Origin of the sequence: Burkholderia sp. 572 (assembly GCF_040545135.1) — a bacterium.
GTDB classification, from domain to species: Bacteria; Pseudomonadota; Gammaproteobacteria; order Burkholderiales; family Burkholderiaceae; genus Burkholderia; species Burkholderia cepacia.
Window position 1 is genome coordinate 112485 of record NZ_JBEPLH010000007.1, and the last position, 114987, is coordinate 227471.

100 protein-coding genes and 2 pseudogenes (2 of these 102 running past the window's edge) are annotated in these 114987 nt (G+C 67.2%); 30 read left to right on the forward strand and 72 right to left on the reverse strand.

Annotation, left to right across the window (positions count from 1 at the left end; all coding sequences use genetic code 11):
• Positions 1-921, reverse strand: partial view of an MFS transporter gene (locus ABIC51_RS15185; protein ID WP_021161683.1) — the 5' portion only. Its footprint begins 282 nt before the window's first position; 921 of the gene's 1203 nt are visible here — the first part of the coding sequence; it begins with the start codon at positions 919-921; the stop codon falls past the left edge of the window.
• Between the two features lie 70 nt (positions 922-991).
• Between ABIC51_RS15185 and ABIC51_RS15190 the strand changes: the two genes are divergently transcribed.
• Positions 992-2041: an AraC family transcriptional regulator gene (locus ABIC51_RS15190; protein ID WP_146252474.1), complete on the forward strand. Its 1050-nt coding sequence runs from the start codon at positions 992-994 to the stop codon at positions 2039-2041.
• A gap of 105 nt (positions 2042-2146) precedes the next feature.
• Here ABIC51_RS15190 and ABIC51_RS15195 read toward each other — a convergent pair whose 3' ends face one another.
• Positions 2147-2314: a hypothetical protein gene (locus ABIC51_RS15195; RefSeq protein ID WP_021161681.1), complete on the reverse strand. Its 168-nt coding sequence runs from the start codon at positions 2312-2314 to the stop codon at positions 2147-2149.
• 63 nt (positions 2315-2377) lie between these two features.
• On the reverse strand, positions 2378-4264 hold the full coding sequence (locus ABIC51_RS15200; RefSeq protein WP_175899469.1) for a DUF3857 domain-containing transglutaminase family protein: 1887 nt from the start codon (positions 4262-4264) through the stop codon (positions 2378-2380).
• 198 nt (positions 4265-4462) lie between these two features.
• On the opposite strand from ABIC51_RS15200, the gene ABIC51_RS15205 reads away from it, so the two are divergent.
• A complete protein-coding gene (locus tag ABIC51_RS15205; protein ID WP_021161679.1) occupies positions 4463-4621 on the forward strand; it encodes a hypothetical protein in 159 nt (52 codons plus the stop codon).
• An 80-nt stretch (positions 4622-4701) separates the two neighbouring features.
• Here ABIC51_RS15205 and ABIC51_RS15210 read toward each other — a convergent pair.
• Positions 4702-5406: pseudogene (locus tag ABIC51_RS15210) on the reverse strand (amino acid transporter); the annotation flags it as partial.
• A gap of 678 nt (positions 5407-6084) precedes the next feature.
• Between ABIC51_RS15210 and ABIC51_RS15215 the strand changes: the two are divergent.
• Positions 6085-6948 carry a crotonase/enoyl-CoA hydratase family protein gene (locus ABIC51_RS15215; RefSeq protein WP_021161677.1) on the forward strand — a complete coding sequence of 288 codons (864 nt, stop codon included), beginning with the start codon at positions 6085-6087 and terminating at the stop codon, positions 6946-6948.
• Positions 6949-6993: 45 nt separating this feature from the next.
• On the opposite strand, the gene pdeR is transcribed toward ABIC51_RS15215, so the two are convergent.
• The 4 genes from pdeR to ABIC51_RS15235 all read right to left on the reverse strand — a co-directional run bounded on the left by pdeR (position 6994) and on the right by ABIC51_RS15235 (position 15532).
• Positions 6994-8997, reverse strand: coding sequence for a cyclic di-GMP phosphodiesterase (gene pdeR, locus ABIC51_RS15220; protein WP_175899339.1), 2004 nt, complete (start codon positions 8995-8997; stop codon positions 6994-6996).
• Positions 8998-9574: 577 nt separating this feature from the next.
• Entirely contained in the window at positions 9575-13237 is a 3663-nt protein-coding gene (locus ABIC51_RS15225) for a hydantoinase B/oxoprolinase family protein (protein WP_175899336.1), read from the reverse strand.
• A gap of 120 nt (positions 13238-13357) precedes the next feature.
• On the reverse strand, positions 13358-14656 hold the full coding sequence (locus ABIC51_RS15230) for an MFS transporter (RefSeq protein ID WP_027790774.1): 1299 nt from the start codon (positions 14654-14656) through the stop codon (positions 13358-13360).
• A 102-nt stretch (positions 14657-14758) separates the two neighbouring features.
• Complete coding sequence (locus ABIC51_RS15235) at positions 14759-15532, reverse strand: putative hydro-lyase (RefSeq protein ID WP_027790773.1); 774 nt, start codon at positions 15530-15532, stop codon at positions 14759-14761.
• Positions 15533-15737: 205 nt separating this feature from the next.
• Here ABIC51_RS15235 and ABIC51_RS15240 point away from each other — a divergent pair, with 205 nt between their 5' ends.
• On the forward strand, positions 15738-16670 hold the full coding sequence (locus tag ABIC51_RS15240; RefSeq protein ID WP_059695231.1) for a LysR family transcriptional regulator: 933 nt from the start codon (positions 15738-15740) through the stop codon (positions 16668-16670).
• Between the two features lie 222 nt (positions 16671-16892).
• On the opposite strand, the gene ABIC51_RS15245 is transcribed toward ABIC51_RS15240, so the two are convergent.
• The 6 genes from ABIC51_RS15245 to ABIC51_RS15270 form a co-directional block, all read right to left on the reverse strand.
• Positions 16893-17219: an antibiotic biosynthesis monooxygenase family protein gene (locus ABIC51_RS15245; protein WP_059494543.1), complete on the reverse strand. Its 327-nt coding sequence runs from the start codon at positions 17217-17219 to the stop codon at positions 16893-16895.
• A gap of 65 nt (positions 17220-17284) precedes the next feature.
• Complete coding sequence (locus ABIC51_RS15250) at positions 17285-18271, reverse strand: flagellin N-methylase (protein WP_354006533.1); 987 nt, start codon at positions 18269-18271, stop codon at positions 17285-17287.
• Entirely contained in the window at positions 18265-19092 is an 828-nt protein-coding gene (locus ABIC51_RS15255; protein WP_354006534.1) for a MetQ/NlpA family lipoprotein, read from the reverse strand. Before ABIC51_RS15255 ends, ABIC51_RS15250 begins: the two co-directional genes overlap by 7 nt.
• A complete protein-coding gene (locus ABIC51_RS15260; RefSeq protein WP_354006535.1) occupies positions 19089-20138 on the reverse strand; it encodes a formylglycine-generating enzyme family protein in 1050 nt (349 codons plus the stop codon). Before ABIC51_RS15260 ends, ABIC51_RS15255 begins: the two co-directional genes overlap by 4 nt.
• Before the next feature lie 15 nt (positions 20139-20153).
• A complete protein-coding gene (locus tag ABIC51_RS15265; RefSeq protein WP_334011142.1) occupies positions 20154-22112 on the reverse strand; it encodes an arylsulfatase in 1959 nt (652 codons plus the stop codon).
• 202 nt (positions 22113-22314) lie between these two features.
• Positions 22315-23034 carry an SDR family oxidoreductase gene (locus tag ABIC51_RS15270; RefSeq protein WP_174413565.1) on the reverse strand — a complete coding sequence of 240 codons (720 nt, stop codon included), beginning with the start codon at positions 23032-23034 and terminating at the stop codon, positions 22315-22317.
• A gap of 360 nt (positions 23035-23394) precedes the next feature.
• Here ABIC51_RS15270 and csgH point away from each other — a divergent pair, with 360 nt between their 5' ends.
• Complete coding sequence (gene csgH / locus ABIC51_RS15275; RefSeq protein ID WP_354006536.1) at positions 23395-23994, forward strand: curli-like amyloid fiber formation chaperone CsgH; 600 nt, start codon at positions 23395-23397, stop codon at positions 23992-23994.
• A 186-nt stretch (positions 23995-24180) separates the two neighbouring features.
• Here the strand turns inward: csgH and ABIC51_RS15280 are convergent, their stop codons facing one another.
• From ABIC51_RS15280 to ABIC51_RS15290, 3 genes are all read right to left on the reverse strand, one after another.
• Complete coding sequence (locus ABIC51_RS15280) at positions 24181-25074, reverse strand: DMT family transporter (protein ID WP_027790760.1); 894 nt, start codon at positions 25072-25074, stop codon at positions 24181-24183.
• 70 nt (positions 25075-25144) lie between these two features.
• Positions 25145-25267: a hypothetical protein gene (locus tag ABIC51_RS15285; protein WP_354006537.1), complete on the reverse strand. Its 123-nt coding sequence runs from the start codon at positions 25265-25267 to the stop codon at positions 25145-25147.
• 54 nt (positions 25268-25321) lie between these two features.
• Entirely contained in the window at positions 25322-26233 is a 912-nt protein-coding gene (locus ABIC51_RS15290) for a LysR family transcriptional regulator (protein WP_119338135.1), read from the reverse strand.
• Positions 26234-26360: 127 nt separating this feature from the next.
• Between ABIC51_RS15290 and ABIC51_RS15295 the strand changes: the two genes are divergently transcribed.
• Complete coding sequence (locus ABIC51_RS15295; protein ID WP_027790758.1) at positions 26361-27380, forward strand: zinc-dependent alcohol dehydrogenase family protein; 1020 nt, start codon at positions 26361-26363, stop codon at positions 27378-27380.
• Between the two features lie 49 nt (positions 27381-27429).
• On the opposite strand, the gene ABIC51_RS15300 is transcribed toward ABIC51_RS15295, so the two are convergent.
• Genes ABIC51_RS15300 through ABIC51_RS15310 form a run of 3 tightly spaced genes read right to left on the reverse strand, consistent with a single transcriptional unit; the run spans position 27430 to position 30647 of the window.
• Positions 27430-28614, reverse strand: coding sequence for a porin (locus tag ABIC51_RS15300; protein WP_176115130.1), 1185 nt, complete (start codon positions 28612-28614; stop codon positions 27430-27432).
• Positions 28615-28665: 51 nt separating this feature from the next.
• Complete coding sequence (locus tag ABIC51_RS15305; protein WP_027790756.1) at positions 28666-29463, reverse strand: ABC transporter substrate-binding protein; 798 nt, start codon at positions 29461-29463, stop codon at positions 28666-28668.
• Between the two features lie 50 nt (positions 29464-29513).
• Complete coding sequence (locus ABIC51_RS15310; RefSeq protein ID WP_354006559.1) at positions 29514-30647, reverse strand: M20 aminoacylase family protein; 1134 nt, start codon at positions 30645-30647, stop codon at positions 29514-29516.
• 184 nt (positions 30648-30831) lie between these two features.
• On the opposite strand from ABIC51_RS15310, the gene ABIC51_RS15315 reads away from it, so the two are divergent.
• Positions 30832-31791, forward strand: a complete 960-nt coding sequence (locus ABIC51_RS15315; protein ID WP_060171423.1) for a LysR substrate-binding domain-containing protein — start codon at positions 30832-30834, stop codon at positions 31789-31791.
• 67 nt (positions 31792-31858) lie between these two features.
• Here ABIC51_RS15315 and ABIC51_RS15320 read toward each other — a convergent pair whose 3' ends face one another.
• The 8 genes from ABIC51_RS15320 to ABIC51_RS15355 form a co-directional block, all read right to left on the reverse strand.
• Positions 31859-34171 (reverse strand): TonB-dependent receptor, encoded by a 2313-nt coding sequence (locus tag ABIC51_RS15320; protein WP_175899322.1) that lies wholly within the window; start codon positions 34169-34171, stop codon positions 31859-31861.
• A gap of 212 nt (positions 34172-34383) precedes the next feature.
• Positions 34384-35601, reverse strand: a complete 1218-nt coding sequence (locus tag ABIC51_RS15325; protein ID WP_175899320.1) for an MFS transporter — start codon at positions 35599-35601, stop codon at positions 34384-34386.
• On the reverse strand, positions 35598-36674 hold the full coding sequence (locus ABIC51_RS15330; protein ID WP_175899318.1) for an ABC transporter substrate-binding protein: 1077 nt from the start codon (positions 36672-36674) through the stop codon (positions 35598-35600). Before ABIC51_RS15330 ends, ABIC51_RS15325 begins: the two co-directional genes overlap by 4 nt.
• Before the next feature lie 34 nt (positions 36675-36708).
• Positions 36709-37119: an ExbD/TolR family protein gene (locus ABIC51_RS15335; protein ID WP_009694203.1), complete on the reverse strand. Its 411-nt coding sequence runs from the start codon at positions 37117-37119 to the stop codon at positions 36709-36711.
• Complete coding sequence (locus tag ABIC51_RS15340; protein ID WP_175899316.1) at positions 37119-37835, reverse strand: MotA/TolQ/ExbB proton channel family protein; 717 nt, start codon at positions 37833-37835, stop codon at positions 37119-37121. The genes ABIC51_RS15335 and ABIC51_RS15340 overlap by 1 nt, the downstream gene beginning before the upstream one ends.
• Before the next feature lie 41 nt (positions 37836-37876).
• Positions 37877-38698, reverse strand: coding sequence for an energy transducer TonB (locus tag ABIC51_RS15345; RefSeq protein WP_175899314.1), 822 nt, complete (start codon positions 38696-38698; stop codon positions 37877-37879).
• Between the two features lie 33 nt (positions 38699-38731).
• Complete coding sequence (locus ABIC51_RS15350) at positions 38732-39778, reverse strand: ABC transporter substrate-binding protein (RefSeq protein ID WP_027790748.1); 1047 nt, start codon at positions 39776-39778, stop codon at positions 38732-38734.
• A gap of 44 nt (positions 39779-39822) precedes the next feature.
• Positions 39823-40995, reverse strand: a complete 1173-nt coding sequence (locus tag ABIC51_RS15355) for an LLM class flavin-dependent oxidoreductase (RefSeq protein WP_226128135.1) — start codon at positions 40993-40995, stop codon at positions 39823-39825.
• Positions 40996-41460: 465 nt separating this feature from the next.
• On the opposite strand from ABIC51_RS15355, the gene ABIC51_RS15360 reads away from it, so the two are divergent.
• Genes ABIC51_RS15360 through ABIC51_RS15375 form a run of 4 tightly spaced genes read left to right on the forward strand, consistent with a single transcriptional unit; the run spans position 41461 to position 45324 of the window.
• Positions 41461-42537, forward strand: a complete 1077-nt coding sequence (locus ABIC51_RS15360; RefSeq protein WP_059692909.1) for an ABC transporter substrate-binding protein — start codon at positions 41461-41463, stop codon at positions 42535-42537.
• Between the two features lie 55 nt (positions 42538-42592).
• On the forward strand, positions 42593-43699 hold the full coding sequence (locus ABIC51_RS15365) for a PhnD/SsuA/transferrin family substrate-binding protein (protein WP_027790745.1): 1107 nt from the start codon (positions 42593-42595) through the stop codon (positions 43697-43699).
• The gene (locus ABIC51_RS15370) at positions 43699-44514 is read left to right on the forward strand and encodes an ABC transporter permease (RefSeq protein ID WP_334053980.1); all 816 of its coding nucleotides are present in this window, start codon (positions 43699-43701) and stop codon (positions 44512-44514) included. The genes ABIC51_RS15365 and ABIC51_RS15370 overlap by 1 nt, the downstream gene beginning before the upstream one ends.
• A 21-nt stretch (positions 44515-44535) precedes the next feature.
• Positions 44536-45324: an ABC transporter permease gene (locus tag ABIC51_RS15375; protein WP_027790743.1), complete on the forward strand. Its 789-nt coding sequence runs from the start codon at positions 44536-44538 to the stop codon at positions 45322-45324.
• Here the strand turns inward: ABIC51_RS15375 and ABIC51_RS15380 are convergent.
• Positions 45315-46442 carry a sigma-54 interaction domain-containing protein gene (locus tag ABIC51_RS15380; protein ID WP_334053979.1) on the reverse strand — a complete coding sequence of 376 codons (1128 nt, stop codon included), beginning with the start codon at positions 46440-46442 and terminating at the stop codon, positions 45315-45317. The genes ABIC51_RS15375 and ABIC51_RS15380 overlap by 10 nt on opposite strands.
• A gap of 130 nt (positions 46443-46572) precedes the next feature.
• Positions 46573-47253: a class II aldolase/adducin family protein gene (locus ABIC51_RS15385; RefSeq protein ID WP_027790741.1), complete on the reverse strand. Its 681-nt coding sequence runs from the start codon at positions 47251-47253 to the stop codon at positions 46573-46575.
• 380 nt (positions 47254-47633) lie between these two features.
• On the opposite strand from ABIC51_RS15385, the gene ABIC51_RS15390 reads away from it, so the two are divergent.
• From ABIC51_RS15390 to ABIC51_RS15425, 8 genes are all read left to right on the forward strand, one after another.
• Positions 47634-48917 carry a lipase family protein gene (locus ABIC51_RS15390; RefSeq protein ID WP_354006538.1) on the forward strand — a complete coding sequence of 428 codons (1284 nt, stop codon included), beginning with the start codon at positions 47634-47636 and terminating at the stop codon, positions 48915-48917.
• 142 nt (positions 48918-49059) lie between these two features.
• Complete coding sequence (groES, locus tag ABIC51_RS15395) at positions 49060-49350, forward strand: co-chaperone GroES (protein WP_027790739.1); 291 nt, start codon at positions 49060-49062, stop codon at positions 49348-49350.
• Between the two features lie 12 nt (positions 49351-49362).
• Positions 49363-51003 (forward strand): chaperonin GroEL, encoded by a 1641-nt coding sequence (groL, locus tag ABIC51_RS15400; protein WP_334053978.1) that lies wholly within the window; start codon positions 49363-49365, stop codon positions 51001-51003.
• 185 nt (positions 51004-51188) lie between these two features.
• Complete coding sequence (locus ABIC51_RS15405; RefSeq protein WP_334053977.1) at positions 51189-52481, forward strand: hypothetical protein; 1293 nt, start codon at positions 51189-51191, stop codon at positions 52479-52481.
• 426 nt (positions 52482-52907) lie between these two features.
• Positions 52908-53279, forward strand: a complete 372-nt coding sequence (locus ABIC51_RS15410) for a DUF6697 family protein (RefSeq protein ID WP_059665016.1) — start codon at positions 52908-52910, stop codon at positions 53277-53279.
• Positions 53280-53326: 47 nt separating this feature from the next.
• Positions 53327-53545 carry a hypothetical protein gene (locus ABIC51_RS15415; RefSeq protein ID WP_021156746.1) on the forward strand — a complete coding sequence of 73 codons (219 nt, stop codon included), beginning with the start codon at positions 53327-53329 and terminating at the stop codon, positions 53543-53545.
• Positions 53546-53682: 137 nt separating this feature from the next.
• Positions 53683-54204, forward strand: coding sequence for a PTS sugar transporter subunit IIA (locus ABIC51_RS15420; RefSeq protein WP_146252456.1), 522 nt, complete (start codon positions 53683-53685; stop codon positions 54202-54204).
• Between the two features lie 59 nt (positions 54205-54263).
• Positions 54264-55157 carry an amino acid kinase family protein gene (locus tag ABIC51_RS15425; RefSeq protein WP_124918256.1) on the forward strand — a complete coding sequence of 298 codons (894 nt, stop codon included), beginning with the start codon at positions 54264-54266 and terminating at the stop codon, positions 55155-55157.
• 41 nt (positions 55158-55198) lie between these two features.
• On the opposite strand, the gene ABIC51_RS15430 is transcribed toward ABIC51_RS15425, so the two are convergent.
• The 10 genes from ABIC51_RS15430 to ABIC51_RS15475 form a co-directional block, all read right to left on the reverse strand.
• On the reverse strand, positions 55199-56347 hold the full coding sequence (locus tag ABIC51_RS15430; protein ID WP_060085638.1) for a porin: 1149 nt from the start codon (positions 56345-56347) through the stop codon (positions 55199-55201).
• Positions 56348-56710: 363 nt separating this feature from the next.
• On the reverse strand, positions 56711-58471 hold the full coding sequence (locus ABIC51_RS15435) for a methyl-accepting chemotaxis protein (protein ID WP_354006539.1): 1761 nt from the start codon (positions 58469-58471) through the stop codon (positions 56711-56713).
• A gap of 535 nt (positions 58472-59006) precedes the next feature.
• Positions 59007-61007 (reverse strand): family 2A encapsulin nanocompartment cargo protein cysteine desulfurase, encoded by a 2001-nt coding sequence (locus tag ABIC51_RS15440; RefSeq protein ID WP_060312319.1) that lies wholly within the window; start codon positions 61005-61007, stop codon positions 59007-59009.
• A complete protein-coding gene (locus ABIC51_RS15445) occupies positions 60982-61914 on the reverse strand; it encodes a family 2A encapsulin nanocompartment shell protein (protein WP_027790729.1) in 933 nt (310 codons plus the stop codon). The genes ABIC51_RS15440 and ABIC51_RS15445 overlap by 26 nt, the downstream gene beginning before the upstream one ends.
• Before the next feature lie 138 nt (positions 61915-62052).
• A complete protein-coding gene (locus tag ABIC51_RS15450) occupies positions 62053-62274 on the reverse strand; it encodes a helix-turn-helix domain-containing protein (protein ID WP_021156738.1) in 222 nt (73 codons plus the stop codon).
• A gap of 8 nt (positions 62275-62282) precedes the next feature.
• Entirely contained in the window at positions 62283-63221 is a 939-nt protein-coding gene (gene epsC, locus ABIC51_RS15455; RefSeq protein WP_027790728.1) for a serine O-acetyltransferase EpsC, read from the reverse strand.
• 28 nt (positions 63222-63249) lie between these two features.
• On the reverse strand, positions 63250-63720 hold the full coding sequence (locus ABIC51_RS15460; protein ID WP_021156736.1) for a rhodanese-like domain-containing protein: 471 nt from the start codon (positions 63718-63720) through the stop codon (positions 63250-63252).
• 422 nt (positions 63721-64142) lie between these two features.
• Entirely contained in the window at positions 64143-65543 is a 1401-nt protein-coding gene (locus tag ABIC51_RS15465; RefSeq protein WP_175860791.1) for an amidase family protein, read from the reverse strand.
• A gap of 76 nt (positions 65544-65619) precedes the next feature.
• A complete protein-coding gene (locus ABIC51_RS15470; RefSeq protein ID WP_060208414.1) occupies positions 65620-66411 on the reverse strand; it encodes an alpha/beta fold hydrolase in 792 nt (263 codons plus the stop codon).
• An 83-nt stretch (positions 66412-66494) separates the two neighbouring features.
• A complete protein-coding gene (locus tag ABIC51_RS15475) occupies positions 66495-66821 on the reverse strand; it encodes a DUF4148 domain-containing protein (protein WP_059692880.1) in 327 nt (108 codons plus the stop codon).
• 568 nt (positions 66822-67389) lie between these two features.
• Between ABIC51_RS15475 and ABIC51_RS15480 the strand changes: the two genes are divergently transcribed.
• Together ABIC51_RS15480 and ABIC51_RS15485 are read left to right on the forward strand one after the other, a co-directional pair.
• Positions 67390-69699: a T6SS effector phospholipase Tle3 domain-containing protein gene (locus tag ABIC51_RS15480; RefSeq protein ID WP_027790724.1), complete on the forward strand. Its 2310-nt coding sequence runs from the start codon at positions 67390-67392 to the stop codon at positions 69697-69699.
• Positions 69700-69833: 134 nt separating this feature from the next.
• The gene (locus ABIC51_RS15485; protein WP_081040826.1) at positions 69834-71177 is read left to right on the forward strand and encodes a virulence factor; all 1344 of its coding nucleotides are present in this window, start codon (positions 69834-69836) and stop codon (positions 71175-71177) included.
• Positions 71178-71426: 249 nt separating this feature from the next.
• Here the strand turns inward: ABIC51_RS15485 and ABIC51_RS15490 are convergent, their stop codons facing one another.
• Together ABIC51_RS15490 and ABIC51_RS15495 are read right to left on the reverse strand one after the other, a co-directional pair.
• Positions 71427-71972, reverse strand: a complete 546-nt coding sequence (locus ABIC51_RS15490; RefSeq protein ID WP_059857417.1) for a cytochrome P460 family protein — start codon at positions 71970-71972, stop codon at positions 71427-71429.
• Positions 71972-73015: an alpha/beta fold hydrolase gene (locus ABIC51_RS15495; protein ID WP_048021657.1), complete on the reverse strand. Its 1044-nt coding sequence runs from the start codon at positions 73013-73015 to the stop codon at positions 71972-71974. The genes ABIC51_RS15490 and ABIC51_RS15495 overlap by 1 nt, the downstream gene beginning before the upstream one ends.
• 340 nt (positions 73016-73355) lie before the next feature.
• On the opposite strand from ABIC51_RS15495, the gene ABIC51_RS15500 reads away from it, so the two are divergent.
• The gene (locus ABIC51_RS15500) at positions 73356-73760 is read left to right on the forward strand and encodes a hypothetical protein (protein ID WP_175860787.1); all 405 of its coding nucleotides are present in this window, start codon (positions 73356-73358) and stop codon (positions 73758-73760) included.
• Positions 73761-73849: 89 nt separating this feature from the next.
• On the opposite strand, the gene ABIC51_RS15505 is transcribed toward ABIC51_RS15500, so the two are convergent.
• The 7 genes from ABIC51_RS15505 to ABIC51_RS15535 all read right to left on the reverse strand — a co-directional run bounded on the left by ABIC51_RS15505 (position 73850) and on the right by ABIC51_RS15535 (position 82078).
• Positions 73850-74104 (reverse strand): hypothetical protein, encoded by a 255-nt coding sequence (locus ABIC51_RS15505; protein ID WP_091920325.1) that lies wholly within the window; start codon positions 74102-74104, stop codon positions 73850-73852.
• A gap of 24 nt (positions 74105-74128) precedes the next feature.
• Positions 74129-75307, reverse strand: coding sequence for an acetate/propionate family kinase (locus tag ABIC51_RS15510; protein ID WP_226128147.1), 1179 nt, complete (start codon positions 75305-75307; stop codon positions 74129-74131).
• A 4-nt stretch (positions 75308-75311) separates the two neighbouring features.
• The gene (locus ABIC51_RS15515) at positions 75312-76250 is read right to left on the reverse strand and encodes a phosphate acetyltransferase (RefSeq protein ID WP_354006540.1); all 939 of its coding nucleotides are present in this window, start codon (positions 76248-76250) and stop codon (positions 75312-75314) included.
• A gap of 19 nt (positions 76251-76269) precedes the next feature.
• Positions 76270-78618, reverse strand: coding sequence for a DUF3141 domain-containing protein (locus ABIC51_RS15520; protein ID WP_226128149.1), 2349 nt, complete (start codon positions 78616-78618; stop codon positions 76270-76272).
• A 61-nt stretch (positions 78619-78679) separates the two neighbouring features.
• Complete coding sequence (fabI, locus tag ABIC51_RS15525; RefSeq protein ID WP_370448770.1) at positions 78680-79489, reverse strand: enoyl-ACP reductase FabI; 810 nt, start codon at positions 79487-79489, stop codon at positions 78680-78682.
• 412 nt (positions 79490-79901) lie between these two features.
• Positions 79902-81179: an epoxide hydrolase family protein gene (locus tag ABIC51_RS15530; RefSeq protein WP_226128151.1), complete on the reverse strand. Its 1278-nt coding sequence runs from the start codon at positions 81177-81179 to the stop codon at positions 79902-79904.
• Positions 81180-81373: 194 nt separating this feature from the next.
• Positions 81374-82078: an SDR family oxidoreductase gene (locus tag ABIC51_RS15535; RefSeq protein WP_027790713.1), complete on the reverse strand. Its 705-nt coding sequence runs from the start codon at positions 82076-82078 to the stop codon at positions 81374-81376.
• A 134-nt stretch (positions 82079-82212) separates the two neighbouring features.
• On the opposite strand from ABIC51_RS15535, the gene gcvA reads away from it, so the two are divergent.
• Together gcvA and ABIC51_RS15545 are read left to right on the forward strand one after the other, a co-directional pair.
• Entirely contained in the window at positions 82213-83145 is a 933-nt protein-coding gene (gene gcvA, locus ABIC51_RS15540) for a transcriptional regulator GcvA (protein ID WP_027790712.1), read from the forward strand.
• A 71-nt stretch (positions 83146-83216) separates the two neighbouring features.
• On the forward strand, positions 83217-83498 hold the full coding sequence (locus ABIC51_RS15545; protein WP_060312331.1) for a hypothetical protein: 282 nt from the start codon (positions 83217-83219) through the stop codon (positions 83496-83498).
• A 10-nt stretch (positions 83499-83508) separates the two neighbouring features.
• Here ABIC51_RS15545 and ABIC51_RS15550 read toward each other — a convergent pair whose 3' ends face one another.
• The 6 genes from ABIC51_RS15550 to ABIC51_RS15575 form a co-directional block, all read right to left on the reverse strand.
• Positions 83509-84105, reverse strand: coding sequence for a pyridoxamine 5'-phosphate oxidase family protein (locus tag ABIC51_RS15550; RefSeq protein WP_027790710.1), 597 nt, complete (start codon positions 84103-84105; stop codon positions 83509-83511).
• Between the two features lie 95 nt (positions 84106-84200).
• Positions 84201-84392 carry a hypothetical protein gene (locus ABIC51_RS15555; protein WP_060085652.1) on the reverse strand — a complete coding sequence of 64 codons (192 nt, stop codon included), beginning with the start codon at positions 84390-84392 and terminating at the stop codon, positions 84201-84203.
• Positions 84393-84404: 12 nt separating this feature from the next.
• A complete protein-coding gene (locus tag ABIC51_RS15560; protein WP_226128153.1) occupies positions 84405-85604 on the reverse strand; it encodes an aminotransferase-like domain-containing protein in 1200 nt (399 codons plus the stop codon).
• A gap of 319 nt (positions 85605-85923) precedes the next feature.
• On the reverse strand, positions 85924-86892 hold the full coding sequence (locus tag ABIC51_RS15565; protein ID WP_226128155.1) for an alpha-amylase family protein: 969 nt from the start codon (positions 86890-86892) through the stop codon (positions 85924-85926).
• Between the two features lie 106 nt (positions 86893-86998).
• On the reverse strand, positions 86999-88642 hold the full coding sequence (locus ABIC51_RS15570; protein ID WP_060312335.1) for a DUF2334 domain-containing protein: 1644 nt from the start codon (positions 88640-88642) through the stop codon (positions 86999-87001).
• Between the two features lie 12 nt (positions 88643-88654).
• Entirely contained in the window at positions 88655-88960 is a 306-nt protein-coding gene (locus tag ABIC51_RS15575) for a hypothetical protein (RefSeq protein WP_124839421.1), read from the reverse strand.
• Between the two features lie 964 nt (positions 88961-89924).
• On the opposite strand from ABIC51_RS15575, the gene ABIC51_RS15580 reads away from it, so the two are divergent.
• Together ABIC51_RS15580 and ABIC51_RS15585 are read left to right on the forward strand one after the other, a co-directional pair.
• A complete protein-coding gene (locus tag ABIC51_RS15580; RefSeq protein ID WP_226128156.1) occupies positions 89925-91883 on the forward strand; it encodes a glycosyl transferase family protein in 1959 nt (652 codons plus the stop codon).
• Complete coding sequence (locus tag ABIC51_RS15585; RefSeq protein ID WP_175899296.1) at positions 91880-93574, forward strand: NfrA family protein; 1695 nt, start codon at positions 91880-91882, stop codon at positions 93572-93574. The genes ABIC51_RS15580 and ABIC51_RS15585 overlap by 4 nt, the downstream gene beginning before the upstream one ends.
• Before the next feature lie 40 nt (positions 93575-93614).
• On the opposite strand, the gene ABIC51_RS15590 is transcribed toward ABIC51_RS15585, so the two are convergent.
• Entirely contained in the window at positions 93615-94517 is a 903-nt protein-coding gene (locus ABIC51_RS15590) for a hypothetical protein (protein ID WP_060208666.1), read from the reverse strand.
• A 709-nt stretch (positions 94518-95226) separates the two neighbouring features.
• On the reverse strand, positions 95227-96516 hold the full coding sequence (fabF, locus tag ABIC51_RS15595; protein ID WP_175899465.1) for a beta-ketoacyl-ACP synthase II: 1290 nt from the start codon (positions 96514-96516) through the stop codon (positions 95227-95229).
• 99 nt (positions 96517-96615) lie between these two features.
• Between fabF and ABIC51_RS15600 the strand changes: the two genes are divergently transcribed.
• Positions 96616-97251, forward strand: a complete 636-nt coding sequence (locus tag ABIC51_RS15600) for a TetR/AcrR family transcriptional regulator (RefSeq protein ID WP_175899294.1) — start codon at positions 96616-96618, stop codon at positions 97249-97251.
• A gap of 74 nt (positions 97252-97325) precedes the next feature.
• On the opposite strand, the gene ABIC51_RS15605 is transcribed toward ABIC51_RS15600, so the two are convergent.
• Positions 97326-99626, reverse strand: coding sequence for an NADP-dependent malic enzyme (locus tag ABIC51_RS15605; RefSeq protein ID WP_027790699.1), 2301 nt, complete (start codon positions 99624-99626; stop codon positions 97326-97328).
• A 136-nt stretch (positions 99627-99762) separates the two neighbouring features.
• On the opposite strand from ABIC51_RS15605, the gene ABIC51_RS15610 reads away from it, so the two are divergent.
• Entirely contained in the window at positions 99763-100734 is a 972-nt protein-coding gene (locus ABIC51_RS15610) for a LysR substrate-binding domain-containing protein (RefSeq protein ID WP_354006541.1), read from the forward strand.
• An 86-nt stretch (positions 100735-100820) separates the two neighbouring features.
• On the opposite strand, the gene ABIC51_RS15615 is transcribed toward ABIC51_RS15610, so the two are convergent.
• The 9 genes and pseudogenes from ABIC51_RS15615 to ABIC51_RS15655 form a co-directional block, all read right to left on the reverse strand.
• Positions 100821-101498 carry a hypothetical protein gene (locus tag ABIC51_RS15615; RefSeq protein ID WP_021156699.1) on the reverse strand — a complete coding sequence of 226 codons (678 nt, stop codon included), beginning with the start codon at positions 101496-101498 and terminating at the stop codon, positions 100821-100823.
• Between the two features lie 104 nt (positions 101499-101602).
• Positions 101603-101788: pseudogene (locus tag ABIC51_RS15620) on the reverse strand (hypothetical protein); the annotation flags it as partial.
• A 2-nt stretch (positions 101789-101790) separates the two neighbouring features.
• Positions 101791-102258 carry a hypothetical protein gene (locus ABIC51_RS15625; RefSeq protein WP_175899290.1) on the reverse strand — a complete coding sequence of 156 codons (468 nt, stop codon included), beginning with the start codon at positions 102256-102258 and terminating at the stop codon, positions 101791-101793.
• A 67-nt stretch (positions 102259-102325) separates the two neighbouring features.
• Positions 102326-102820: a GNAT family N-acetyltransferase gene (locus ABIC51_RS15630; protein ID WP_175899288.1), complete on the reverse strand. Its 495-nt coding sequence runs from the start codon at positions 102818-102820 to the stop codon at positions 102326-102328.
• Positions 102821-102928: 108 nt separating this feature from the next.
• A complete protein-coding gene (locus tag ABIC51_RS15635; RefSeq protein ID WP_175899286.1) occupies positions 102929-103372 on the reverse strand; it encodes a hypothetical protein in 444 nt (147 codons plus the stop codon).
• Between the two features lie 151 nt (positions 103373-103523).
• On the reverse strand, positions 103524-103751 hold the full coding sequence (locus tag ABIC51_RS15640) for a hypothetical protein (RefSeq protein ID WP_175852198.1): 228 nt from the start codon (positions 103749-103751) through the stop codon (positions 103524-103526).
• Between the two features lie 127 nt (positions 103752-103878).
• Complete coding sequence (locus ABIC51_RS15645; RefSeq protein WP_060197547.1) at positions 103879-104253, reverse strand: VOC family protein; 375 nt, start codon at positions 104251-104253, stop codon at positions 103879-103881.
• Between the two features lie 734 nt (positions 104254-104987).
• Positions 104988-105902: an alpha/beta hydrolase gene (locus tag ABIC51_RS15650; protein ID WP_027790691.1), complete on the reverse strand. Its 915-nt coding sequence runs from the start codon at positions 105900-105902 to the stop codon at positions 104988-104990.
• Positions 105903-105989: 87 nt separating this feature from the next.
• Positions 105990-106856, reverse strand: coding sequence for an AraC family transcriptional regulator (locus tag ABIC51_RS15655; protein ID WP_354006542.1), 867 nt, complete (start codon positions 106854-106856; stop codon positions 105990-105992).
• Between the two features lie 244 nt (positions 106857-107100).
• Here ABIC51_RS15655 and ABIC51_RS15660 point away from each other — a divergent pair, with 244 nt between their 5' ends.
• Together ABIC51_RS15660 and ABIC51_RS15665 are read left to right on the forward strand one after the other, a co-directional pair.
• Complete coding sequence (locus tag ABIC51_RS15660; protein WP_354006543.1) at positions 107101-107559, forward strand: GNAT family N-acetyltransferase; 459 nt, start codon at positions 107101-107103, stop codon at positions 107557-107559.
• Positions 107560-107754: 195 nt separating this feature from the next.
• Entirely contained in the window at positions 107755-108666 is a 912-nt protein-coding gene (locus ABIC51_RS15665; protein WP_021156690.1) for a LysR family transcriptional regulator, read from the forward strand.
• 129 nt (positions 108667-108795) lie between these two features.
• Here the strand turns inward: ABIC51_RS15665 and ABIC51_RS15670 are convergent, their stop codons facing one another.
• The 5 genes from ABIC51_RS15670 to metC form a co-directional block, all read right to left on the reverse strand.
• Entirely contained in the window at positions 108796-109956 is a 1161-nt protein-coding gene (locus ABIC51_RS15670) for a mandelate racemase/muconate lactonizing enzyme family protein (protein ID WP_027790687.1), read from the reverse strand.
• A 59-nt stretch (positions 109957-110015) separates the two neighbouring features.
• A complete protein-coding gene (locus ABIC51_RS15675) occupies positions 110016-111206 on the reverse strand; it encodes a benzoate/H(+) symporter BenE family transporter (RefSeq protein WP_027790686.1) in 1191 nt (396 codons plus the stop codon).
• A gap of 40 nt (positions 111207-111246) precedes the next feature.
• On the reverse strand, positions 111247-112878 hold the full coding sequence (gshA, locus tag ABIC51_RS15680; protein ID WP_175899463.1) for a glutamate--cysteine ligase: 1632 nt from the start codon (positions 112876-112878) through the stop codon (positions 111247-111249).
• 66 nt (positions 112879-112944) lie between these two features.
• Positions 112945-114261, reverse strand: coding sequence for an LLM class flavin-dependent oxidoreductase (locus ABIC51_RS15685; RefSeq protein ID WP_021156686.1), 1317 nt, complete (start codon positions 114259-114261; stop codon positions 112945-112947).
• A 68-nt stretch (positions 114262-114329) separates the two neighbouring features.
• Positions 114330-114987 carry the 3' portion of a cystathionine beta-lyase gene (gene metC, locus ABIC51_RS15690; RefSeq protein ID WP_175899276.1) on the reverse strand. Its footprint extends 533 nt past the window's final position, so 658 of the gene's 1191 nt are visible here — the last part of the coding sequence; its start codon lies off the right edge, out of view; its stop codon occupies positions 114330-114332.

Here is a 114987-nt window from a genome sequence, read left to right on the forward strand (position 1 = left end):
GATCATCGGCGCGCGGCCGAGCGCGACGAGCGCGACGGCGAGCACGACCATCAGCGCGGGCATCGCGATCAGCATCGGCCGCAGCCGGTGTTCGAGCACGCGGCCCGCGAGCGACGTACCGACGAAGTTGGCGATACCGTAGCCGAGCAGGATCGCCGACAGGCCGTTCACGCCGACGCCCGCGACCTGTTCGAGGAACGGCCGCAGATACGTGAAGAACGCGAAATGCCCGGTGAACACGAGGATCGTCGCGAACATCCCGAGGCCGACGGTCGGCCGGCGCAGCACGTCGATCAGCGTCCGCAGCCGCGTCGTGCCGCTCGGCGGCAGCGACGGCAGCGTGACGAGCTGCGACACGAACGCGATGCCGCCGAGCGCGCCCGCGATCAGGAACACGTTGCGCCAGCCGATCAGGTGGCCGAAGTAGCTGCCCATCGGCGCGGACGCGATCGTCGCGACCGCCACGCCGCTGAAGATGATCGACAGCGCACGCGGCACCATCGCCGTCGGCACGAGCCGCATCGTGGTGGCCGTCGCCATCGTCCAGAAGCCGCCCAGCGCGACGCCGAGCACGACGCGGCCGATCAGCAGCATCGTCAGGCTGGTCGCGAACGCGACCGCAAGATTCGACGCGACGAGCAACACCGAAAACGCGAGCAGCACGCGCCGCCGGTCGATCGTGCGCGTCACCGCGGAGATCAGGAGGCTCGTGACGAGCGCCACCGTCGCGGTGGCCGTGACGGCCTGCCCGGCGACGCCTTCGGTCACGCCGAGGCTCTCGGCCATCGGCGTCAGCAGGCTCGCGGGCAGGAATTCGGCCGTGACGAGCCCGAACACGCCGAGCGCCATCGCAAATACCGCGCCCCAGGCCGGTTCGCGGGGGGCCGCCGTCGCGGCGACAGAGGAAATTCCGGGATTCATGCGTCGTTCCGTGTCGTTTAGGGAAAATACCGATGACGGCGTATCGTAAGGAACCACGGCAGGACGGTCTATGACATACAATCCGCTCTTGTTGATCGATCGTCCGAATCTCGCCATGTCCGAGCCCTTGCCTTCCTCCGCGTCCGACGTACACGACCTCGTCAGCGAACTGCTGCTGGGGATGCGCCTGAGCGGCGTCCAGTACCGCCGCATCCAGGTGGCGCGGCCGTTCGGGCTGAGTTTCGGCGATGCGCCGGGCCGCGCGCAGTTCCATTTCGTCGGGCGCGGGCCCGTGCTGCTGCGCGACGCGAACGGCGAGACGATGCAGCTCGAAGCCGGCGACGCGATCCTGCTACCGCACGGCGGCATGCACGCGCTGGTCTCCGACCCCGATGCGCCGTGCCGCGAGATCAACCGCTTCGAGGTCGCGAAGATCTGCGATACGGTCGCGTCGGTGGCGTCGGCGGGCGCGTCGCCGGCAAGCTGCGCGACGACCGAGCCGGGTGCCGGCGACGCGCTGATCTTCAGCGCGTGCATGGAGCTCGACCTCGGCGGCATGCAGCCGCTCGTCGGCACGATGCCCGAGTTCATGCATGTCGGCACGCTGCTCGCGCGCTACCCGGAAATCCGCCCGATGCTCGATGCGATGGAGCGCGAATCCTGCTCGGCGCGCGCGGGCTTCGCCGGCATCCTCGCGCGGCTCGCGGACGTGGTCGCGGCGTTCATCGTGCGCGGCTGGGTCGAATGCGGCTGCGGCGACGCGACGGGCTGGGTGCAGGCGCTGCGCGAACCGAAGCTCGGCCGCGCGATCGTCGCGCTGCATCGCGATCCGGGCCGCAACTGGAGCGTGGCGGAACTCGCCACCGAAGCGGGCGTGTCACGTTCGGTGTTCGCCGAACGCTTTCTCGCGGCCACCGGGATGACGCCCGTGCGCTACCTGACCGAGCTGCGGATGCGGCTCGCCGCGCAATGGATCACGCGCGACCACGAGACGATCGAGGCCGTTGCGTACCGGCTCGGCTACGGCTCGCTCGCGGCGTTCAGCCGTGCGTTCAAGCGCGTGGTGGGCAAGCCGCCGGGCGCCGTGCGCGCGGACGGCGAGGCGCGCGTCGAAGCGTAAGGCACGACGTGTCACGCACGCGCCACGTATCGCGCGTGATGCCGGCCGCGGCCGCCAGCAGCCGCCAGCGGTCGCCCGAATCGCCGCCACGCGTGATTGCCGCGCTCAGCCGCTGCGCGCTTCCAGCCTGTCGACCAGCGCCGTCGCGCACTGCACGGCCAGCGCCGCGCACTGCTCCGCATCCACCACCGCGCCGCCGGCAACGGTGCCTTGCACGATCCGGCCCAGCAATTCCTTCGAGAGATCGGCGATCTCGTGATCCCGTTCCGTCATGATGTCCCTCCTGCGCGCCGACCGATGGTCTCCACGCGCTCACGTCCCCTGCCCGATCGACGTTCAGCGCCCTTTCGCCCGCACGACGATCTGCGCCTGCGTGTCGCGCTCGATGCGTTCGAGCGACGCGCGCAACGCCGTGAATTCGTCCTGCGTACACACCTGGCGGCCGAAATCCGCCGTCATCCGCCGCGAGACCTGCACGACATGCGCGGCCGCGTCGAATACGTAATGCGACGTGAAGTCGACGAAGCGGTCGTGCACGGCCGTATCGGCCGGCAGGTCGGTCACCGCGACGTCGGCCGGCAGCGCGATCTGGCCGGTCTCGTCGAACGTGCCGCCGATACAGCCCCACGGCTGCGTGCGCACGGGTTCGGCCAGCCAGCTCTCGACCTGCGTCGCGATGCCGCCCGTCAGGCTCGACAGCGCGGGCAACGCGGTCGTGCCGTCGGGCCATACGAAATGATCGAGCGTGCCGGAGAGCGTCACGTCGAACGGCCCGTCGGTCACGCGCCGGTCGCTGGTCGACAGTTGCGCGCGGCCGCGCAAGCCGCTTTGCCGCAGACGGTTGTTCGCGAGCTGGACGATGGCGTCGGGTGTCGCGCGGCGAAACAGGTTGCGTTCGAGTTCGGCCGTCCAGCCGTCATCCTCGATGTACGCGTGAAACTGCGCGGCGCCCGGCCCGGCCGCATCGATTTCGACCCGCGCGACGCGGCCGCGCGGCTGCGTGGCCGGCGTGCGCGACAGCACGCCCGAATCGACGAGCAGCGCGGGGCGATCCATCACGATGGGCGGCAGATAGCCGAACGCGATGCCGGCCGTCGTCGTATCCGCAAAGCGGGCGAGATCGGGCAGCCACGTGATCGCATGATTGATCGCCCCGCCGCCGTAGCCGGGCACCGACGGCAGCGTGTAGACGGACCCGAGGTTGATCAGCACCGGTTCGCTGCGGATGCCGACCGCCGCGAGCAGCGCGCCGAACAGTGCGACATGATCCTTGCAGTCGCCGTAGCGGTTGCGCAGGATGTCGGTGACGCGATGCGGCGCGGCAGCCGTTTCGCCGAGAAACAGCCCGACGTAGCGCACGTTCGCCTGCACCCAGTCGTACAGGATGCGCGCCTTGTCGCGCGGATCGGCGGCGCCCGCGGTCAGCGTGCGCGCCAGTTGCGTCACGGCCGGATCGTCCGTGCCCGGATCGACGGCCGCGTTGCGGTAGCGCGCAGCGAACGCCGCATAGTCGGGCAGCGTCGACACGACGAGCCGGTCGCCGTAGGTCGCGTAGCCGACCGCGCCGCTCTCGATGCGGTCGTACGGGCCGTGCCGGTAGTCGAATTCGTAGCGCGTGCGGCCGTTCGCCGTGACCGGCGGCAGCGCGACGTAGCCGCGCGCATCCGCGTACAGCGGCATGTCGGCCGGCAGGTCGAAGATCAGCCGCTGGTTGTCGACCGGCTCGCGCGACGGCTCCACGGTGTAGCCGAAGTAGCCGCGGTTGACGGGCTTCGTGCGGGTCTTGCGGAACGCCACGCGCGTGCTCGACCCGGCTTCGACGCCGGGAAACACGACGGTGCGCAACAGCCCGTCCTGGAACGTCGGCGCGCCGGCCGAGCGCGGTTCCTGCACGTCGCGGATGCCGTCCACGCCGACCGGATGCGCGACACCGTCGCGGTCGATCGTCTCGGCCGCGAGCAGGTCCACCTTCTCGAGATTCTTGTCGAACCACACGTAGCGCTGCGCGACGGCATCGATGCCGTTCGCGTTGTTCGCGCGCAGCGTCGAATCGTCGTGCTCGTCGAGCGAACCGTCGTGCTGGATCACGAATTCATGGACGTCGCTGACGAGCGTGACGGGCGCCGTGTCGGCCGTGTCGTGCGGCACGTCCGCGGCCGCGCTCGCGCCCGGGCTCGCACCGGCCGCATGCGATGCGCCGAGCACAACAGCACATGCCAACATCCAGCCGGCCAGGCCGACAGAAAAGCGCACCACATCGCACCTCGTCGCGGTTCGGAAAACGCGGCCGCGCGGCGGGCAAGGTCACGCGCGCGGCCCTCGTGCCGGCCAGTGTGGGCGACGCATCCGCACGCGTCAAGCCGGTGCAGGCCGACCTACAATGAGTCATCGATGTGTCATCGCGCGCGGCCGGGAGGCACCATGGAAAGCGCAATCGTGGAAGGCGTCGTCCTGCTGGCATTCGCCGCACTCGCCGCGCTGTTCTTCTTCAAGCGCCCGGGGCGCGACCGCGCGAGAGCCAGATTCCATCATCCGCTGCTGCGGCGGCCGAACCGTCCGCATCGGCATCATCGGCCCTGACGGCCGCCAAGGGGCAGTCGCCGGCGGCGCTTGCCGCGTCGCGCCCACGCGGGTGTGCAACGCGGCTGCCCGTCCCACTGACCGACGTTCATCGGCAGCAGCACCGTCTGCTTGCCCTCGACGTGCAGACGCGTCTGCAACTCGACAGGCGTCTGGTTGTGCAGCCGGGCCGTGAGGCAATTCACGCGACGGAAGATCAGCTGGCTCGCGAAGCTCGCGGCGTTCGGATACTCGTCGAGCGTCGACGACGCGAGGTTCATGAATTCGACGACGGAGTTCGTGCCGAACGCGATCCGGTAGTCGGCCGCGATGCCGCTGCGACGGCAATGCGCGACATCGTCGTCGAGCTTCGGTGATCGCGTGACGCAGCCGTTCGAGATGTTCGTGCCCGTCGTATGCCTTCGCATCGACCTCGCCGACCGCGAGGACGATCACGTTGCGGAAGTGCCCGGGAAACATCCGGTAACCCACAGCAGCACGCGCATGCTCGCGCCGCGCTGCTTACCGACCAGCAGCACGGCCGTCGGTTGGGACGGATCGGGCCTGCCCGGCGCGGTCGCCTCGTCGGCTTCGGGCGGCTTGCCCGAGAACAGTTCGTCCTCCTTGGCGAGCTGCGCGCGCGTAGCCGCGTAGCGGCGGTTGATCGTGAAGCACAGCGCGATCGCCGCACTCGTCGCGAGCAGCGACGTCGCGACGCAGTAGCCGCCGCCCGTCGGAAACAGCGCGATCACCTGGTCGCAGCCGAGCGAGATGATGAACACGGTGACCGCCGTCGCGAGTGCGAGGAACAATGCGAGCGGCGTGCAGTGCGCCAGCGCGAGGAATGCCTCCTCCGAGCCGTAGCACGACGACGACGGGCCGTCGGCGCCGAGCCCGCCCCAGGCCAGCAGCGGCGTCACGGCGATCGCACGCCGCGTGCACGGATCGAGGGGGTCGAACGGCCTGCCGACGAGCAATTGCCACACCTTCCGGAAGGCGGTCATGGTCCCCTCCCGGAACGCCCGGTGCCACGCGCTGCGTGATCCTTCAAGACTGATCGACGCACTGGCGCGGCGCCAGCCCACATCTTCCACAGGGGCCGACCGGCGGCCCGGCACCGCTTTCGGCGTGTCAACGAACGACGCCGGCAGCCACGCGCCGGATCGTCCACCTGCACGCACTCGCGCAACACGACGAACCTGCCCCGGCGACCTTCACGGCGATCTTGCCGGCCGCCTTCCCCCGCCAGCCGGCCTCACACGTCGTACCGCCCGATACCGGCCCGCCCCGCTTGCCGCCACCTTCCCCGCGCGCCCCGGCGCGATCGCCGCTTGCGCCCCGTTCGTGCGTTGTTCCCCGCAATTCGACTTTTGTGCGCGCGCAACAATGGCGATGCCTCGCGCCCGGCGCCCTGCGGGAAACCCGTCTCCCGCTCGGCACCGGGCGCGACGGTCTTCAAAAACCACATCTCTCGAGGACATACCATGCAACTCCAATCCCATCCCGCGTGCCGCCCGTTTTATGAAGCCGGCGAACTCACGCAACTGACTGCCTTTTACGAAGAAGGACGTAATGTCATGTGGATGATGCTGCGATCGGAGCCGCGGCCGTGCTTCAACCAGCAACTCGTTACCGACATCATCCATCTCGCACGCGTCGCACGCGACTCGGGCCTGCCGTTCGACTTCTGGGTGACGGGCTCGCTCGTCCCCGAGCTGTTCAACGTCGGCGGCGACCTGAGCTTCTTCGTCGACGCGATCCGCAGCGGCAAGCGCGACCTGCTGATGGCCTACGCGCGCTCGTGCATCGACGGCGTGTACGAGATCTACACGGGCTTCGGCACCGGGGCGATCTCGATCGCGATGGTCGAGGGCAGCGCGCTCGGCGGCGGCTTCGAGGCCGCGCTCGCGCATCACTACGTGCTCGCGCAGAAGGGCGTGAAGCTCGGGTTCCCCGAGATCGCGTTCAACCTGTTCCCGGGCATGGGCGGCTATTCGCTCGTCGCGCGCAAGGCCGATCGGGGCCTCGCGGAGCAGCTGATCGCGACCGGCGAAGCGCACGCATCCGAGTGGTACGAGGATCGCGGCCTGATCGACCAGACGTTCGACGCGGGTGACGCGTATCTCGCGACGCGTACCTTCATCGACGTGACGAAGCCGAAGCTGAACGGCGTGCGCGCGATGCTGCGCGCACGCGAGCGGGTGTTCCAGCTGTCGCGCTCCGAGCTGATGGACATTACGGAAGCATGGGTGCATGCGGCGTTCACGATCGAGCCGAAGGATCTCGCGTACATGGAACGCCTCGTGATGCTGCAGAACCGGCGCGTGTCGAAGCTGCGCACGGTGTAGTGCGACGGGCGCCGCTTGCGGGCGGCGCCCTTTCATGAACGGAGCTCAGGCGATCAGCCTGAGCTTCCTCGTCTCCGCGAGCCACGCCTCGAACGCCTGTGCCGGCATCGGGCGCGCGTAGTAGTAGCCCTGCGCGTGATCGACGTCGAGCTGCTTGAGGAATTCGGCTTCCGCATGCGTTTCGACACCTTCGGCGATCACCGCGAAATTCAGCGCCTTCGCGAGCGACACGACCGAGCGCACCAGCGCCTGCGAGCGCGGATTGCGGTCGATGGCCGTGATGAAGCTGCGGTCGAGCTTGATCGCGTCGAGCGGCAGGCGCGACAACTGCGACAGCGACGAATAACCGGTGCCGAAATCGTCGAGATGGATCTCCGCGCCGAGCTGGCGGAACTGGCGCATCAGCCCGTTGGCCGCATCCTCGTCCTCGATGAAGCAGCTCTCGGTCAGCTCGATGTCGAGCAGGCCGGGCTTCAGCCCCGCGGCGTCGAGGATCGACGCCATCTGGTGCACGATGTTCATGTCCTGCAACTGCCGCGCGGACACGTTCACCGCGATCCGGATACCGAGCCCCTTCGCCTTCCACGCGGCGGCCTGCGCGGCCGCGGTGCGCATCACCCAGCGCCCGAGCGGCGCGATCAGGCCCGACTCCTCCGCGAAGCGGATGAATTCGATCGGCGCGACGAGCCCGCGATCGGGCGACTGCCAGCGGATCAGCGCCTCGACGCCATGCACGTCGCCGGTCGCGATATCGACGACCGGCTGGTAGTGCAGCACGAACTGCTCCTCTTCGAGCGCCTTGCGCAGGTTCGTGTCGAGCCACATGTACTTCGCGACCTTCTGGTTCATCTCCAGCGAGAACACGCGGTACGTATGCTTGCCCTCTTCCTTCGCGACGTACATCGCGGTATCCGCGCTGCGGATCAGCGTCTCGAGCGAGTCGCCGTGCTGCGGATGCATCGCGATGCCGATCGAGCAGCTCGTGTAGACCTCCATCAGCCCGAGATGGATCGGCGTGCGCAGCCGCTCGAGAATGATCTGCGCGGTCGCTTCGAGCAGCGGCCGCGTGCCGTGCTCGAACAGCACGAGGAATTCGTCGCCGCCGAGCCGCGCGAGCGTCGCGCCGGACGGCAGGCAGCCGCTGATGATCGCCGACACGTCCTGCAGCAGCCGGTCGCCGGTGATGTGCCCGTAGTGATCGTTGACGCGCTTGAAGTTGTCGAGATCGAGGAACAGGATGCCGACCTGCCCGCGCGTCGCGGCGGTTTCGGCGGCGATCGCCGCGTGGATGCGCTCGCTGATCGCATGGCGGTTCGGCAGCCCGGTGAGCACGTCGGTGTTCGCGAGTTCGGTGAGCCGCTGCTGCGCGCTGCGCTCCTCGGTGATGTCGATGCCCGAGCAGATCAGGAACTGCTCGTCGACACCGCTGCCGCTCTGGACGAACTTGTTGCGGAACTGGAACAGGCGCGGCCCGTTGACCGTATTGATGTAGCGCTCGACCGCGAACGACTGGTTGCTCGCGAAAAAGCCGGTGATGTTGCTGCGCGACTGCGCGCCCTGCTCCGGGCTCATGAACAGCTCGAACGCGCTGCGGCCGATCACGTCGACCTCGCGCTTGCCCGTCACTTCCTCGCACAGGCGGTTGAAGCGCTGCACCATCCCGTTGCGGTCGAGGATCACGACGAGCGAGTTCACCTCCGACACGACCTGCTCGGCGAACGCGAGCCCGTGCGCGAGATCGATCGCGACGGACTCGGCATCGGAATAGGCGGAGGCGGTGCCGGCCCAGTTGCTCGTGTCGACCTTCCGGCCGACGAGATGGAGCCTGACCGATTCGCCGAACAGCGCGATGTCGAGCACGAGGTGCGACGTGACGCCGGTCAGCGCGCGGATGCTCGCGGCCTGTTCGGCCGTCAGCGCGACGGCGACGTTGGTCAGCCCGCGGACGGCCGCCAGTTCGAGTGCATTGCTGTCGCTGCCGAGACGCCAGCAGGGGCTGCGCGTACCGACGTGCGCCTCGAGCACCGCGCTATCGTTTTCGTCATCCATGGAGACGCCCCGATCCAGAAAAAACGCACAGTGTAGACGGAGGCGAGTCGGCCGACCGCCCTTCCGGGCCGCGCAGCGCGCGCTCCCGGAAGGGCAACCGTGGTTGCCGTGATGATGGGCCTCGTCCCGTACTTGTTTCCAGCTAATGCGACCCGGCGTTCGCGCATGATGCGCGCAGGTTGTGCCTAACGAATGATGAGAGCCATCTTATCAAATGACGATCGAGAATGGCACTCACATTTAGAGCGGAGTGTCAAGGAATTGGGACTCGATTGGCAAGCCGGATTATTCATGATTGGCAGCCTGCCTGAACGCGGGTGCGACGGTGCGCAACGAGTCTGGCACGACAGGCTGAACGCCCCGCCGGGCGGGCGTTTGCGGCCGATTTCTGAATACGGGGACAGCGATGCGGCGGGATCGTGGCGACAGGGTCGGATCGCGTTCCTGCGATCCGGTTTCCCGTATTTTTTGATTCCGTTCGGGCATTAATGCACGGCTTTATTCCACAGTCCGTTGCAATGTTATCCGCGCGCCGGCGCGGGGCTCCCGCGCCGGTCGCCCACGCCGGTCGCCCGGCTCAGCCCGCCGCGCCGTATCCGCCGCCGCCCGGAGTTTCGACGACGAACACGTCGCCCGGCGCCATCTGCGCACGGCCGATATGCTCGAGCGCCTCGACCGTGCCGTCCGCGCGCTCGATCGTGTTGCGGCCGAGCGCGCCGGCCTCGCCGCCCGCCGCGCCGAACGGCGCGTGGATCCGGTTGTTCGACAGGATCGACGCGGTCATCGGCTCGAGGAAGCGGATCCGCCGCACCGCGCCGTCGCCGCCGCGCCAGCGGCCGCCGCCGCCCGACCCGGCGCGGATGCGGTGCGAATCGAGCCGCACCGGGTAGCGCCATTCCAGCACCTCCGGATCGGTGAGCCGCGAGTTCGTCATGTGCGTCTGCACCGCGCCGACGCCCGCGAAGCCGTCGCCGGCACCGCTGCCGCCCGCAATCGTCTCGTAGTACTGGTAGCGATCGTTGCCGAATGTGAAGTTATTCATCGTTCCCTGGCTCGACGCGACGCAGCCGAGCGCGCCGTACAGCGCGTTGGTGATGGCCGACGACGTCTCGACGTTACCCGACACGACCGCCGCCGGATACTCGGGATTCAGCATCGAGCGGGCCGGCACGATCACCGTGAGCGGCTTCAGGCAGCCGGCGTTCAGCGGGATGTCGTCGCCGACCAGCGTGCGAAACACGTACAGCACGGCGGCCATGCACACGGCCTTCGGCGCGTTGAAGTTGTTGTCGAGCTGCGCGGACGTGCCCGTGAAATCGATTTCCGCGCGCCGCGCGGCCCGGTCGACGCGGATCGCGACACGAATCTCCGCGCCGTTGTCGAGCGGGTAGCGGTACGCGCCGTCCTGCAGCGCGCCGATCACGCGCCGCACCGCTTCTTCCGCGTTGTCCTGCACGTGCCCCATGAACGCGAGCACGACGTCGCGGCCGAACTGCGCGACCATCCGGCGCAGCTCGTCGACGCCCTTCTGGTTCGCGGCGACCTGCGCGCGCAGGTCGGCCATGTTCTGCTCGACGTTGCGCGCCGGGTAGCGGCCCGACGCGAGCAGCGCGCGGGTTTCCGCATCGCGCAGCGTGCCGGCCGACACGAGCTGCCAGTTGTCGATCAGCACGCCTTCCTCGTCGATATGCGTCGAATCGGGCGGCATCGAGCCCGGCGTCGTGCCGCCGATGTCCGCGTGGTGGCCGCGCGAGCCGACGTAGAACAGCGGCGCGTCCGAACCGTCCGCGAACACCGGCGTGATGACGGTCACGTCCGGCAGGTGCGTGCCGCCGTGATACGGATCGTTCAGCATGAACACGTCGCCGTCGCGCATGCGGCCGCGGTTGCGCTCGATCACCGTGCGGATGCTCTCGCCCATCGAGCCCAGGTGCACCGGCATGTGCGGCGCGTTTGCGATCAGGTTGCCGTCGCCGTCGAAAATCGCGCACGAGAAGTCGAGCCGCTCCTTGATGTTCACCGAGTACGCGGTGTTCTGCAGCCGCAGCCCCATCTGCTCGGCGATCGACATGAACAGGTTGTTGAAGATCTCGAGCCGCACCGGGTCGGCGTCGGTGCCGAGCGAGCGGCGCGTCGGCAGCGGCGTCGTGCGTGTCAGCACGAGGTTGCCCTGCGCGGTCATCTGCGCGCGCCAGCCGGGCTCGACGACGGTCGTGCCGTTCTTTTCCGCGACGATCGCCGGGCCGTCGATCGCGTCGCCGGCCAGCAGCGTGTCGCGCACGTAGAGTGCCGCGTCGTGCCATTGGCCGCCGGAATAAAAGCGCACCGCGGAATGCGCGCGCAGTGCGCCAGCGCCGCCGTCGCTGCCGTCGCTGCCGTCGCCGCGCGGCGCGAGCGGGGCGATCTCCACCGGCGCGTCGGAGCGGCCGATCGCCTCGACCGACGCGAGTTCGGCCACCAGCGGCGTGCCGGGCATCAGGAACGCGTAGCGCTGCCGGTACGCGGCCTCGAATGCCTGCTGCATCGCGGCGACGCTGCCGGCCGGCACGTCGAGCGTCGAATCGGTGCCCTGGTAGCGCAGGTGCACGCGGCGCTCGATCGCGATCCGCGCCTGCGGCACGCCCTGTTCGAGCAGCGCGCCGACGGCCTCGTCGGCCAGCCGGTCGAGCGCCGCGTTCAGCGCCGGCAGCGACGCGTCGGACAACACCGCCTCGACCGCACGCTCGCGCATCGCGGTCTGGTCGGCGAGGCCCATCCCGTATGCGGACAGCACGCCCGCGAGCGGGTGCGCGAACACCTGCGTCATCCCGAGCGCGTCGGCCACGCCGCACGCATGCTGGCCGCCCGCGCCGCCGAACGTCGTCAGCACGTAGCGCGACACGTCGTGGCCGCGCTGCACCGAGATCTTCTTGATCGCGTTCGCCATGCTGCCGATCGCGATTTCCAGGAAACCTTCGGCGAGCGCCTCGGGCGTCTCGCGCCGCCCGGTCGCCGCGTAGATCTCGTCGGCGAGCGCGGCGAACTTCGCGACCACGCCGTCGCGGTCGAGCGGTTCGTCCGCATGCGGGCCGAACACGCGCGGGAAATGATCGGGCTGGATCTTGCCGAGCATCACGTTGCAGTCGGTCACAGTCAGCGGGCCGCCGCGCCGGTACGCGGCCGGCCCCGGGTTCGCGCCGGCCGACTCGGGCCCGACGCGCAGCCGCGCGCCGTCGAAGCCCAGCACCGAGCCGCCGCCGGCGGCCACCGTATGGATGCTCATCATCGGCGCGCGCATCCGCACGCCGGCCACCTGCGTCTCGAACACGCGCTCGAACTCGCCGTGGTAGTGCGACACGTCCGTCGACGTGCCGCCCATGTCGAAGCCGATCACGCGCTCGAAGCCGGCCGCCTGCGCGGCGCGCACCATCCCGACGATGCCGCCGGCCGGGCCCGACAGGATCGCGTCCTTGCCCTGGAACGCGTCGGCACGCGTGAGGCCGCCGCTGCTCTGCATGAACTGCAGGTTCACACCCGGCATCTCGTGCGCGACCTGCTCGACATAACGACGCAGGATCGGCGACAGGTACGCGTCGACGACGGTCGTGTCGCCGCGCGACACCATCTTCATCAGCGGCGACACCTCGTGCGACACCGATACCTGCGTGAAGCCGATCCGGCGCGCCAGCGCGGCCAGCGCGCGCTCGTGCGCGGTGTAGCGATAGCCGTGGATCAGCACGATCGCGAGCGCGCGCACGCCCGAGTCGTACACGCGGCGCAGCGACACTTCGGCCTGCTCCGCGTCGAGCGGCACGACGACGTCGCCGTGCGCGCCGATGCGCTCGTCGATCTCGACGACGGTTTCGTACAGCGCGTCGGGCAGCACGATGTCGAGATCGAACAGGCGCGGCCGGTTCTGGTACGCGATGCGCAGCACGTCGCGAAAACCGCGCGTCGTCGCGAGCGCGGTGCGTTCGCCCTTGCGTTCGAGCAGCGCGTTGGTCGCGACCGTCGTGCCCATCTTCACCATGTCGACGCGCGCGGGCGTGATCGGCTCGCCGGCCGCGAGGCCCAGCAGGTGGCGAATCCCGGCCACGGCCGCGTCGCGATACTGCTCGGGGTTCTCCGACAGCAGCTTGTGCGTGACGAGCGTGCCGTCGGGCCGGCGCGCGACGATGTCGGTGAACGTGCCGCCGCGGTCGATCCAGAATTGCCAGCGCGCGGCGTCGGAGGAAACGGGGGTGTCGTGTCGGTCAGTCATGATGTCGGGTCGATGCGTCGTGAAATCGAGGACGAGCGCCGCCGCACGGCGCGCGCGGCGCGCCATGTCACGGTGTCGATGAAAGGGGGAAGAAAACGCGGGACGGACCGCCCCGCCGGTTCAGGCGGCGTCGAGTTCGCGGCCGCGTGTCTCGGGCAGCGTCAGCGCGGCGACGATCACCACGCCGTATGCGGCGACCGCGAAGATGCCGATGCTCATGCCGAGCCCGTATTGCTTGGACAGCGCGCCGATCAGGAACGGGAACAGCGCACCGATCGCGCGGCCCACGTTGTAGCAGAAGCCCTGGCCGGAGCCCCGCACGCGGGTCGGGAACAGTTCGGTGAGGAATGCGCCCATCCCGGAGAAGATGCCCGATGCGAAGAAGCCGAGCGGGAAACCGAGCCACAGCATCGACGCGTTGGTCAGGTTCAGCGACGTGTACGCGAACGCGATCACCATCGAGCCCAGCGCGAACAGGATGAAGTTCGGCTTGCGGCCGAGGCGGTCGGTCAGGTACGCACTCGTCAGGTAGCCGACCCACGAGCCGAAGATGATCATCGCCAGATAACCGCCGGTGCCCATCACCGTGAGGTGACGCTCGGTCTTCAGGAAGGTCGGCAGCCACGTCGTGATCGCGTAGTAGCCGCCCTGCGCGCCGGTCGTCAGCAGCGCCGCGCGCAGCGTCGTCGTGATCAGCTTCGGCGCGAAGATCTCCGTGAGGCGCGGCGCGTCGGCCACTTTCGCCTGCGCGGCCTTCTCCTTCTCGTAGACGTCCGGCTCCTTCACGTAGCGGCGGATCGCGACGACCAGCAGCGCCGGTGCGAGCCCGACGAGGAACAGCGCGCGCCACGCCTGCTCGGCGGGCAGCACCGAGAACAGCAGCGCATACAGCAGCGCGCACAGCCCCCAGCCGATCGCCCAGCCCGACTGCACGAGGCCGACCGCCTTGCCGCGGTCGCGCGCGCGGATCACTTCGCCGATCAGCACGGCGCCGGCCGTCCATTCGCCGCCGAAGCCGAAGCCCATCAGCGCGCGCGCGGCGAGCAACTGATGGTAGTTTTGCGCGAGCCCGCACAACGCGGTGAACACGGCGAACCACAGCACCGTGAGCTGCAGTGTGCGCACGCGGCCGATCCGGTCGGACAGGATGCCGGCGATCCAGCCGCCGGCCGCCGACGCGAGCAGCGTGACCGTGCCGATGAAGCCCGCATCCGCGAACGAGATACCCCAGGTCGCGACGAGCGTCGGGATCACGAACGACAGCATCTGCGTGTCCATCCCGTCGAGCATGTAGCCGACCTTGCAGCTCCAGAACGCGCGGCGCTCGCGCGGCTGCGCGTCGCCGTACCACGAGAACAGGCCGTTGCGCTCGGGGCTCGCGGGCTCCGCGGCGTTCGCCGCGAGGGTCTTGCTTTCCATGGTGATGCTCCTGTCGTGATTCGCCGTCAAACGGCGGTCGTGCGTGCGGTATGTGGTGCGGTACGTCGTGCGATATGTGGTGCGGGCCGTCGTCGCCCCGGATCAGAATACGGCCAGCGACGCGTTCGTGATGTCGGTCATCAGCATGTGGCCGGGCGTGTGCGCGATCGCGATCGGCAGCTTCGCGTCCATCAGCGCCGTTTGCGGCGTCACGCCGCACGCCCAGAACACCGGCAGCTCGCCGTCGCGGATCGTCACCGCGTCGCCGAATTCGGGCGCGTTAAGGTCGGCGATGCCCAGTTCGCGCGGATCGCCGAGATGGATCGGCGCGCCGTGCACGCCCGGAAACCGGCTCGTGACCTGCACCGCGCGGATCGCGTCGGCGCCGCGCATCGGCCGCATCGACACGACGAGCTGGCCACCGAAGATCCCCGCCCGGCGGTTCGGGATCGACGTGCGGTACATCGGCACGTTGCGCCCCTCCTCGACGTGGCGCAGGCCGATCCCTTCGCGGGCCAGCATGTCCTCGAACGAGAACGAGCAGCCGATCGCGAACACGACGAAATCGTCGCGCCACAGCGCGTCCAGCGACTCGACGCGCTCGGTCAGGCGGCCGTCGCGGTAGACGTTGTAGCTCGGCACGTCGGTGCGGATGTCGAGATCCTCGCCGAGCGCGTCGACCCGGAACGCGCCCGGTTCGCCGACGCCCAGCAGCGGGCAGGCTTTCGGATTCGCCTGACAGAAGCGCAGGAAATCGTGCGCGTACGCATCGGGCAGGATCGCGAGGTTCGCTTGCGCGTACGGACCGCAATGGCCCGCGGTCGGGCCGCGGAATGCGCCGCGGCGCACGGACTGGCGGAATTCGGAAGGCGTCATGAGGTTCTGTCGCTTGTCGGTGTGTCGTCGGGATGACGGTGCCGTGTCATCGGATACGGCGAAGAATAGAAAAGAAAAAATTTTGTCGCCAACGAGTTTTTTTGCGCTTCGTGTATAGAATTTCTTTACACGAAGCCGGGTTTTCCCCAGTCCCGTTCATTTTTTCAGCGGGACAAGCTGCGCGCCCAACGCCTTGCCGACCACCATGAACACGCGTTTTCTCGAAACCTTCGTCACGCTCGCGAAGCTGCGCAACTTCCGCACGACGGCCGCCGCGCTGCACGCGACGCCGGCCGCGATCTCGCAGCGCCTGAAGGCGCTCGAGGACGAATTGCAGACGGTACTCGTCGACCGCGACAGCCGCGAGTTCCGGCTCACGCCGAACGGCGAATATCTGCTCGGCTACGCGAAAGCCGTGGTCGAGGCGACGCAGGAACTGCAGGCCGCCGCGTCCGGCGAAAGTGCGTTGCGCGGGAAGCTGCGGCTCGGCGTAATCGAGACCGTCGTGCACAGCTGGCTGCCGCACTACATGCGGCGGCTGGCGGCCGACTATCCGCAGCTGGAAATCGACCTGACCGTCGACGTCAGCGTCGTGCTGCAGCGCCGGCTGATGGCCGGCGAGCTCGACCTGATCATCCGCGTGGAAGGCAGCGACGAAGCGTCGGTCGTGTGCGATGCGCTCGCGAACTATCCGGTGCGCTGGATCGCGCGGGCGGGGCTGCTGCCGAATACGCGCTCGGGCCTCGCGCGGCAGGTGCTGCGCCAGCCGATTCTCACGTACGGGCGCGGTACGGCGCCCCACCGTGCGCTCGAGGATATCGTCCGTACCCTTGCGCATGCGCACGGCGTGCCGCTGTCTGACACGCGCATCACCGGGTCGCCTTCCATCTCCGTGATCGTTCAGCTCGTGCGCGACGGTTTCGGCGTCGCGGCGATTCCGGTGCTGTTCGTCGATGCGCTGATCGAGAGCGGCGAAGTCGTCGAGCTGCCGCTGCAGCCGTCACCGCCGTCGATCGTCGTGTCGATGTCGCGGCGGGCGGATGCGCCGAGGTTCGTGCACGGCGCGTCGATTGCGGCGCGGGTCGCGTGTCACGAGTATTGCGAGAAGAGTACGCGGCGGTTGGTTGAAGCGCTTTGAGGCGTGGGGCGCGCAAGGCGGTGTTTTTCGGGTTCCTGGGCGGGTATCTCGCTTGTGACCAGGACGGGGGCGGGTCAGTGGCCCCGTAGACCGTGGGTAGCCGGAGCTTGATGAAGAATTGATTGCACGCGTTGCCGCGAAAACCCGCGTTCAAGCGTGGGCTTCCAGACGCGGCGCGCCGTTACTTATCTGCAATGCGAAATAAATGATTCAGACAGCCATTCACGCGGATAACCCTGCATGCGGCTGCGTCAGCTTGCCGTCGCCGTACTCGCGCAGCACCTTCGAAATCACGACGCGATAGCCGTCCAGCCAGCGCGCCTGCTTCGCCTTTGCCTCGCGATGCGCCGGATGCTGCATCAACTGCTGCAGCGCCGCCTCCGACTCCCAGTAGTAGACGTTCTGGATCAGCCCCGATTCGGCGTTTTCCCACGTCTCCTCGCCGAGATAGCCGGGCGTCGCGCGCGCCATGTCGGCGATCTGCCGATCGAGCCGATGAAATTCGTCGTCGTATTGCCCGGCGCGAAAAATGAAGGTCGACGCGTACATGCCTGCTCCATCGAAAGCGATTGAAAGAGCGGCGATTGTAAGGCACGCGCGGCGTGCCGCGATCGTCACGCGGCTAGCGGATCGGCACTGGCCCGGCCGGCAAGCCACGCGTCGATGCGTGGCGCATCTTCACGCATGCCGGCCGCGGGCGCCTGCATCGCGGCCAGCGCGTGCCGTGCACGTTCGAGCGCCTCCCCGAAGCCGCGCAACTCACGCGTCGCGGGCCGGTCGCCGGCATGGCGGCGTGCGAGTGCCGCTTCGATGTTCGCGGCGATCAATGCACGCTGAGCGTCGATGAAGTCGATGCACAGCGTGCGGCAATGCGCGGATACCGACGCAACGGCGAGCAGGACGGGCACGATCGACACGGTCAAGTACCCGCCGGGCGCGAGCCGCGACAGCGCACGATGTCCCTCCTGCCCGCCGCCGGTCAACGATGCGAACACCGCATCGCGCCACACCGCGCGCTCGAACACGAGCGCATCGCGATGCGCATCGAGCGCCGCACGGTCTGCGACCTGTCCGGCCGTCACCAGCGGAATCGGGAAAGAGGATTCGACGGGAGACTGCGCGCCCGCGGTGTCGACAATGCAGTTCGCGCCAAGCCATCCCGCATCGTCGCGCCGCGCGGCCAGCACTCGGGACTGCAACCGGTCGGGCAGCATCGGATCGAGCGGCACCGCGCCGCAGATCGACGGCTTGTCCGCATGCACGCTGCAGCGGCCGTCGTCGGCCAGTGCCGCGCAACGGCCGAGCGACGGATAGTCGTAGCCCTGCAGCGTCAGCACGATCCATTCGCTCCCCGCGATGCCGGTGCGATGAAACAGCTGCCCGGCCAGCGCATCGGAAGCCGCGACATCGTCGGCATCGAGCGCGTATTCACGGCCGCCCGCGCGCCAGCGCTCGCCGATCCGCCGCTTCGGCACGCGACGGATCGTCAGCGCACCGACGAAGCGATGACGATGCCGGAACAGTTCGCGCAACGACAGCGTCGGCGCACTGTTGCAGCAGCGTCCGCATGCGTTGCACGCGAGCAGGTAGGTGTCTACCACGGCCGTCGCACCGAATCCTGGTAGCGCGTGAGAATGAAGCGCGCGACGTCGTCCGAGTGATAGGCGGCGACGAGTTGCGTCACCCACGGCTTCGCGCGATCGGCATCGCGCACCGTCAGCACGTTCGCATACGGCGAGCGCGCGTCCTCGAGGCTGATGCTGTCGCGCGCGGGTTGCAGCCCGGCACGCGCGGCATCGTCGCTGTCGATTGCAACGAACGCGGCCTTGTCGAGCGCCGCGTAAAGGCGTTCGCGGCGCAGCGCGACGAGCTTCAGCCCGAGCCGGTTGCCGGTCACGTCGCGCAGCGTCGCATGCAGGCCGGCCTGCTCGCGCAGCGTCACCAGCGTGTCGTTCTGCAGCAGCACGAGCGCACGCGCCATCCCGCGCGGATCGTCGGGAATCGCGACCGTCGCACCGGGTTGCAGTTCGTTCAGGTTCTTGAGCTTGCGCGAATACAGCGCCATCGGCAGCGTGACGGTCGGCGCGATTCCGGTCAGGGCGTAGCGTTTCCGCGCGCGCGTCGCGGCAAGCTGTTGCGCGTCCTCGAAGCTGGCCGCGTCGATCCGGCCATCGGCCAGCGCCGCGTCGATGCGCGACGCATCGTCGAATTCGACGACGTCGATGCCGAATCCTCGTGACGCGGCGACCCGCTTCACTTCGTCGAGGATCTGCGCATGCACGCCGCGCGTCACGCCGACGCGGACGGCCGCTGCAGTCGCTGCAGTCGCCGCAGTCGATTCAGCGGCGACGGCCAAAGCCGGATGAACGGCCCCGCACGCAACCATCAGCCACGCGCCCAGGTAGTGCGCGACGCGCTTCATGACGCATCCCTCAGAATCGTGCGAAATCCGATATGCGACGCGCCGAGATCGGCTTCCTGCTGTTCACGCGACGACGCGCGATAACGCACGCAGTAGTCACGCGAGCACAGGAACGAGCCGCCCTTGATGACCATCGGCGTATCGTGCCGGCGCGTCGGCGGCGCGACGGCCGCCGTGTCGCCGTTGGTATGCGACTGATGCGGGCCCGTGTATGCGTCCCGGGTCCACTCCCACGCATTGCCGATCATGTCGTAGAGCCGGAACCCGTTCGCCGCGTAGCAGCCGACGGGCGCGAGCCCCGCATGGCCGTCCTCGGCCGTGTCGAGCACCGGGAACGCGCCCTGCCAGTAGTTCGCGGCCGGCTTGCCCTGCGCGTCGCGCGGCGCCGCGTCGAGCGACGCGTCGTCGCGGCCGGCCTTGCCCGCGTATTCCCATTCGGCCTCGGTCGGCAGGTCGCGGCCGAGCCACCGCGCATACGCGAGCGCATCGCGCTGCGTGACGAGCGTGACGGGCAGGTTGCCGATCCCGTCGACACCACTGCCCGGCCCGCGCGGATGACGCCACGACGCGCCCTTCACCCACGACCACCACGCGAGGTCGCGCGCGTTCATCTCGTCGCGTGTCGGCACATGGAACACGGCCGCCCCGCCCTGCTGCTCGGCCTCGGTAACGTAGCCGGTCGCCTGCACGAACGCGGCGAACTGCGCGATCGTCACGTTGGTCTGGTCGATCCAGAACCCGCCGACGCGCGTGCGGCCGTCGCCCACCGGGCGCTCGTCCGCGTAGCCGCGCGTGCTGCCGAACACGAACGCGCCGCCGCGCAGGTGCACCATCCCGGCCTTCGGGTCGTCGCGCCACCCGGCCGGCAGCCCCGAATAGCGCGCGCACTGCCGCTCCGAGCCGAGCGGCGCGAGCGCGCGGCCGCGATTCGCGTCGTCGAATGCGTCGCCCCCCGGCGCGACGGGATTCGCATAGCCGGCCGCGAACGCGGCGGCGAACAACGTGGCAGCCAGCGCCGCGCCGATCGTCCAGAACCGGAACCGCATCGTGTCGCCCCGGTATCAGTAGTAGCCGCGCGGACGCAGCGGTTCGACGCCGCCGACGTTGCTCATGTAGGTCTTCCACTGGTCGACGAGCGTGCCGATCACCGACGGGTTCTGCGCCGACACGTCGGTCGTCTCGCCGCGATCCGACGCGAGGTCGTAAAGCTGCCAGTGCCCGTCGAGCGGCCCGAGCGGCGGTTCGGTCCACAGTGCCTTCCAGCGGCCGTCGGCGCTGCGCAGGTAGGCGCGGCCGTACGCTTCGTCGCCGAACGGCGCCGTATGCACCTCGCCCGTCGCCGACCCCGTGAGCACCGGCAGCAGCGACTGGCCGGTGACCGGATACACGTAGCGGTTGTTGTAGATCACCTTGCCCTTGTTCTGGTCGACGCCCGTCAGCGTGTTGACGAGCGGCGGCGCCGGCTGCGACGGCGGCGTGACGCCCGCGATCGCGAGGAACGTCGCCGTGTTGTCGGTCACGTGCGTGAACGCGCGCAGCGTCGGCAACTGCTGCGTCTGGCCCGGCAGGCGCACGATCGTCGGCGTCGATACGCCGCCTTCGGCCGAATACCCCTTCGTGAGCCGGAACGGCGACGCGCTCACCTCGGCCCAGCGCAGCCCGTACTGCAGGCGCTGCGCGTTCTGCTTGCCGTTGTCGGTGCCGAGAGTCGAGTAGACCGGGTCCTGCCCGTTCGCGGTGTCGGTCGCCGTCGGGTCCGCGCCCGAGTCGATCGGCCAGCCTTCCGAGCCGTTGTCCGACTGGAACATGATGAACGTGTTGTCGTATTCGCCGATGTCCTTCAGGTGCTGGATCAGGAGTCCGATGTTGTAGTCGAGGTTCTCGACCATCCCCGCATAGATCTCCATGTAGCGCGCCTGCGCCCGCCGCTCGGCCGGCGACAGGCTCGACCACAGCTTGTCGACCTTGCCGGGGCCGTAGTCGCTGTAGCCGTCGGCGGCCGAATGCACCGCGCTGACGTATTTCGCGTTCGCGGTGCCGTTGTTCGCGGTCGCGGGCGACGCCGCCGTCGTTTCGGGCAGGCCGTCGAACGGCTTGAAATCGGCGGGGATCAGGCCGAGCGCCTTCTGCCGTGCGATCCGCGCATTGCGGATCGCGTCGTAGCCGGCGTCGTACACGCCCGCGTACTTGTGCAGCCATGGTTCGGGCACCTGCAGCGGCCAGTGCGGCGACGTATACGCCGCGTACGCGAAGAACGGCTTGCCGTCGCGCTTGTTCGAATCGATGTACGAGATCAGCTTCTGCGTATAGAAATCGGTCGAATAGAACACGGCCGGGCTGCCGCCCGCGCCGCCCGGCTGCCCGGGCTGGCCAGGCTGCACGTAACGGCCGTCTTCCGTGTAGTTCGACGAGCCGGCCGGCTCGTGCGCGAAGTGGTTGGTCGCCGCGCCTCCGAGCAGCACGTAGCTGCGCTCGAAGCCCCACTGGTCCGGCGTCTGCCCGCTGCCCGTCGCGCTGCCGACGATCCCCGAGCCGATATGCCACTTGCCCGCGATGTACGTGTGGTAGCCGGCATCCTTCAACAGTTGTGCGAACGACAGCGCGCGGTCGTTCAGGTAGCCCTCGTAGCCGGGCAGCCCGCGCCGTTCGTCGGTCGGCACCCCCATCGTGCCTTCGCCGACCAGATGGTGATCGGTGCCGGACACCAGCATCGCGCGCGTGATCGCGCAGACGGTGCCCGTGTGATGGTTCGACAGGATGCGGCCCGACGCGACGAGCGCGTCGAGGTTCGGCGTGTTGATCTCGCCGCCGAATGCATGGATGTCGGAATAGCCGAGATCGTCGGCCATGATGTACAGGATGTTCGGGCGTTTCGCCGCCAGCGGCGGCGCGGGGTTCGTCGATGACGACGGCGGATCGCTGTCGACGCCGCCGCACGATGCAAGCGACAACGCGCCGGCAATCGCGGCGCAGACGACACGGAAACGAAAAGCATGCAACGGCGAAGCGGACTTTTTCATCGTTCTGGAACGCGCGATCTACGGGATCGGCGATCTTAGCGTCGCGCGCGCGGCACCCAAAGTCCGATTCGTCACATGCTAACGGGGCGGCGGAATATGCACGCAAGCCGAATACCGGCCATCAGCACGCGCGTATGCATGCGCGCGCGCCGAAGCCGGCCGCCGCCGGGCCGCGCGCGACGGCTCGCCCGCGCGTCGTGCTTCAGCTGCGTCCGCCGAGGCTGCCGCCGCCGTCCACGGCCAGCACCTGCCCCGTGACGAAACCGGCCTCGTCCGACAGGAAGAACGCGATCGCGGCCGCCACATCGTCGGGCGTGCCGAGCCGGCGCGCGGGAATCGTCGCGAGCACCTTGCGTTCGGCTTCGCTGCCGACGGGCCGCGTCAGCCGGAACAGTTCCGTCTCGATCGGCCCCGGCGCCACCGCGTTGACGGTCACGCCATGTTCGGCCAGTTCGAGCGCCCACGTGCGCGTGCAGCCGACGAGCGCGCTCTTCGCGGCGGAATACGCGGTGCGATCGAGACTGCCGAAAATCGCCCGGCTGCAGATGTTGACGATGCGCCCGTGGCCGCGCGCCTTCATCGCGTCCGCAAAGTGCTGCGTGACCTGGATCGCGGCCCGCACGTTGAGATCGAACACGGTCTGCAGCGACCGGAAATCGATCTGCCCGAGCGGTTGCGGCATCACGATGCCCGCATTGTTCACGATACCGTCGACAGCGTGCTGCTCACCGATACGGGCAAGCGTTGCCGCCGTCTGTTCGATGTCGGCGAGATCGCACGCGCGCAGTTCGCCGGGAAAGTCGATGCCCTGCACATTTCGCGCGAGGCCGATGACGTGATGACCGTGCCGTGCGAGCAAGGTGCTGACCGCGAGGCCGATGCCGCGCGATGCGCCGGTGACGAGATAGGTGCGAGATGACATGCGTGCTCCCGAAGTTCGTTCACGTGAATAGCGTGGAGAGAGGTTTCCAGGGTGGAGGCCCGGAACCGGTGCTTTGGTCGGACGATTCTACGTGCGTAACGGAAGTTACGTCGTGTCGTTACGGGCGTGTCCGTGGCAACACGGTACGTTTACTGCGCATCAGATGCGCCAGGAATTTCCAAATCACGACTGGTGGGAATTATCGTCTGATTTAATCTTGATGCACCGAATATAAAAGAAAGCTTGTTAATCAAATATCGAACCCGCAAACGTTTTACGCGAATGAATTACGCATCCGAAAAATTAGACCAATAACGAATTTAAAATAGATTCAGCTTGAAACGATAACAGGCACGCCTCTTGCTGACTCCCCCCATCATGTGCGCGTTCGACCAGGAACGAATAACCCGAAAATCGGGCGCAGCCATATTTCGCACAAGTGAATCCGGGCTACGTGACGCAGACCGGCTACAACAACACAACGCCACGCTGGTGCAACAAGGCACGCCAACTACGCGAACACCAACCAGAACGGCTTCAACAACACCGTTTCGGTCAAGCAGCATTAAGTGCCGCCGGCGTAACGGAAAGGCCGGACGGATACACGTTCGGCTTTTTTTCATTCGACAGGGGACGATCATGGTCGGCATTCACGATCTCAACGCCTATTTCGACATCGCCGCCAGTGCCGGCGGCGTGAATATCGTGCCGCACGTGCGGGCGGCCGCACCGGTCGACGTGTCGTACAGCCTGCGCATCACCCGAACCGGCGGCGCGGGCTCGGCCTCGCTGACGCGCTCCGGCGAATCGCGGCTCGCTGGCGGCGAGGACCAGCCGCTCGCGACGCTGCTGCTGAGCGTCGATTCGAGCGATATCTGCAAGGCAACGCTGGTTCTGCACGTCAACGGCGAGCATGCGGAGTATTCGGCGGACTGCAATCCGCATCGGACGGCGGGTTGATACGGCGCGGCCTGGGGGCCGTCGCGCCGCATGGCAAGCGCCTGCCGCGCGGCGCGACCGGCATCGGCGCGCGGCGGTCAGCCGGCCCGCCCCTCCGCCATCGGCATCGCGCGCCGCGACGCGATCCGCCACGCACGAATCGGCCGGCATCGACACGCCGGCCCGCATCCCGCGCGCGTTCGGTATTCAGTAACGCATCACGAGAAACAGGCCGGCAGCCGCGAGCGCCATCCCCGGCCATGCGAGCGCGCCGATCGTCTCGCCGAGCGCCACGAGCGCAATCAGCGCGGTCGCGGGCGGGATCAGGAAGAACAGCGCCGACACGCGCGACGCCTCGCCGTACCGCACCATCGCGAGCAGCAGCGAGATCGCGATCAGCGAGTTGCAGATGACGAGGTACGCGAGCGAACCGGCGAGCCCGGCGGTCCATTGCACGTGCATCGGTTCGAGCGCGAACGCGAGCGGCGCGGTGACCGCGAGGCCGACCGCGTACTGCACGAGGTTCGCGGTGACCGGATGGACGTCGGTGCCGAAGCGTTTTTCCCACAGCGTGCCGCCGGTGATGCAGGCGAGCGCGAACAGCGCGAACGCGAGCGCCCACGGCGACGCGACATCGACCGACGAACGCGCGAGGATCACCAGCACCGCGCCCGCGGCGCCGAGTGCGAGCCCGATCCAGCGCAGCACGCCGACGCGTTCGCCGGCAATCATCGGCGCGAGCAGCCCGACGAGGATCGGCTGCTGCGACGTGACGAGCGCGACGGCGCCCGCCGACATGCCGAGCTTCAGGCTCAGGTACGTACACGCGAAATAACCGGCCTGCAGCAACAGGCCGACCACGACGAGATCGCGCCATGCGCGCCCCGTGCGCGGCAACGCAGGGCGCAGCCACAGGAACGGGCCGGCGAGCAGCGCGACGACGCACGCATAGCGCAGCGCGAGGAAGGTGAGCGGATCGGCATAACGCAAGCCGAGCTTCAGGAACACGAAGCCGCTTGCCCACAGCAGCAGGAACAGTGCGGGCGCGATGCGCAGCCAGCCGGGTTGCCGTGCGGCCTTCGTGGTATCGATCGTCGTCATGTACGCGCGCGCCGGGTTGTCGCAGGGAGGTCTGCCCCGTGCGCACCGGGGCTGCATGCCGGCCCGCGCATCACCGAAGAACCGTGTAACGGGTGAGGTTCTGAACGGTCGCTGAGATGACGATGGCGATGACGACCTGCGGTTCGCGCTTCATCACGTCGTGCCCCCGGCGTATCGGGTGTGCGACGATCATACGCCGCACCGGCCGACCATGCGTCGCGGGGATGCCGCGACCGACGCGCCCGCCTCAACCATCCGACGCGAGCATGTTCGGTATCTCGTCCACGAGCGCATCGATGACGACACGCACCTTCGACGGCACGTGGCGCGATGCCGGCCGCACGGCGAACACTTCGGCGCCCGACACGCTGTTGCTGTCCATCACGAGCGCGAGGCGGCCGTCGCGCAGGTAAGGCGCCATCAGCCAGCAGGGGAGCCACGCGAGGCCCGCGCCGGCGGCGGCCGCATCGGCAATGGCCTGCAGGTCGTCGAGCCGCAGGCGCCCGGCCGGACGATGGTCGTGCACCGCGCCGTTCGCGCCGACTATCGGCCACGGCGTCGGTTGCCCGCCGCGCGAATACGCGATGCCGACGTGCGACGCGAGTTCGTCGAGCCCCGCCGGCCGGCCATGACGTTCGAGATACGCGGGCGATGCGCAGATGCCCATGCGCTGCACGCCGAGCTTGCGGCCGACGAGCGCGCTCGTATCGGCGAGCTCGCCGATGCGCACCGCGATGTCGAAGCCGTCGTTGACGAGGTCGGCCACGCGATCGCTGAACGACACGTCGATTTCGAGCCGCGGATGGCGCTCCACGAGGCGCCGCATGAGGGGCGCCACGCATTGCCGCCCGAACAGCACCGGCACGCTGACGCGCAGCCGCCCCGCCGGCTCGCGCTGGCCCGCGTCGAGCGCGGCCTCCGTCTCGCCGAGTTCGGCGAGCAGCCGCCGGCACTGTTCGTAATAGACGAGCCCCTCGTCGGTCAGGCCGAGCTGGCGTGTCGTCCGCTGCAGCAGCCGGGTGCCGAGACGGCGTTCGAGCCGCGCGACGACCTTCGCGACCGCCGAGCGCGTAACGCCGAGCCGCAGCGCGGCCGCCGCGAAGCTGCCCGAATCCACCACGTCGACAAATTCGGCCACGCCTCTCAGCCGCTCGTCCATGCCATTTCGCTCCGGTCGGGTAACAGGTTTGTGTCCATGCAGGCGACAGTCATCGGCCGAATTATCGTCAATGCGTCCCTGCGAGCAACACTATGATAGTCCGCACTATCTCGAAAAAGGAGTCGACATGCACGCATGGCAAGTAAAACCGGGCGACGGTGCGGCCGGGCTTCGGCGCATCGACGCGACACGCCGCGCGGTCGGGCCGACCGACGTCGTCGTGAAGATCCATTCGGCCGGCCTGAACTATCGCGACCTGATGTTCGCGCGCGGCGACTATCTCGGCATCGGCAACGAAGCGCTGATTCCGGTTGCCGACGGCGCCGGCGAAGTCATCGAAACGGGCCGCGACGTCACGCGCTTCAAGCCCGGCGATCGCGTGATCAACACCTACTTCCCGCGCTGGATCGACGGGCCGCCGACGCCGCAGAAAACCTCGGGATCGCCCGGCTCGCATTTCGACGGCGTGCTGGCCGAGCACTTCGTGTCCGACGAAGCGGCGCTGGTCGCGATTCCCGCGCATCTGGACTACGACGAGGCGGCGACGCTGTCGTGCGCGGGCATCACCGCCTGGAACGCGCTGTTCGCCGACGGCGGCCTGGGGCCCGGCGCGACCGTCGTGCTGCTCGGCACGGGCGGCGTGTCGATCGTTGCGCTGCAGCTCGCGCATGCCGCGGGGCTGCGCACCATCGTCACGTCGTCGAGCGACGCGAAGCTCGAACGCGCCCGCGCGCTCGGTGCGGACGCAACCATCAACTATCGCGCCACGCCCGAATGGCAACACGACGTGCTGCGGCTCACCGGCGGCGCGGGTGCGGATCTGGTCGTCGAAGTCGGCGGCAAGGATACGCTGCCGCGCTCGGTCGCCGCGACGAAGATGGGCGGCACCGTGTCGGTGATCGGCGGCCTCAGCAGCTTCGGCGGCCCCGAGCTCGGGCTGCTGTCGCTGATCGGCGGGATCCGGCGGCTGCAGGGGATCATGGTCGGCAGCCGCGCGATGCTCGACGACGTCGTGCGCCTCGTCGACGCGAAGCGGATCAAGCCGGTGGTCGATCGCGTGTTCGGCTTCGACGAAGCGCCGCAGGCGTATGCGTACCTGCAGTCCGGGCAGCACTTCGGCAAGGTCGTGATCCGCGTCGCGCGGTAAGCGCATCGGGGTGACGGGCAGCGGGCGGCCTCGCCCGCTGCATCCGGCGTCAGAACCTGTGACGGATCCCCGCGTGAATCATCAGCTGCTTCGAGGTCGACGACAGGTCCGCCGCGCCGGGAACATAGGCCTGGTCGAGCGACGAACCCGTCGCGTCGCCCGCGATCCGCTGGCAGGCGCCCATCAGGTACACGTCCGTGCGCTTCGACAGCATGTAGTCGGCCATCAGCCCGAGCGAATGAATCTTCGGCTTCGCGGTGCCCGTCGTCGCGTCGTAGCGCACCGTCGTGTACACGTACTGCGCCCCGACGAACAGCGCGGGCGTGAACTGGTATTTGCCGTTCACTTCGAAGTTCTGGTACTTGATCGACGTCACCGTGCCGCCTGCGAGCGGGCCGGTCACGGGCTCGATCGTTTCGTCGCCGAACAGGTAACCGACGTTCGCGGTGGGCCGAGTGACGTTGCTGTTCGTGTACGCGAACCCGACCGTCGCGGGCCCCGCCGTGTAGTTGATACCCGCACCGAAGATCCGCAGCCGCGCCGACGCGAAGTTCGCATCGGCGCCGACCGATCCCGAGCCCGCGATCGCGCCGCCCGGCGTCGCACCCGGGTTGTCCGCATTCAGGAAGGCCGCGCCGACGAGCCACCCGCCCTGCTCGTACTGCGCGCCCACGCTCCACTGCCGGTTGTTCGCGAAGCCCGTGTCGTTACTGAAGCTGTACGTGCCGCCGAACGAGAAGCCGGCGAAATCCGGGCTCGCATACTTGACCGTGTTGTTCACCCGAAACGTATTGCCGGTGTTGTCGTTGTCGAGCGGATGCGAGAACGGATAGACGCCCCAACTGCCGTTCGCGGTGGTCGGCGCGAGATAGTCGACCACCGCATCGTATTGCCGGCCGAGCGTCAGCGTGCCGAACCGCGCGCTGCCGAGGCCGACGTACGCCTGCCGCCCGAACATGCGGCCGCCCTGCGCGAGCGTGCCGCTGTTCACGTTGAAGCCGTTCTCGACCTGGAACAGCGCGCTGTAGCCGCCCCCCAGATCCTCGCTGCCCTTCAGCCCCCAGCGGCTGCCCTGCGCGAAGCCGCTCGCCATCTGCCACGCGCCGTGGCCGCCGACATTGTTCGTGTAGTCGATGCCCGCATCGACGAGGCCGTACAGCGTGACGCTGCCTTGCGCGAACGCGGGCGCGGCGCACAGTGCCGGCATCGCGACGAAAATCAATCTCCAGTTCATCCGTCATCCTTATTTGTTTTGTCGTTACCGCGCCATGCATGGCGCCACCGCTTACTTCGTGCCGTAGATGTCGAAGTCGAAATACTTCCGGTTGATCCGCTGGTACGTGCCGTTCGCGAGGATCGTCGCGAGCGCGCGGTTGAAGGCGTCGCGCAGGTCGTTGTCCTGCTTGCGCAGCCCGAGCCCGTCGCCCTGCCCGAAATACTTCGCGTCGTCGATCGCCGCGCCGACGAATGCAAACTCCTTGCCCTGCGGCTTCTTCAGGAAACCGTCGCTCGCCGCGATCGATGCCTGGAACGCCGCGTCGAGCCGGCCCGTCACGAGATCGGCATAGACCTGGTCCTGGTTCGGGTACGACACGATCTGCACGCCGGCCGGCTGCCAGTTCGCGATCGCATAGTCGGCCTGCGCGGAGCCCTGCTCGACGCCCACGCGCTTGCCCTTCAGCGCGTCGGCCGTCGGCAGCAGCGGCGAACCCTTGCGCGCGACGAGGCGCGCCGGCGCATTCGAGATCCGGTTCGTGAAGGCGATCTGCTGCTGCCGCTTCGGCGTAATCGTCATCGACGACGCGATGACGTCGAACTTGCGCGCGAGCAGCCCTGGAATCATCCCGTCGAAACTCGACTCGACCCACACGCAGCGCGCATGCAGTTCCGCACACAACGCATTCGTGATGTCGATCCCGAAGCCCGTCAGCGTGCCGTCGGGCAGCTTGTACTCGAGCGGCGGGTAAGTCGGATCGACCGCGAGGCGAATCTCCCTGCCCGCCCAGTCACCCGCATGCGCCGCCCCTGCCGCCAGCGCCAACGCGAGCGCCGCCATCCGTTTACATTGCTTCCCCTGCTTCATTGCCAGTCTCCTTCCTCGTGTGAATCGTCAGTCAAAATCATGCGGGCGCGTCACGCGAGATAGCGCTCCGCCAGCGCAATCCAGTAGCTCGCGCCGGTGGCGAGGCACGCGTCGTTGAAGTCGTAGCCGGGATGGTGCAGCCCGCATCCGGCGCCGCCGTCGCCATTGCCGTCACCGTTGCCGATCGACAGGTAGCTGCCGGGGCAAGCGTTCAGCATGAACGCGAAGTCCTCGCTTGCCGCGATCGGCCGAAGATGGGGGATCAGCGCGCCGTCACCGCCCCATTCACGGGCGACGTCGCGCGCGAAGGCGGTTTCCGCCGCGTGATTGACGAGCACCGGATAGTCGTGGCGGTAATCGATCTCGGCCGTCGCGCCGTAGCTCGCGGCCTGCCCGTGCACGATCTCGCGAATGCGCCGTTCGAGCAGCGCGCGCACGTCCGGCGACAGCGCGCGCACGCTCAGCGCCAGTTCCGCGTGCGGCGGGATCACGTTCGACGCGGTGCCCGCATGGATCGAGCCGGCCGTCACGATCGCCAGGTCCTGCGGGTTCACGTTGCGCGACACGACGGTCTGCAGCGCCATCACGATCGACGCGCAGACGACCACCGGATCGATCGTCGTATGCGGCGCCGCGCCATGCCCGCCGCGCCCGGTCACGCGCACGCGCACCTCGTCGGCCGATGCCATCGCCGGGCCGTCGCAGAAGCCGAGCACGCCGGCGGGCAGGCCCGGCACGTTGTGCATCGCGAACACCGCATCGCACGGAAACTGCTCGAACAGCCCGTCGTCGATCATCCGCTTCGCGCCGCCGAGCCCTTCCTCGGCCGGCTGGAAAATCAGGTTCAGCGTGCCCGTGAAGCGGGCGCGCTCGGCCAGGCACCGCGCCGCCGCCAGCAGCATCGCCGTATGGCCGTCGTGGCCGCATGCATGCATCACGCCGTCGCACCGGCTCGCATGCGGCAGCCCGGTCGCCTCGCGGATCGGCAGTGCGTCCATGTCGGCGCGCAGCCCGAGCCGCTTCCCGGCGCCTCGCGTCAACGTGCCGACCACGCCCGTGCCGCCGAGCCCGCGCGTCACCCGATAACCCCACGTTGTCAGGAGACCGGCCACGAGGTCGCTCGTCGCATGCTCCTCGAAGCCGAGCTCCGGATGCGCGTGCAGCCGTCGGCGCAGCGCAATCATCTCCGTCTCGATGGCCGCCAATTCCGGCTGGACTGGTTTGTGGTTCAACCCCGATTCTCCTCGACGTACGCCGGTTGCCGATCGCCCGAATGACCGATCGTGGCCGCATCGTAGGCAGCGAAAATCCCGGCGAACAGCCGCGGTTTCGTTATGATGACAACCTTTCGTTGTCGGGTATCGCACCATGGGTACGATCAGGCTGCATCAGCTTCAGGCGCTCGTCGCGAGCGCGGAGGCCGGGAGCATCCGCGGCGCGGCGCGCACGCTCGGGCTGTCGCAGGCGGCCGTCACGCGCGCGCTGCGCGAACTGGAGGCCGGCGAGCGCCTGCCGCTGCTCGTGCGCGCGCCGGAGGGAATCGGCTTCACGGAATACGGCAAGACGCTGCTCACGCACGCGAAGCTCGTGCTGAAGCAGCTCGAACACGCGCAGAGCGATCTCGAGCGCATGCGCGGCCGCATCGAGGGCCGGCTGAGCATCGGCGTGACGCCGTGGCTCACGATGACGTTCCTGGCGGAAACCGTGCTGCGCTTTCGCGAGCGGATGCCCGACGTGCGCCTCGAACTCTACGAGGCGCTGATGGCCGTCGCGCAGCCGCTGTTGCGCGACGGCAGCATGGATTTCGCGCTCGGGCACGTGCAACCGGGCGGCACGCAGGAATTCGCGTTCGAGCCGATGCTGCGCTACGAGACATCGGTGATGGTGCGCGCCGGCCATCCGCGCGAACACGCGCGATCGATCCACGACCTGCTCGAGAACGACTGGGTGCTGAATTTCGCGGCCGACGGGCAGGCCGCGCTCGTCGACTACCTGTTCACGCGCCACGGTGCCGACATCGACGAACGGCGCATCGTCCGCGCGCAGTCGGTGGCGATGCTGCAGACGATGCTCGAACAGGCCGACATGTGCACGTGGTGCCCGACGATTCTCGCTGCGGTGCCGCCGTTCGGCGAACGGATGCGCGCGTTGCAGCTGAAGGAGACTTTCGAGCCGCGCGACCTCGGGATCGTCACGCGGCGCAGCAGCACGCTGAGCGACGCGGCGCGCTGCTTCATCGAGTGCCTGCTGCACGTGATCCGCCGGCACGCGCGGTCGGCACGCAAGGCGGATCTCGCGCTGTTCAGGACGCTGTCGCTGCTGATCTGACGCGCGGCGAACACGGGCGGGCCGCCGCGTCGACGCGTGCGAGTCGTGCCCGTGCCCGTGCCGCCCGTCAGATTTTCGCGGTCAGCGTGATCCCGACCGTGCGCGGATCGCCGTACAGCACCGGATACGCGCCATACGACGGCAGCAGCTCGAGCTTCTTGTAGACCTTGTTGGTCAGGTTCGTCACGTAGCCCGTCACGATGTACTTCTGGTTCGGCGTCGTGTAGGAAAGGTGCGCGTTCAGCACCGTGTAGCCGCCCTGCCAGAGCTGCGGCATCGTCTGCCGGGTCGCGCTGAAGTATTCGCGGCTGCGGTAGTTCACGTCACCGCCTGCGATCAGCGTGCCGAACGACACCGGTACGCGATAGTCGAAGCCCGCATTGATCGTCGTATGCGGCGAGCGCGCGAACGAGTTGCCGACGGCGGTCGGCACGTAGCGGAACTCCGTGTAGCGCGTGTTCAGCATCCCGAGGTTCGCGAACAGGTAGAGGCTGTTGACCGGCTGCGCCTTCAGCTCCAGTTCGAAGCCGTCCGCGCGCCCCTGCCCCGCATTCGACAGCGTCGACACCGGCGGGCCGCCGAACGGGTTCGGCGCGAGCGCGAACACCTGGATGTCGCGATAGTCGTAGTGGAACACGCTCGCGTTGACGATCAGCCGCTTGTCGAACCACTCGCTCTTGATGCCGACTTCATAGTCGGTCAGGTACTCCGGCGACACGGTCGACACCGTGCTCTGCGTATACGCGTTGCCGTTGTAGCCGCCCGAACGGAAGCCGCGCGCATAGCGGAAGTACGCACGCACGTTGCTGCTGAGCGCGTATTCGGGCGTGAGGTCCCAGGTCGGCGCGCGCCAGGTGTTCGTCTGGTTCTGCCGCGCGCTGACCGCCAGCGGCGACGACACCGACGACGGCTCCCACCAGCTGCCCGGATTGTCGAACGTCACGTTGCCGGTGCCCTGCAGCCCGGTCAGGTTGATGTTCTTGCGCTCGATCGTGTAACGCAGCCCGCCCGTCACGTTGAAGCGGTCGGTAAACCGGTACTTTACGCTGCCGAAGATCGCCGCGCTCTGCGTGTGCTGCGTGAGGTCGGTCAGGTGGTAGAACGCGGGTGACGGCGAACCCGGCAAGCCGCCGCCGGCGCCCTGCTCGGCCAGCTGCTCGGTGAACAGGTGCGTGCCGACGAGCCAGCTCAGCCGGTCGTTCTGCGGCGATTCGAGCCGGAATTCCTGCGAGAACTGGCGGCTCGACAGGCGATCGTGCGAGCGTGCGGCGTCGAACGCCGAATAGTCCTCGTCGTCCTGGTACCAGCGGTGCAGCCCTTCGAACGCGGTGATCGACGTGAGCGTGACCGCCGGATTGATGCGCCAGTGCGCGGTGAGCGACGTGCCCCAGGTCGAGATGTGATCGCTCGACGGCGCGTTGAGCGACACCGTGTACGGATCGCTCGAGCCGACGAAGCCGAACTGGTTCGCGCCGCCCGGCCCCGCGCCTTGCGCGTGCCACGCATTGCCGCCGCCCGTGTAGTTGCGGCCGTGGATGTTGAACAGGAAGTTGGTGTCCGACGTGGGCACGGCGAGCACCTGGAAGCGCACCGCGTTGTCGTGGAAGCCGCCGAAGCGCCCTTGCTGCACCGTATTCGTGTAGAAGCTGTCGGCGTTCTCGTGATACACCGACACGCGCGCGGCCAGCACGTCGTTCTTGCCGATCGGCCCGCCGATCGCGGCCTCCGCGAGCCGGCTGTTGTACTGGCCGAGCCCGATCTTGCCGTAGCCGCTCACGTCGAAGGTCGGCTTCTGCGACGTGATGCTGAGCGCGCCGCCGACCGTGTTCTTGCCCCACAGCGTGCCCTGCGGGCCGCGCAGCACTTCGATGCGGTCGAGGTCGAACAGCGGGAAACCCTGCCCGAACACGCTGTTGATGTACACGTCGTCGAAGTACACGCCGATCGGGCTCAGCGACAGGTCCGACGGATCGTTGCTGCCGACGCCGCGCAGGAACCAGCGCGGCCGCTCGCGGCCCTCGGTCGATTGCCCGGTGAAGTTCGGCACGTACTTCGTCACGTCGTTGACCACGCGCAGCTCGTTGTTCCTGATCGCGTCGCCGCTCAGCGCGCTCACCGCGACCGGCACGTCCTGGATGCTCTCCTTGCGCCGGCGCGCGGTCACGGTGACCGTGCCGAGGTTCGTTTCGCGGATGGCCGTGCCGCGGGTCGCACGGGCCGCCGTCGGTGCAGCCGCGGCAGCATCGTCCGTGCCCGGTTGTGCCGGTTTCGCGTCCGGTGCCGCCGCCACCGCACCTTCTTCCGCCCACGCGGGCAACGATACGGCTCCGCCCGTCAGCAGTCCCCCCAGCGCGGTGACGATTAGTTTTTTCCTGAACATCGATGAGTCATCCTGTTTGATCGGTTGAACGCACGTGCGTGCGCGACGCACGGGTTCCCTGTTGCAATTCGGATGCCAGCCTCGAGAAGCCCGTCGTATCGGGCTTCCGGCAGGTATGCGGGGTGCGCGTTGCTGCATGCGCATCTGTGAACGGAAGCAAACTGCTTGTCACGCAACACTGCCGGATCGCGAGACACCCGCTCCGATGGTCGTCAGGAGAGCTTTGCTGTCACGGGCCGCGACGCATCGCGCCGCCCATGTGCGACGCGCAACGCGCACGCGACCAGCACGACGACAGGCAGCCAGCACAGAAACACGGCCTGCAACCCGACGGCCGGCACGAGCGCACTGCCGGCCAGAGGGCCGCAGAACGCGCCCGTCATCGACGCGAGGTTGTACAGGCTCGACACCTGGCTCTTGTCCGCCGGGTGACGGCCGAGGCGCTGCATGTTGACGAGATGCAGCAGCGACGAGCCGGCGCACAGCACAGCGAGCCCCGCGCCGACGATCCACGCGTCACGGGCGAGCCCAAGCGCGAGCAGGCCGGCCACGGCACCGGCCAGGCTGAGCCCGTGGCAACGGCGCGCGCTCAGCCGCTGCGCGACATGGCCGAGCCCGAACAGCGCGATCACCGCGACCACGCCCTGCAACGTCAGCAGCGCGACGGCGTGCGCCTGGGACAACCCGAGCGACTGGATCGCGAGCACGACCGTATACGCGCCGGCAAGCGAACGCGTCGCACTGTTCACGGCCTCCAGCACGAGTTGCTCGCGCACGTCGTGATTCCATGCGAGCGCCAGCAACGCGCGCAGGCCGCCGGTTTCCGGTTGGGCGCCGCGCGGCACGGCCTCGGCGTCGCCGAGCAGCGTCCGGCTGAACAGCGCCATGCCCGCGAAGCTCGCCGACGCCGCGCAGAACGTCGCGACCGCACCATGCGCGCCGATCAGCCAGCTCGCGAGCCACGGCCCGACCATGCCGGTTCCGACCGACATCGCCGCGCGGTACCAGCCGGCGCGCGCGAGGCCGATCTGCGCGAGACGCGCGAGAAACACGCCGTTGATGGACACGATCCGGAACGGGATGCACAGCCCGATCAGCACTTGCGTGAGCGCGATCAGCGGCCATGCGCCGGTATACGGCACGACGAGGTTGAGCAGCATCGGCCCCATGCTCGCGGCGAAGTACACGCGCCGCGCACCGTAGCGCGCGACGAGCAGCCCGGCCGGCAGCGTCATCAGCGCGATGCCGAGCGGCTCCATCGCGGCGATGATGCCGAGCCGCGCGCTGTCGACGCCGAGCGCGAGCGCATACAGCGTCATCGCGAGCTGCGCCATGCTGATCGTCGTGCCGCTCGCGAGCGCCAGCAGCATGAAGCCGCCGGTGAAGCGCTCGCGCCGCCATGCGTCGGCGACGCGTGCCGGCGCGCTCACCGCGCGGCGTCGCAGGACAACGGTGCGATGCCGTCGAGCGCGCGCCGGTCGATCCACGCGCGCACGTCGAAGTCCGCAGGCAGGAACCGCCATTCGACGAGGAAGCGCTTGAAATCGTCGAGCGCGGCAATCGACGCTTCGTCGAGATCCGTGCGCAGCCGCCGGTGCACGTCGGTGCCGTACGCGAGCCGCAGCCAGTCGTGACCCGATCCCGTCTCGCGGCCGAGATAGCCGAGCACTTCCTGCTCGTGCTCGCGCGCCCAGCCTTCGACGTCGGTCACGCGCGCGAGGAAGCGGCGAACGATGTCGGGATGGCGTTCGAGCGTCGACGCATTGACGGTCAGCGGCCGAGGCGAGCCGTTGTTGATGCGGATCTGCGGATCGGGATGAAAGCCGATGTCGACGACCGGCTGCGCGCCGATCAGGTGCGCGGTTTCGAGCCCGAGCGAACCCTTCACGTAGATCGCGTCGACCTCGCCGCGCACGAGCGCGGCCGCTTCCGCCGCATAAAGACGCCGGCTGGACAGACTCGACGGATGGCTGAATGCCGCGTCGCGCGTCAGCGGCGTCGACACGGGCGCGCGCAGGTTCGACGCGGGCACGTCGACCCATTCGACGTCGGCGGGGCCGAGCCCGTCGAGCGACAGCGCGCTGACGAAGCCGCGCAGCGCCGCCGCGCGGAAGATGTCGATGCGTTCGCCGTCGCGGCGCGGCAGCCCGATGCGGCGCCCGCGCAGGTCCCTCGGCCGCTTCAGGCCGGTTTCCGGCAACGCGACGATCGCCTGCGCCTCGTCGACCCAGGTCAGCGCGACCACCCGGGTATCGGCGCCGGAGGCGCGCGCCCACAGCGCGGGAATGCTGCCGCCCTGCCGGAACGTGTTGTCGAGCGAATGATCGACGTGCGCGCGATGCAGCGCCGCGTGCTGGCTCTCCTGCAGCGCGCGGACGGTGATGCCGTCGCCGGCGAACTCGCTGTCGAGCCAGCCGAGATGCGCGGCGATGCCGAGCGGCGTCGGCACCGGACAGCGCGTGTACCAGATCGACTGGACGTGATGGGAAGCCGTGATGCTCATGGATGCGTTCGGAAAAGGAGTCGTGAACCGCGCGTCAGCCGCGCGGCGCGGTGAGCACCGACAGCCGCGTGATGCCCGCATGCTCGATCGCGGCCATCAGCTTCGCGACGGTGCCGTACGGCACGTGCTCGTCGGCCTGCAGGTCGAGCGCGACGTCGGGCCGGCCGGCCTTCAGCGCGGCGAGCTCGGCCGGCACCGCGGCGAGCGCGACCGCGCGCTTGTCGAGATACACGACGCCCTTGTCGTCGACGCTCACGGTGACGTTCGGCTTGCGGTCGGCCGGCGCCGTGGCGACGGTGTTCGGCAGGTTCACGTGCACCGCGTTGTTGAGCAGCGGCGCCGTGACGATGAACGCGACGAGCAGCACGAGCATCACGTCGACGAGCGGCGTGATGTTGATTTCACTGAGCACGTCGTCGTTGTCGGAAGAGGACGAGAAGGCCATTATGCGAACGCCTCCTGACGGGTGCCGTCGGCACGGCGTGCCGGCGCGGGCGCGGTGGCGGCGGGCGGCACGCGGAAACCGGCCTTCTGCGCGAGCGTGACGAAATCGGTTGCGAACGCATCGAGATCGGCCGACGCGGCCTTCACGCGGCGCACGAAGAAGTTGTACGCGAGCACGGCCGGCACCGCGACCGCGATGCCGATCCCGGTCGCGACCAGCGCCTCGCCGATCGGCCCCGCGACCACATCGATGCTCGCGGACGCACTGTGCGTGATCGCGGTCAGCGCGTGGATGATGCCGAACACGGTGCCGAACAGGCCGACGAACGGCGCGGTGCTGCCGATCGACGCGAGCACGGCGAGCCCCGCTTCCGCGCGCCGGCGCGCGTTGTGGATCTGCTGGCGCAGATGGCGTTCGAGCAGGTCGTGGCGGCTCCAGCTGTGTTCGAGATCTTGCGCGCTGCTTTCGTCGGCGCGGCGCAGCGCGTCGAAGCCCGTCGCGGCGAGTTCGCCCACGGGGCTGTCGGCGCCGTCGAGCGCGGCCGCCTCGTGGAAACTGTTAGCGGCCCAGAACGCGCGCGTGTAATGCCGGTTGCGTGCGCTCGCACGCAGGCTCTGGATCGTCTTCACGACGATCAGCGTCCACGTGACGACGGAAAAGACGACGAGCAGCCAGAGCGCGCCCTGGACGATGAAGGTGGTCGGGATACCGTTCATGATGTGAGTTCCTTGAAAAATGTGGCGGGCCGCCCGGTCGGTCAGCCCAGCTTGAAATCGATCGGCACATTGACCCAGCCGTCGACCGCTTCGTCGCCGCGCTTCGCGGGCACGAACGTCCAGCGCTTCACGGCGGCCACCGCTGCGTTGTCGAGCATGCGGCGGCCGCTGCTCGTGCGGACGTCGACGGCATCGGGCGTGCCGTTCGCGAGCACGTGCACGCGCAGCACGACGCGCCCTTCCCAGCCCTGGTCCTGTGCAAAGGCCGGGTAGTCGGGCGCCGGGTTGCGCAGGTAGGCGGCGTCGCCGATCGGCGCGGTTTCACGCACGGGCGCCGCCGGCGCGGCGGGTGCGGGAGCAGTTGTGGCCTGTGCGGCTACGGCCGGTGCCGTCGGCGCGGGTGCCGCCTCGCGCATGACAGGCTGCGTGGCAGCCGGCGCAGGCGCCGGATGCGCGACGGCCGCACGCGGCTTCGGCGGGGTCGGCGCCTGCTTCAGCGGCGGCTGCGGCTTCGGCACCACCGGCGGCGGCGGATGCGCGGCCTGCGGCAACGGTTCGGGCGGCCGCGTCAGCTCGACCGTCATCGGCAGCGGCCGCGGCGGCTGCACGGGCGACGCTACGGGGGCACGCGCGGCCAGCAGCGCGACGCCCGCATGCAGCGCCGCTACGGCAAGTGCAACCGCACCCGTGACGCGCCACTGGCCCGGCTTCGCCGCGCGCGCATCCGGCCGTGCGGCAGGCGAAGCCGACGGCGGCCATGCAGCAGCCACCGCGGCGGCCACACCCGCGCCCGTGCGCGGCGCTGCACGTGCCGCATGCCGGCGCGCCGGCGGCACGCCGTATTCGATCGTCAGACCTGTCATGCTCGACTCCTTGCAATGACGCGCCGCGGCGCGCTACGCGACCCACGCATGGCGTTGCCGGTCGATGCGCGTGAACGGCGCCGGGTCGATCCATGCGCGCGCATCGAAATCCTGTTCGAGAAAACCCCACTCGACGAGGAAGTCCTTGAACGCGACCAGCCCGTCGATCGACGTCTGCGCGAGCCCCGTCTCCAGATGGCGGTGCACGTCCGCGCCGTACGCATAGCGCACCCATTCGTCGGACGCGCGCGTTTCGCGGCCGATATAGGCCACCGTCTCCGCCGGATGACGCGCGGCCCAGTCGCCCGCGCCCACCACGACCGACAGGAAGCGGCTCACGAGATCGGGGCGCGCGTCGATCAGTGCGCGATCGACGGTCAGCGTGCGCGGCGTGCCGTTGCCGATCCGCACCAGCGGATCGGGGTGCGCGCCGAGATCGATGACCACCTGCGCGTCGATCAGGTGCACGGTTTCGAGCCCTTCGACCCCTTTCACGAACACCGCGTCGACCTCGCCGCGCACGAGCGCCGCGATCTCGATCCCGTACTCGTGCGGGCCGCGCGTAAACGATGCCGGCCCGGTGCGGCGTTCGCGTTCATCGGGCAGGTCGACCCATTCGGCGTCGCCGTGCCCGAGCCCTTCCAGTTCGAGCGCGCTCAGGAAGCCTTTCAGCGCGGCAGCGCGCCAGAAGTCGATGCTGATCGGATGGCGCGGCAACCCGAGCCGCCGGCCGCGCAGATCGCGCGCGGTGCGGATGCCTCGATCGGGCAGCGTGACGATCGCCTGGAACTCGTTGGTCCACGACAGGCCGATCACGCGCGTATCGGCGCCGCGTGCCCGCGCCCACAGCGCCGGAATGTTGCCGCCCTGCCGGAACGAGGACGGGAGGCTGTGATCGAAGTGCGATTCGCGCTTGCCGGCGTCGGCCGTTTCCTGCAGCGAATGCAGCGCGATGCCGTCCGGCCCGAACTCCTCGTCGAACCAGCCGCGGTGCACGGCGATGCCGAGCGCGGTCGGCACCGGGCAGCGCGTGTACCAGAGTGCGTCGCGGGCCGTGGCCTGCGCAGCGAGTGTCGTCATGGTGAATGTCCTTGTCGTTGGAATGCGGGGGGATGCCGTTGCGCTCATGCGCCGGCCACGCGCAGCGCCGCCTGCGTGCCGCGCGCGTTCAGCGCGCCGTCGACGAGCGGCAGCACTTCCTCGCCCACGCGGTACGCCTCCTCGAGATGCGGGTTGCTCGCGAGGATGAACGTCGACACGCCGATGTCGACGTATTCCGCGAGCCGCTCGGCCACCTGCTCGTGGCTGCCGACGATCACGCAGCCGGGGCCGCCGCGAATCTGCGACATCCCGGCCCACAGGTTCGGGCCGACGATCAGGTCGTCGAAGTGCTGCGTGTTGCCCTGGTGCAGCGCGAACTGGCGTTTGGCACCGACCGATTCCGACGACGCGCCGCGCCCGCCGAAGCCGTTGCGCGTCGCGTCACCCACCGTCGCGAACATCTGCCGCAACTCGGCCCACGCCTGCTCCTCGGTCTCGCGCGCCAGGATGTCGATGCGCATGCCGAAGCGCAGGTCGCGCTCGGCGTTCTGGCGATCGAGCGCGCGGCGGGCCGCATCGATCACCTCCTTCTGTTTCGCGAGCGGCTCGCCCCAGCTCAGGTGCACGTCGCCATGCTTCGCGGCGACCGCGAGCGCGGCATCGCTCGCGCCGGCCAGGTAGATGCGCGGCGGTTTCTGGCCGCTCAGCGGCGGCAGCAGGCCGCCGCCTTCGACGCGGTAGAAGCGTCCGTCGAACGTGAACGGCTCGCCGGCCGCGACGCCCTTCACGACGTCGAGGAATTCGTCCGTACGCGCATAACGGCTGTCGTGATCGATGAAGTCGCCGTACGCGCGCTGGTCGGGGCCGCCGCCGCCCGTGACGACGTTCCACTCCACGCGGCCACGGCTGATCCGCTGCAGGCTCGCGGCCATCTGCGCCGCGTAGACGGGATGCACGAAATGCGGCTGCAGCGCGATCAGGAGCCGCAGCCGGCGCGTCTCGCGCGCCAGCGCGGCCGCCACGACCCACGGCTCCTCCGTGAAGCGGAAGATCGGGATCAGCGCGCCGTGGAAGCCGGCGATATCGGCCGCGCGCGCGACCTGCGACAGATAGTCGATGTAGCCGAATTCGTCGTCGTCGACTTTCGGCGCGACGCGCGATCCGCGCTGGCGGTTCCATTCGCCGCGTGTATGCAGGTCGTGTGCGCGCCTGCCGTCGCCATGCATCGGCAGGCGCCACAGAAATTCAACAGCCATCGGGATTCTCCTGGTCGGGCCATTCGGATTGCGTGCGGCATCGCCGTGCCGCCCGTGTGCTGCGCTGTAAAGCACGCGGTGTGCCAACCTGCCCGACGCGGCACCTGCGCGGCCGCCTGCAAACCTGCGCGGCGCCTTGCACGCCGGGCGTCGACGGCAACCGGATCGCACACGTCCGGCCGTGGCCGGCACGGTCGCGACAGGCCCGTGCCGTGCTGCTGCATCGGCCGCACCGCTGCTGCGCGCGCAACAGCGGCCCACGCGACTGTTGCTGGCGCAACAGGCCATGCGTCGACACGTGCATCGCCCTTTTCGCGCGACGCCCGCACCGCGTGCGGCCGCGCCGTTTCCGTTCACTGGCCCGGAACTTGCAACGCTGACCGGCCCGCGCGTGCGCACCGACACCGAGCGGCACCGCGCGCGACCGCGCTTCGACCATGCTTACGCAGAGAGGGAATCTCACACATGACAGACAGGCCCGATTCGTCATCGGACAAGCAGCAGACGTTCTGGTACGCCCGATCGCCCGTGCCGACCCCGCTCGGCATCGCCGTGCATCTCGGCTGGCTCAACGGCGAGACGTCGGCCGACGGCGTCGCGATCCGCTCGCCGCGCGGCGCCACGCGGCACGACGTGTCGTCGATCAGCGACCACACGCTGACGCAGTCGTTTCGCCAGGGCGGCAGCATCCCCGCGATGTGGGCGCGCTCGAACGGCGCGAACACGCGCGTGATCGGGCTGTCGTGGGTCGACGAATCGCAGTTGATCCTCGCGCGGCCCGAGTCGGGCATCCGCTCCGTGAAGGCGTTGCGCGGGCGCCGCGTCGCGATCCCGAGCCGCCCCGACGACCGCATCGACATCTTTCGCGCGTCGGCGCTGCGCGGCTTCGTCAACGCGCTGAGCCTCGACGGGCTGACCACCGCCGACGTCGAACTCGTCGACGTGCATGCACGCACGCTGCAGGCCGTCGGGCCGGCGCGCGCGGCGGACCTGTTCGCGTCGCCGCACGGCTTCTCGAGCCGTGCGCTGTACGCGGCCGAAGCCGGCGCGCTGCTGCGCGGCGAGGTCGACGCGATCTACGTGAAGGGCTCGACCGGCCTCGAGATCGCGCAGCTGATCGGCGCGCACGTCGTGATCGACATCGGCTTTCATCCGGAGCGCTCGATCCGCAACAACAACGGCACGCCGCGCCCGCTGACCGTCAACGCGGACGTGCTCGCGAACCATCCGGACATCGTCGCCGGCTTCCTGAAGCTCGTGGTCGCGGCCGGCGAATGGGCCGGCACGCATCCCGACGAAACCGCGCACTACGTGGCCGGCGAAACCGCGTCGTCGATCGACTGGGTTCGCGCCGCGTACGGCAACCAGCTGCACCGGCACCTCGGCGTCAACCTCGACGACGAATCCGTCGCGGCGCTCGACGACTTCAAGACGTTTCTGCACGACCGGGGTTTTCTGGAAGCCGACTTCGACGTCGCCGACTGGATCGACCCGCGCCCGCTCGCCGACGTGCTGCGGCCGTCGCGGCAGAAACGCGCGTGAGCCACTGAGTGAGCCCCCGCGTGAGCCTCTTTTCCGCCCACTGATCCCGACCATCATGAAACACACGCTCTCCCTCGCTTCGCTGCGCCGCCCGCTGCGTGCGCTGTTCGCCGCGCTGCCGCTTGCCGCGGCATCGCTCGCCGCACCGGCCGCGCACGCGGACGATGCGCCCAAGGTGGTGCGAATCGCCGTCGTCGCCTATTCGGGCGGCGGCAAGACGCAGTACGCGGGCGCCTCCGCGCTGATCGACGCCGACAAGTCGCTCGAGAAGGCACTCGCCGCGCGGCACGTGAAGCTGCAATGGGTACCGGTGTCGACCGCGGCGGTCGGCACGCTCGTCAACGAAGCGTTCACGAACGGCAGCATCGACTTCGCGGGCTACGGCGACCTGCCGTCGGTCGTCGTCAACGCGTCGGGCACGCATACGCGCCTGATCGTGCCGGGCGGGGTCGGCAGCAACACGTATCTCGTCGTGCCGGCCGGCTCGAGCGCGAAGTCGATCGTCGACCTGAAAGGCAAGCGCATCGCGCTCAATCGCGGCCGGCCGTGGGAAGTCACGTTCAGCAAGCTGCTCGCCGAGAACGGGCTGAAGCTGTCCGACTTCAGGATCTACAACCTCGACCCGCAGGCCGGTGCGGCAGCGGTCGCGGCCGGCCGCGTCGACGGCTTCTTCACGCTGTCCGACGCGTATTCGCTCGTCGACAAGAACGTCGGCAAGATCATCTGGTCGACCAAGACCGCGCCCGACGACTGGAAGATGCGCGCGGAACTGTGGGCATCCGACGATTTCGTGCGGCGCTACCCCGACATCACGCAGCTCGTCGCGACCGCCTACGTGCGTGCCGCGCACTGGATCTCGCAGCCGCAGAACCGCGATGCGTACGTGAAGATCCTGAGCGCGTCCGGCCAGCCGGAAAGCGTCGTGCGCCGCGAATACGCGGACGAATCGACGCCGTGGAAGGAGCAATGGACGCCGCTCTTCACGCCCGCGCTGACCGGCCACTACCGCGACGTCGTCGCGTACAGCCGCCAGGCCGGCCTGACGTCCGCGCCGGTCGACGTGAACGCGCTGCTCGCGCCGACGTTCGTCGCGACCGCGCTCAAGCAGCTCGGGCTCGACGGCTACTGGCGCGCAGACACGGCGCGCGTCGCGAGCCGCTGATGCCGATGCACGCCCTCGCGTCGAACGGCGCACGCGCGATCCGCCTGCCCGGCGTCGCGCGGCTCGGCGGGCTCGCGCTGTGGTGGGCCACGCCCGTCGCGTTCGCCACGCTGTGGTGGCTCGCGAGCGCGCAGCGCTGGTTCCCGCCGCAGCTCGTCGTGCCGCCCGGCCGGCTCGCGGCGACGCTGCGCACCCTGCTCGACACCGGCGAACTGCGCGACAACCTGGTGATCACGCTGCATCGTCTCGCGCTCGGGTTCGCGATCGGCGCGGCGGGCGGAGCCGCGTTCGGCATCCTGCTGGCGCGCAGCCGGCTGTTCTCCGACTACCTGCGGCCGACGTTCGACCTGCTGCGGCAGGTGCCGACGCTCACGCTGATTCCGCTGCTGATCCTGCTGATCGGCGTCGACGAGCCGCTGAAGCTCGTCGTCGTCGGCAAGGCCGTGTTCTTCCCGGTCGCGCTGGCCGCGTACACGGGCGTGCACGACGCGCCGCGCGACCTCGTCGAGATGGCACGTCACTACGGGCTCGGCCGCTTCGCGCTGCTGCGCGACGTGCTGCTGCCGGCCGCGCTGCCGCCGCTGCTGACCGGCGTGCGGATCGCGCTTGCGCGCGCGTGGCTCGCGCTCGTCGCGGTCGAGCTGCTCAGCGCCGACAGCGGGATCGGCCAGATGATGGAACTCGCGCGGCAGATGCTGCGGCTCGATGTCGTGCTCATCGACGTCGCGGTGATCGGGCTGATCGGCTTCGCGATCGACCGGTCGATCGCGCTCGTGCAACGCTACGCATTGCGCTGGCAAGCGCCGTCGCACTGACCTGACTGGATACGCTTCGAAATGACGCTCGCCATACGCTCTCTCTCGCTCGCCCCGCTGCGCCGCCGCGCGCGCGGCTTCGTCGTGCCGGCCCTGCTGGTGGCCGCATGGCAGTTCGCGTCGTCCGGCGACGCGGCCCATCAATACGCGTTCGTGCCGTTGCAGCAGGTGGGCGCCGCGCTGGTCGAACTCGCCCGCAGCGGCGAACTCGCGACCGATCTCGGCGCGAGCCTGCGCCGCACGACGCTCGGGTTGGGCTTCGGCGTCGCGTTCGGGCTTGTATTCGGCGCGGCGATGGCGCGCTCGACGCTCGCGCGCAAGCTCGGCGAGCCGGCGTTCCAGGCACTGCGCTACGTGCCGCTGCTCGGGCTGATTCCGCTGCTGAGCCTGTGGGCCGGCACCGGCGAATTCGCGAAGGTGCTCATCATCGCCCTCGCCGCGTTCTACCCGATGACCACCGCCAGCTTCGACGGGCTGCGCCGCGTCGATCCGCGCTACGTCGAACTCGCGCAGTCATATCGCCTGACGCGTATCGGCCTGTGGCGCGACGTGCTGATTCCCGGCGCGCTGCCCGACCTGTTCGCGGGCGTGCTGCAAGCCGTGCCGTTCGCGTGGATCACCGCGACCAGCAGCGAGCTGCTGTTCAACGCGGGCGCGGGGGTCGGCAGCCTGATGCAGAACGCGCAGGCCGGTGCGCGCGCCGACGTGCTGCTGGTCTGCGTGCTCGGGGTGACGGCGCTCGCCGTCGGCATGAGTGCGCTATGCGAGCGGATCGCGCAGCGCGCGCTGCGCTGGCGCGATCACGCCTGACGGCGCAGCCGCGCGTCGGCGTCGCCTCCGTCACCCGCATCGCGCGGCTTCAGGATGCCGAGCTGCGCGAGCCGCGCACGCACGATGTTGCGCGACTGGTCGAGCAGACGCGACATGCGCAACTGGTTGTGCTCGCTGTAGTCGAACACGCTGCGGTAGACGGTGTCCTCGATGTGCTGCCAGAGCGACGGCGTGCCGAGATCCAGCAGCTCGATCACCGCATGGCGCAGCGCATCGGTCGCCTCGGCCACGTCGCGCGCACGGCGCGGCGGTGCCACCGCCGGGGCGCGCGGGTCGTCGGCATCGGGCGCGAGCGACAGCGCGGAGAACTGCAGGTCGCCCACATCGATCGCGCCACCCGCACAGATCAGCACCGCGTGGTGGATCACGTTCTCGAGTTCGCGGATATTGCCCGGCCACGCGTGCGCGTGCAGCCGTGCGCGCGCGGCGTCCGTGAGCGTCGGCGCGGCGACGCGCAGCCGCTTCGCATAGGTGTCGATGAAATGTTCGATCAGCGGCGCGATGTCGCCGAGGCGCTCGCGCAGCGGCAGCAGGCTCAGCTTCACGACGTTGAGCCGGTAGTAAAGATCCTCGCGGAAATTGCCCGCGCGCACCGCGGCTTCGAGATTCACGTTGGTCGCCGCGACGAGCCGCACGTCGATCTTCACGGTCTTGCGCGAGCCGACCGGCGTCACTTCGCGCTCCTGCAGCACACGCAGCAGCTTGACCTGCGCGGACAGCGGCAGGTCGCCCACCTCGTCCAGAAACAGCGTGCCGCGATTCGCGGATTCGAACCAGCCGGGCTGGCTGTTGATCGCGCCGGTAAACGCGCCGCGCTCGTGGCCGAACAGCTCGCTTTCGATCAGCGTCTCGGAGAATGCGCCGCAGTTGACCGCCACGAACGGGCCGTCATGGCGCTCGCTCAGCGAGTGCACGAGGCGCGCGATCAGCTCCTTGCCGGTGCCGCTCTCGCCGGTGACGAGCACGGTCGCGTCGCTCGGCGCGACGAGCTGGATGCGCTCGAGCAGCACCCGCGATTTGGGATCGTCGAACGTCAGCGCCTTCGCACGGATCGTGATCGCATGCGAATTCGGGTCCGGCAAACTGAAGATGGCCATGGCACGACCGGCGTATTGAACGGGGAAGGTCCGACGATAGCAAGGCGCGCGCCGGGGATGAACCAATTCATCGAGCTATCGGTATGACGGCGGCCGGATTGCGCCGGCCGCCGCGCGAGCTCACGCGATGTCACGCGAGACCGGTCATCTTCCATTGCTGCTCGAGCGCGCCCGGCCCGAACTCGAGCGAGCCGCCGAGCGGCTCCGCGAGCGCCTGGAAATACGCGGCTTCCTCGAGGATCAGGATGTACTTCGACACGTCGAGGATCGATTTTCCCCAGAAGGTTGCGCCGCCGTTCGCCTCGATGATCGCCGGTACCTCGGGGTCGCGGCGGATCGTGTCGACGATGAAACGCGGCTCCCCGGGACGACGATCGACGTACACCGGAATCTCGCGGGCGCGCGTGTAGCGCGCGGCCGGCGCATAGCGGATCGGCAGCGGGCGATGCGCGCTCGCCCATGCGCCGAGATACGGGCCGTGCACGTGGATCACGACACCGACGTCCGGCGCCTCGCGGAACACGTCCGCGTAACGCGGCCCGTTGCCGCCCGCGCGCGCGTCGCCATGCAGCACGTCGCCGTCGAACGTCACGACGACCGGCTGGATTTCCTGCGAGGCGGCCCACGGGCTCGGCGCCGACAGCGCGACGACGAGCTCGGTGCCCGGCACGCGCTGGAACGCCTGGAACGTGTTGGTCGCGGACAGCGTGCGCGTGTCCTTCAGCACGCGTGCGGCCTGCGTGAATTCGCGCGTGGCACGCTCGACGAATGCCACGAGTTCGCCGCTGTCGATGGTTGGGGTAACGGACATGAGGATGGTTTCCTTGATCGGGTGGACGGAGGGAATCGCAACGCAACGTCGCGACACACGCCGACCGGATCAGCAGCAATCGTGCCAGCCGGGCGCGCACGCATCGAACGCCCGCGCCGCGGTGCGGGCCGGTCATGCACGACGCCCGCGGCACGATCCATGCACCTGCCTTTGTTGCGGGAGCAACAGCCCGCCGGCCCGGATTGCTGCGCGACGCGCAGCCGGCGCATGCGTGCGGCACACGCGGTACGACGCAACGGCCCGTCGCGCCGCGCGCCGCACATGCAACGGATGCGCTGGTTCGAAACTTGCGTCGTGCTCGGCCCGCGCCATGCACCGTCCGGCGCTTCCGATCCGATCTCATCGACCTCCATCCGACCATGACGCTTCTCCCCCTGCGCGGCTGCGCCGCGCGCGCACTGCTGGCTTCGGCGCTCGCCGTATCGTCTTTCCTCTCGCACGCGGCTTCGCCCGGCCGCGTTCCCGCGCCCGACCCGCTGCAGGGCGACGGCCGCGTGTCCGCGTTCTACACGTGGGACCGCGACATTCCGGCGACGCCCGGCGCGCTGCTGCGCACCGAGCCGCTGCCCGCGACGCTCGGGCTCGCGAGCGCGGCGCGCCAGTTGCGGATCCTCTATGCGTCGACCGACGGTGTCGGCGGTCACACGCCGATCGCCGTGTCGGGTGCGCTGTTCGTGCCGCGCGGCACGCCGCCCGCCGGCGGCTGGCCGATCGTCGCGTGGGCGCACGGCACGTTCGGGATGGCCGACATCTGCGCGCCGTCGTGGTTCGGCTGCTCGTATCGCGACGTGCGCTACCTGAACGCGTGGCTTCAGCAGGGGTTCGCCGTCGTCGCGACCGACTATCAGGGGCTCGGCACGCCGGGCCCGAATCCGCAGCTCAACAACCGCTCGAACAGCTACACGCTGCTCGACAGCGTGCGCGCGGTACTCGGCGGCGTGCCGGGTCTCGCGAACGAGGTCGTGCTCGTCGGCCAGTCGCAAGGCGGCTCGGCCGTGTTCGCGGCGGCCGGCTACGCGCCCGCGTATGCGCCCGAACTCGCGATCCGCGCGACCGTCGCCACCGGGACGATCTACAACGCATCGCCCGCCACGCTCGCGTCGCTGCCGAAGTTCGACAGTGCCTACCGGCGCGATCCCGAGCGTGTCGATCCGACACTCGCGTATCAGTTCTACTCGATGCTCTCCGCCCAGCAGATCGACCCGTCGCTGCGCGCGGACGAAGTGCTGACCGACCAGGCGTTGCCGATCCTCGAACAGGCGCGCATCGGTTGCCTCGCGTCGCTCGAGGACGACGCGGCGCTCGCGCACCTCACGCATGCGAACACCGTGAAGCCCGGCGGCGATGCACGGCTGAAAGCGTGGTGGGACGCGTACCTGACGTACCCGACGCTGAAGATCGCGACACCCGTCTTCATCGGCGCGGGCGCGGACGACGGGCTCGCGCCGCTCGAACTCGCGCTTGCGAAGGACGCGTGCGCGGCGGGCACGACCGTCGAAGCACACCTGTATGCGGGCCGCGAACACAACGGCACCGTGAACGCGTCGCTCGCCGATTCGATTCCGTTCGTGAAGCGCGTGCTTGCCGGCGAGACGATCCACCCGGTCTGCACGCCCGCCGCGCAGCAGGCCGTGTCGCGATAACGCGCGCCGCGCGCTTTGCACGCCGGCGCGAATGCATTTCCGAATCCGTTATTGGATCGCGCCGCCGCGCATTTTTATACTCGTCAGCACTCTCTTCCAAAGAGTGCCAGCCAATCTCGACAGAACAGCACAGGACGAACCTATGAGCCTACGCCCCTTGCACGACCGCGTGATCGTGAAGCGACTCGACCAGGAAACCACCACCGCGTCGGGCATCGTGATCCCCGACAGCGCCGCGGAAAAACCCGACCAGGGTGAAGTGATCGCCGTTGGCCCCGGCCGCAAGGATGCGGACGGCCAGCGCATCGTGCCCGACCTGCAGGTCGGCGAGCGCGTGCTGTTCGGCAAGTACGCGGGCCAGGCCGTCAAGCTGGACGGCACCGAGTTTCTCGTGCTGCGCGAGGAAGACATCGTCGCAGTCGTCAACCAGTAACGGAGCGCAATCATGGCAGCGAAGGAAATCATTTTCAGCGACGTCGCACGGGCCAGGCTGACCGAAGGCGTGAACATTCTCGCGAACGCGGTGAAGGTCACGCTCGGGCCGAAGGGCCGCAACGTCGTGCTCGAACGCAGCTTCGGCGCGCCGGTCGTCACGAAGGACGGCGTGTCGGTCGCGAAGGAAATCGAACTCGCGGACAAGCTGCAGAACATCGGCGCGCAGCTCGTGAAGGAAGTCGCGTCGCGCACCAGCGATGCGGCCGGCGACGGCACCACGACGGCCACCGTGCTGGCGCAGGCGATCGTCCGCGAAGGCCAGAAGTACGTCGCGGCCGGGCTCAATCCGCTCGACCTGAAGCGCGGCATCGACAAGGCCGTCGCGGCGGCCGTCGACGAGCTGAAGAAGATCAGCCGTCCGACCACCACGAGCAAGGAAATCGCGCAGGTCGCGACGATCTCCGCGAACGGCGAGGAATCGATCGGCCAGCGCATCGCGGAAGCGATCGACCGCGTCGGCAAGGAAGGCGTGATCACCGTCGAGGACGGCAAGTCGCTCGCGGACGAGCTCGATGTCGTCGAAGGGCTGCAGTTCGATCGCGGCTACCTGTCGCCGTACTTCATCAACAATCCCGACAAGCAGATCGCCGAGATCGAAAGCCCGTACATCCTGCTGCACGACAAGAAGATCTCGAACATCCGCGACCTGCTGCCGGTGCTCGAACAGGTCGCGAAATCGGGCCGGCCGCTGCTGATCATCGCGGAAGACGTCGAAGGCGAAGCGCTCGCGACGCTGGTCGTCAACAACATCCGCGGCATCCTGAAGACGGTGGCCGTGAAGGCGCCGGGCTTCGGCGACCGCCGCAAGGCACTGCTCGAAGACATCGCGATCCTGACCGGCGGCCAGGTGATCGCCGAGGAAACGGGCCTGACGCTCGAGAAGGCGACGCTGGCGGAACTCGGCCAGGCGAAACGCATCGAGGTCGGCAAGGAAAACACGACGGTGATCGACGGCGCGGGCGATACGAAGAACATCGAGGCGCGCGTGAAGCAGATCCGCGTGCAGATCGAGGAAGCGACGTCGGACTACGACCGCGAGAAACTGCAGGAACGCGTCGCGAAGCTCGCGGGCGGCGTTGCAGTGATCAAGGTCGGCGGTGCGACCGAGATCGAAGTGAAGGAGAAGAAGGACCGCGTCGACGACGCGCTGCACGCCACGCGCGCGGCCGTCGAGGAAGGCATCGTGCCGGGCGGCGGCGTCGCGCTGATCCGCGTGCGGCAGGCGATCCGCGAACTGCAGGGCGTGAACGCCGACCAGAACGCGGGCATCAAGATCGTGCTGCGCGCGCTCGAGGAACCGCTGCGCCAGATCGTCACGAACGCGGGCGAGGAAGCAAGCGTCGTCGTCGCGAAGGTGGCCGACGGCTCGGGCAACTTCGGGTACAACGCGCAGACGGGCGAATACGGCGACCTCGTCGAGTCGGGCGTGCTCGATCCGACCAAGGTCACGCGCACGGCGCTGCAGAACGCGGCGTCGGTCGCGGGGCTGCTGCTGACGACCGATGCCACCGTGTTCGAAGCACCGAAGGATGCGGCACCGGCGGCTGCGCCGGGCGGCCCGGGTGCGGGCGGGCCGGGTTTCGATTTCTGATGACCCGACGCGTATGCCGGTTCGCCGGCATGCGCGACCGGCACGCACAGCGAAACGCAGGCAACGCGTGGCGACGAAAGTCGTCACGCGTTTTTTGCATGGGACTGGCAAAAACGGGCGGCGTGGCGGGCCGCCGGCACGCTCGGGTAAGATGAACGCCCGTCCGCCGCCCCGCCGTCCACGCCATGCCGACCGTACAAACCATTCTCGACGACTACGAACGCCTCGGCTGGACCGGCAACGATCCGATGTCGCAAATGCTGGCGCTGCGGCGCGACAACCCGGCGGCACTCGCCGACCTCGTGATCGCTTCGTTCGATCGCGAGCTGTCGCATGCGACCTTCCTCGACGCCGCACTCGACCTGATGGACGACACCGCTTTCGCGAACGTCACCGCCGCAGCGTGGCAACGCATCCGCGACGGCGCATGGAACACGCGGCTCGCGAGCGTGTTGTCGAGCGCGGCAATACAGGCGCCGCAGGTATTTGCCGGTCACTGGGACGTGTTTCTCGACGTTGTGACCGCGAAGCGGTCGCCGCACCTGTACTACGAGGAAAACGCGTGGCGGATGCTCGATCCGGCGACGGTCGAAGCATGGCGCGGCCGGCTTGCCGAGCCCCCCTCCGGCGACGACGCGATGCGCGAACGCGCCGTCGCGCTGCTTCATTCGCGACACCCCGCGGCCGTTCGCGACGCGGCGGCGCGGCTGTTTTCCGACGATCCGGGCAAGTGCGCCAACTGGCTCATGTCTGCCGGCTATGCGCAGGAACACGACACGTTGCGCGCGCTGCATGGCGAGTCGCCGCTACACATCGACTTCGGCCCGACGCTGCGTGCGCCGAGGCTCCGCGAGATGCCGAAGTGGAAACGCGAGATTGACGCGCATCACCCGACCTGGCACGCACGCGATTCGCATCGATCGGGCGCGCGCTTCGGCGGCGTGTCGACGCATCGATGCGGCCTGTGTCACGAGCCGCTGCATCGGTTGCTGATGCTACCGCAACCCGCGGCAGCCGGCATCGACAGCGCGACACCCGTATCGTTCGACACCTGCCTGTCGTGCGTCGGCTGGGAGAGCGACGGCCCGCTGTTCCACCGGCACGACGACGCAGGCAACGCCTGCGCGCACCCGTCCCAGCAACGCGACATCGCGATCCAGCCCGAGTATCCGGCGGCCGCGTTCGTGGAGGCCGACGTTGCGCTCTTCGCCGCACCGGCACGCTGGACACGGCAGGACTGGGGCGAATCGAACGGCCGGCAGAACCTGAGCCGTGTCGGCGGCGCGCCGTCGTGGGTACAGTCGGCGTGGTATCCCGACTGTCCGGATTGCGGCCGCAAGATGTCATTCGTCATGCAACTCGACTCCCACTTTCCGCAAACGGACGGCGGCGAATGGCTGTGGGGCAGCGGCGGCGCGAACTACACGTTCTGGTGCGCGCCGTGCCGCACCAGCGCGCACCTCTGGCAGTGCACGTAGCACGCACCGGCCACGCAACCTTTACGACCTTTTTACTTGCGGCCGCGCGTGCGTTCACTAGAATGTGTTCGCCATCCATCACCGAGTACGCACCATGCGCATCCGAAGTCCTCGCCCTCCGAGTTGCTTTTCTGCCTGACAGGCAGGACGCCTGCGTCTCTCTTTTTCCCGAGCCACCGTCCTGCCAGCAGGCGGACGGTGCGCGCCGTAGTCATTCCCGTGCACGCTTGAACACGACGTCGATGCGTTGATCGCGCGTCGTGCGGGCAAGCGTGTTCCCGCGGAACATCCCTCGCAACGTCGCGCCATCGATCCGCCAGCCCGGCAACGATCGCCTGGCATGCCCGCATCCGGCATGTCGATCCGGTCACATTGCTTTGCATCCCTGATTTAACCCGCTGAAGTTCCCGATACCGGAGCCCGGTCATGTTCGAGATCGACAAGCAGTACACCCGCGAATTCATCCACACCGCCTGCGGCGGCAGCAAGCAGGCGTTCCTGCCGACGAAGAACGGCAAGGTCGTGGCCGCCTGCCTGCGCACGGACCTCAACCCGCATGCGCCCGACGTGATCCTCTGCGACGGCAGCGCGTCCGCGCGCGCGGCCGGCAGGACGCTCGCCGCGCAACGCGATGCGATTCCGGTGTTCATCAGGATGGAAACAGACGCATTCCGCTTCGTCGGCCGGTACGTCGTCAGCGAATCGCTCACCGCACCGCTCGACTGCGCGCCTTACGTGCGCAACAGCGGCTTCACGTCCGGGCAGATCTCGCGCGTGCTGAAGCTCAAGCGCTGCTGACGCGCGCAGCGCACGCCCTCCCGGTCGCCTTTCATCAAGGAGCAATCATGCTTGGCCTGACGTTCTGGAAACACGTGATCGGCACACGACCCGATGCCGCCCGCGACGATCGCGCGACGGCGCTCGGCCGGCACCGCGTGCGCTCGAGGACGCTGGTGCTGACGAGCGCCGCGGTGGCATTTGCGGCGATCGCGTTCGGTGCGCCGGTCGTCGGCATTTCCGTGTTCTTGCTGACGACGTTGCCGTTCGTGCTGTCGGGTACCTGACGACGTCCTTGTCAGGCACGCGGCGGGCGCCAGCGCAATCGATACGAAATTTTAATGCGGCGCCCCCGCGTCTCTGACACCGTCTTTACACGCTTTTGTCTAGGATTTCCCTGTCACCCCGACACGGAGAGATCCGCATGCAAACGCAGCAGGCCGCCGCCGGCGGCCAACCCGACCTTCCCTACCGACGCGGCGGCGCAACGTTCGCGACCCGGCTGGCCGACGCCTGCCCGCCGGACAACATTCTGCTCGACGTACCGGTCGAAAGCGCGATCCAGTTGTTCGACCTCGTCGCGCGCTATATCGAGCGCAGCGGCGGTGTGTCCGCGGAACGGATCAGGACCGAACTGACGAAGCGCGAGCACCTCGGCTCGACCGGCCTCGGCCAGGGCGTCGCGATTCCGCATGCGCGTGTCACCGGCCTCCGCTCGGCCATCGCGCTGTTCGTTCGCGCGCAGTATCCGTTCCCCTTCAACGCACCGGATCGCAAGCCCGTGCGCGAATTCATCGTGCTGGTGCTGCCGCAGGAAGACAACCGCGCGCACCTCGAACTGCTCGCCGACGCGGCGCGCTGTTTCAGCGAACGCCCGTTCCGGCAGTCGTCGCGCGACGCACTGACGCCCGACGAGATTCACCAACTGATGCAACGCACGTATTGATGCCGTCGTGATGCCGCGTCGTGCGGCAACACGCACTCCCTTCATCCATTCGGATTCCCATGTTCCCAGACCCTGAAAGTCCCACCCCGACGTCGCGCCGCGTAGCCGGCCTGGCGCGCTCGCTGCCGTTCATGCAGGCCCTGCACGGGCAGACCGTCGTCATCGTCGAAGGCGGCGCCGCGAGCGACGCACGCGCCCGCCACGCATTCGCGCAGGATGTCGCGCTGCTCGCACTCACCGGCGTTCGCCCGATCGTCGTGCAGGGCGTGCCGGCCGCATCCGGTACGCAATCGATCCACGCCGTTCATGCGGCGATGGCGGGCGTCAATCATGAACTGGTGCGCCTGATCGGCGGTCACGGCGCCAAGGCGATCGGCATCGACGGCCACGACGGCGGCCTGCTGGTGGCGAGCGCCCATTCCGACCGCACCGACACGAGCGCGGTCGCCCGCTTCGACGGCACGGCGCTGAACGCGTTGCTCGAGAACGGGCTGGTGCCCGTCGTGATGCCGGTCGCCCCGGACGACGCAGGCCATGATCACCTGCTGCGCGCGGAACAGCTCGGCAGCCTCTTCGCGCAGCGCACCGGCGCCGTCACGCTGGTGATGATGGTCGACAGCGCGCTGCTGCGCGAACTCGGCGAGCTCGCCGGGCTCTATGGCATCACGGAACTCGAGCAATGGCTGGCCGAGCATCCGGCCGCAACCGCAGCGCCTTGCGTGCGGGAAGCGCTCGATGCGCTCGCGCACGGCGTGCAGAACGTCCATCTCGCCGATATCGGGCAACCCGAATCGCTGATCGACGAACTGCTGACGGAGGAAGGATCGGGGGTCGTGTTCTGCCGGCGCGGCAACACCGACCTGCTGGCGGAAACCCGCCGCTACTTCGCGGATTCGGCGAGCGTGCTGCGCGACGGCTTCAACGTCGAGCAGAAGCAGGTCGTGCGGTTCTGAATTTTGCAGCAGAACCGCTCGAGGCGTGGTGCGCAGTGCCGTCAGAACATCTGGCGCAGGCCGACGGCAGCCCCGACGTTGTTGGTCCTGCCGATCTGGTCGACCTTGCCGGTGAGCCGGTTGGTGGCACCCGGATAGTCGGCCGCGAACGCACCGTTGCCGCGCGAGAAATCGACCGTGCCGTAGACCTCCGTATGCTTGGACAGCGCATACTCGGCCAGCACGGTCGCCGAGTAGTTGATCCCCGAGCCGAGCGTGCCGTCGAGCCGCTGCGCGTTGCGTGCGTGGCCGTAATAACCGGCCACCGTGATCAGCAGCGGCGCGGTGGCCTGCCAGTTGGCGCCGACGTAGAACGTGTCGTCGATGCGGTTCGGGCTCCCGCCGCTCAACGCCGGTGCGCCGGCCTGCTGCATGTTGAAGTCGGTCGTGCCCGTCTTGTCCTGGCCGTGCAGCCAGCCGGCCAGCAGGCGGACGGAGGGCGTAACCTGATACGCGCCGCTCACGTGCAGAAAGCTCACCTTCGCGCCGTTGGTCGCACTGCCGTTCACGGACGATACCGAGGTCTGCTGGAAGCCTGCGTTGATCGACGCGGGCCCTTGCGCGTAGGTGAGCTCGACGCCGTACGTGCTGTCGAGGCCCATCGCACCGGCATGATTGCCGAAGCCGTAGATCGCATCGACGCTGAACCCGTTGTACGTGAATGCGTACTTCACCGAGTTCGGCACCGTCAGGTAGTTGCCAATGCCGTTGTACGCCCAGCTGTCCTGCCAGTAGTCACCGACGGTCATCGGATCGAATACGTCGCCCATCGTGTCGTACAGCGGCGCGTACTGGTTACCGAACGTCAGCGTGCCATATCGGCTGTTCGACAGGCCCACGTAGGCCTGCCGGCTGAACAGCGTGTTCGCGACGTGCAGCTTGCCGTCGCCCAGCTCGAAACCGTTCTCGAGACGGAAAATCGCCGACAGCCCGCCGCCGAGATCCTCGCTGCCGCGCAAGCCCCAGCGGCTGTGCGTTTCCGGGCCGACCGTCATTCCGATCAGGTCCTTGCCGTCAGGGCCGGCATTCGTCTGATAACGGATCGCCGTATCGACGAGGCCATACAACGTAACCGAACTCTGCGCGAACGTGCACGATGCTGACATGGTGAAAGCGGCGCCGATACAACCGGTGACAACGGTGCGTCTCATGAAAGGCCTCCCTGGGCAATTGATTTTGTAAGCAGTCCGATAGCATTCGTGGACGGACGCCATTACTGCGAACGGGAGAATAATCGGCCATATTCGCGGCACCTATTACCGCTTCTGGATTGGACCTTTCCAGCGTCGTCAACAATCGCTGTCGTGCACGATGCGGCGGCCCGGCGCGATCGAGATCCGCCGTCGCGGCCTGCCGGACGGCGGGCAAATCACGTTCCGCCCCAATGAATCGCACCGTGTCGAAGCGCGGCACCGATGGTTCGATGCCCGGCTGTCGGAACATGGCCACGGCGCGCAGAGCGGGAACGATCCCGACACGGTGCGTCCTTCGCGACCCGATGCTCCGGCGTCGAATCAGGCTCGGGCGGCATCGATCCGGAATACCGCGATCGTCGCTTCCAGCTGCCCCGCCTGCGCTTTCAGCGCCGCCGCCGCTGCCGATGCCTGCTGCACCAGCGCGGCATTCTGCTGCGTCACCTGATCCATCTGCGCGACAGCCTGATTGACTTGCTCGATGCCCCGCGACTGCTCGTCGGACGCGGCGGTAATCTCGCTCATCAGTACGTCGACCCGTCGCACCGACGCCAGTATTTCCGTCATCGTCCCCGTCGCGCGATCGACCTGCCGTGCGCCGGTGTCGACGCGCCTGAGCGAATCCGTGATCAGTTCCTTGATTTCACGCGATGCCGCGGCACTGCGCTGGGCCAGCGAGCGCACTTCGCCCGCCACGACCGCGAACCCGCGCCCCTGTTCGCCGGCCCGGGCCGCTTCGACCGCGGCGTTCAACGACAGGATGTTGGTCTGGAAGGCGATGCCTTCGATCACCGTGATGATCTCGGCGATCTTGCCTGACGATTCCGACAGCCCCCGCATCGTCCTGACGACCTCTTGCGCGGCCTGATTGCCCTGCTCGGTCAGCAGCGCCGCGTCGCTCACCACCTGGCTGGCCTGCTTCGCGTTCTCGGCGTTCTGGCGAACCGTCGACGTCAGCTGCTCCATGGACGCGGCCGTCTCCTCCAGCGACGCGGCCTGCTCCTCGGTCCGTTGGGACAGATCCATGTTGCCTTCCGCGATCTCCCGAGCGGCGGCGTCGATCGCGTGCGAGCCGTTCTGCACCGCCCGGATCGTCTGGAGCAGTTCGCCCTGCATCGTCTGCAAGCCGGTCAGCAGTTGCCCCATTTCGTCAGTCGAATGAATCTCCACGCGGGTCGTCAGGTCGCCTTCGGCGATGGCGCCGAAATGGCCCAGTGCGTTCGCCAGCGGCGTGCCGATCGCCCGTTGCAGCGACCACCATGTCAGCGTGGCCGCCCCGAGCGCGACCAGGCTCCCGGCGAACGCCATGGCGATGAACCAGTGGAAGCGTGCCTGCGCGGCATCGAACGTCGCCCGCGAAGCCGTGATCTGGAGCTGTCCGAGCGCATCCATGGCGTCGGACGCGTCGATGAACAGCGACGGCGGGATGCGTCGCCAGACTTCCGGAATTCTGGCCGCATCATGGGTGGCTATGACCTCGAACATCGGCTCCAGCCCGTTGTCGACCAGCGCCTTGAACTTGCTGCCGGCGTCGGCCGCGCGGCGAGCCTCTTCGGGGCCGGAGAACGGCAGCGCACGATAGGCGTCCCATGCCTTCCTCGATGCGGCCAGCATGTCGCGGGCCACACCGGTTTCCTGCGGAACTTCGTCGCTGGCCGGATCGAGCGCGATGCGATACAGCCACAGGCGCGTCCTCGACAGCGCGACATTCGCCTGCCCGAGCGCCTCCGACGAAGCGAGCCGTTCGGAATAGAGCGTCTTCACGTCGTTGTTTCCGATTGCCATGCCGACCACGCCGATGATGCCGCCGACAACCAGCAATACTCCGAGAAAACCCATCGCCAGCGCCAGACGGGTGCGAATGCTGAAATTCTTGATCATGGTCAGGAGAGCGTTGAGCACGCCGCCGGTGCATGCGACGCATGCGCGTGAAACCAGTCGGGTACGGCACGTGCAAGGTCGACTTCCCGATAACGACCAAAGTGACGCCGGGATTAACGCAGAATCCGTAACGGACGTTTCCGGAAGCGGCGAGTTGTGATCCGCGCGAGTCCGTGATAGCGAGGTGTGCAACGCTTGCACGCCGAATCATCCGATGAATATCCGGGTGCCCGGGCGCTGGCGGGCGCACGTGTCGCGTGATGGCATGCCGATGCGCCCCTGCGCTCACGTCGGGCTGCTTTCGACCGTGCGCGCTGCGTACCAGCTTCCACGCAGATTGATCTGGATGTCAAACCATTCAGCCGCCCTGCCCGAAGCGCGCCGATCATGCCTCAGCCGCTCGGCGAGCAATCAACCGCCAGCGTCCTGCTGCGCAGCCTGGCCGGGCCATGCCCGAACTTCGTGATCGCCACTTCGACCGCGATCGCGCAGCGCCGCGCCGGCGGAATGCCAGACGCAACGCACGGCGCAACGGCGCTCCCGTCAATGCACCGGTTGCCGATCCGGTGCCCGGCCGTGCCCGATACGACGGCCGGGCTGTGGAGGATGGGGCGCGACGGATGGATGCTCACGGAACGTCGAGCGGCGCGCCATGCCCGCATCGCCACGCAAATGAGGCCGCTTGCGACATCCCGTTGCCGGGCGCCACAAGCGGCCTCCTCGCAGACGGCATGCGTCAGCGTCGCGTCGCCAGCCTTCTCACGACGCTCACCAGCGCGTCGACTTCGTCGCACGTGTTGTAGAACGCGAGCGACGGCCGCACCGTTGCCTCGAGCCCGAACCGCCGCAGGATCGGTTGCGCGCAGTGGTGCCCCGAGCGCACCGCGATGCCCTCTTCGTTCAGTGCCTGCCCGACTTCCTCGGTCTCGTAGCCCTTCAGCACGAACGACAGCACGCTCGCCTTGTCGCGCGCGGTGCCGACGAGGCGCACGCCCGGCACCGGTGCGAGCACGCTCGTCGCATACGCGAGCAGGTCGTGCTCGTAGCGCGCGATGTTCTCGATGCCGACCCGGCTCACGTAGTCGAGCGCGGCACCCAGCCCCACCGCATCCGCGATGTTGCCGGTGCCGGCCTCGAACCGGTTCGGCGGCGGCTGGAACACCGTGCGCTCGAACGTCACGTCCGCGATCATGTTGCCGCCGCCCTGCCAGGGCGGCATGTCGTCGAGGATCGCGCGCTTGCCGTACACGACGCCGATCCCGGTCGGCCCGTAGATCTTGTGCCCGGAGAACACGAAGAAATCCGCATCGAGCGCCTGCACGTCCACGCGCATGTGCGAGATCGACTGTGCGCCGTCGACGAGCGCCTTCGCGCCCGCCCGATGCGCAAGCTCGACGATCTCCTTCACCGGCACAACCGTGCCCAGCGCGTTCGACACCTGCGTGACGGACACGATCTTCGTGCGGTCGTTGAGCAGCTTCCGGTATTCGTCGAGCAGCACCTGCCCCGAATCGTCGACCGGAATCACGCGCAGCTTCGCGCCCTTGAGCGCGGCAAGCTGCTGCCACGGCACGATGTTCGCGTGATGCTCGAGGTTCGACACGATGATCTCGTCGCCTTCGCCGACGTTCTGCACGCCCCACGACTTCGCGATCAGGTTGATCGCCTCGGTCGTGCCGCGCACGAACACGATCTCGTCCGGCGACGATGCGCCGATGAAGCGCTGCACCGTTTCCCGCGCATGCTCGTACGCATCCGTCGCGCGGCCGGCCAACGCATGTGCCGCGCGGTGAATGTTCGAGTTCTCGTGTGCGTAGAAGTATGCGAGGCGGTCGATCACGGCTTGCGGCTTGTGCGTCGTCGCCGCATTGTCGAACCACACGAGCTGCTTGCCGTTCACGCGCTCCTGCAGGATCGGGAAATCGCGGCGGATCGCGTTCACGTCGAAAGGCGGGTGCGCGCCGCGATACAGCTGACCTTGCGGCTCGGCTGCGTGCGTATCGTCGATGAAGTAGCGCGGCACATCGGAGCCCGACGCGCGCGACGCCGGCACGTCGCGATGCACGGCAAGCAGTTCGCGCAGCGCGTCGTCGCCCGGCAGCCCGAACGCTTCCGGCGACGCGAGGCCGTTCGACGGCACGACGATGTCCTGCGGCGTCGCCTGCCAGCCCTGCAGCGAACCGTCGGTGAAGTAGTACGGCGATGCCTTCGCCGCGCCTTCCGGCGCCGGTGCATTCACTTGCGGCACGCCGAGCGCCGCGCCGCCGACGCGCGGTTCGAGCGCGGGCGCGATCGACACGGCGTTGTCGGGCAGCCCGTTCTGCGCGGCCGCATGCGGCGCGAGCGCCGGTGCGCGGTTGCCGAGCGACAGCACGTGGGTCGGTGCGGACGGCGCGAGGTTCGCGCCGGGCACCTTCCCTTGCGGGAGCGCGAGACCGGGCACGCCGGTGCCCGCGCCGCCCGGCCCCGCGAGCGGCGAGCCGCCCGGGACCGGGTTGCTCACCGACGCCAGGATCGGCGCGGCGGCCGGCAAGGCCGACGGCACGCCGCCGACCGCACCGCTGCCCGCCGACAACCCGGGCGCGGTGGCCTGCCCGGGCGGCGTCGAGAAGAACTCGGACGCGAGCCGCGCAAGCGTCGCGGGATCGGGCAAGCCGGCCGGCAACGGCGCGTGCGGCAGCGCATGCGCGTCGCCGCCGGCCAGGCCAGGATTAACGGTAGGTGTCGGGATAGTCATGGAACTTGGCGATTTCGACGTCATCGAGGACAGCCAGCGCATCCGGCGAATGGACCGCGAGCGAGCAATACAGCGAGATCAGATACGACGCGATCGCCTGGTTGTTGATCCCCATGAAGCGCACCGACAGGCCCGGGCCCTGCTCGCCCGCGACACCCGGCTGATAGAGGCCGACCACGCCCTGGCGCTTGTCGCCGACGCGCAGCAGCAGGATCTTGGTCTTGCCGTCCGCGACCGGCACCTTGTCCGACGGGATCAGCGGAATGCCGCGCCACGTCAGGAACTGCGAGCCGAACAGGCTGACCGTCGGCGGCGGCACGCCGCGCCGCGTGCATTCGCGGCCGAACGCGGCGATCGCGAGCGGGTGCGTGAGGAAGAACGCGGGCTCCTTCCACACCTTGGTCAGCAGCTCGTCGAGGTCATCCGGCGTCGGCGCGCCCGTCAGCGGGAAGATCCGCTGGTCGTCGGTCACGTTCGCGAGCAGCCCGTAGTCGGGGTTGTTGATCAGCTGGCTTTCCTGCAGCTCCTTGATCGTCTCGATCGTCAGGCGCAGCTGTTCCTTGATCTGGTCATGAGGACTGCTGTAAAGATCGGAGATCCGCGTATGCACGTCGAGCACCGTGCTCACCGCGTTGAGGAAATACTCGCGCGGCTGTTCCTCGTACGGCACGAAGGTCTGCGGCAGCACGCTTTCGTCCTCGAGCTGCGTGCATGCGGCACGCACGGCTTCCGGGTTCTTCACCTGGTTCAGGCGATAGATGCCGGCCTCGACCGGTACCCATTGCAGCAGATGGGTCAGCCAGCGCGGCGTGATCGTGGAAAGCTGGGGGACGGTCTTGGTAGCGTTCGCTAGTTGGCGGGCGGCGTGATCGCTCAGCGCAGCCGCGCCGCTTGCAACGGTCGACATGTGTGGCTCCGGGTTCTTAAGATGAAAAACGGGATTGCTTATGACGCTGGGTGATTATCGGAAGCACGCACCTGCCGGCTCAACATGCTATAGCCGTCATGTCGCGTGCGACCGAAAGGGAAAGGTGACGAGGCGGCCTCAGGTGACGAACGTGCCCGGCAGCAGCGTCGAGATCGATACGTCGAACGCGCGCGCGATCTTGTCGGCCGTGACGATCGACGCGATCGCCTCGCCACGCTCGATCTCGCCGACATACGAACGGTTCAGCCCCGCATGCTCGGCCAGCTGTTCCTGCGACCACGTGCGCGCTTCGCGCAGCCTGCGCACGTTGGCGCCGAAGTGATGGATGAGGTCGCTCATCGCGCCTCCTAGGCGACACGCGCCGCCGCGCGCGGCGTGGCGTTCGTTTCGCTGCGCAGCACCGCCTGCGTGATGTTCTCGCCGGCCGGCACGTCCTGCGTGAGCCACACGTTGCCGCCGATCACCGCGCCGCGCCCGATCGTCACGCGGCCGAGGATCGTGGCGCCCGCGTAGATCACCACGTCGTCCTCGACGATCGGATGCCGTGCGAGCCCTTTCTCGAGATGGCCGGCCGCGTCGCGCGGAAAGCGTTTCGCGCCGAGCGTGACGGCCTGGTACACGCGCACGCGCTCGCCGATGATCGCCGTCTCGCCGATCACGACGCCGGTGCCGTGGTCGATGAAGAAGCCCGCGCCGATGCGCGCGCCCGGATGGATGTCGATGCCGGTCTCCGCATGCGCCTGTTCTGCGATGATCCGCGCGAGCAGCGGCAGGCCGAGCCCGTACAGCTCGTGCGCGAGCCGGTGGTGGATCATCGCGAGGATGCCCGGATAGCACAGCAGCACCTCGTCGACGCTGCCGGCCGCCGGATCGCCGTGGAACGCGGCCAGCACGTCGCTGTCGAGCAGCCGGCGGATCTCGGGCAGGCGCGCGGCGAACGCCTGCACGGCCGTCGACGCGACTTCGTCGACATGATCGACCGGCCCGTCGGCATTGCGCTGCCGCGCCGCGTAGCGCAATTCCAGCTTCACCTGCGCGAGCAGCGCGTTCAGCGCCGCGTCGAGCGCGTGGGCCACGTGGAAGTTCTCGCTCTCCTGGCGCAGCTCGGGCGGCCCGAGCCGCATCGGGAACAGCACGCCCTTCAGCGCGCCGATGATCTGCGCGAGCGCTTCGCGCGCCGGCAGGTCGCGCCCGCCCGGTTCGAGCGAGCGCCGCTGCTTCTCGCGCCATGCACGGCGTACGGTCTGCAGCGATTGAACGATGTCGTCGATGTCGAATGCGGCCATGCTGCGTTCTCCCTGTCTCGGCCGTGAATCAGTCCTGTGCCCACGGCAGGCCGCGGAAGCGCCAGCCGTTGCTGCCGCCGCGATGTTGCCGTTCGTCGAGGTCGCCCTCGAACCCTTCGAGCACGTTGAATACCTGCGTGAAGCCTCCCTTCGTCGCGGCCTCGGCCGCCTGCGCCGAGCGGTTGCCGCTACGGCACAACAGCAGCACGACGGCCGCCTTGCCCGTCTTCGCTTCCAGTTCGCGCACGAAGCGCGGATTGCGCGTCAGGCTCGTGCCGGTCGCCCACGGCACGTGCAGCGATTCCGGCACGTGGCCGACGAATTTCCGTTCCTCGGCGGTGCGCACGTCCACCAGCAGCGCATCGCCGGACGAGAACAGCGCCCACGCGACTTCCGGCGCGACACCGCCCGCATAGGGCGTGCCGGCCGCCGCAGCGGCCGCGCGCGCGTCTTCGAGCGCCTGCTGCGCAGCAGTTCGTTCTTCCAGTTCAACCGTCATGACACTTCCTTGTTTTCGCGGATTCGTATGAACAAAAACACCGGGAATTCGGCCGTTGCAGCTTGCGTGCTGTCTATAGCCGTCAGCGCCACTATGCGAGGGCGGCCGGGGAAGCTGAACCAATAAAAATTCATTTCCTAATCAGCGTTGCGGGGAATGCAATAGCAGACGCGCGCTATCGGCGCGGGCTCGCGGGCGAGCAGGACAGGCGCAATGGTGGCCGTTCGATGTCGCGCATCGAAGGTGTTCGAAAGGAATCGCGGGAGACGATCAACGCGGCGGGTGGCGCGTTGCGATGAAATCCGAAATGGAATGCAGGCGCTGGCGCGCCTGCATGGACGACGCAAGAAATCCGGCTGCCGGCAGGCGTCTGCACGATGCCTGACGGGCATCGTCGACGCATTCGCTTGTGCGTCTTCCGGTCACTGTACCGGGTCGACCGGCGCAACCGGCACGCCGCGCGCTTCGATGTCGCGCCCGGCGAGCAGGCACAGATCCTCGCGATGGTGCGCGGCGACCACCTGCACGCCGACCGGCACGCCATTCTCGAGCGACGTCGTCACCGCGAGCCCCGGCAGCCCCATCGCCGGCAGCGCGCGCAACGTGAGCTGCGCCTCCCACACGCGATCGAACCCGTCCTGCCCCTGCCGGTCGAGATCGTCCGGAAACGGCAGCTCCGACGACACCGGCAGCAGCACGACCGCATATTCATCGAGAAACAGCCGCCACTGTCGCGTCAGCGTCGTACGCCGGACGAGCGCGCGGCCGATCACATCGGCCGGCAGGTCGCGCACCTTGCCGCGCACGGCCTCGACCACCGCCGCCGCGCCCGGATCGCCGTCGCCGGCAACCGCGTTCGCCAGTGCATCGAAACCGTCGCCGAGCCAGAGCTGCTCCTGCAACAGCGCGGCCTCACGCATCGGCGGCGTGTCGTCGATCTCGTCGACGGTCCAGCCCGCATCGACCAGACGTCGCGCGGCATCGCGCAACGCGGCCTCGACTTCGGGCACGACCTGCAGGCCGCCCGGCCGCACGCACAGCGCCGCGCGCTTCGGCACCTCGCGCCCGTCGAACGGCACCGCCACGTGCCACGGGTCGCGTGGGTCCGGCGCGGCGAACGCCCGCAGCGCGAGCGCGAGATCGTCGATCGTGCGTGCGATCGGGCCCGCCGTCGACATCAACTGCGCACCGATCGCCCGCTCGGGCGACGACGCGTTGAACGCCGGCACGCGCCCGAGCGACGGCCGGATTCCGTGCACGCCGCATGCGTAGGCGGGATAACGCACCGAGCCGCCGATGTCGGTGCCGACGGCAATCGGGCCGATTCCCGCGGCCACGGCCGCCGCCGCGCCGCCGCTCGATCCGCCCGACGTCAGCGACGGATGGCGCGGATTGCGCGTGTGGCCGTGCACGAGATTCGACGTGAACCAGCGCAGCGCGAACGTCGGCGAATTGGTGCGGCCGAGCAGGATCGCGCCGGCTTTTCTGAGGTTGCCGACCACCGGGCTGTCGGCATGCGCGATCAGGTTCTCCTGCAGGCGCGTGCCGTTGGTCGTCGCGAAACCCGCCTGGTCGACGTTGATCTTCACGGTGACGGGCACGCCCGAGAGCGGCCCCGGATCGTCGCCGCGCGCGATCGCGCGATCGACTTCGTCGGCCTGACGCCGCACGTCGTCGGGCCGGTGTTCGATCACCGCGTTGATCGCCGGATTCACCGCGTCGAGACGATCGAGCACGGCGTCCGCCACTTCGCGCGCGGACACGTCACGATGCCGGACGCGTTTCGCGAGTTCGGTTGCCGGCAGTTGCCACAGTTGCGTCATGACTCCTCCTCGTGAAAAGACATCTCCGTCACTCGCGCCACCGCGCTTCCCTGCGAAAGCGCGGCGCCGCGTTCACTCACTGCGCATCCTGCTTCGCGCGTTCCGCTGCCGCGATAATCGCGTCGGCCACGGCCTTCGGCTGGCTCAGCATCGACACATGGCTGCCGTTCACGCGCGCGACCGTCGCGCCGATCCGCTTCGCCATCGTTTCCTGCAGCGTCGGATCGATCATCCTGTCCTGCGTCGCGACGACGAACGTCGACGGCTTCACATGCCACGCGGCTTGCGTGACCTTCTCCGAAATGCACCCGCCGTACCACGGCCCCTGGGTCGCCGCGACGATGCGCTGCTGCGCGGGCGGCAGGTCCGGCGCGAAATCCTGCGCGATCGCCTTGTCCGACAACGTGGCGAAGCCGCCCGCGTCCTTGCGCAGTTCGCCGGCCCATGCGGGTGCCGGCAGCCCCTGCGTGACATCCGCGATCGACTGGCCGTTGTCGGGTGCGAACGCGGCGACGTACACGAGCGACTTCACCTTGTCGTCGTTGCCCGCGTCGCTGATCACGACGCCGGCCCACGAATGGCCGACCAGCACGACCGGCCCCTTCTGTTCGTCGATCGCGCGCTTCGTCGCGGCTGCATCGTCGGCGAGCGAGCTCAACGGATTCTGCACCGACACCACGTGCAGCCCGCGCGCCTCGAGCAGCGGAATCACGCGGTTCCAGCTCGACCCGTCGGCGAATGCGCCGTGCACGAGCACGACGTTCGTGCCTTTCAGGTCGTCTTTCGGCGCAGCCTGCACCGCGACCGCACCGAACAGTCCGCCGATCACGGCGGCGGACACCAGAACGCGTTTCATCAAACCGGCCATCGTTTTACTCCTTGCTCTGTTGTGTTGTTTGAACGTGCCGCGGTAGCGGCTGCGCCTGCGCACGAGGCAGGCGCGACTCCGGATCACGAATGCGCGTACAGGTCGTCGTAAGCGTTCGGCGCGGAATGCGCTTGCGCCGCGCCGCGATGGCCGGCACGCGTCGATGCGTCGGCCACGTTGTCGCCTTGCGACTTCGACGGGCCGTTCTGGTCGGAACGCGCGACCTGCAGCGCGGCGGCGACGTCTTCCGGGTAATGCGGTTCGCTACGCGCCGGGTTGTAGCCGGCCTGTTCCAGGCGGACGAGTTCGGCGCGCACGTCGGCACGCGTGAGGCCGTGTCCGGTGTCGGCAAACGACAGGGCGGGGATGGCGGCGAGGACGGCAACGGCGAGGATGCGAGCGGCTTTCATGAGGGTTCTCCTTGAAGGAAGTAGGTCGGTCGATCATTCGGCATCCGATCCAGATCGTCTGGCATCGAACGTTTCCTGCATGTCGACAGTAGAACCCGCCCACGTATCCGGCATGTTTCTGAAGCAGGGTTTCGGTGCAATCCGATGTTTCCGGAGCAGCGCTAGATACAGTGCGATACAAACTCGTCGAATTCGCCATGCAGGTACGGACGATAGCGACTCGATCACTGGCCGATCAGGACGCGACGCCGCGTACAAGTGCGTCACCCGGCGGCATCGGCGGATGACGGACATGACCATCTCAACGGATTGAAAAACCGCTCGCTTCTGCCGAGCTTTTCCGGTGACGAAGCAACACGCCTGACTCCTGCCCGGAAACACATTCTGACAATTTCCGTTCGTCGCCATCGCCCCTGAGCGCATTTTCTCCGCATCAGCATTTCGCAAACGCGTCATTTCGTTATGCTCGACGCCGCTCGTCCATTCCCGATTACTTCGGACACTTATCGGTTCGTTTCGCAAAATTCCCGATAGCGGTCGAGCTTTGAATGCCTGCTCAGGAGTTTGGATGACCAATTCATTTCTCGACCCACGACTGGATGCGGTGCGCACCGCCGAACCGGCGGCAACAGCCGGTGCGCCGGACGCAGCCGCATCGCGACCGGCACCGCCACCCATCGTCGTGGGCCGCGTCAAGGGTGTGACGATGTTCGCAAAAGACACGCGGCTCATCTGTGTCAAGCAGATGCCCTTGCCCGGTATCGTGATCTTCGTGCATGGGGTGAACTCCGAGGGTGAATGGTTCGAAGCATCGGAGGAAGGGCTGTGCAAGGGCCTGAATCGCCGGCTCGGGCGCCTTGACGATCAATTGAAGTATCGCGGCATCGACGCCGGCCAACTGACGCCCGCGAAGTACACGGAAAGTGTGACGCCCGACGGGTTCATCAATCCACAGCTCTGGTCCGGTAACTACATCAAGCCCGATCCGTCGTTTTCACCCGTGATTCATTTTCGATGGGGCTATCGGGCGACCGCGGCGGAACTGAAGGAATACGGCGACAAGATCTTTCTGAACGAGCAGGACTACTGGGGCGGCGGCCCGTTCACGAATGGCTGTTCGAGCCTGCCCGATCTTTGGCACGGCGGCCTCGACGACCGCGCAGCCGCATGGATCACCGTGCAGGGCATCAACCCGACCAACCGGCCGCTATATCGCTCGCCGCCCCGATCCTATGGCGTGCTCGCGGCCTTGCGACTGGCCAGGCTGATCGAATCGATCCGCCGAATGCAGGCCGATGTACCCATTACGGTCGTCTGCCACAGCCAGGGCAACATTGTCGGACTGACGGCGGCGTTCTTCGGCGACGCATTTCCCGACGTCGAGGATCCGTGGGGGCGCAAGGGCCATTGCGTGGCGGACGCCTACGTGCTGGCGAATGCCCCGTACAGTTTCGCGCGCGCGGACGGTCCGAATAGCTCCGACACGTTCATGGATACATGGTCGCAGCGCGCGACGAAGGACGCCGACGGCCGGCGCGGGCGGCAGACCTATGCCGCGCGCACGAGGACATTCGGCAAATTCCTGTCGATCGTGGGCGCTCGCAAGGAACATGATCCGCCAGCAGGCAAGATCGATGAAGACATGGCGAACGAGCGGGTGTCGCCGACGAGCAACAGGTCATATGCCGCGCGACACGACCGTGATCGGCACGGCCTGAATCGATCGACGTATGGCCGCGTCACGGCGTATTGCTGTCCGCACGATCAGGTGATTTCGGCGGTGACGGTTCAAGGCATCGGCTGGCGCGGCATCGGCAGGCACGAACTCGACGATATCGGCGCGTCCGGCATCCTGACGCAGCGTGTTTTCGCATCCGGCTTTAACGTCGGCGTGCAGCAACCCTATCGATATTGGGAAGACGACTGGCGTCATGTCCAGAAAGGGAAGACGTCAGGATTCTGGTATCCGCCATCGCCACCCGCGAAATTCAATCTCGTCGGCGCGCTCAAAGGGAATGAAAGTGTTTGGGGAATGGCAGCCACGCTTGCCACTGCGCCGTTCATGTTCGTCGCGACCGGGATCAGCTCGGCATTGAACATGCTCCGAGTGAACGCCGACCCGCCGGCGGGCTGGACGGTCGTGGCGGACGCCCCGGCCCTTGACGAAACCTTCCCGCCCAAGGCATTGCGATTCGGCAACCCGGTCGAAACGAGAGACGGCGACGCGGTAAGCGACTTCAACGAAGGCAACGATCCTCCGGCCGCCTGGCGTGACGCGAGCAAGGCCGATGCAGACAAGCGGGCCGACGATCCCTACGACCAGTACGAGGCGAAGCATCCGGATAGCGTCGCCCAAGGTACCGCAACAACCGAAGCCGGGCAGCGTTACGAGGATCGTGCGTTGATGCGGATGGAAGCACGTCGCACGCTGAACACCGAATGGCTCGATGGCGACGGCCACGTGATCGGCGAGGACGGCAAAAGCGAGCTGCCTGACGGCTACAAGGATTGGCGCGATCAGCAAATTGTCGATTGGCTCGATCGCGGGGCCATCAATAACCCGACCAACCACTCTACGACGATGACCAACCCCGACCATGCCGAAAAGGCGCTTGCTTACGATGTCGCTATTGGCCCGTGCTATCTGACGGAGCAGCAAATCAGAGCCTTGCGCATCGAGGCGGATTGGCGGATGTGGGAAAGCCCGCCCGACGGCGATCCGAGGGAGAAGTACTTCGACTATTTCTTGCTCGGTGAACTTGACGATTTACCGATGCATGAATGGATACATCTTGAAAACGGTGAAGGAAATATGCCCGACGCGATTGTAGATGAACGTGAAGGGGCGTTTTATCTGAAGGTCGGGGGTGCATTTTGAAGGCACTCATCGCTACATGGCAGCGGCGTGTCGCTGTCGCTGTTTCGGTATGGCCCATTGCCGCAGTACTCATGGCGTCGCTGGTGACGCACGTCGAACAACCCGATCCAGCCCATCTGGAAATAGGAGAATGGATGAAACGATTCGTTGTCGTGCCCGCCCTGGCTGCGCTCATGGTGTTTCTGTTTCTCACGGCCATGACGCGTCCTGCACAAGCCGCGCCTGCCCAGGAGCAAGCAGGGAGTACGGTGCTTGAAGATGCAGCGTCGGCGAAGCCGTTCGTCGCGCAGGTTGTCGGCCTGATCTGGATGAATCCGTTGCACCGGAGGGACTACCCGACCGAATGGCAATTGCTGTGGACGCAGGGGCTCGCCGCGCCCAACAAGAACGACGATATGGTCCGCACCGATCCGAAGTCCTTTACTACGCTGCAATCGGTAGCGGGTATCGCATACGGCAACGAAGGCGCGGAGACGTTCAAGGGCTTCTACCACAAGTACATGAAGAGGTTCCCTCTGCTGCTTCATTCTCGCTACGCCTCCAATCCAAAATACTTCTACACGGTGAACCCCAACAACAAGAAAGATTGGCGGGAATTGGCAGGCATTCACGTCGAGCTTGCGATTCCGGATCGACTCGAGGCGGACGAATCGCAGAGCTATTTGCAAAACTCGATTCGAAAGACGTTTTCGATCGGCAATCGGTATTTCCCGACGATGTGGAGCCGCGACACGCTGCCCGATGTGCAAATCACGCAAGGCGGCGCGAACGCCGGCTTCGCGTCGCTGAACAAGGCGTTGGACTACTTGCGGGACAACCCCGACAAGACCGTGTGGGTGGTGAACTGGGATGCGCCGAATTTCCCGCCGCTCGACGCGCAGATCAACGAGAACCTCGTCGTGCTGTTTCTCGCCGGCCCGAACTTCGACACGCAGCGCGAACCGCTCGCCTGGATCGGCAAGGCCGCCACCGGCAACACGCAAGCGTTCGCGCCGAAGGTCGGCACGACACGAGCCGTGCAGGCGTGGAAAGCGACCATCGACCAGGCAGCGCGCAATGCCGGCGTCGCGATCCCGGATCTCAAGTACGTCGTCCACGACGCAGGGAAAGGCAGTGACGCCTCGTCGTCACGTCTCGTCGCACTCGCGCAGACACTGACGGAAACGCTCCCGGAATACGATCACCCGCAACAGACCTTCAACACCGCCGCCCTGCTCGGTGACATGGGAACCGGCAGCGCCTTGACCGACGTTGCGCTGGCGATCGGCCGGATCAATCATTTCGGCGGTAATGCATTGGTTGCCGGCACGACCGACCCGGAGCATCCCGTCGCGGTCGTCGTCAGGCCACCGTCGACGCTCACGCCGATCGATCCGGACAAGGACTGGTTCCGCGCGCGTGGCGGGAACAATGCGTACCTGCCGTGGTGGGGACGCCGGCACGATACCAATTACGGAATGCAGGGCTATTCGTGGTGACGCAGTTGGCTCGGAGGCGCGATCCGTGCGACCAGGATCGCGTCGCCGAGTCATTCACGGGAATGGACGCAATACGGGAACCGACCACGCAGGCGACGCGCCTACGGCGGCCGGGTCGAATCCAGAGCCGGCACGAGCGGGGTTATGGGGCGAGCAGTCGCACACCATTCGCCACGGGTGACGGGACGGCAATGAGCCGCGTGCCTCCCGGCGCACGCGCTCCCCGGCTTCACCTTGCTCACGCCCCCGTCACGGCGCCAGCCGCGTGAACACGTAGTCGTGATTCTTCACCCGCGCCTGGTGGCACGCAAAGCACGTCTGATGCTGGCCGATATCGGCCGGCACGCCGTTGATGAACCGCCCGAAACCCCAGCCGCCCGTCGACGCATAGCGGCGCGAGTCCTTCACCATCACCTGCACGGTCGTCGCCTGTCCGGGCACCGTCGCCGGCGCGAACTCGTCGGACTGCTTGCGCTTGTACGCGAGTTTCACCAGGATCGTGCCGTCCGGAAACGGCAGTGTCGCCTGCTCAAGCGCACGGATCGCGACGGGATTGCCGAGCACGACACGCAGTTCATCGAGCGGCGCGGCTTCTTCGGCCGGGGCGACCATTTCCCACTTCCGGTAGCCGGGCGGGATCGTCACGCCGTAAATCGGCGACGCGGCGGCGGCAGCCGGCTTCGGCTGCTCCGCGAACGCGGCCGGGCCGCTCGCCGACCACGCGCCGGCCAGCAGCACGCCCGCGACGAACCCGCGACGCACGCCGCGACGCACGCCACCCATGCGCGCTCGCATCACAGGTGCTCCACTTGCAGGATCGCATCCGCGAACGCCTGCGGCGCTTCCTGCGGCAGGTTGTGGCCGATGCCGCCGGTGATCGTGCGGTGCTGGTACTTGCCGGTGAACTTCTTCGCGTACGCGGCCGGTTCCGGATGCGGCGCGCCGTTCGCATCGCCTTCCATCGTGATCGTCGGCACCGTAATCGCAGGGCCGGCCGCGAGGCGCCGCTCGAGGTCGTCGTATTGCGCCTCGCCCTTCGCGAGCCCGAGACGCCAGCGATAGTTGTGGATCACGACGGCCACGTGATCGGGGTTCTGGAACGACGCGGCCGTACGCGCGTAGGTTTCGTCGGAGAACTGCCATTTCGGCGATGCGAGCTGCCAGATCAGCTTGTTGAACGCATCGCGGTTCGCCGCGTAGCCCAGCGCGCCACGCTCGGTCGTGAAGTAGAACTGATACCACCACTGGAATTCGGCCTGCGGCGGCAGCGGCTTGCGGTTCGCCTCCTGGCTGCCGATCAGGTAGCCGCTCACCGACACCAGCGCCTTCACGCGCTGCGGCCACAGCGCCGCGATGATGTCGGCCGTGCGCGCGCCCCAGTCGTAGCCGCCGAACACCGCGCGGTCGATCTTCAGCGCATCCATCAGCGCAACGATGTCGACGGCCGTCACGGCCTGCTGGCCGTTGCGCACCGTGTCGGCCGAGCGGAACGTCGTCGACCCGTAGCCGCGCAGGTAAGGCACGATCACGCGGTAGCCGGCCGCGACGAGCAGCGGCGCGACTTCCGCATAGCTGTAGATGTCGTACGGCCAGCCGTGCAGCAGGAACACGACCGGGCCGTTCTTCGGCCCGAGGTCCGCATACCCGACGTTGAGCACGCCCGCGTCGATCTGGTGGATCGTGCCCAGCGACGCGACGCCGGCCGCGCGCTTCGCAGGCGCTGCATCGGGCGCCGACTGCGCGTGCGCCAGGGCGCTGAAGCCAAGGTCGGCGAGGCTGAGGCTCGCCAGCGTCGTACCCAGGATCAGGCGGCGGCGGGTGTTCACGGTTTCGGGCATGGCTCGTTCTCCAGTGTCGATCGCTAAGGAAGGTGACCCGCGGCACGTGCGGGCACTCGGGAATCTGCGTTCTCGGCAGCGGCGCATGGCATCGCGCCGCCGTGTGAATCGCTTCACCGGTTTTATACCCGAGCCCTGGCGAGGCTTTGTATCCCAACGTATCTGTCGGCGAACACGACACACGACGATTCAAAAATCGGGCGGGAATGCGGGTTCGCAGGGGGCCATGTGCCACGCGCCGGCCTGCCCCGGCGATGGCGTGGCCACGCACCGCCTCTCGCTTCGGCGCCGAAACGCGGCGATACTACGCCGCTTGCCGTGACAACCCGCCCGATTGCAGGTGACCAATTTGACCGATGCCGACGAACAAGACGCTCCCGTGCGACAGGCGGGCACGCACGGGCCGCCGCTCTGGCTCGCGACCATCCTGACCGCGTTCGGGCTTGCGGCGCTCCTGCTCGCGTGGTTCTCCGGATACGCCACCGCCTACTGCGACACGCTTGGCGATGCCGTCGTCTGGGTCGTGTTTGTCACGGCGGCTTTCGTTTTTGCCGCCTTCAGGGACAACTGGAACATTTTTCCGGTCGGGCTGGTTGCCTGCATCGGGCTCGCCGCGGTCGTCCGGCGGCTTCCGCGTTTCAAGGTCACCTGGCGTCGATTTTTGATCGTGCTGCCTTGTGTCTATGCCGCTATGACGCTTTTCACGTGGCTGAGGGACGTACACGGCACGTGCCGGATCATCTGAGGGTGACCGCCCCACTCCGCCGATGAACACCGGCCGCATGCCGGCCGGCCCGCATTCACCGCTCGGACCACGCCGCTGCACGCAGCCGTTCAGTCCTTCCGGTCCGGCAGGATATGCGCGCGAATCGAGCGGCCCCGCCACGAGATGTGATCGATCCGGGCGCGCAGCGTGTAAAGCGCCACCGACGACAGCGTGTTGAACCGGAGCAGTGCGATGGGGGTGCCGATCCCGGCCGGCACGCGCTCGATCGCATCGAACAGCGGGAATCCATGCCGCGCCAGGAACGCGCCGACCTCGTCGTCGCGCGCGTGTTCTTCGACATTGACCAGCAGTAGTTCAGCCATGAGGATTCCTTGCTCGTTCGCCCGTCACCGGATCAGCCGGTGTGTATGGCGCGCGATCATCAGTTCTTCGTCGGTCGGGATCACCCACGCCGAAACGCGGCTCGATGCCGTCGTGATCAGCGGCCCGCCCGTGCCGTTCGCGTCGACATCGATCTCGACGCCGAGCCACGCCGCACGGCGCAACACCCCTTCGCGAACCGCCGCCGCGTGCTCGCCGATCCCCGCCGTGAACACGACGGCGTCGATGCCCTCCATCGCGGCCGCAAGCGAACCGAGTTCGCGCGCGATGCGGTAGACGTACAGCTCGATGGCGAAGCGCGCGTGCGGATCGTCGCTCGCGAGCAGGGTGCGCATGTCGCTCGACATACCGGACACGCCGAGCAACCCGGAACGCCGATAGAGCAGATCCTCGACAGCGCGCACGTCCATCCCGAGTGCTTCCATCAGGAAGATCACGACGCCCGGATCGAGGTTGCCGCAACGCGTGCCCATCGGCAGCCCGTCGAGCGCCGTGAACCCCATCGTGCTCGCGACGCTCTTGCCTGCCACGAGCGCGCACATGCTCGCGCCGTTGCCGAGATGGGCGACGACCGTGCGCCCGCGCGCCGCCGCCGGCGCGACGTCGGGCAGCACGCTCGCGATGTACTCGTACGAGAGCCCGTGAAAACCGTAACGGCGCACGCCCCGGCTGGTGATCGACGCGGGCAGCGCGAACGCCTGGGTCACCGCGGGCTGCGTGCAGTGGAACGCCGTGTCGAAGCAGGCCACCTGCTCGACGCCGGGCTGCATCGTTTCGAGGATACGAATCGGCGTCAGGTTGTGCGGCTGATGCAACGGCGCGAGCGGGGTGAGTTTTTCCAGCTCGGCCACGATCTCGGGCGTGACGCGCACCGGGCCGCTGAAGCGTTGCCCGCCGTGCACGACGCGATGGCCCACCGCCGCGAGACGGTGCCCTTCCTGATGCGCGCCCAGGAACGCGGCGATCTGCTCGAGCCCTTCCTGATGGCCGAACGTATCGCCGCCGGCCCATTGCCGTTCGTGACGCTCCGCGTGGCGGTCGACGGCGCTGAAGTGCGCCGTGGCCGTGTACAGGCCCTCGACCTGGCCATGCACGATCAGGCCGAGCGTGTCGCCGTGCACGTCGAATGCGGAAAACTTGATGCTCGACGAGCCGGCATTCAATACCAGAATCACGTCTGCCATGGCGTCACCCCGCGCGCCGGGCCGCTTCGCGCTGCACGTTCGCGACGAGCATCGCGACCGCACAGGAAGCCAGCCGGGTGATCAACGAATCGGCACGACTCGTCAGGATGACCGGCACGCGCGCGCCGAGCACGATGCCCGCCGCATCCGCGCCGGCCAGGAACGACAGGCTCTTGGCGAGCATGTTGCCCGCTTCGAGGTTCGGCACCATCAGCACGTTCGCGTGCCCGGCCACCGGCGAATCGATCTGCTTGATGCGCGCGGCTTCGGGATCGATCGCGTTGTCGAGCGCCAGCGGGCCGTCGACGAGCGCGCCGGTGATCTGCCGCCGATCCACCATCTTGCACAGCGCGGCGGCTTCGAGCGTCGACGGCACTTTTGGGTTGACCGTCTCCATGGCCGAGAGGATCGCCACGCGAACCTGCGGAAAATCCAGCGCATGCGCGAGATCGATCGCGTTCTGCAGGATGTCGACCTTTTCCTCGAGCGTCGGCGCGATATTGATCGCCGCGTCGGTCACGATCAACGGATCGGCGTGCGCGGGCACGTCCATCACGAAGCAATGGCTGATGCGCCGGCCCGTGCGCAACCCGGAATCGTGCCGCACCACTTCGGCCATGAGTTCGTCGGTGTGAAGGCTGCCCTTCATCAGCGCGGACGCGCGGCCGTCACGTACGAGCCGCACCGCCGCCGCTGCCGACGCCTCGCTGTACGGCGCATCGACGATCTCGTAGTCGCCGATCGGTAGCTGCAACTCCGCGGCGGTCGCTTCGATACGCGCACGCGGGCCGACCAGGATCGGCTCGATCAGCCCCTTGCGCGCCGCCTCCAGCGCGCCCTCGAGCGAGCTTCGATCGCACGGATGCGCGACGGCCGTCGACATCGGCGCGAGCGCCTGGCAGTGTTCGATGAGGCGGCGATATTTCTCGTGTCGGGTTTCCATTGCGGTTCCTCGCTGTCCGTCACTGCACGCGTTCGAGTGTCGCCAGCGGCCCCCTGGCCGGTAGCGTGGCAGGCGGCGCACCCAGTACCGCGCGAATGCGTTGCAGCGCCGCCCACTGTTGCTCGCTCACCGACGCGCTTTGCACGCGCGCGTCGCCCAGCAGCTTGTCCAGCAGCGTCAGCAGCCGCTGGCGGTCCTCCGACCGGGCAAGCAGCACCGGCAGCGCGGCGACGGCCTGTTGGGGCGCGTAAGTCGCGATGATCTCCTGCTCGCCATAGATGCGCCGCCACTGGTCGGGCGGCAGGTTCGGCAGGTATTCGGCGTAGGTTTCGGCAAGCTCGCGCTCGGTCGCAAGCTGCGCCAGCGGAAACGGTTCGCCGCTGCGCTCGAGCAGAAACGCCGCGCGCGCAACCGCTTCGGTGTAACCGCCACGCTCGATCGACGCGAGCGCCGCCTTCACGAACGGCAGGTCGCGAGGGTCCGCCGCCGCCGGCGCAGCAGCGTGACGGTCGCGATACTGCTCCCCGAAATGAAGCATGGCCGGCTGGGTGTACAGCGAGAAGAACAGCGACTCGATGCTTGCATCGCGCATCGCGCGGAAACAATCGAGCGACGCGCTGACGATATCCGAGCCACGCCGTTCGAGCTTGCGCCACGGCTCGATATCGTCGGCCGGCTGGCGGTGGGCCCTGACCGTGTCGGCGGCGGGCTTCAGCCAGCGAAGCCAGGGATTCAGGTCCGAAAACGCCCAGCGCTGGAAGCGCAGCGGATGAAAGTCGCGCAACAGGTGCGCCGTGGTCTCGTTCGATGCCTGCTGCACGTATGGCTGCATGAACAGTTCATACGCGCGCTGCGTGAATTCGGACAGCGCGGCGACGGCCTCGAACGCATGCTCGTCCTTGCGCCCGAAGCGGTTGAAGTATTGCGCGATCTCTTCCAGACGGTGCTCGGCAAAGGTGACGTCGTACGTGACCTTCCCGTCGGCGCCCTTTACCTCCTTAATCGACATCGCATAGAGGCCGGGCGGCAGCGTTTCGACGGCATCCAGCACGCTGACGATCTGCGCGTGCTCCTTCTTCGCGACCTTGCCGGACACGAAGATGCCGAGATGCCCCACGTCCTCTTCCACCAACCCGATGATGACCTGCCCGCGCGACTTGATCTCCTCCGTGCTGCCGTAGATGTCCGTGACCCAGTTGAACGCCTGCTGCGGCGGCGTGATGTTGTCGCCCATCGACGCGAACAGGATGATCGGCGAGCGGATCTCGCGCAGGTCGAACGCCTTGCCCGATCCGTCTTTCACTTCGCCGGACCAGAGCTTGTTGCCGATGAACAGGTTGCGCGTGATCCATTCGATCTCGTCGCGGTTCATCAGGTAGTAGCCGCCCCACCAGCGCTCGAACTCGAGGAAGCGCGGCGGCTCGGTGTCGATGTGGTCGTACACGTGGTAATACTTGTCCCACAACGTGTTCGCCGGGTTCAGGTTCTCGAAGTTCTGCACGAGATAGGCGCCGTCGAACTTGCCGTTGCCCAGGTCCGACGCGAACGACGCGAGCCACGTGCCGCCGAGTATGCCGCCGGCATAGCGCATCGGATTGTCGCCGGGCCCGTCGCTCCACGCGCCGCTCCAGTACGACATCGGGGCGCCGTTGATGACGATCGGGCCCGTATCGTCCGCCGACGAACTCGCGAGCATCATCGCGGCCCAGCCGCCCTGGCAGTTGCCGACGATGGCCGGCTTGAGGCTGTCCGGATGCAGCTCCCGTACTTTCCGCACGAACGCCTGTTCCGCGGCGCACACGTCGAGCAACGTCTGGCCGGGCTCGGGCTCCTGGAAGAACACGACGAAATACACGGGATGCCCCGCGCGCAACGCCACGCCGACTTGCGAATCGTCCTTGAAGCCGCCGATACCGGGGCCGTGCCCCGCACGCGGATCGATGATCAGGTAGGGCCGCTTGCCGGCGTCGACGATCACGCCATCCGGCGGCTGGATGTGAACGAGCGCGTAATTGACGGGCCGTGCGAACTGCCGGCCGTCGAGCACGACGTCGTAGTCGAAATGCAGCACCGGCTTGAGCCCCTCGGCCATGCGCTCGACATATTGCGTGCCGCGCTCGCGCAGCGTGTCCCAGAACAGCAGCGCGCGCTGTGCAGCGTCGACCGCGTAATGCCACGCGCTCAGCGGCGAGAACGGCATGGCAAACGGGGCGGCGCCCGGCTCCTGGCCGGGGCCGTCGCTGCCGTCGAGTGCTTCGCCCAACCGTTTCCCGTACTGTTCCAGCGCGTGCTGCGTGCGCTTTTGCAGGACGTGGACAATCTCCGTGGCGATCTCATGACTGCGCGCCAGTTGCGTGGCAGCATCCATAACACTGTTCTCCAGAGGGGCAAGGTGAATCTCGACGCATTCCGGGAGCGGCCGCCTCGCGTCAGCCGAGCACGTGCATCCCCGCGTCGATGTAGTGAATACCGCCGGTCATCGCGCGTGCGGCATCGCTGGCGAGAAAGGTGCACAGCGCACCGACGTCGTCGATGTCGAGCGGCCGGCGCAATGGCGCACGGCGGGCGGTGTCGTCAAGCAGGTGATCGAAGTTCGGCAGCCCGGAAGCCGCCCGCGTGGCCAGTGCGCCGGGCGACACCGCATGCACGCGAATGCCGGCCGGCCCCAGCTCGACAGCGAGGTATCGGACGGTGGCCTCCAGCGCCGCCTTGACCGGCCCCATCACGCCGTACTCCGCGATGACCTGGTCGGCACCGATATAGGTCATCGCCATCAGGCTTCCACCGGACGTCATCAACGGCTCGGCCAGTTTCGCCATCCTGATGAACGAGTGGCAGGAGGTATCCATCGCGAGGGCGAACCCTTCCGGCGAACTGTCGACGACCCGCCCGTGCAGATCGGCCCTGGGGGCATAGGCAACGGCATGCAACAGAAAATCGAGGCCGCCCCACTGTTCGCCGATCGTGTCGAACACCTCGCGCATCTGGTCGGCCCGGCTCACGTCAAGCGGCATCGCAATCGCCGGCTTCAGCTGGTCGAGCAGCGGCTCGATGTACGGCAACGCCCGGTCGGATTGCCAGGTCACCGCCAGCTCGGCACCCGCTGCATGAAAGGCGCGCGCACATCCCCACGCGATGCTCTGCTCGTTCGCCAGGCCGACGACGATGCCTCTTCGACCTTCAAGCGGGCGCATGCCATCGCAAGCCATGCGTGACTCGCGCACGTCGTTATTCGTCATCGCGAAACCTCGGGTCGTATTTTTTCACCGGACGAAACCGTGAAAAAGCCGATTCGGCTTTTTGCCGCGTGCCAATAAACAGGATGATCCGTCCGCACTCAGGTGCAGTCGCGAATCATTGTATTGAGGGTTTCAATACATCAGGCAATTCACGCGACATATTTTGATTTTTATCAAAATCGCTTTTTAATCAAATAATTACGATGGAATGTTTCTTCCAGAAGGGGGCTGGTTCATCGATATGTCATTCAATCGTGAACGGACGCGCCGTGCCGTTTCTGCTGTAAAACGGCCGCTTTGACGGGTAACGCCGGCGGCAATAACGACGCTACGGTGAATTCGGGAACGTGCACGACGGAAGCAAACGCCGGGCCGCATCCGCACCGGCCCGCGTTCGCCCGTCCTCCCTCGCTTACACGCGCCGCAACGGCCGGAACCCGGCACGCACTTCACGCGCGAACAACTCCGGCTCCTCCCATGCCGCGAAATGCCCGCCCTTGTCGACTTCGTTGAAGTAGATCAGGTTGTGATAACTGCGCTCGGCCCAGCTGCGCGGCGCCTGGTAGATCTCGCCCGGAAACACCGTGATCGCGGCCGGCAACGCGATATCCACCGCGTTGAAGTTGTTCGAGTGATCCTCCCAGTAGATCTGCGCGGCGGACATCGCGGTGTTGGTCAGCCAGTAGAGCGAGATGTCGTCGAGAATCTCGTCGCGCGGGATCGAACGCTCGGGCACGCCGCCGCTATAAGTCCACTGCGAAATCTTGTCGTACATCCATGCGGCCTGCCCGGACGGCGAATCGGCGAGTGCATAGCCGACCGTCTGCGGGCGCGTGACCATCATTGCCGAGTAACCGCAGTTGTCGCGATAGAACGTCGCGAGCTTCTCGTAGGCGGCCTTCTCCTTCGGCGACAGCGACGCCGGCGCGGGTGCATCGGTCGCGAGCAGCGTCGCGATATCCGGCGGCACCGTCGCCGGCATGTTCACGTGAATCCCGGCCAGGCCCTGCACGCGCTGCATCGCCATCCGGTGCGAGATCACCGAGCCGCAGTCGCCGCCCTGCGACACGAAGCGCGTATAACCGAGCCGCGCCATCAGCTCGCCCCACGCGCGCGCGATGTGGTCGGAACCCCAGCCGGTCTGCGTCGGCCGGCCCGAGAAGCCGAAGCCCGGCAACGACGGCACGACGACATGGAACGCATCGTCGGCGCTCGCGCCGTGCGCGGTCGGGTCGGTCAGCGGGCCGATCGCCTTCAGCAGCTCGAAGATCGAACCCGGCCAGCCGTGCGTCATGATCATCGGCATCGCGTTCTCGTGCCGCGAGCGCACGTGGATGAAATGAATGTCGAGCCCGTCGATTTCCGTGATGAACATCGGGAAACCGTTCAGGCGCGCCTCGCCCTTGCGCCAGTCGTAATCGGTGCCCCAGTAGCGCAGCAGCGCCTGCATGCGCGCCAGCCGCACACCCTGCGATTCGTCGGCGACGGTCTCGCGGCCCGGCCAGCGTGTTGCCGCGATGCGGCGGCGCAGGTCGGCGACGGCTTCGTCGGGAATGTGCGCGGTGAACGGGCGTATGCCGCTCGCGCCGGTCGCGGCATGCAGCGCCGTGGGCAGCATCGCCGAGACCCCTGCGGCCACGGACGTGGCAAGCAGGTGGCGACGCATCGGGGAAAACGGTGTGGAAGACATCGTTCGGCATCTCCTTTCGTGAAGTGGAAAGTGAACATGCCGCGCGCGGGGCCGCGCCTTCGCTTTCAATCCGGCGCGCCCGGCTCACGCGGCGTCGCCCATTTGAAAGGTCTGATGTATCCCGGATTTGTCTGATTTGTACGCGTTTGTAGCGGCGGCGCGGCGAGCGGCACGGCCGCTCGCCCGCGCGACGCTCAGAGCGCCTTGACGATCGCGCCGTCGACGCGAATGTTCTGCCCGGTGATGTAGCCCGCGCCGTCGGACAGCAGGAACGCGACCGTCTTCGCGATCTCGCCGGTCTTGCCGAAGCGGCCGGCCGGGATGCGTGCGACGATCTCCGGCGTTTCCGGCCAGCTGTCGATGAAGCCCGGCAGCACCGCGTTCATCCGGATGTGCTCGGCCGCGTAACGTTCCGCGTAAAGACGCGTCCATGCGCTCAGCGCCGCGCGCAGTGCCGACGAAACGGGCATCGGCTGCTCGGGCGCGTCCGCCGCGAAGCTCGAGATGTTGACCACCGCGCCGCCGCCCTGCTTCTGGAAGACCGGCGTCACACGGCGCATCACGCGCACCACGTTCAGCAGGATCAGGTCGAGCCCTGCATGCCAGTTGTCGTCGGTGATCGCCAGCAGCTCGCCCTTCGGCGGGTGCCCGGTGTTGTTCACGACCGCATCGATGCGGCCGTAGCGCGCGAGCGTTTCCTGCACGAGCCGGTCGATGTCGGCTTCTTCCGTCACCGAACCCTGGATGCCGAACCCGCCCAGTTCCTCGCCGAGCGCCACCGCGCTGCCCGACGGCGACATCAGCGCGACGCGATAGCCCGTCGCCGCCAGTTCGCGCGCGATCGCCGCGCCCATGCCTTTGCCCGCCGCCGTGATCAACGCCACTTTTTCTACAGTCACGATCTGCTCCTCATTCGAATCCTGCCGCCGCGCAACCGCCGTTCGGTGCGCCATGGTGGTAATGTAGGCGCATCGATACCCACTGTCGAACCAGTATTTCTGCCTCCAGCCGATAGTTTTTCTACAGCCCGACGATGCCGCCTCGCCCCTCCCGCCTGCCGCCGCTGAATGCGCTCCGCGCGTTCGAAGTGTCCGCGCGGCACCTCAATTTCCGCGCCGCCGCCGACGAGATCGGCGTCACGCAGGGCGCCGTCGCGCAGCAGGTGCGCCACCTCGAGGACGTGCTCGGCCTGAAGCTGTTCGAACGCCTGCCGCGCGGCCTCGCGCTGACGCACGACGGCGCCGCGTATTTCTCCGACGTCCAGCGCGCGCTGCACGCGATCGCCGACGCGACCGACAAGCTCGTGAAGCGGCGCGCCGCGCTGACCATCAGCACGACGCCGTCGTTCGCGTCGAAGTGGCTGATCCCGCGGCTCGCGCAGTTCACCGACGCACATCCCGACTACGACGTGCGCGTGATCGCCGACCCGCAGATCGCGACGTTCCGCCACGACGGCGTCGATCTCGCGATCCGTTACGGCAAGCCGCCGTTCGGCAAGCATCTCGCCACGCATGCGCTGTTCCCGCTCGACGTGTGTGCCGTGTGCAGCCCCGCGCTGCTGGCCGCGCCGGCGTCGCCGCGCGCGCTTGCAAGCCACGTGCTGCTGCACGACGCGCACGACCTGTGGCCCGAGTTCCTCGCCGCGATGCCGGAGCCCGTCGACCTCGATCCGCACAAGGGGCTGCGCTTCAACCAGACGTCGCTCGCGATCGATGCGGCCGTCGCTGGCCAGGGTATCGCGCTCGCCACCGATCCGCTCGTCGAGCGCGACATCGCCGCCGGCCGGCTGTGCAAGCCGTTCGATTTCGCGTTTCCGCTGTCGATGGGGTTCTATCTCGTGTATCCGGCCGAACGGCGCGATGACGACGCCATCGTCGTGATGCGCGAGTGGATGACCGCGCAGGCGGCGTCGGACGGGCGGCCGCCCGACTCGCCCGGTAGCCGCGGCGCGGGAAGCAGCGCTTAGGCGCCGTGTGCGATTCCGGGCAGCCGGCGGCCAACCCCGCAACGGGCGATATGCCGCGAGGAGATGATCCGATGGGATGGGAAGAAAGATACGGCGGCATCTGGACGGGCGTGCTGATGCCCGGCGAGCAACCCGTTGCCGAAACGCATCTCGCCGATCGGCATCTGGTCACGCTGATTGCGCAACGGCCCGATGGCCTGTATCGGGCCGTCGTCCTGGGGCATCACCCCGATCCGCAGTGGCGTCTGCCGTTCTGGGGAGAAGTCATCGCGCCCGCGATCGTCGGGTCGATCGATGACGGGGAGCAGTACCTCGCCGCGGCATTGGCCCGTCACGTCGAAAGCGGCGCGTGAGCAGTCCGGCTCAGGGCGCGACCCACCGGCCTTCGTAGCCGCCTTCATGCAGGTCGAACACCGCGCGGCGATGGCCGGCGCGCGCGAGTTCGAGCCAGTCGATGCGCGTCACGCTCACGTGAAGCAGGCAGAAGTTCTCGTAACCGTCGTCGTCGGGATTGGCGCGCGGGCTCGCCGACACATGCGCGGCCTCAGGCGACTCGACCGGCGTACCCGGCGGCAACGGTGCGCGATACAGCAGCAGCGTATGCGGGCGGCTCGATTGCCAGATCGCGCGGCGTTGCGCTTCGTCGTCGCAGATCGATGCAACGCCCTCCGCGCGAATCTGCACGAGCGCATCGAGATCGCTGGCGACGAGCGCGATGCGCGGATCGCGGCGCAGCTCCGCGACCTTCTCCGAGCGCGCGTCGGTATGAAACGACAGCACACGATCGGCACGGCTCGCCTGACGCAACACGATCGTGCGTACCTTCGGCGCGCCGTCGATACCGAGTGTCGCGGCCTGCAGCATCGTGAACGGCGAACGCTGCGCGCTCACGCCGGATTCGAGGCAGGACCAGAGGCGCTCGTACGTTTGCGCGAGCGATTCGGAAGTTGAGTCGGACATGGCGAAGCGGCGATCGTGCGTGTTGCGGTCGCGCAAGCTTAACCGCTTGCGGCGGCGCCGGCACGCGTGCCGCACGCCGGCCGTCGCCGTGCGGCTCAGTTGTAGCCGAGCACGACCGGCGCCGCGTCGCCGATGTCGTCCGCCGGCTGTGCGCCGAAGCGGCCGAGCACGTCGGCCACATACTGCGGCCCTGCGCTGATCTGCGACGAGCGGTGCGCCACGGGCCGGTTATCGCCCGCGCCCGGTGCTGCGCCCATCGATACGGTGTCGTTGACGGTGATATTCACGTTGTTGTCTCCTCACGCGGTGAGCGCCGCTCCATACGCGCGCACGAGGCGCGCGACGCCTTCCCGGATCGCATCGACGTCCGGCGCGGCGAACGACAGGCGCAGCGATGCCGCATCGACGTTGTCCGCGAAGAACGCCTTGCCCGGCACGAACACGATCTTGTTCGCGATCGCCTGTTGCAGCAGCACGTCCGACGACACCGCGCCGATCCGCGCCCACACGAACATCCCGCCTTCGGGACGATGAAATTCGATCGCATCGCCGAGGCCGTCGCGCAATGCGTCGCACATCGCATCGCATTTGCGCTGGTACGCGGCCGTGATGCGCGGCAGATGGCGTTCGAGCGCGCCGTCGGCCAGATATTCGGCGGCGGTGGCCTGCGTCCACGGCGTGCTGCACAGGTCGACCGTCTGCTTCGCGATCACGCAGCGGCGCGCGATCTCGGCCGGCGCGATCGTCCAGCCCACGCGCAGCCCCGGCGCGACGATCTTCGACAGGCTCGCGAAATGCACGATCCAGTCGCGTGCGCCGTCCACTTCGTCGGCCAGCGCAAGCATCGACGGCACGGCTTCGCCCGCGAAACGCAGGTCGCCGTACGGATCGTCCTCGACGATCAGGAAGCGGTATTGCACCGCGAGACGCAGCAGCTTCAGCCGTCGTTCGCGCGTGAGCGTCGCGCCCGTCGGGTTCGCGAAGGTCGGGACCGTGTAGAGCAGCTTCGGCTGCGCGATCGCGCCGGATGAAAGCTGTTCGCCGAGACGATCGACGTCGAGCCCCGCGCCGTCGACCGGAATCGTCACGATGCGCGCCTGCTGCAGACGCATCGCCTGCAGCGTCGCCGGATAGGCCGGCTGTTCGGTCAGCACGACGTCGCCGGGCGACACCATCACGCGCAGCAACAGGTCGAGCCCCTGCTGCGAACCGGTCGTGACGAGCAGTTCTGCCGCCGTGCACGCCACACCGCGACGCGCCATCAACGCGATCAGCTGCTGCTTCAGTTCGGCGAGGCCATCGGTCGGGCCGTATTGCAGGCAGCGCACCGGCTGCGCATACGCGCGCCCGGCGGCCGCGTTCAGGCCGTCGACGTCGAACAGGTCGCTGGCCGGATAGCCGCCCGCGAAGGAAATCATGCCCGGTTCGGACAGGTACTTGAACAGTTCGCGGATCGGCGAGCCGGCGGGATTCTGGAATGAAGGGGTGAACGCGTACATGTCGTCGTGAGCTGGATGGTGCGGACGGCCGGGATAGCCGCCAGGTACCGGCCACCGCGGCGCTTCTGGCGCCACGGCGGCGAAATCGAGCCACGATTGTCGATAGTCATTAAGGCTGCGGCAAACGATATCTATGCACTAGGTCTTGCGGTTTGGTCATCAAATGGGGCGTGGGGCGGGAGCAGCAAATCGACGGTCGGCCCCGTACGCCGGCGTGCCGGCACCGGGTGCCGGGCACGCGTTGCCGCCGGAAAGCCAATCCGCCCGATTGTTTCGCCGCCCGCTCCCTTGCCCCCGGGTTCGCCGGAACCGGGCCGAATCAGTGCGCCGTGCCCACCGGCACGGCCGGCGGCGGCTTGGGCTTCCACGTCGAGAGCGTGCGCGTGAGGTCGTCCGACACATAGTGCGGACCATCGAACAGGTAGACCGGATAACCGCGATACGCCAGCAGTTGCTTGCCCAGCTCGTCGGCGCTGGCCGAACGGAATCCGCCCCGCTCGGCAGGCCTGAACGCCTCGGCGATGACCCGCACGCGTTTTTTTCCCAACTTTGCAACCAGTTCGTCGAGGTAGGCGCGCGCGACATACGGCTCGCGGGCATAGACACCGCAGCCGTCCTGGAAGAACACGCCGACGTCCGCGGGCAGCCACGCCGCGAGCCAGTCCGCGAGCGCCTTTCCGCCGATGTTGGTCTGGTCGTACACGCTCACCCAGAGCGGCCGCGGCAGCCGTTGCAGGAAGGCGGCGAGCTTTGGCGCGTCCTGCCAGGTCGGATCGATCTCGACCGGGAAGTAGTAGCCGGTGACATGCAGCGGAACCGGTGCGCGCGCCACTTCCAGCGACTGGTCGGCGAGCGTCGACAGATGGGTGCGCGCCCGTTTTTCGTCCTGGTAGCCGGCCAGCCCCAGGATGACGTTCCTGGCCCACGGCTCACGACCGATGCGCTCCCAGTCGGGAAGGTGCGCGGCAGGCTGGATCGAGGTGCTGGCGATGAACGCGGTATCGTCGACGACGGTCCATTGAATCAGCAGATCGTGAATGCCGAGCATCTGCCAGTTGCCGACCGGATTCGTCGTCGAGTTGTCCACCTGCCAGACGATGCCGTCCGCGTGCACGTCGTGCGCGGTCCAGCTGCAGGCGGCCACGACGAGCGATGCGCCGATCGCCGCGAGCGTCGCCGCCCGGGGCGAACGCGGCGCGACTGAAAGCGGGCCCGGTCGCGCGGCGAGCCGAAGCCGGCCCATACGCCGTTGAATCCTGCGCCAGGCCGGGATCGCGTATGGGGTCATCGCTGGCTCTCCGGAAGCATGCCTGCGCGTCATCGTAGCCGATCGAACGCAAACGTGCGACCCGCCTTGCCGATGCGGGTCGCACGGGGCTGTCGTTCCGCCTGCGTCACTTGGCCGTCGTGCCGTCCACCCACTTGTAGCCGAGATTCGTAATGCCGGTAATCATGCTCTGGAAGTCCTGGAGCGCCGGCAATCCGAGATCCGGTTCAAGCCAGTACGGATGGAAGAAGAACGACGCGAAACCGTCGCGTACCGCCAGGCCATACTGGGCATTGGTCACGATTTGCTGCCACGTGTACGTGATGCACGAGAACGGGTCGATATTGCAGATGTTGTACTGCACGCTGCCCAGGTTCTCCGGAACGATCCGCTGCCCGTAGTAATCGGCGTTGATGATGTACGGGAAAAACTGTCCGGCCGAAAAGTCCTGGTTGGCGGCACCCGTTCCGAGTTGCGGCTTGGTCGACGTGTAGTACACGGCCCGCTGGAACGTGGTCGGGAACGTGAGGGCTGTCGCCGACGACGCGGCCGGCGACATCTGGTACTGCGGCGCGGCCCAGCCGACGATCTTGTAGCCGTTGAGCGTGAACTCGAGCAGGCCGTCGGCCATCCTGCCTTCCGCCCACGGGATGGAGTCCTCATCAACCGGCCGGTTCTGTACCGCGTACCAGAACTCGTAGTCGCTGCCGCTGACTGCATTCAGCAGGTTCGGCGTCGAATCGTACTGGTGCGTATAACCGTGCATCACGATCGAGCCGCCGCGCGCGAGCGCGTAGTTCAGTGCCCTCTTGAGGCCGGTTGCCTGCGCCAGATGGATCGTCTCCGGCACGCCGCCGTTGTAATAGCCGTTCGGGTCCGTATACAACGGGATGGTTGCCATCGTGAACGGAATGTGCTTCGAGTACATGTAATTCGTCAGCTGCTGCATCGAACTCGTCGTCGTATACGCGTCGAGGTCTTCCAGACGGACGAGCGCACGGTGATTCACCGGTGCATTGGTCTGCAGGATGTCGTGCAGGATGTCGCAGATCACCAGGTAGCGATCCGTCGGGCCGATGTAGGAAAACGGCATGTCCGCGAAGTACCAGAAGTTGCCCGAGCGCATGATGTACGGCGCGGTTGCCCCGCTCTGGCTGTTCTTGATGGTGACGAGCGCCTGCGCCTTGGTGGAATCGACGACCTGGGTCAATCCAATGTCCGGATCCGCGCTGATGACGCCCGTCGACGCGTTATAGGCGTAGTACTTGACCATCGACAGGTTCTTGTACGTGACCGTATCGTAGAAGCCCGGATTCGGATTGCTCGCCGACGGCGTCGCGTTCATCCCCGCGAGGCCCACGAAGCTGAACCCGAAGGTCTGATTGAACGTGAAGGCCGTGTTCCAGGCCAGTTGCCACAAGTTGTACTTGAACCAGACCACCGTCTTCTTGGTGGTCATCACGTCGCTCATGAACGCCGTCGGAATCGGGTTGTTGTAGTAGTCGCCGATATAGAACGTGACGTCGTGGCTCCCGACCATGCCGGACGTGTAGTTCTGGATCGGAACCAGATCGATCGTCGCATTGAAATGGCCAAGCAGGTTTCTCAGCATGATGCTGTACATCAGGCCGAGCTTCGAATACGGGTTGTTGGCCGGGTTGTCGTACAGCACGAGCGTATGGGCTGTGGTGGCCTGCGCGTGCGCGGTGCCCGGCAATGTCATTTGCGCGAGCCCCGCTAGCAGGGCGATGACGAGCAAGATCTTTTTCATGGCCGTTTCTCCCTAGTCACGTTGCACATTGCCGTTGAGTTTCTTGACGGAATTCTTGCTGAACTTCGGGCGCCCCGTTTCCTTGTATGCCTTCTCCCAATCCTCGTCGGACATCCCTGCTTTCACGTTGACCTGGGCCGAGCCGTTCGGCAGCGGAGGCGGCTTGATGTTCATGACGGAAGCGTTGCCTGTCGCCTGCGCATTCGCATCCTGAACGCCGACGGCGACGGCGAACGTGGTGATCAATGCGACGAGTGATCCGGCGATGCTCAACCCGTTTCGAAAAGATTCATTGCGATGCGAAGGCATGATTTTCATCCTTTGATATGCAAAATAAGTTCATCTCGCTCGCGAGACGAGCATGGAGAATCACCCTCCGGAATCGGGGCGCCATGTCGTTAATTTTTGCTGCGCAATTGAAACCAGACAAATAAATCCGGGAGGAGATGGCTTTACTTTCAAGCTAGATCCGTACCATCGGTCGCAAATGGGCATGCGCCAAGGGAGTGAAATTCATGCATCGACGCCACTCGAAAATTGGGCCGATAAAACGTTTCAGGCATGCAACGCGGCGGTGTCATGAATTTAATCGGACAAACGCGCGAACCCTGTTCGTACGATTCAGGGAAAACCAGTCAATCGCCGAGCTTCTCTGAGCGCAACGCGAAAATTTCCTCCGGTGACATGCATGTGCAATGACGACTGAAGCGCCGGCTTTCCGGTTCGACGCCGGTTTATCCGGCTGGTCACCGCCGGAATCGTGTGGCGATTTCCCGAAAGTGACGATCGGAGCCCGGCAGAGGGTCGGAAAACGATGTGTCATCCGGTCGATCGACGGCGTGTTTCAGCACTGAAACATTTGGCTCGGATTCGGCAGGCCAATCCCGTGCGGCCCCCTGCGATGCACGTAACGTCAAGGGTCGCGCAGCGATGGCGCACGACTTGCTACATGAGCTGTGTGCTGCGGAGTCGGTGCGCGGGGGCACTGCGCAAGCGTCGGGTGGAGAGCGGCGGCAGGCGATCAGGAATGCAGGGACGGAGGCAGGCAGGCAAGTGGGAAACGGGCTGTCAAAAAGTCATCCACTGAACACGTTGCATCGTTCGCGATGCAACGTGACCACATCGAGAAAGCTCGCGTGCTGCCGGCTTTTTCGAGCGGCGGGAATTCGCGCGGCGCAAGCCACGGAGTGGACGTGACGGGGCCGGCGAGGACGGTGAACTTTCGTCTTTCGTCGATACGAGGGGAAATAATCAAATACAAGATAAAAGCGCGGAAAAAATGATGGATAACATGATTTGGAGTGCGTACTTATACGCACTTAACCTTGTCGCCATTGTGACCGCAATTGTCATCCTGGTAAGCACACTGGATGACCTCACGCTGGATGCCTGTTACTGGTCGTTTGAAATCCGGCGCATCCTGCGTCGTGAAAAATCGCAAACGATCGATATCGGCATGCTGCGCGCGCTGGAAGAACGGCATCTGGCGCTGATGGTACCGGCCTGGAAGGAATACGACGTGATCGCCAAGATGATCGAAAACACCTTGGCGACCCTCGAGTACGAGCGATACGTGATATTCGTCGGCACCTATCACAACGATGCCGAAACCACGGCCGAGGTCGAACGCATGGTCCGCCGGTACCCGGGCAGGGTCACGCGCGCGACCGTCATGAACGACGGGCCGACCTGCAAGGCAGACTGCCTGAACTGGATCGTCGAAGCGATCCTGCGCTACGAAGCGGTCCACCGAATTCAATTCGCGGGCGTCGTCATGCACGACTGCGAGGACGTCATTCATCCGGTCGAACTCAAGTATCTCAACCACGCGGTCGCGGATAGCGACCTGGTCCAGCTTCCCGTGCTGTCCTTGCCGCGAAAATGGAACGAGTTCGTCGCCGGATGCTACCTGGACGACTTCAGCGAAACACACCAGAAGGACGTGCCGGTTCGGGCCCGCCTGACCGGCATCGTCCCGGGCGCGGGCGTTGCATCGTGCTACAGCAGGCGCTCGATCGAAGCGGCGATGAAGGAACGCAACGGCGCGCCGTTCAACACCAGTTCGCTGACCGAGGATTACGACTTCAGCTTCCGGTTGAGAGACCTGGGGATGAAGGAAACCTTTGCATGCATTCCATTGACGGGCATCACGCGCGATGCAGTGGAAAAACGCGCAACGGGTGGCGTCGCCGATCGCAACCTGCTGGCCACGCGCGAGTATTTTCCGAAAACATTTCGTACCGCGTACCGTCAGCGCACGCGCTGGATCCTCGGCATCGCCTTTCAGGGCTGGGAGCAACTCGGCTGGAAAGGCAATCTTCTCACCCGATACATGTTCTTCCACGATCGCAAGGGCATCGTGACCTCGCTGTTTTCGGTCATTGCCTATGGCGTGCTGATCAACTTCCTGTTGCTCGGCGCACTTCAGCGATCCATCCATGTCATCCCCGTCGGCGCCCCGCTCGTCATGGCGAGCCACTGGGTCGCGCCGCTGCTGTGGATCAACACCGCCATGCTGTTCGCGCGGGCCGGGCAGCGTTTCCATTTCGTCAGCAAGCTGAACGGCCCGACCCAGGGGCTGCTGTCGATCCCGCGGATGTTCGTCAACAACCTGATCAATTTCTACGCGGTTTGCCGCGCGTGGCGCATCTATATCGGCCACCTGGTGACCGGCAAGCCCATCGCCTGGGACAAGACCAGCCATACCTACCTGTCGAACGAAGCGCTCGGGAAAGCACGCATGAAAGTCGGCGAGATCCTGGTCGGCTGGGGCGTGGTCACGCTGGAGCAATTGCAGGCGAGCCTCGATAAGCAGCTGACCTGCGGCAAACGGCTCGGTGAACTGCTGGTCGAAGGCTGCGCGATATCCGCCGAATCGCTCGCGGATGCGATCGCCGAGCAAGCCGAACTGCCCCGGGTGAGCCTCGGCAACGTCGCGGTAGGCCACTTCGCGGATTCGCTGGCATTCGAGCTCCAGTACGCATACCACGCCGTCCCGTTTTCGACCGCGGAAGACGGCACGTTGAACGTCGCGGTCGGGCGACCGCTCACGCCGGACGAACAGGACGTCGTGCGGCGCGGCGCCCGATCGAACGTGGCCTACTTCATCGCCTGCGATGCGGAGATTGCCGCCGAACTCTCCCGGCACTCGCGCTTCGTCGAACTCGCCCGCGTACGCGACGGCGACCCGGCGGCGCAGCAAGGCGCCCTCGTGACGAAACCGTCGGGAGAACAGGCATGAAGCATTCGAAACCCCCGATCGCGGCCGGCCTCAAGCGCTGCGCACGGTTGAGCGCACTGGCGATCGCCGTGTCGCTGGCGTGGCACGCGCCGGCCTCCGCCGCGCAGCCGCTGACGCCCAAAGCCTACCGGCTCGCCGACAGCGCCTACAAGGCGATCAATGTCGGCGACCTGCCCCTCGCGGAAGTGTATGCGTCGCGCGCCATCAGGATTCAGCCCGGTAGCGAACAGCTCGGGCTGCTGCTCGTCGACGTATACAGGCGGGAAGGAAAGGTCGACGAAGCGGACGCATTGGTGGAATCGCTGATGGTTCGTTTTCCGAAGAGTGCGGCGGTGCGTGCGCAGCATGGCTACCTGGCGCAGCGGCAGATGCACTACGACGTCGCCTGCAGCGATTTCTCGGCCGCCGTCGCAACCGGGAAATGGAGCAAGGACCAGCAGCGCAACCTGCGTCTCGCCTGGTCGGACAGCGCGCTCGCGGCGAATCGTCCGCATGAAGCCGGCATCGCGCTGGCACCGCTCGCCGATGAAAAATCGGCCGTGGTGCAGTTGCGCATCGCGCAGTTGAGCCAGCAGGCGGGCGACCGCGACACCGCGATCCGGATGGCGGACCTCGCGGCCGGCGATGCGACGACCGAAGGCGAGCGCAACATGGCCGCGTCGATCGCGGCGCAGGCGCGGCAGGCAGACCAGCCCGACCAGGCGCCGGTGGACAATACCGCGCAACAGAAGTTGCAGGAAGCCTATGACCTCTTGCGTGATCACAAGGATCGCGAGGCACTCGACGCATTCCAGGAGGGCTTCGCCGGCGGCGCCGGCAACGCGATGAACTACGCGGACGCGGGTTATGCCGCCAAGCGGATCGGATTGAACGACGAGTCCATCGACCTGTTCGAGCACAGCCTCGACGCCGACGAGAACGAACACAAATTCGATGCGCAGCACAAGTTCGGCTATCGACGGGAAGTCGAGCAGCTTCAGCGCACCTGGGGGTTCGTGCTGAGCGCGCCGTACCAGTCGGCCGCGTTCGGCCCGCAAGGCACGATCAGCGTGTTGCAGCCGGGTATCGAAGCGTATTGGCAGCCGCCGAAGATCGGCTATCAGAACGGCCGCATCTTCCAGTTCTTCGTGCGTGGATACGGCACGGCCTACGACGGGACGGGCAACGTGACCGGCATGCCGACCGTGCAGGGTTCGGTGGGCGCGCGCTACAAGCCGCTGCCCGACCAGAACGTCGTGCTGACCGCCGAGCGGCTGTTCCACGTCGGCAGCCTGTCGATGACGGACTGGCTGATGCGCGTGGGTTATTCGTCGGAGGCCGGGACCGACCTGCGGGTGACCGAACCGAGCTGGCGCAGCTGGCAGGCGTATGTCGAGGGCGCGTACTTCATCAGCGCGGGTCGATACATCATTTATTCGGAGTTGCGTTACGGGCACACCTGGCGTTTGCCGATGATCAGCGATCGGCTGACCATCTACCCGCACGCCGCGGTGGCCGGCGATCACGACAATCGACAGCCGGAAAAGACGGCGATCGGCGCCGGGCCCGGCATCCAGTTGCGGTACTGGTTTCGCGAAGGGCGGTACAGCGCGCCGGCAAGCTATCTGGATGTCACGGTGCAATACCGGTTCGGATTGACGTCAGCGGCACGCGCACGTGGTCTCGTGGTACGCGCGACATTGTGGTTCTAACCAACGACGCTGACGCTTGCTCCTGGATGGCGCTTTTCGCTTAGTTGGGCGCCTTGAGCGTGATGATCGTCTGACGCAACAGCTGGAAGTACGAGCTCGTCGAATACGGGAGCATTTGCTCGGCGTAGTTCCACCAGAAGAATCCGCCGATGAAACGCGGATCGGTCATGCTGTTGACCATCGGGTAGTAGGTCTTGATCAGGTTCTGCTGAACCGATGCGGGCGCGGAGATATCCGAGGTGCCGATTTCGCCGAAGCCGACCTTCGCGTTCGGGAAGATGCTTTCCAGCGCCGCGAAATCGTTCTTCCACGTCGGGTTCAGCCCCGGGCAATCCTGATACGGGTAGTAGCTGAACAACGCGTAGTCGGCCTGCTGGCGGACCGTCGAGGACAGGAACGCGGTCGGCCACGTCTTCCAGTAATCCTGCGGCTTCTCCCAGCAGTTGTTGCCCTTGCTGTCGTCGTTGTAGTACAGCGTGATGGCCGTCTTGCCGCCGTTCGATTTGACGATCTGGTTGGCCGCCGCAACCATCTGGCCGATCTGCTGCTCTTGCGAGTTGACCACGGAATTCGTGCCGCTCGGGTTGTTACGCAGCCATTCGCCGTTGATTTCGTTCGCGATCTCCCAGACGTCGACGGTGTTCTTCAGCTGCGACACCAGTTCCTGCGTTCTTGCCTTGTACGTGGTGAGGTCCGTCGGGAAATAGTAGGAATCGTAGACTTCGCCCATCACGTACGCGACTGCGTGCAGGCGCAGCAGAGGCGCGTAGTAGTCGGCGGCCGACGTACCCGGATCGAACACGACACGCACGGTGGGCTTGTACGGCAGGTTCTGCAGCGACGCGACGATGGCGTCCAGTTTGGTCAGGTCGTCGAGGGTCACACCGTAGACGGGATTCTTCAGAGGTTCGACCTGGGCTTCGGCGGGCCGGGATAAAGGCATGAGCCCGGCATAAGCGACGCATGCGGCGATGGCCGTGCGCGAGAGATTTTTCGTCAGTCCTTTCAAAACGCTTTCCGTTATAAAGTAAGAGGAAGCGCGATTTTAGACGAAAATAAAAGCTAATTATCGGATGATACGCGAAGTAGCGGGCCCTAAAACTTCGTTAGGATTGGTATCGAATACGAGGGCTCCGAGGTGTCGCGACGGGCGATTGTTACGAAATACTGATTAAATCGGCGCGGGGTGCGGAGACGCGGCAGAGGCGTCCAAGGGTAAAGCCGATGTCCGGGTGGTTGCTTGCAAACGATTGCGGACATCCCAAGCCGGCAGCAACGGATTTCGACTGACAAGCACGGCAGCGTGAAGGGAGCCGCTCGCCAGGGTCGCGTCGGAACGTCCGTCGCCAGAGTCAGATCAGGCGAGTAAGTCAAAACCCTGATCTCTCGGCCAGCGTCGGATCAGGCCTGAGATTGCTTCGCCGTCACGCCATCACGGGCCGTGATCGACCCGAAGCCGACGTACGCCGGCACATTCGCCGATGCCGAGAGCAGAAGCTCAATTGAATATTCCGATCAGACCGTGTACCGAAGGGTTTCGCCGAATGGCCCGGACTTCACGCGTCCGCTGAGCGTTTGACCGTGAATCGATCGCCGATCGAGGAGCCGACCGGGCCATTGGCACCCGGCAGGCTTCGCAGACGCGGGCGACATCAAGCTCCCCAACGCTTGAAGACGAGGCTGGCGTTCACGCCGCCGAAGCCGAAACCGTTGGCCATCGCATGAACGATCGGCATGTGCCGCGGCGCATCGTGCACGATGTCCAGGCCCTCGGCGAGTGCGTCCGGCTGTTCGAGGTTCAGCGTCATCGGGACGACCTGATCGCGCAAGGCCAGGGCGGTGAAGATCGCCGCTACGCCACCGGCCGCGCCCAGCAAGTGGCCCGTCGCCGACTTGGTAGAGGTGATGGCGAGCGGGACGTCGACGCCGAACAGGTCGCGCACCGCGGCCAATTCGCCCAGGTCGCCGACCGGCGTCGAGGTCGCGTGAGCGTTGAGATGCTGCAGGTCGGACGCGGTCAGGCCGGCCTGCGTCAGCGCCGCCTGCATCGAGCGTCGCGCGCCGCTGCCGTCTTCGGGGCCGGAGGTAATGTGAAACGCGTCGGCGCTGGTGCCATACCCAATGAGTTCGACCAGCGGGGCGGCGCCGCGCGCCAGCGCGTGCTCGAGCGATTCGATCACCAGCATGCCGGCGCCTTCGCCCATCACGAAACCGTCGCGAGTCCGGTCGAAGGGCCGCGATGCGCGGGTTGGCGTGTCATTGAAGCCGGTGGACAAGGTCTTCGCTGCGGCGAAGGCGCCCAGGCTGACGCGATCGATTGCGGCCTCGGCGCCACCGCACACCGCGATGTCGGCCTCGCCGCAGCGGATCAGCCGCGCCGCGTCGCCGATGGCCTGGATGCTCGCGGCACAAGCCGTCACCGGGGCGCCCATTGGCCCCTTCAGGCCGTGCCTGATCGACACGTGGCCCGCGGCAAGGTTGACGAGGAACGAGGGAATCGTGAATGGCGACAGACGCTTCGGTCCGCGCATCTCGGTCGTCCGCACCGCGCCCGCGATCGCCGGAAATCCACCGATGCCCGACGCGATGACCGTGGCTGTGCGCTGCCGGGACGCTTCGTCGGCCGGCGCCCATTGCGCCTGCGCGAGTGCCTCTTGCGCGGCGGCGAGCGCGAAGGCGATGAAGCGGTCAATCTTGCGCTGGTCCTTGGTCGACACGAAGCGGTCGATGTCGAAGCCGCCGCACGCATCCTCGTGCACATCGGGCACCACACCGCCCACGCGGGCCGCGATGTCCGCCGTCATCGCATCCGGCAGCAGGCGCAAGCCTGACTGGCCGGCCAGCAGCCGCTGCCACACCAGCTCGACTCCGCAACCCAGCGGCGAGACCATTCCCATGCCGGTGACGACGATTCGGCGGTTCGCAGTGGGCGTGATGTGCATGGATTCTGTCCTGGTCGATCTATTGATGATGATCGACATCATACAGTATTGAGTATGATTGTCATCAACACGCAATGCCATGCGCACGAAAGGATCTTCATGAAAGTCTCGAAAACGCAGGTGGCCGAAAACCGCCTGGCCATCCTGCAGGCCGCGGCCCGGCTGTACCGCGAGCGCGGTTTCACCGGCGTGGGGGTGGCCGACATCACACGCGAGGCCGGGCTCACCCACGGCGGGCTGTACCGGCACTTCGAATCGAAGGACGCGCTGGCGGCCGAGGCCGCGGAATACGCGTTCGAGTGGAAACTCTCCGAGCTGGAGACACCGGATGCCAACGCGAACACCGACGCCGACGGGTTCCTTCGAACTGGAATCGCGAATTACTTGTCGCCGCAGCATCGCGACAGCATCGGCCAAGGCTGCCCGGTGGCCGCGCTCGCGGCAGACGCGGCACGCGAAACGGGTGCGATCTCGGACGCTTTCGCCCAAGGCATCGGGCGCTACATGACGCTATTCGCGCAGCGGAGGCCCGATGGCACCGAGGCTGCGCAGATCGAACCCGAGGACCGGGTTCGCGCAATTTCGATGCTGTCGACAATGGTGGGCGGGTTGATCCTCGCCCGAGCCACCGCGCGGGGATTGCCGGCGCTATCGGACGAGATTCTCGCGACCTTGCGCGATCATCTTGCGGCCACATGGGGCCTCGATGAAGTCAACGTCGACGGGCACGACTAGAAAGCCATCGGCGAAGGGGCGAATCCCCCCGAACCACACCCTGTCCGGTGAACTCGCCCCCTTCCGGTTTCCGCTCAAACGGACGCGTTCCGGTTCGCCTCGATCACCGTCAACGCCGTCATGTTCACGATCCGCCGCACCGTCGCACTGGACGTCAGAATATTCACCGGCGCGTTGACGCCCAGCAGGAACGGTCCCACCGCCACATTGCTGCCCGCCTCCGTCTTGAGCAGGTTGTAAGCGATATTCCCCGCGTCCACGTTCGGGCACACGAGCAGGTTCGCCGCCCCCTTCAGCGGCGACATCGGCAGCAGCCTCGACCGCAAGCCCTCGTCGAGCGCACAGTCGCCATGCATCTCGCCGTCCGCCTCGATATCGGGCGCCTGCTCCCGGATGATCTCCAGCGCCCGGCGCATCTTCACGCCCGACGCCGCACTCCCCGACCCGAAGTTCGACCGCGACAGCAACGCCGCCTTCGGCGTGAGGTTCAGCCATTCCATCTGACGAGCCGCGGCAATCGTGAATTCCGCGATCTGTTCGGCATCGGGATTGTCGTTGACGTGCGTGTCCACCAGCGCGACCGTCCGCTGATCGAGCAACAGGATGTTCATCGCCGCGTACGTGGACGCACCCGGCTTCCTGCCGATCACCTCGTCGACGAACCGCAGGTGGTTGTGATATTCGCCGACCGTGCCGCAAATCATCCCGTCCGCATCGCCGAGCCGCACCATCATCGCGCCGATCAGCGTCAGGCGGCGCCGCATCTCGACCCGCGCCATTTCCTTCGAGATGCCGTCCCGGCAGCGCAGCTCCCAATACGTCGTCCAGTACTGCGGGAACCGCTCGTCGTACTCGGGGTTCGTCACCTCGACATCCTGGCCGAGCCGGATCCGCAAGCCGAACCGCTCGATGCGCGCCAGCAGCACTTCCGGGCGCCCGACCAGGATCGGACGCGCCAGCTTCTCGTCGACGATCACCTGCACCGCGCGGAGCACGCGTTCGTCCTCACCTTCGGTGAAGACGATCCGTGCCTTGCCGCCGTCACGCACCAACCGGCGCGCCGTCGCGAACAGCGGCTTCATGAACGCGCCGGAGTGGTAGACGAATTGCTGCAGTTGCTCGACATACGCGTCGAGATCCGTCAGCGGGCGCTTCGCCACGCCGCCTTCCATCGCCGCCTTCGCCACGGCCGGCGCGATACGGACGATCAGGCGCGGGTCGAACGGCTTCGGAATCAGGTATTGCGCGCCGAACGCCACGTCGTACGCGCCATAAGCCGCCGCGACGACTTCGTTCTGCTCCTCCTCGGCCAGCCCCGCGATCGCGTGCACCGCGGCGATCTCCATTTCGCGGGTGATCGTCGTCGCGCCCACGTCCAGCGCGCCGCGGAAGATGTACGGGAAACAGAGGACGTTGTTGACCTGGTTCGGGTAGTCCGAGCGCCCCGTCGCGATGACGACGTCGTCGCGCGTCGCGTGCGCCAGTTCCGGGAAGATTTCCGGCGTGGGATTGGCCAGCGCCAGAATCAGCGGGCGCGGCGCCATCTCCTTCAGCATCTCGGCACTCAGGATGCCGCCGACCGACAGGCCCAGGAACACGTCCGCGCCGCCGATGACGTCGGCCAGCTTGCGCGCATCGGTTTCCTGCGCAAAGCGCGACTTCGCCGGGTCCATCAGCGCGGTGCGCCCGCGATAGACGACGCCTTCGATATCGGTCACCCAGACGTTTTCGACCGGCAGCCCGAGGTCGACCAGCAGGTCCAGGCAGGCCAGCGCGGCGGCCCCTGCGCCCGACGTCACGACCTTCACTTCCGAAATCGACTTCCCGACGACCTTCAGCCCGTTGATGAACGCGGCGGACACGGTGATGGCGGTGCCGTGCTGATCGTCATGGAAGACCGGGATCTTCATGCGCTCGCGCAGCTTCTGCTCGACCGTGAAGCATTCGGGCGCCTTGATGTCCTCGAGGTTGATGCCGCCGAAGGTGGGCTCGAGGCCCGCGATGATGTCGACCAGCTTGTCCGGATCGGTTTCGTTGATCTCGATGTCGAAGACGTCGATCCCCGCGAACTTCTTGAAGAGCACGGCCTTGCCTTCCATGACCGGCTTGGACGCGAGCGGGCCGATGTTGCCGAGACCCAGCACGGCCGTGCCGTTCGTGATCACGCCGACCAGGTTGCCGCGGCTGGTGAAGCGGTGCGCCTGCAGCGGATCGGCGGCGATGGCCTCGCACACGCCCGCCACGCCCGGCGTGTATGCCAGCGCGAGATCGCGCTGCGTCACGAGCGGCTTGCTGGCGACGACCGAGATCTTTCCCGGGGTCGGAAATTCGTGATAGTCGAACGCTGCCTGCTGCTGTGTCTCAGTCTGTTTCATGTTTTTCGATCCGGGCACGGGCGCCAGGCCAGTCCCGGCGCGATCCATGAAGGTGATTCTAGGGATCCGCCATAAGGTGATGATTCTGTTTTAATATCGCTCCATCACTTTTTCATGATGAATACGTGATCAGTCAATGACTTTTGACGCGAACGACGTGGTCAGGCGGCTGGGCGCGCGCCTGAAGATCCGGCACCTGGTGCTGTTGCTGCAGATCCAGCAGCACGGGTCGCTGACGCGCGTCGCGGAGCACATGGCCAGCAGCCAGCCGGCCGTGACGAACGCGCTGTCCGAGCTGGAGAGCATGTTCGGCACGCCGCTCTTCGAGCGCTCGTCGCGCGGCATGCAGCCTACCGCGCTCGGCGCGGTCGTGCTCGAGCGGGCGAAGGCGATGATCAAGGATCTCGACCACCTCGCCCGAGAAATGGAGGCCGTCGCCGCCGGGCATGCGGCCCACCTGCACATCGGCGTGATTCCGTTCATTTCCGGGCAGATGCTGTCGGCGGCGCTGAAGCGGTTGCAGGCGCGCATGGAACGGCGCCTGACCGTGACGATTCACGAAGGCACCAGCGATCAGCTCCTGCTGCAGCTCAAGGACCACAGCGTCGACATCGTGATCGGGCGGGCGTCGTCGGCGATCGACCTGGGGCAGGTTTCCTTCGAAGTGCTGTACCAGCAGCAGCCGCGCATGATCGCGAGCCGGCGTCTTGCCGCGAAACTGGCCCGCACCGCGCTGGACTGGCACAAGCTGCACGCGCTCGACTGGATTCTCGGCGCCCCGCATACACCGATGCGGGAACAGGTCACCGACCTGTTCCTGTCGGCCGGCATCCCGCCGCCCGTTCCGATCGTCGAAAGCTACTCGTCCAAGCTGATCGGCGAGATGATCGCGTCGAGCGACGAGGCCGTATCGATCGTGCCCGCCGACATCGCGGAAGAACTGGTGCGGATCGCCGGCGTGGCGATCGTGCCGTACTCGCTGGTCTGGACGCTTCCGCCCATCGCGCTCTTTACCCGCGCCGCCGATTCGCGCTCGCCGGCGCGGGATCTCCTGGTCGACGCGTTGCGCGAGGTATGCAGGGAGACTTACGGGGCAGCGCAGCGATGAGGCTGCGGGCGGCCGCCTGAACGGCGGTTTGCCCCCGCCGGCAACCCACGCGCGTGGCGGCGGAGGCGCGCCGCACCGGCAGCGCGCTACTTGCTGGCGGCGAGGTGACGCAGAATGTCCGCACGCTCGGCGCTCAACACATGATCCGAGCCCTCGCCGCGGTCATAACGCTTCGCGGTGCGGTAGGAAAACCGCTTCCTGTACTGCCCGATGGCGGGATCGAACGTCCACGCGTCGACGACGAAAAAGTGCTTGCCGAAATGATCCTCGTCGTCGGCCCACACGAAGTCCGCCCGAACGAACACCGGATAGGGCGACACGTCCGGCACCTTCCACATCGCGCGATCGGCCGTCTCCGTCTGGGTGACTTCCGGCATCAGGTTCTCGATCTTGCCGTTCGCGCCATAACGCAATATCGCCACGCGCTCCAGCATCCCGCTGCCACCGCCCGAGAACATCCCCGAGAAGAACACCCACGAGCCGCCCGACGCAATCGGCAGCCGCTCGGACCGCGGCATCAGTCCGAACTGGTAAAGCTCCTTCGACGAATGGGGAACCGGCTCGGGCGGCATCTCGAAGCACGGCGCACGATCGGGGAGCACGCAGAGTTTCACGCCGGACAGCGGAAGCCCGTCCGAATCCTGCCGGCCCTCCGCCTGGGTGAAACGCGGGAATGCCGGTTCGCTCGGGGCGGCCTGCGCACCCGCGATGCCGGCGACGGAAATGCCCAGGATCACCCCGAGCGACTTGACGACCCTGCGCATGCACCTGCCCTCTCTCTCATGTTTTGATAGCCGCGAATTGTCGATGATCCGGCCGCTTCTGTCGAACGGGCGGTTGCGGCCGGCCTGCGCTTCGCGCCGGTTCGTCAGACCGTCGCCAGAACCAGACGCCCCGGCGATGCGCCGATGTGCAGCCCGTCGGCGCGATTCGCGAGATAGCGCCGGTTCAACTCGTCCGGCGTCCATGTGTTGCTGTGGCTGAAGCCCAGCGCGGCGAGCCTCGCGGCCTCGTCGAGATACATCGTCACGCCGAGCCAGCTGAACAGCGCCGGTTTCATTCGCTGCGCCGCTTGCGGAGAACAACCTCCAGCATCTCGGCCGGCGAAAGCTCCCGCCCGTCGTATCCGGCGCCGAAGTAGGCCTCGGGCCAGAAGATCAGGTCCGAAATGCGGTCATCGCCGGTGTTGACCGACAGACATCGAACCCAGTAATCGACAAGCGCCTCGTCGCCTCGAGATCCCCATACGGCATCCAGCAATTCCAGCAGCTCCGGTTCCGACAGATCGGTCGGCACGGTATGCCAGTCGATTGCCAGTCGCTTCGCAAATCCGTCGGCACTCGTCGAGCCAAACGCGCCGAGCACGTCGATTTGATCGACGTCCTCGCCAAGCAATCGGGAAATCTGCTGCAACTCCGCTACGTAACCGCGTCCGTTCTCGTGCAGTTGAAACACGGCTCTTGTCAGCGGCAGCAGGTGTCGAAGCTTGTCGTGGTCGACGGGGTCGCGCAGTTCGGCTCGCATGCGTGTTCTCGGGGTACGGCGGTTGGTTGAGGTATCCAGGTGGATTTGCCGAGGTTCCAGTTGAACGCTAAACAGCGGGTTTCTCGTACAGCGACCAGACAATCCCGTCCGATTTCAACCCCACACGAATGAAGCCAAGCGACTCGTAGTAAGCGCAGAGCGTCACGTTTTCGACGGCGCAATCGAGCCGGACAAAATGTCGGTTCAAGCTGCTCACCTTGCGAGCGCACCAGTCGAGCATGAAACCGCCAAGCCCGAGCCCGTTGAAGCCTCGCCGCGCGCAAAGCCCGTGCACGTAACCGGCGATCGGCGCCTGGGGCCCCCAATGCCGGTCTTCGCCGAAGCCGAGCGAGAACGTTCCGGCCAACGCGCCGTCCAGCTCGACGACATACACGTCCTTTTCAGCAACGTTGCTCCGTACCCACCGCTCGGAAAATCCGTCACCTTCCTTGCCCCACGCATGGTCGCCGTACGTGAGCTTCTTCGCGTGCGCGTCGTTCCGGATCCGGGTCAGCACCGGTACGTCGTCTGCCGTTGCCCTGCGGATTTTTTTCGAAGTCATCGTCCGTTTCTCCGTGGCGTCTTCACGTCGCGGCTCGACAGCCGTCATCCCGCCAAGCCGTATTTTCGACCGCGGGCACTCGCCCGGTCAGCCGAAGGCACGACGCTCTCATGAAGCTGCCGCCTGGAACCAGCGCGTACACGGGCCCGTGTAAATGAGCACGGTCGCGATCGCATTGGCGAGAAAGCCCACTTCGATCAGGCTCAGCCTGAAAGGGAGCCCCATCACGAGAAGGGCCATCGTCGTGACGACCGTGAGCCCCAGTTCCAGCACACGCGCCAGCTTTTGTCGCTGGCAGAGGCCCACGATCAGGCTCGCGTTCAGCAAAAGCCAGAAGGCCTGGATGATCCCGATCATCGCAGCGCCTTTGCGCATGAGCACGGCTTTCGCCGCGGGGACTTCGCCAGTCTGGTCGAAACCCAGCATCGTGAGCCAGACGGCGAATCCGGCCTCGATGAGCCAGACGATCGTGAAGAGCGCGATAGCGTGACGGATCTGCAGCGGTGCGTCGGCGCGAAACGCCGGCATGGCCTTCAACTTGCCGATTGGCATCGTCTCTTTCAGGAAGCTTGCGCTCCCCGCCCCGGATTGTGTTCGTATCGTATTTGCCGCTTGTCGATTTCACGACGCAGCGAGTTTCGGCCGAGTGTAGTCCATCCGCAATCGCCTCAGACGCGTACACGCACGCACGCCGAACACGCCTCTAGTGCGAAGCATTCAAGCCCTGCCGGAGAGCCTCATAGATCCCCGCGCCGGCATCAACGATGAACAGGAGTGCAATGGCGACGCACGCAACGCGCCCGATACCGCGCAGGCGCGTCGCGCCGACATACAGCCCGACACCGCCGACGCAAAGCGTCACGGGCCAGTAGATGGCCCCCATGAGAATCGCGATGACGGGAAAAGGCAGGTCAATGGCGATGTCACTCATCCCGGAAAGCTCCGTTGCTCGCATGAAGCAAGCGTTCGCTCATCGATTCGACGGCATCGGTCGACCGCCGTCCATCCGCACATGACCTTGCAAGCCGCCTCGCCGCCCCATGCTGCCCGACAGGGCATCACCCCTGCGCCTGATGACACACCACCTCGATATTGTGCCCATCCGGCCCGATGACAAACGCCGCGTAGTAGTTCGCGTGATAATGCGGCCGCAGCCCCGGCGCGCCATTGTCCTTCCCGCCCGCCTCCAGCGCCGCGCGATAGAACGCATCGACCTGCTGCCGGTCGTCGGCCACGAACGCGATGTGAAGATGCGCCGGCCTCTCCGACGTCTGGAACAGGCACAACGATGGTTTGCCAGGCGGGGACATCTCGATGCCGTACGACGGATCGCCCTCACCCACCACCACGACGCCAAGCGGTTCAAGTGCGCTGAGGAAAAACGTCTTGCTGGCTGCAAAGTCGCTCACGCCGAATTTGACATGGTCAAACATGACTCCCCCTTCGGATGGATGGGTCTGCCGGCACCCGGATCTGATGTGCAAATCACCGCGATGTTGCCACATGCAGCGATCGGTGGCACACCTGCCCGCCCTCGAACAAAAAAAGCCCGACACGGTCGGGCCAACGAGCGAGATACAAGAAGAATCCCGCTCACCCCTCATCGAGCGGTCACACCGAGCTGCCTGACGTCATCATGACCGGGCAATAGCGGACGATCGCATACGACGTTGCGACCGATTGTCGATCGCCAGGCTTCCATGAAAGGGTTCGGAAAGAATGGCTACTGCGAAACGGGGGTGCCCGATGACGCATCCGCCGGCAGGGTCGGGAGCGGAACGGCCGGGGGCGCCCGCCCGAAAAAATTGGCCCGCACCTGAAAGCGCGGGCCAAGCCGAGAACACACAACACCTTGGGGGGGTATCAAGGCGAGACCAGTCTAGCTCGAGTCGCCGGAAAGAAAATTTCAGGCCACATTACAGCTATTACTCCATATAACGAAGCATCGGCCGCCGCCGTGTGCGGGCCAAGAGGCGACACTTCATCCGCGAGCGCGTGCGGCATTACGGCGTGCCGTTCGCCGGTGTTGCTTCGGACGGGCGACGGATGTAGTCGTGCCTCGGAATGCCTTGCCGCCTTCCCCGCAAACGCGGGCACCATCGAAGCTGGCGGTATCGCCATTCGCGCAAGCCGTGGATACCGCGCGCACGCGCTGCAACCGGTCAGGTCAGCGCGCGCCGGACAGATGCAGCGTGAACCACTCCACCGCCGCCCGGCTCGTTTCGTCGAAATGCTCGAGATACGGCGTGAAATGCCCGCCCTTGATCTGGAGCAGGCGCTTCGGCTCCAGCGCGTTTTCCCACGCCTTGAGGCACAGGTCGGTCGGCGTCAGCAGATCGTCGTTGGCCACGATCATCAGCAACGGGGTTGGCGAGATGCGGTCGACAAACTGGCCCGGTTCGTTCTCGCGCGACATCTCGGCGCTGCGCAGCGTCACTTCGTTTTTCCAGTTCGGCGCACACCGCGCCGCCGACTCGGTGAAGAACCGGTACGCATCCGCGCCCGCCATCGCGCAGGCTGTCGCGGGGTCCGCGCTGACTGCCGGCAACATCGCCGGCACGCCGCCCGCGAATCGCTGCCGGCGATCTTCATCGAAGCGAGCCAGCGCCGCGGGCACCAGATCGGAACGCGTGCGGCGCAACGCCGACTGATATCCGCTGATCGTCGGCACCTGCGAAACCACGCATTTGACGCGCCGGTCGATGGCCGCGACTTCGAGCACGTGGCCGCCGCTGTAGCTGGTGCCCCAGATGCCGATGCGTGCGGCATCGACGTCCGGGCGCGTCAGCAGATAGCTGATCGCATCGCGATAGCCGCGCTTCTGCTGCACGGGGTCGATCTCCTGACGCGGGTACCCGTCGCTCGCGCCGAAATTCCGGTGATCGTAGAGCAGCACGCCGAAACCGCCGGCGGCAAACACCTCGGCGTAGCGGTCCAGATACTGTTCCTTCACGCCGGAGAAGCCGTGCGCCATCACGATGGCCGGATACGCTTGCGTGCCGGCGATGCGCTGCGCCGGTTCGTAGTACCAGCCTCGCAGCGTGGCGGCTTCGGACAGGAATTCGATGTCGTGTCGCGTCATGTCGGCTTGCCTCGTTCGGTCGGTGGATTCGATGACCGACACGATAAGCGAGCGCGCCGCACTCCGCGTTTGCTGGAAGGACGTTTGCTACGCGGAATCGGACAGTTTCGCGTACGCGCTGGGCGTCATGCCTGCAAACCGGCGAAACACGGTCGAGAAGGCGCTCGTGGTTTCGTAGCCGAGTTCGGCCGCGACGGCGATCACGGAGCGCCCCGAGGCCAGCAGCGGGCGCGCGGCCGAAATCCTGGCCTGCTGGCGCCACTGGCTGAACGACAGCCCGGTTTCGGCGGTGAACAGCCGGGCCAGTGTCCGGCTCGACGCACCGACTTCGTCGGCCCATTCCGTCAGCGTTCGCTGATCGGCCGGATTCGCGAGCATCGCGTCGCAGACCCGGGCAAGGCGCCGATCCTGGCCGGACGGCAGCCGCAACGGTTGCTCGGGAGACCACTCGATTTCGGCGAGCATGAGCTGGATGACGAGCGCGTCGCGTCCGTCGGGATCGACCTCGACCGGGAACGACGACGCACGCACGATCAACTCGCGCAGCAGCGGCGAAACGTTGACCAGGCCCGGCTGATCCGGGTACGCGGATCGGCAGGCTCGCGGGTCGACGTAGGCGGTGCGCATTTCGAGTTGCCCGTGTGCGCGCATCGCGTGCGGCAGGTCGGGCGGAATCCAGAGTGCGCGGTGCGGCGGGATCATCCACAGCGACCGGCAGGCGATGACTTCGGCGATGCCTGTCGTGGTGTAGACGAGTTGCGCGCGCGTGTGCCGATGCTCCGCGACGACGAAGCCGTCGGGAAATGCTTTCGGCATGACGGCCGCGATGGCCGGTGCATGCTGGTAGTCGCGCGGGTCGGTACTCTTTGTGACGGGTGCGATGCCGGCCCGCTTCGGATCCGCCGCGTCGCCGTGCCCGATCGCTTTACCGTGGCCGCGCCTTTCGACCTTCATCGCTCGTCCTTTCATGTGTGCGGAATCGCCGGCGCGTGGGACCCGGCGAACCGGACGGATGATACGGGAATGTCGGAATGAAGCAGCAAATCGGCAACCCGATCTCACCGCTGTAGCGCAAACTCGACAAGCAGCACCGGACTTCCGATGTCGACAGTTTCAGCAGCGTGCCGCACGACCTTGGAGGTTCGACTCCTTGCTGCTATCGTTGTGCACGCAATTAATTTTCTGGAGCGACCGATACATGCCCTTGATCTTGCGCCGAGCGACGGCGGCTGATGCCGCGGCGGTGGCTGACGTGTATCTGCGGTCGCGCAACGCGTTCGCACCCTACGCGCCGCTCGCGCACTCCGAAGCGGCCGTCCGCGACTGGATTGCCGACGTACTTGTTCCGTCGGGCAACGTGACCGTTGCGATGTACGACGATCGCATCGTCGGCATGGCCGCACACGTCATCGCTGACGGTGCGGCATGGCTCGACCAGTTGTACGTGTGCCCCGAATTCAAACGACAAGGGATCGGTTCCGCCCTCCTGGAATCGGTGAAGTCTCAAACGGTTGGCAAGCTCCAGCTCTATACGTTCCAGATGAATCGCGATGCTGCCGCGTTTTATGAGCGGCATGGGTTCGTTGCCATTGCATATAACGACGGAAGCAGGAACGAGGAAGGTTGTCCCGATGTGTTGTATTGCCTGACGCGGTAGCTTCCGTCCGCATGCTCCACGTCGCCGGTCCATCAATTGCCGGCTGGCTTTCCTGGCGTTTGCGTCGCATACAGCGGCGCCCCGGCCATCGGCTCATGCGTCCCGCACACACAAGAACGAACCGGCTCCCGATGCGCCACAGGCCGCTGGTCCAATATATGATTCATCACCATTCAGCCGCTTCAGGTCGAACGAATGCCCAACTTCCCCCCGGATCTTCGCCAGTGGTATTACTTCGCGGCCGTTGCCGAGGAGCGGCACTTCGGCCGTGCGGCCGCACGCCTCTCGATGACCCAGCCGCCGCTGTCGCAGGCAATACGCTCCCTGGAACGCGAACTCGGCGTCGAGCTCTTCGCACGCACGAAGCGTGCGGTCGCGCTCACGGCAGTCGGCGAGGCGTTGCTTCCGACGGTGCTGAAACTGCTTGCCGCGGCCGAGGAGCTTCCCGCGCTGGCAAAGAGCCTCGCCCTCGGCGAGACCGGAAGATTGTCGCTCGCGTTCGTCTCGATTGCCGATTACGGGCTGCTGCCCTCGCTGCTGCGCGAATTCGGCATGCGTTATCCGCTGGTGCGATTGCAACTGACCGAAGCGACGAGCGACGTGCAAATCGAAGAGCTGGTCGCGGGCCACATCGACGCGGGCCTGATCATTCCGCCGTTGCCGCCACGCTACGTGGCCGAGCTGTCGTATCTGCCGCTCCTGAGCGAGCCGCTCGTGCTCGCGATGCCGAGCGCCGCGTCGACGGCACCCGACGACGTGCCGATTCACCTGAAGGAAGTGGCAGACCTTCCGCTCGTGATTTTTCCGCGTCGTCTCGCCCCGAGGTTTTACGACGCGATCATGGAGTGCTACAGCGACGTCGGTGTCGTCCCGCACATCGGCCAGGAAGCAATCCAGATGCAGACGATCGTCAGCCTTGTGTCCGCCGGCATGGGCGTCGCCCTGGTGCCGCAATCGTTGCGCAATCTGCGGCGTACGGGTGTCGTCTATCGCCCGCTCGCACACGGCTCGTTCGTCGTTGAAACCGGCCTCGTCTGGCGCAAAGGCGATATCGGGCACGTCCTTGCCAGCTTCATCAATATCGTGCGGACACTGGCCTCGGCATGACGCCGGCCGCAGGCGGATCCGCTTTGGCATGTCCGGGCGGATTGGCAGGCCACTTGCCGCGCGACGACGCGCGGGAAGCCGTCGACGCACGGCCGGCGCGTCCTCGCTCGCGGACGCGCCGGCCGACGCTCACGCCTTGCCGTGCCCCTGCGATCCCGGGCCCGACGAGAATTCGCGGACACCATCGCGATTGATGCCGAAGCCGAGGCCCGGCGTGTCGGGTAGTGCCAGCGTCCCGTTCTGCTCGGCCGGCAGGCCGGTAAACAGGTTCCGGCAGATCTCGACCGCGACGACGTGCCACTCGACCGAACCGCCGTTCGCGAGCCCGCCGTGCAGATGCATGTTGTGGAACGGGAACGTGCCGCCATTGTCGATCGGCACGCCGAACGCCTGCGCGAGCGCGGCCGCGCGTGCCGCCATGGAGAACCCGCCGCACACGCACACGTTTGGCTGCAGGATGTCGACAGCGTCGTTCACGAGGAAATCCCTGAACCGGAACAACTGCCCCTCGCTTTGCCCGGTGGCGACCGGAATGCCGCCGCGCTTTCTCAGGTCGGCGAGCTTCGCGGGGTCGTTCTCGGCGATCGGCTCCTCGAAGAAACCGATGTCGCAATCGGCCACGCGCTCGGCAAGCCGCAGCGCGTGATAGTGGTCGAGCCCGCAATTCGCGTCGATGTAAATCTCGGCGGCGTCGCCCACCGCATCGCGCACCGCGCGCACGCGCGCGACGTCGTCCGCGACGACCTGGTCGAGCGAGCGCCCTTCGTCGCGGCGCGCAAGCGCGTGATAGCCGACGATCATCTTGATGCGGCGATGTCCGGCGCCGACGAGCGCACGCGCGGCATGTATCAGCTCCGGGCGCTCGAGCGACGCGAAGCCGAACGTCGTGTACAGCGGCACGACCGGACGCGCGCCGCCGAGCATTTTCCATACCGGCAGCCCGGCGATCTTGCCGATCGCATCCCAGACCGCGATGTCGATCGCGGAAATCACGTGCCCCGCATAGCCGGTCTGCCCGCGCGGGCATAACAACCAGTAAAGCTTGTCGAGAATCCGCTCGCGCTCGACGACGTTCATCCCGACCAGGTTGGGTGCGGCGACGTGATCGATCGCCGCGGCCACGACCGCCTCGTCGGTGATCGCCGTGAAGCCGTGGCCGACCACGCCCTGCGACGTCTCGATTTCGACGATGACGCCCGACAGCTTGCCGGACAACCGCACGCCGGCGATCTCCGCGTCGCCGCGCGCGAACACCGGCGTCGCGGTCACTTTCACGATGTTGTGCTGCATCTCTTCTCCGTTTTTTTTGAGGGAATGGCAGAACTGCGGGGCCGCGTCGTCGCGCGGCATCACCGGCCCTTCTCGCGACGCAGCACGAACGTCAGCCCGATGCCGGTCAGCAGGCCCCAGAACGCGCCGCCGATGCCGAGAAACGCATGGCCCGCCATCGTCACGAGGAAGGTCAGGATCGCGGCCTCGCGCGCGTCCTTGTCGGTGAATGCGTTGAGCAGCGCGCCGCCGAGGGCGTTCATCAGCGCGAGGCCGGCAACCGCTTCGATGATGACCGGCGGCGCGACCGCGATGAACAGCGTCGCGGCGCTCGCCGCGAACCCGTACACGATGTACGCGGCGCCGCAGACGATGCCGGCCCAGTAGCGCCGCGATTCGTCGGGGCCGGCCTCCTCGCCGGCGCACAGTGCGGCGGTGATCGCGGCCAGCCCGATCGGCGGCGCGCCGAAAGGCGCCGCGAGCAGGCTGCACAGCCCCGTGGCCGTGAACAGCCGCGACGCTTCGGGCCGGTAGCCGTTGACGTTGAGCACCGCGACGCCCGGGATGTTCTGCGACGCCATCGTCACGATGAAGAGCGGCACCGCGACGCTCACCATCGTCGATGCCGAGAACACGGGCCCGACGAGCGCAAGGTGCGGCAACATCCCGGTCGCGCCGACGCCCCCCGTCTTCGCGATGAACGCGATCACGATCAGCGTCGCGACCGCGGCGCAAGGCACGGCGAGAATCTTGCGAACCCGCATCATCACGACCCAGACGAGCAGGATCGGCGCGACGTACAGCGGATACTGCTCGAGTGCGTGCACCGGGGCGACGCAGAGGTTCAGGATGATCCCCGCGAGCATCGCGTTGGCGATCGGCAGCGGAATCCTCGAGATCGCGCGGCCGAGCGGCTTCCACAGCCCGGCCAGCGTGAGCAGCACGCCGGTCAGCACGAGCGCGCCGACCGCGGCCGGATAGCCGCCCTTCACGGCGCCCAGGCCGAGCAGCAGCGCCGCGCCGGGCGTCGACCAAGCAGCGCTGACGGGCATCCGGGTCCGGTAGCTGAGCACGATGCCGGCCAGCCCCATCACGATCGAGACGGCCATCAGGCCGGACGCGGCCTGCGCGCGCGTTGCACCGACGTTCGTCAGCGCATTCACGATCAGCGTGAACGTCGATGCAAAGCCGACGAACGACGCCAGCGCGCCCGCGCCGGCCGCCCGCGCCGAGAACCCGCGATCGGTCTTCATTTCCGCGATACTGCTCATCTGTCCTCCGTGTGATGGATTCGATACGGCGGCGACCGTATCAGTGCGCACCATGTGTCGGCTCGCCGCACTCCTGGTTCAGCGTTCCCGCGTGATACGCGGCGAGAAACGCGTCGAAGTTGCCGATCTGCGTGCGCTCCAGGTCGGCCTGCCGGCTCAGCGATTCGGCTGCGATCGCGTCGAAGCGCGCCTGCACGTCGGCCGGCAGCGGACGCGCGCGGAACGCTCCGGTATGCGCGAGCGTCTGCCGCATCCCGAACGCGAAGCACGCGCCGCCCGGATCGTCGCGCAGCGTGTGCAGCGCATCGAGTACGCGCGCCGACGGCGTCGCCTGCGGATCGTCGAGCTTCGCGTATTGCGCGTCGAGCGCGGCGGTCGTGCGCGTGTCGCCGCGCTGCAGATCCAGCACGCCGGCCGCCTCGTTGATTCGCGCGAGCAACTCGTGCGCCCACACGCGCAGCGCGACGCGCTCGCCGCCACGCTGCAACTCGAGCCCCGGGCGCCGCCCCTCCCGCGCGACCGCCGCGAAGTTGCGCCGGCACGCGTCCTGCTCGGCACCCGCGAGGCACGGGCTGTCGTCGAGCGCGCAGAACAGCAGGAACGCGTCGACAAAGCGCAGCGTCGTCTCGGCGACGCCGTGCGGCGCGAACGGATCGATGTCGAGACAACGCACCTCGACGTATTCGACACCGCGGCTGCGCAGCGCGTCGAGCGGCCGCTCGCCGCTGCGCACCGTGCGCTTCGGGCGGATCGACGAGTAGAACTCGTTCTCCATCTGCAGCAAGTGCGTGCTGAGCTGCAGCCATTCCCCGTCGCGCTTCGCGCCGATCGCCTGGTACTCGGGGCACGGCTGCGCGACGGCTCGCGCGAGGCCGTCCAGGTACGCAGGCAGGTTGTCGAGGCACGGCGCGAACGCGCCCTGCACCCGGTTCTGGTAGCCGAGGTCGCTCATCCGCAGGCTCGTCGCGTACGGCAGGTACAGCGTCTGCGCATCGAACGCGTCGAGCCCGTGCCGGTCGCCGGCGACGAAACCCGCGCACAGCGCCGGTGACGCGCCGAACAGATACAGCAGCAGCCAGCCGTAGCGATGGAAATTGCGGATCAGGGCGAGATAGCCTGCCGAGCGCATGTCGCGCGCGTCGCGGCCGGCCGGCTCGCATCCGTCGCGCACGTCGCGCAGCAGCGGCCACACGGCATCGGCGAGCGAATAGTTGTAGTGGATTCCGGCGATGCACTGCATCGCCTTGCCGTAGCGGAACGCCAGCCCGCGCCGGTACACGTGCTTCAGGATGCCGATGTTCGACGTGCCGTACCACGCGATCGGAATGCGGCGGTCGTCGTCGAGCGGGCACGGCATCGACTGGCTCCACAGCAGCTCGTCGCCGATCGCGCGGCACGCGAAGCGGTGCAGCTCGTCGAGCCGCTCGATCACGTCGGCCGCGTCGTGCTGCGGCGGCGTGACGAACTCGAGCAGCGGCTCCGCGTAGTCGGTCGTGATCGACGGGTGCGTGAGCGCCGCGCCGAGCGCGTGCGGGTGTTGCGTCAGCGCGAGCCGGCCGGCGGCATCGACGCGCAGCGTCTCGCGCTCGACGCCGCATAACCCGTCGCCCAGCAGCGGCAGGTGTGCGGCGTCGCTCAGCACGCCGAGCCGGCAGCGGTACGGCGTCGTCATCCATGTGGATCGGGGTAAATCGTGGGTCATCGCGGTCTCCCGGAACGAAATCTGGCGACGCGCCGCTCAGTCGAGCGGGCTCTTCGGCCGCGGCAGGCCGATGTGTTCGCGCAGCGTCGTGCCTTCGTAGCGGGTGCGAAACAGCCCGCGCCGCTGCAGCTCCGGCACCACCATCGTCACGAAGTCGTCGTAGCCGTCAGGCACCGTATAGAACACGACGATGAAACCGTCGCACGCCTCCGTCATCAGCCACTCCTCCATCTGGTCGGCGATCTCGGACGCGGTGCCGACCATCTCGCCGGTACCGGATTCGGCCGCCCGCTTCGCGAGCTCGCGCACCGTCAATCCCTCGCGGCGGGCGAGCGCCGCCCATTCGCGCTGGTTGCCCTGCCCCTGTTCCGTGTGCGGCAGCTCGGGCAACGGCTTGTCGGGATCGAACTTCGAGCAGTCGACGCCGAGCCGGATCGACAGGTTCGGGATGTTGCTGTCCACGTGGACGAGATCGTCCATGTAGCGCTTCTTCGCCAGCGCCTCCGCGCGCGTGCGGCCGACATACACCTGGTTGGCGGGCAGGATCTTCACGTGATCGGGGTTGCGCCCGGCCGCGACCGCGCGCGACTTCACGTCGCGGTAGAACGCACGGCCCGTCTCGATGCTGCGCGCGTTGCCGAACACCAGGTCGGCCGAACGCGCGGCCATGTCGCGCGCTTCCTCCGACGCACCGGCGAGCGCGATCACCGGCCAGCCCTGCACGGGCCGTGCGATGTTCAGCGGCCCCTTGACCGAGAAGAACTTGCCCTTGTGGTTGAGCGGCCGAATCTTGTCGAGATCGGAGAACACCCCCGCCTCCTTGTCCATCACGAGCGCGTGATCGGACCAGCCGTCCCACAGCCCCGTCACGACGTCGAAGAACTCCTCGGCGCGCTCGTAGCGTTCGGCATGGCGCAGCGCGGTCTCGAGACCAAAGTTGAGCGCGGCCTCCGGGTTCACCGTCGTGACGATGTTCCAGCCCGCGCGGCCGCCGCTCAGGTGGTCGAGCGACGCGAAGCGGCGCGCAAGCAGGTACGGATCCTCGTAGCTCGTCGTGCCGGTCGCGATCAGGCCGATGCGGTCGGTGCATGCGGCGATCGCCGACAGCATCACGAGCGGGTCGTACGACGTGATCGTGCCGCTGCGCTTGAGCGCATTCGGCGGCATCGGCATCACCGCGAGGTGGTCGGCGGTGAAGACCGCGTCGAAGCACGCGTGCTCGAGCTTCTGCGCGAGCGACCGGATCACCGGCCAGTTGAAGTTCGCGAGCGTCGGCGCGCTCGGATGCCGCCACCACGCCGTGTGCAGGCAGATGGGGCGCATGAATCCACCCAGGCAGAGTTGCTTCGTCATACGGGGCTCCTCGTCATTGGAATGCGGCGCGAAACGTGCGGGCCGCGCGCGTGCTGCTCGTGTCGGCGTCAGCGCGCGGCGTTGAAGCGGGCGAAGCCGGCCTCGAGGTCGCCGATCAGGTCGTCGGCGTTTTCGAGCCCGATGTGAAAGCGCACGCACGGGCCGCCCGGGTCCCAGTGCGACGCGGTGCGGTACGCACTGCAGTCGAACGGCATCGCGAGGCTTTCATAGCCGCCCCATGAATAGCCGAGCCCGAAATACGCGAGCCCCTCGAGCAGCGCGGCGACGGCCTGCGCGGGCGCCGGGCGCAGCACGACGGAGAACAGCCCCGTCGCGCCGCCGAAGTCGCGCACCCACAGCGCATGGCCGGGATCGTCCTCGAGCGCCGGATAGCACACGCGCCGCACTTCCGGACGCGCGGCGAGCCAGCGCGCGACGCGCAGCGCGTTCGCCTGGTGCTGGCGAAGCCGCACGCCGAGTGTCCGGATGCCGCGCAGCGTGAGAAACGCGTCGTCCGAGCCGACGCACTGCCCCGTGTCGCGCTGATACTGTTCGAGCGCCGGCAGCGCGCGCGCGGACGCCGACACCATGCCGATCATCACGTCCGCATGACCGGCGAGGTACTTGGTGCCGGCCTGGATCACGAGATCGGCGCCGTGCGCGAACGCGTCGAAGAACAGCGGCGTCGCCCACGTGTTGTCGAACAGCACCACGAGCCCGCGGTCG

Bases quoted from the DNA above. Each gene is read 5' to 3' on its own strand.
- ABIC51_RS15415 (WP_021156746.1), top strand. From the start codon at position 53,327: ATGCTTGGCCTGACGTTCTGGAAACACGTGATCGGCACACGACCCGAT.
- pdeR (WP_175899339.1), bottom strand. From the start codon at position 8,997: ATGGATGACGAAAACGATAGCGCGGTGCTCGAGGCGCACGTCGGTACG.
- ABIC51_RS15445 (WP_027790729.1), bottom strand. From the start codon at position 61,914: ATGTCGACCGTTGCAAGCGGCGCGGCTGCGCTGAGCGATCACGCCGCC.
- ABIC51_RS15475 (WP_059692880.1), bottom strand. From the start codon at position 66,821: ATGAAAGCCGCTCGCATCCTCGCCGTTGCCGTCCTCGCCGCCATCCCC.
- groES (WP_027790739.1), top strand. From the start codon at position 49,060: ATGAGCCTACGCCCCTTGCACGACCGCGTGATCGTGAAGCGACTCGAC.
- ABIC51_RS15385 (WP_027790741.1), bottom strand. From the start codon at position 47,253: ATGTCCGTTACCCCAACCATCGACAGCGGCGAACTCGTGGCATTCGTC.
- ABIC51_RS15255 (WP_354006534.1), bottom strand. From the start codon at position 19,092: ATGAAGCGCGTCGCGCACTACCTGGGCGCGTGGCTGATGGTTGCGTGC.
- ABIC51_RS15520 (WP_226128149.1), bottom strand. From the start codon at position 78,618: ATGGATGCTGCCACGCAACTGGCGCGCAGTCATGAGATCGCCACGGAG.
- ABIC51_RS15545 (WP_060312331.1), top strand. From the start codon at position 83,217: ATGGGATGGGAAGAAAGATACGGCGGCATCTGGACGGGCGTGCTGATG.
- ABIC51_RS15585 (WP_175899296.1), top strand. From the start codon at position 91,880: ATGAAGCATTCGAAACCCCCGATCGCGGCCGGCCTCAAGCGCTGCGCA.
- ABIC51_RS15315 (WP_060171423.1), top strand. From the start codon at position 30,832: ATGGGTACGATCAGGCTGCATCAGCTTCAGGCGCTCGTCGCGAGCGCG.
- ABIC51_RS15355 (WP_226128135.1), bottom strand. From the start codon at position 40,995: ATGGCTGTTGAATTTCTGTGGCGCCTGCCGATGCATGGCGACGGCAGG.
- gcvA (WP_027790712.1), top strand. From the start codon at position 82,213: ATGCCGCCTCGCCCCTCCCGCCTGCCGCCGCTGAATGCGCTCCGCGCG.
- ABIC51_RS15650 (WP_027790691.1), bottom strand. From the start codon at position 105,902: ATGACGCGACACGACATCGAATTCCTGTCCGAAGCCGCCACGCTGCGA.
- ABIC51_RS15470 (WP_060208414.1), bottom strand. From the start codon at position 66,411: ATGGCCGGTTTGATGAAACGCGTTCTGGTGTCCGCCGCCGTGATCGGC.
- ABIC51_RS15285 (WP_354006537.1), bottom strand. From the start codon at position 25,267: ATGATCGTCGCACACCCGATACGCCGGGGGCACGACGTGATGAAGCGC.
- ABIC51_RS15440 (WP_060312319.1), bottom strand. From the start codon at position 61,007: ATGACTATCCCGACACCTACCGTTAATCCTGGCCTGGCCGGCGGCGAC.
- ABIC51_RS15575 (WP_124839421.1), bottom strand. From the start codon at position 88,960: ATGAAAATCATGCCTTCGCATCGCAATGAATCTTTTCGAAACGGGTTG.
- ABIC51_RS15630 (WP_175899288.1), bottom strand. From the start codon at position 102,820: ATGACTTCGAAAAAAATCCGCAGGGCAACGGCAGACGACGTACCGGTG.
- ABIC51_RS15225 (WP_175899336.1), bottom strand. From the start codon at position 13,237: ATGACTGACCGACACGACACCCCCGTTTCCTCCGACGCCGCGCGCTGG.
- ABIC51_RS15450 (WP_021156738.1), bottom strand. From the start codon at position 62,274: ATGAGCGACCTCATCCATCACTTCGGCGCCAACGTGCGCAGGCTGCGC.
- ABIC51_RS15490 (WP_059857417.1), bottom strand. From the start codon at position 71,972: ATGCGAGCGCGCATGGGTGGCGTGCGTCGCGGCGTGCGTCGCGGGTTC.
- ABIC51_RS15235 (WP_027790773.1), bottom strand. From the start codon at position 15,532: ATGACGCCTTCCGAATTCCGCCAGTCCGTGCGCCGCGGCGCATTCCGC.
- ABIC51_RS15215 (WP_021161677.1), top strand. From the start codon at position 6,085: ATGCAACTCCAATCCCATCCCGCGTGCCGCCCGTTTTATGAAGCCGGC.
- ABIC51_RS15570 (WP_060312335.1), bottom strand. From the start codon at position 88,642: ATGAAAAAGATCTTGCTCGTCATCGCCCTGCTAGCGGGGCTCGCGCAA.
- ABIC51_RS15305 (WP_027790756.1), bottom strand. From the start codon at position 29,463: ATGAAGCAGGGGAAGCAATGTAAACGGATGGCGGCGCTCGCGTTGGCG.
- ABIC51_RS15365 (WP_027790745.1), top strand. From the start codon at position 42,593: ATGAAACACACGCTCTCCCTCGCTTCGCTGCGCCGCCCGCTGCGTGCG.
- ABIC51_RS15485 (WP_081040826.1), top strand. From the start codon at position 69,834: ATGAAACGATTCGTTGTCGTGCCCGCCCTGGCTGCGCTCATGGTGTTT.
- ABIC51_RS15505 (WP_091920325.1), bottom strand. From the start codon at position 74,104: ATGGCTGAACTACTGCTGGTCAATGTCGAAGAACACGCGCGCGACGAC.
- ABIC51_RS15240 (WP_059695231.1), top strand. From the start codon at position 15,738: ATGAACACGCGTTTTCTCGAAACCTTCGTCACGCTCGCGAAGCTGCGC.
- ABIC51_RS15380 (WP_334053979.1), bottom strand. From the start codon at position 46,442: ATGGCCATCTTCAGTTTGCCGGACCCGAATTCGCATGCGATCACGATC.
- ABIC51_RS15390 (WP_354006538.1), top strand. From the start codon at position 47,634: ATGACGCTTCTCCCCCTGCGCGGCTGCGCCGCGCGCGCACTGCTGGCT.
- ABIC51_RS15350 (WP_027790748.1), bottom strand. From the start codon at position 39,778: ATGACGACACTCGCTGCGCAGGCCACGGCCCGCGACGCACTCTGGTAC.
- ABIC51_RS15205 (WP_021161679.1), top strand. From the start codon at position 4,463: ATGGAAAGCGCAATCGTGGAAGGCGTCGTCCTGCTGGCATTCGCCGCA.
- ABIC51_RS15310 (WP_354006559.1), bottom strand. From the start codon at position 30,647: ATGATTGCGCTGCGCCGACGGCTGCACGCGCATCCGGAGCTCGGCTTC.
- gshA (WP_175899463.1), bottom strand. From the start codon at position 112,878: ATGACGACGCCGTACCGCTGCCGGCTCGGCGTGCTGAGCGACGCCGCA.
- groL (WP_334053978.1), top strand. From the start codon at position 49,363: ATGGCAGCGAAGGAAATCATTTTCAGCGACGTCGCACGGGCCAGGCTG.
- ABIC51_RS15495 (WP_048021657.1), bottom strand. From the start codon at position 73,015: ATGCCCGAAACCGTGAACACCCGCCGCCGCCTGATCCTGGGTACGACG.
- ABIC51_RS15375 (WP_027790743.1), top strand. From the start codon at position 44,536: ATGACGCTCGCCATACGCTCTCTCTCGCTCGCCCCGCTGCGCCGCCGC.
- ABIC51_RS15230 (WP_027790774.1), bottom strand. From the start codon at position 14,656: ATGGAAAGCAAGACCCTCGCGGCGAACGCCGCGGAGCCCGCGAGCCCC.
- ABIC51_RS15290 (WP_119338135.1), bottom strand. From the start codon at position 26,233: ATGGACGAGCGGCTGAGAGGCGTGGCCGAATTTGTCGACGTGGTGGAT.
- ABIC51_RS15340 (WP_175899316.1), bottom strand. From the start codon at position 37,835: ATGAACGGTATCCCGACCACCTTCATCGTCCAGGGCGCGCTCTGGCTG.
- ABIC51_RS15625 (WP_175899290.1), bottom strand. From the start codon at position 102,258: ATGCGAGCCGAACTGCGCGACCCCGTCGACCACGACAAGCTTCGACAC.
- ABIC51_RS15675 (WP_027790686.1), bottom strand. From the start codon at position 111,206: ATGAGCAGTATCGCGGAAATGAAGACCGATCGCGGGTTCTCGGCGCGG.
- ABIC51_RS15265 (WP_334011142.1), bottom strand. From the start codon at position 22,112: ATGAAAAAGTCCGCTTCGCCGTTGCATGCTTTTCGTTTCCGTGTCGTC.
- ABIC51_RS15480 (WP_027790724.1), top strand. From the start codon at position 67,390: ATGACCAATTCATTTCTCGACCCACGACTGGATGCGGTGCGCACCGCC.
- fabF (WP_175899465.1), bottom strand. From the start codon at position 96,516: ATGCACATCACGCCCACTGCGAACCGCCGAATCGTCGTCACCGGCATG.
- ABIC51_RS15430 (WP_060085638.1), bottom strand. From the start codon at position 56,347: ATGAGACGCACCGTTGTCACCGGTTGTATCGGCGCCGCTTTCACCATG.
- ABIC51_RS15670 (WP_027790687.1), bottom strand. From the start codon at position 109,956: ATGCAGCACAACATCGTGAAAGTGACCGCGACGCCGGTGTTCGCGCGC.
- ABIC51_RS15515 (WP_354006540.1), bottom strand. From the start codon at position 76,250: ATGGAAACCCGACACGAGAAATATCGCCGCCTCATCGAACACTGCCAG.
- ABIC51_RS15550 (WP_027790710.1), bottom strand. From the start codon at position 84,105: ATGTCCGACTCAACTTCCGAATCGCTCGCGCAAACGTACGAGCGCCTC.
- ABIC51_RS15460 (WP_021156736.1), bottom strand. From the start codon at position 63,720: ATGACGGTTGAACTGGAAGAACGAACTGCTGCGCAGCAGGCGCTCGAA.
- ABIC51_RS15560 (WP_226128153.1), bottom strand. From the start codon at position 85,604: ATGTACGCGTTCACCCCTTCATTCCAGAATCCCGCCGGCTCGCCGATC.
- ABIC51_RS15320 (WP_175899322.1), bottom strand. From the start codon at position 34,171: ATGTTCAGGAAAAAACTAATCGTCACCGCGCTGGGGGGACTGCTGACG.
- ABIC51_RS15260 (WP_354006535.1), bottom strand. From the start codon at position 20,138: ATGCGGTTCCGGTTCTGGACGATCGGCGCGGCGCTGGCTGCCACGTTG.
- ABIC51_RS15615 (WP_021156699.1), bottom strand. From the start codon at position 101,498: ATGCGCAGGGTCGTCAAGTCGCTCGGGGTGATCCTGGGCATTTCCGTC.
- ABIC51_RS15190 (WP_146252474.1), top strand. From the start codon at position 992: ATGACATACAATCCGCTCTTGTTGATCGATCGTCCGAATCTCGCCATG.
- ABIC51_RS15245 (WP_059494543.1), bottom strand. From the start codon at position 17,219: ATGTACGCGTCGACCTTCATTTTTCGCGCCGGGCAATACGACGACGAA.
- ABIC51_RS15605 (WP_027790699.1), bottom strand. From the start codon at position 99,626: ATGAAACAGACTGAGACACAGCAGCAGGCAGCGTTCGACTATCACGAA.
- ABIC51_RS15370 (WP_334053980.1), top strand. From the start codon at position 43,699: ATGCCGATGCACGCCCTCGCGTCGAACGGCGCACGCGCGATCCGCCTG.
- ABIC51_RS15405 (WP_334053977.1), top strand. From the start codon at position 51,189: ATGCCGACCGTACAAACCATTCTCGACGACTACGAACGCCTCGGCTGG.
- ABIC51_RS15610 (WP_354006541.1), top strand. From the start codon at position 99,763: ATGACTTTTGACGCGAACGACGTGGTCAGGCGGCTGGGCGCGCGCCTG.
- ABIC51_RS15565 (WP_226128155.1), bottom strand. From the start codon at position 86,892: ATGACCCCATACGCGATCCCGGCCTGGCGCAGGATTCAACGGCGTATG.
- ABIC51_RS15465 (WP_175860791.1), bottom strand. From the start codon at position 65,543: ATGACGCAACTGTGGCAACTGCCGGCAACCGAACTCGCGAAACGCGTC.
- fabI (WP_370448770.1), bottom strand. From the start codon at position 79,489: ATGACGAATAACGACGTGCGCGAGTCACGCATGGCTTGCGATGGCATG.
- ABIC51_RS15600 (WP_175899294.1), top strand. From the start codon at position 96,616: ATGAAAGTCTCGAAAACGCAGGTGGCCGAAAACCGCCTGGCCATCCTG.
- ABIC51_RS15335 (WP_009694203.1), bottom strand. From the start codon at position 37,119: ATGGCCTTCTCGTCCTCTTCCGACAACGACGACGTGCTCAGTGAAATC.
- ABIC51_RS15590 (WP_060208666.1), bottom strand. From the start codon at position 94,517: ATGCCTTTATCCCGGCCCGCCGAAGCCCAGGTCGAACCTCTGAAGAAT.
- epsC (WP_027790728.1), bottom strand. From the start codon at position 63,221: ATGGCCGCATTCGACATCGACGACATCGTTCAATCGCTGCAGACCGTA.
- ABIC51_RS15420 (WP_146252456.1), top strand. From the start codon at position 53,683: ATGCAAACGCAGCAGGCCGCCGCCGGCGGCCAACCCGACCTTCCCTAC.
- ABIC51_RS15280 (WP_027790760.1), bottom strand. From the start codon at position 25,074: ATGACGACGATCGATACCACGAAGGCCGCACGGCAACCCGGCTGGCTG.
- ABIC51_RS15195 (WP_021161681.1), bottom strand. From the start codon at position 2,314: ATGACGGAACGGGATCACGAGATCGCCGATCTCTCGAAGGAATTGCTG.
- ABIC51_RS15295 (WP_027790758.1), top strand. From the start codon at position 26,361: ATGCACGCATGGCAAGTAAAACCGGGCGACGGTGCGGCCGGGCTTCGG.
- ABIC51_RS15510 (WP_226128147.1), bottom strand. From the start codon at position 75,307: ATGGCAGACGTGATTCTGGTATTGAATGCCGGCTCGTCGAGCATCAAG.
- ABIC51_RS15360 (WP_059692909.1), top strand. From the start codon at position 41,461: ATGACAGACAGGCCCGATTCGTCATCGGACAAGCAGCAGACGTTCTGG.
- ABIC51_RS15580 (WP_226128156.1), top strand. From the start codon at position 89,925: ATGGATAACATGATTTGGAGTGCGTACTTATACGCACTTAACCTTGTC.
- ABIC51_RS15665 (WP_021156690.1), top strand. From the start codon at position 107,755: ATGCCCAACTTCCCCCCGGATCTTCGCCAGTGGTATTACTTCGCGGCC.
- ABIC51_RS15300 (WP_176115130.1), bottom strand. From the start codon at position 28,614: ATGAACTGGAGATTGATTTTCGTCGCGATGCCGGCACTGTGCGCCGCG.
- ABIC51_RS15645 (WP_060197547.1), bottom strand. From the start codon at position 104,253: ATGTTTGACCATGTCAAATTCGGCGTGAGCGACTTTGCAGCCAGCAAG.
- ABIC51_RS15345 (WP_175899314.1), bottom strand. From the start codon at position 38,698: ATGACAGGTCTGACGATCGAATACGGCGTGCCGCCGGCGCGCCGGCAT.
- ABIC51_RS15410 (WP_059665016.1), top strand. From the start codon at position 52,908: ATGTTCGAGATCGACAAGCAGTACACCCGCGAATTCATCCACACCGCC.
- ABIC51_RS15660 (WP_354006543.1), top strand. From the start codon at position 107,101: ATGCCCTTGATCTTGCGCCGAGCGACGGCGGCTGATGCCGCGGCGGTG.
- ABIC51_RS15425 (WP_124918256.1), top strand. From the start codon at position 54,264: ATGTTCCCAGACCCTGAAAGTCCCACCCCGACGTCGCGCCGCGTAGCC.
- ABIC51_RS15640 (WP_175852198.1), bottom strand. From the start codon at position 103,751: ATGAGTGACATCGCCATTGACCTGCCTTTTCCCGTCATCGCGATTCTC.
- ABIC51_RS15270 (WP_174413565.1), bottom strand. From the start codon at position 23,034: ATGTCATCTCGCACCTATCTCGTCACCGGCGCATCGCGCGGCATCGGC.
- ABIC51_RS15635 (WP_175899286.1), bottom strand. From the start codon at position 103,372: ATGCCAATCGGCAAGTTGAAGGCCATGCCGGCGTTTCGCGCCGACGCA.
- ABIC51_RS15200 (WP_175899469.1), bottom strand. From the start codon at position 4,264: ATGTTGGCATGTGCTGTTGTGCTCGGCGCATCGCATGCGGCCGGTGCG.
- ABIC51_RS15655 (WP_354006542.1), bottom strand. From the start codon at position 106,856: ATGAAGGTCGAAAGGCGCGGCCACGGTAAAGCGATCGGGCACGGCGAC.
- ABIC51_RS15685 (WP_021156686.1), bottom strand. From the start codon at position 114,261: ATGACGAAGCAACTCTGCCTGGGTGGATTCATGCGCCCCATCTGCCTG.
- ABIC51_RS15330 (WP_175899318.1), bottom strand. From the start codon at position 36,674: ATGAGCATCACGGCTTCCCATCACGTCCAGTCGATCTGGTACACGCGC.
- ABIC51_RS15530 (WP_226128151.1), bottom strand. From the start codon at position 81,179: ATGTCTTCCACACCGTTTTCCCCGATGCGTCGCCACCTGCTTGCCACG.